This is a genomic window from Brevibacillus reuszeri, from assembly GCF_001187725.1.
Lineage (GTDB): Bacteria > Bacillota > Bacilli > Brevibacillales > Brevibacillaceae > Brevibacillus > Brevibacillus reuszeri.
The window spans coordinates 173,014-288,356 of sequence record NZ_LGIQ01000011.1 but is presented as its reverse complement, the minus strand read 5'-3'; the positions used below and the strand labels follow the sequence as shown (position 1 = coordinate 288,356).

The following is a 115,343-nucleotide window of genomic DNA, read 5'->3' as shown; positions in this document are numbered from 1 at the left end:
TTTGTTTTTGCCTGCGAAAAACTAGGTGTGCTTCAAATGAATAGCATGGGAGAGGAAGAGACAGAGATACGGCTGTCTCTTCCTTTTTTTGCATGAGAAGGGCATCGATTACGCTGCCCGAAAGAAATTAATCACAATCACAACCAACAATAACTAAAAGGATGAACAAAACCAGAACAAGTGCAAAGTTTTCACCGAAGAATCCGCAGCTCACATTGATCACTCCTTAAATGAGATTTATGAACCCGAAAACTGAAGGTTACCTAAAAAACGATGCCTCGAAAAGGGGGATTCATCAAACCTTCTAAATCCTGGGGACTCAAAGGTTCAGAATCGGGGACCAAATCCTCTCCCACCACGAAACGGCGGCGGATCATCCCATCCCATAGAACTGGAGGACTCGCATCTACAACGTCTACGTGACATAGATTCTCCCTCCTTTCCGATCTCTTCATTGATATGTCTTATTGTCTCTCATGGCTTAGGCATATGTTGAAGCTTTGCGTCCAAATTAAACCCAAATTTAGGAAGTGTCTGAAATACGGCTATACATGCAAAAAAACCTGGTCAATTCGGGACCAGGTTCAAAATGATCATCATCACATCTTTTATACAATACCCTCACTGGTTACACCACGATAGTAATGAATATGCCCATCATCATAAGTGGTTTGCCCTGAAAACTCATGGTAATGGTTTCCGGTCGGCAGGGGAATTGGTGGACCAGTCCAGCCACTGTATTCATGAACATGCCCGTCATTAAACGATGTTGTACCTTCATAGTAATGCACATGCCGATCTCCACTGCCTTGAGGGAGCGAAGTTCTACCACTCAAGCGATGACGATGATGGCCGAAAACGGTTGTTTGGGTGTCATAGCTGTGAAAGTGATTGGGACTATCGACAATTCTCACATAACGCAAGGAATGACCATGTTTATCATTCAATCAAAATGCCCCTTCGCATTAAAATCCCCATGAATCTGAGGGTGTGAGTAAAGCTTTTAAAGCGTCAGTTACTTGGAGGACGTTAGCGCTATTTCGAATGAATCGAGGATTTCAAGAAAATGTGACGCTTCTCTAAAGACATGATCCGCCAATAGCGGAGGGATAATGCTTTTAATTCTGCAGGCTTCAATCAGATCATGAGCTGTTTTCTTAAAGTCACGCAACTGTCGGACCGAAACACGATTCTGATCCACAAACTGATCGAGAAGAGGTTGGGTTTGTGATTGTGGTCTCATGGAGTCGAGATCTTGTGCTTGAAACAAAAGCTGATCAAAGTCATGACTAAAATCTCTCGCTTGCTCAACGAGCTTTCTTTCAGATGGATCAAGCAAATGGTTAATAAATTTTGCATGATCAGCCATGATTCGCAGGAAGAATACGTTCTCATTAATCACAGCATCCGGCAGTGGATCGAGGGTACCCGTATTCAACTGCTTCAGCCGTTTTCTGAAATATGCTGCTTCTCTACTCACATGATCCACTAGCAAGGGGAAGTTGTTGCCAAGGATTTTACATTGAATAATGAGACCAAGCACATGTCGCTTGAATGCCCAAATATGACTGACCGCGTTGGAAACGACTTGGTTAAAATCGTAGATCTGTTGTGGGTCGGTATCAGAAGTGAAGGCAAGTGCGCGGTTCTCGATGTCTTCAAAAATGTTGTAAAAGCGGTCAGCTTCGTTAATTAATTTTGTATCGTCACAGTTAAATCCCAATTTTAGGAATAAAGAATGTTCCTTCATGATGCGAGACCAAAAACGGACCTCTTCTAATGACCTATCAACAAATTCATCTGTCATGTCGTACCCCCAAATATATTCCTTTCATTCGGGCATTCCAGTGATGAGAGCAGCAATCACTGCTGAAGAGGATCGTTCTGCCGAATGAACTCGATGTATTTCTATGCGTTTACCCATCTACATGTGTAAATACAGCTTAACGATTTTCTAACGCTTCTTTACATTCGCAACACCAAATCTCAATGTACAAACAGTAAGATCTTATATGACAACAAGGAAAATTCATTTTAAATAGGGGGTACAAGATGTTACATAAATTCTCCAAAAAAATGCTGCCGATGGCCGTGATTTCCTCGCTAGCGATTACCGCTACACTGTATGGGGCAAATACTGGATTGGCAACAGCACAAGAAAGCCAAGCAAATAATGCAAAAGTGAAAAATGTCATTTTCTTAATCGGCGATGGAATGGGTCCAGCCTATACAACAGCGTATCGTTATATGAAAGATGACCCGAAAACCCCTACCAAAGAGTTGACGGAATTTGACAAATACCTGGTAGGAGCACAAATGACGTATGCCGATGATGATAAGCAAAACATCACGGACTCTGCTTCCGCGGCTACGGCTATGTCTGCCGGAGTAAAGACGTACAACAATGCGATTGCTGTAGATAAAACCAAAGTTGAAGTAGAGACTGTTCTGGAGAGAGCAAAGAAAGTCGGCAAATCTACAGGTCTGGTAGCTACTTCCGAAATTACACATGCGACGCCTGCTGCCTTTGGTGCCCATGATGAAAGCCGCAAAAACATGGACGCAATTGCTGATGACTACTTTGATGAAAAAATCAACGGCCAGCACAAGATTGACGTTTTGCTTGGCGGGGGCTTGGTCAATTTTGATCGCAAGGATCGGAATCTGACGGAAGAATTCAAAAAGGCTGGCTATAGCTATGTTACGAATAAACAAGATCTTCTAAAGGATAAGAACGACAAAATCCTTGGTCTGTTTGCATCAGGCGGGATGGACAAGATGATTGACCGTTCGGAAGCGACACCTTCACTGGAAGACATGACGAACGCAGCGATTCAACGATTGAACAAAAATAAAGAGGGCTTCTTCCTGATGGTAGAGGGCAGCCAGATCGACTGGGCTGGACATGATAACGATATCGTGGCAGCGATGAGTGAGATGGAAGATTTCGAGAAAGCTTTCAAAGCTGCAATTGACTTTGCAAAGAAAGATGGACATACACTTGTAGTAGCTACTGCTGACCACTCCACAGGAGGTCTCTCTGTTGGTGCGAGGGATGAATACAATTTCTTCGTAGAACCGATTAAAGCAGCGAAACGTACGCCTGACTTTATGGCTGCAGAAATCGCAAAAGGCGCTGGCGTAGAAGAAACCTTGAAGAAATATATTGATTTGGAACTGACAAAAGAAGAAATCGATTCTGTGAAAAAGGCTGCAGAAACGAAAAAAGCGGTTGATATCGACAATGCGATTGAAGCGATTTTTGACAAGCGCTCCTTTACTGGCTGGACAACTGGCGGTCATACAGGTGAAGACGTCAATGTGTATGCATATGGTCCAGGGAAAGAAAAGCTTGCCGGATTGATCGACAACACGAAAAACGCAGAAGTCATTTTCGAGATCTTGGGTGGAAATAAAGCTAAAAAATAGGTTGGTAGAATCAGGCTGGCGTGAGATAACGCCAGCTTTTTTCTTCTCTTTTGCCCACTAGCCTCGCACTGCCTACGGTGGATTTATACCTGTGCTTATGTATACAATATTCGTATTACTAGACGCAGAGGTTGGAGAGACGATGTTTAAAATTGGAGTGGTTGGCCCGAAGAAATCGGTAGAGAGAATTCTTGGAGTGGCAAAAGAATTTGATCAAGGGATGAATTTCATTCCATACCCATACACGGAGACAAAGGAAACGGAAAAAATCGTGCTGGAAAATGACCAGTACGTGGACCACTGGCTGTTTTCGGGACCGATCCCCTACATGATCGCCAAAAATGCCATGGGTACAAGCAAGCGGATGGAGTATATTTACGCTACGGAATCGAGCATTTACAAGGGCTTTCTGGAAATGGTCTACAACCAGCGCAAGCTCATTGATCGGGTCAGTATCGATATGCTGCTGTCAACGACCTACATGGAGGATTCGCTGCGGACAATCAACATTTCGGTCAGCAATTTGTACATGAAAACATTCGATGCGTCGATTGACCCCAAGGAGCTGCTTGATTTTCATCTGGAGCTTTGGCAAGAGAAAAAAACAGATGGAGCGATGACCTGTTATCCGACCGTCTATCAGGCATTGGTAGAGGCCGGAATTCCCGCCTATTGGATCTCACCTAGTGAAATGGAGATCCACCAAACAGTGAGAGTCTTTGTGGAGAAGGTTAGAACCTCGTATTTTAAAGATACGCAAATCGGGATCGAGATGATCGAGGTCGAACAGTTTGACCGAATCAAGGAAAGCGCGAAGACGCCTTATCATTGGCAGTATCTGGAGCTGCGAATCAAGGAAGCGCTGATCAAGCTGTGCGAGCAATTGGACGGCTCCTTGCTGGAGCAGGGAAATGGCAGATACGTCATCTTTAGCTCGCGTGGAACGATAGAGCGAGAGATCCCGATTTTACAAGAGACGATTGCGTATTTGGCGAAGGAAGCGGATACGACCGTCGCAGTCGGAATTGGCTTTGGCGAGACGGCGTTTGCAGCCGAAATGAATGCACACCGCGCTTTGCGCCAATCCAAAGAAAAAGCGATCAGAGATATCGTCATGGTTCAGGATGATGGCACAATCGTCGAATGGGTAGGGCAGGAGGAAGAGCTGGTCTACTCTTATCGGGCGGACGATACCGAGATTTTGGAAAAGTTGAAAAAGGGAAACATCAGCGTCAAGACGTACAAAAAGCTGGATGCCCTGCTGCAAAAAATGGGTTGGACAGATTTCACTACGAAGGATTTGGCAAAGAACCTTCAGATGAGTGAGCGAAATGCGCAAAGAATTGTCGCGGATTTGTGTGCAGTAGAGCTGGCGGAGTGCTCAGGTGAGGAGTCCCAGGCGACACGTGGCAGACCAAGCAAGCTGTATAGACTGTTGTAGGCACCCTTTAAGGGGTGCTTTTTTTGTGCAAAAAAATCGTTCGAAAGACGCAAAAAAATAGATTGATAATAATCTCAAAATTTCGTACAGTATAAATTGCGACATGTCGTTAATTATGCGGTAAATAAAAAACAGTGTAATCTGCTTGTTGTTTTTTTGGCGGAAAAATCACATGGAGTCAGATGAATGCGCTTTCGTCAAAAATAAGGGATGGGCAAGAAAACAACCAGAAGGAGGTATCCACAGTTATGGTATCAGCGCGCACAAGAAACTGGATTTTGGCTTTACTCTTTTTAGGCTGGGCACTAGGAAACCTGGACCGTTACGTGATGAACTATGCCGTACTCGCGATCACAGAAGATTTGCAGCTTAGCGCCTCATCTACGGGACTGTTGCTCAGCAGCTTTTTCGCAGGCTATGCACTTATGCAAATGCCGGGGGGATGGCTGGCAGACCGATTCGGTTCTCGGAAGGTACTTATTGCATCTGTTATTATGTGGTCGATTTTTACAGCGTTAACCGGGGCGGCGTGGTCGCTGGCTTCTATGGTAATGATTCGCTTCCTGTTCGGAATTGGAGAAGGCGGATTTCAGCCAGCCAGCTCAAAAATTATTGCCCAAGCGTATCCTAGGGAAGAGCGCTCACGGGCAATGTCTGTCATGCTCTCCTCTGGTGCAATCGTCGGACTGTTCGTTCCGATTTTATCTGCCACCTTGATCAGCACCATTGGCTGGCGCATCATGTTCGTCATTATTGGGGCTATCGGGGCTGTGATTGCGATTTTGTACTGGCGCTATATCAAGCTGCCAAAAGAAGAGGAAGCCGTGTCAAACACCGAAGTAGCTTCCACATCCAGTGAAAAGAAGAGCTCTGTTGCCTTGCTGCTTAAAACGCCATTATTGTGGAACCTTTTAATCGCCTATTTCAGCATTTACGCAGTAAACTGGGGGCTTGCTACTTGGCTGCCAACGTATCTCGTCAAGGTGCGTGGTCTAGATCTGGTGTCTCTGGGCTGGCTGCAAATGATCCCGGGGATCGCTACATTAGTCGGAGTGTATGCGAGCGGCTACGTGCTGGACAAGCTGCCACAGGGACGAGAAAAAACAATGGGAAGCCTCGCTTGCGTTTTGGTAGCCATCGTGTTGTATCTGATGTTTAATGCTTCCAGTGTAGCGATTTTCATTACGTATCAAACCATCGTGACTCTGTTCATTTCCTTTGTCATCATTCTCTTGCCATCTGTCGTTCTGAAAAATCTGCCTGCTTCGGTAACAGGTACAGGTATGGGCATCGTGAATACAGGCGGACAGCTTGCCGGCTTCATCACACCGATGGCGATTGGCTTTATCGTTGATGCGTTCAACGGTTCGTTTTCAGCAGCGTTTTGGATGCTGATTGCATTTGCTGTGATTTGCATTGCGGCACTTCTGACGATGAACTATGAAAAAGGAGAGCTGCTTAGAAAGGAGCGTACAGTATGAACAAGCAAGAAATTATTTCACAATTAATCGAGCAAAAACGGGATGCGTTTATTGCCGTTAGCGATAAAATCTGGGAAACACCGGAGATTTACTTTGAAGAGCATCAGTCCGCGAAGTATTTGTGTCAGGCGCTGGAGGCGGAGGGCTTTCAAGTGGAGAAGGGCATTGCCGGACTGGAAACCGGGTTTGTCGCCTGCTTTGGCGATGGCGGGCCAGTAGTTGCCATTTTGGGTGAGTACGATGCGTTGACTGGATTGAGCCAGAAAAAAGGTATGGTCACAAATGACCCGATTGTTTCCGGAGGACACGGACATGGTTGTGGACACAATTTGCTAGGAGCTGGGGCACTGGCAGCAGCCGTTGCGATCAAGGATTACATGCAGCAGACAGGCTTGCAAGGAACCGTGAAATATTTTGGCTGTCCGGCAGAAGAAGCTGGCTCTGGAAAAGCGTATTTGGCACGTGCAGGTTTGTTTGAAGACGTCGATTTTGCACTCTCCTGGCACCCTGCAACGACACCGGGCATCATGAATATCAGCTCGCTCGCCAACTATTCCGTTCGCTTCCAGTTCCATGGAAAAAGCGCCCACGCAGCAGCGGCACCGCATCTCGGACGAAGCGCACTGGATGCTGTCGAGCTGATGAACGTCGGAGTCAATTACATGCGAGAACACATGATTTCCGAAGCACGTATCCATTATGCGATCACCAATACAGGCGGAATCTCACCAAACGTTGTACAGCCATACGCCGAGGTCGTTTACTTGATTCGCGCTCCAAAAAAGCAGCAAGTGAAGGAACTATACGATAGAGTATACGACATTGCCAGAGGAGCGACCCTGATGACGGGCACCACGATGGAAACGGCTTTTGAAGGAACCGCGTCCAACCTAGTGCCAAACACGGTACTGGCCAAGCTGATGCATCAAAACCTCGTAGCCGTTGGTGTTCCTGCGTACGATGAGGACGACCAGCAATTCGCGAAAAAAATTCAGGAATCGCTGTCTGCAGAGGATTTGCGCGCTGCACTTGCCGGGGTGGACAAGGAAACAGCCAAACAGCTAAAAGACAAGGCCATCGCTGATATCATCGGACCGCTTCCACAGTACGAGTTTACGTTGTCTGGCTCTACGGATGTTGGGGATGTAAGCTGGGTCGTGCCAACGATGCAATGTATGACGACATGCTGGGCGCTCGGAACGCCTTTCCATACATGGCAGGTCGTATCGCAAGGCGCGATGCCGATCGCACACAAAGGGATGCTGCAAGCTGGAAAAGTCATGGCTTCTACCGCGATCGAGGCGATGGAAAATCCGGAGCTGATCGAACAGGCAAAAGCGGAATGGCAGGAGCGCCTGGAAGGGGAAGCATACACTTCCTTGATTCCAGATGACATACATCCACCGAAAAAGGCTTAGTAGCAGAGCTATTTATTTGGTTAGGTACGAAGGGAAGAGTGGAAATGCAAGGGGTTCAGGAGACAGCCTTGAAGCAAAGTCAGATTCAGGATGACTTGGAGAGCTGGGTAGATAGATATCGTGAGGATGCGAGCAAAGGAAAATGTGCTGCATACATTCCTGCACTGGCAAAGGCAAATCCAGAACAGTTAGGAATTTGCGTCATCGGGCAGGACGGGAGCAAGGCGGTAGCAGGGAACTGGGAAACAGCCTTCACCTTGCAAAGCATTTCCAAGGTGATCAGCTTCATCGCGGCGTGCATACACCACGGGATTTCATATGTGCTGCAGAGAGTGGATGTGGAGCCAACGGGGGATGCTTTTGACTCGATGATTCGTTTGGAGTTGCACAAGCCGGGCAGACCCTTTAACCCGATGATCAATGCGGGCGCCATTACCGTCTCTTCCCTGCTAGAAGGTGATTCGACAGAGGACAAATTCGACTCGCTCACTTCTCTGATCGAAAGCATGACAGGGCGTCAGCATCAAATCAACGAGGAAGTGTACAAGTCCGAGTGGAAGACGGCTCATCGCAATCGTGCGCTCGCACACTATTTGACTGCGACCGGCTTTCTTGGTTGCCCAGCGGAAGAAGCACTAGAAGTGTATATTCGTCAATGCTCGATCGAGGTGACGACAGAGGATATCGCGATGATCGGGCTTGTATTAGCCCATGACGGCTATCATCCGCTTCGCCAGCAGCAGCTTTTCTCCAAAGAAATAGCGCGACTGACAAAAGCGTTGATGGTAACCTGCGGGATGTACAATGCTTCAGGCAATTTTGCCGCTTTTGTCGGAGTGCCAGCGAAGAGCGGAGTATCTGGCGGGATTATGGCTGCCGTCCCTCCGAGAGGAAGAAAGGGAGAGACGCCATTTGGCGATGGCTGCGGGATCGGAGTTTACGGTCCGGCTATCGATCAGTATGGTAACAGTGTGGCTGGGACTGCACTGCTCGGGCAGATCGCCGGCGCTTGGGACCTTTCGATTTATTAAATAGTGATTTCTAATGGATGGACTGAAGGGAAAAAGCTCGCCAGATGATTGGCGAGCTTTTTGCTGTGAATGATGACTAGTTTCTATTGCTGGTTGCCAGCTCCCAGCTCTACGCGCGAATGCCCTTCCAAAAAATCCGCCAAATATTATTGACCTGACCCTGAATATAGTCGCTTTTATGGTAGGGTACACCGGAAAAAATCCCGTCGAGCACACACAGGTACGACTGGACCAAATCGTCAATATGATCTTCCAAAATGATTTTTCTTTGAATGCCTTCTTCAAAAATGGAATGAAGAACCTTGATCAGCCCCTGGTCAGATGCCTCCGATTTACTTAGCAATTGCTCCTGTAAAAACGTAGGCGGAAACAAGGCTGATCGCTTTAAAAACAGCTTCAGATCTTGATTTTGTTCGTAGTAATGGGCTACATCGCAAAGGATTCTGTACAGCTTTTCATCGACGCCTTGATCCTGAATCTCGGTGATGAGCTGTTCGACATGCTTGTTGTAATCCCAGAGTGCATCGTCAAAAACAGCCATAAAAATGCTTTCTTTGTTTTTAAAGTGAGCGTAAATCGATGATTTATTAATGCCGACCTCTTTGGCAATATCGGATAAAGATGTGCCATCATAGCCGTGCTGCGAAAATAATTTCAACGAGACGTCTTTTATTTTTTGTGCCGTCATGCTACCTCCCAAAAGGAAAATATCCAATTCTAAATTATCTTGCAAATGCAAAAACTGCAAGCTATAATTCAAATCAACAACAAACCAACCGATCGTTCGGTAGGGGGATTTCTTTTTATTTTAGTCCAAGAGTCATGTTCTGTCCAGACGAAATAAGGGGGTAAAAAAGTGAAAAAACTAAAAATGTACATGGATGGTAAATGGGTTGAATCCGTGTCAGGAGCCTATTTTGACGCGTTCAATCCAGCGACGGGAGAGCAGATTGCCAAAATCGCAGAAGGTACGCGAGAGGATGCTCAAGCTGCGATTGCAGCTGCCAGGCGCGGATTCGAGCACATTTCCTCCATGTCGGTCTGGGAGCGCTCGCGCCTGCTCACCGCTATCGCTTCTGTGATCGAAAAGCGGAAAGAAGTACTCGCCCACACGTTAACGCAAGACCAGGGCAAGCCTTTTCATACGGAGGCTCTGCCTGAAGTCGAAGGAACGATCGCGGCGTTTTTGGAGGCAGCCGAGCAAATCAAGTGGCTGGAAACATCGGTCATCTCAGTTGAGGATAGCTCAAAACGAGTATTTACCATCCGTCAGCCAAAAGGGGTTTACGGGATCATCACACCGTGGAACTTTCCTTTTATGGTACCTGCTGAATATATCGCGTATGGCCTGGCAGCGGGTAATGCCATCGTGTGGGCACCTGCTCCTACCACCTCTGTATGCGCCGTTGCTCTGGCAGAGTGCTTAGAGGAGGCAGGCGTGCCCCAAGGTGCAGTCAATCTGGTTACAGGAAAAGGTGCCGTCGTTGGTGACGAGATTGTAGCAAATCCAGGAACCGATGCGATTGGATTTACAGGCAGTACGGCTACGGGCAACCAGATCGCAATCCGTGGCGCGGGTAAACCACTGCTGCTCGAGCTGGGGGGCAATGGTCCCACGATCGTACTGGCCGATGCGGATCTGGATCGTGCCGCCAAATCGATTGCGTTTGGCAGCTTCTTCAATGGAGGTCAGGTGTGCACGTCAACAGAGCTCATCCTGGCACAAAAAGACATACATGACGAGCTGGTACAGCGCGTACTGCAGCACGCAAAGGAAATCGTGCTTGGCGATCCATTTGATCTGCGAACGACGATGGGACCACTGAACAATGAGATGGTTGTGGCAAAAAATGATGAGCATGCTCTCGATTGCCTGAAAAAGGGCGCAGAAATCTTACTCGGCGGAAAGCGGGCAACCAGCATGACGAGCAATCTGTTTTTTGAGCCGACTGTCATTACGGGCGTAACAGAAGACTGCTTGTACTGCCAGGAAGAAACATTCGGTCCGGTAGCTCCGTTTATGTCATTCTCTACACATGCGGAAGCATTAGAGCTCGCTCGCAAAAATAAGTGGGGACTTGTTTCGTCAGTATTTACTGATAATTTAAAAGATTCTATGTATTTTGCTGAAAAGATCAAGGCGGGTATCGTGACGATTAATAGCGGCAGCGGAGAATCAGGTGGCTCGAATATTCCGTTTGGCGGTGTAGCAGGAAAGCAAAGCGGTATGGGCAGGATCGGTGGGAAGTATTCCCTCCACGAAATGACCGATTTGAAAGCGATTTGTATGGATGTGACGTAACGCGATGTAGATCAAATAAACACCCTCTCTGCTGCTTCGAAAAAGCCTGTCTGTACGACTTACTTTTCAGAAAAGGAAGGTGTCCTTTTTATGTACGCAAGCTTAAGCGGTACCCGAATTTACTTTGGTGTAGAGGGAATGGGAAATGTTATCGGCAGCCTATGCAGCGGCTTCTCAGGCGAAGGTCACTCTTCTGCGTATAAGCTGGAAAACAACGAGGCGGAGCAATTGCATCGGACCACTGCTCCTGCTTTAAATCGCACAGGACGTCACGACATCATGATTGAGGAGTACGAGCTTTTTGAAACCGTATCCGGCTCTGGAAACAGAAGATGTGTGAGCGGTGACAAATTATGAGAATAAGGACAATCACGACGACCTCAATCGCGCTGCTGCTCTGCCTGATTGTTTTGGTGAATGGATGCAGCTCAGCCCCAGCTCCGTCAGCTTCTACAAAAGAGCAGGAGGAAACGGGAAGGACATCTGAGCCGAAGAAGGGGGGGACGATCACGATTGGCTACCCTGCCGAGCCTGATTCGCTGGATGTACAAAAATCAGCGATGATTGCGTCCTCACTGATCACCTCTTTCATGGGAGGAGCGCTCGTCTATTACGATCCGCAGACGCAAGAAATCAAGCCGAGTTTGGCTGAATCCTATTCCATCTCAGAGGATGGGAAGAAGTGGACGTTTATCCTGCGTACAGGCATCACTTTCCACGATGGGACACCACTCACCGCTCGTGCATACAAGTATACGCTTGGACGAGCACTGGACCCGGGTACAGCGTCTCCTTTGGGCGAGTATATGTTTGGCTCCATTCAATCGATTGAGGCTCAGGATGACCGAACTCTCATCCTGAACCTGAAGCAGCCATCGGCACAGCTACTCTCTAATTTGTGGGACGCTTCGATCTCGCAGCCACTTTCTAGGGAGGCAGTCGAAAAACACGGGAGCGAATATGGACGTAATCCCGTCAGCGTCGGACCGTGGAAGTTTGAGAACTGGAAAACAGGTGAGTCCATCACGATGGTACGCAATGACGCGTACCAGTGGGGGAACGCATTCACCAAAAACCAAGGACCTCCTGCCGCTGATAAGCTGGTCATCAAGTTTATCAAGGACAACCAGACGATGATGGCTGCATTGGAAAGCGGGGCGATCGATATTGCTGCGAATGTACCAGCAAAAGAAGTGAAAAAGTACCGGGATAGAGACAAGGTAACCGTGTTGGAGCGAATGGCGTGGGGCGTTAACTTTCTGGAAATGAATACGGAGAACGAGATCTTGCGGGACGTTCAGGTGCGCAAAGCCATTTCGCTAGCAATAAACAAGGAAGCGATCTTGAACGGCGTTCTTCAGGGAGAAGGCGAAGTCGCTCATAGTCCATTGCCATCCAGCCTGTTTGGCTACGATCCGGCGAGTGCGGAGTATGGCAATTCATTTAACGTAGAGGAAGCGAAAAAACAGTTAGAGGCAGCGGGATGGGCAATGACCGCGCAAGGAGTCAGAGAAAAGGCCGGTAAGCCGCTAACCCTCAATCTCCTCAGCTCCGAAAACTGGTCACGCCCGAGCCAATTGGTTCAGGGCATGCTCAAAAGCATCGGAATAGATGTGAAAATTCAGACTCTTGACCAAGCGACGCTGATTGAATCTGCTGGCAAAGGAATGTTTGACTTGGCGATAGTGGGCTACGTAGACAACGATCCGAATGCGCTGAGCTTGTTCTTCCATTCCAAACAGATCAACAGCTTAAACCACTCTCGCGTGAACAACAAACAGCTGGATAGCTTGTTGGAAAGAGGGCTTGCGACAATAAACCAAAAGGAAAGAGCCAAAATTTATGCGGACATCCAAAGGATTGTGATAGAGGAAGCGTACTGGGTTCCGCTTTACATGGAAAAAGAGTTTTATTTGGTGAGCGACCGGGTACACGGAGTCGGACTTCAACCGATGTATGGCCTGACGCTTCAGGATAGCTGGGTGGACGAGTAGAGATTAAGAAAATTCGAGAAGGCAGGTGTATAAGATGTACGCAAACATAAACGGTACACGAATTTACTTTGATGTAGAAGGAATGGGAAGTGTTATCGACGGACCGATCATGAGACAAAAGCCGGTGTGCTTCGTGCTTCATGGTGGACCAGGCTCCGATCACACTGGATACAAGCCGTATTTGACGCCACTCTCTGATTATATGCAGCTGGTTTACATCGACAATCGTGGGAGCGGCTTCTCGGATGAAGGTCCGCAATCTACCTACACGCTGGAAAATAATGTGGCGGATGTGGAAGCGCTGAGAGAGTACCTGGGACTTGAGAAATTCGTTATCATGGGCAGGTCCTATGGCGGTATCGTCGCACAAAGCTATGCCGTCAAGTATCCTGAGCGTTTGTCCGGTTTGATTCTGCTGGTAACTACACCGAGCTATCGTTTCATCGAGCGTGCGAAGCAAGTAGTCGCGGCAAAAGGAACAGATGAACAAAAGGCAGTGGTTGCGAAAATGTTTAGTGGAGCGCTCTCGTCCAATGAAGAATTAATGAGCTACAGCCAAATACTGGACCCGCTATATATATACACCTACAAACCGCCAACGGAAGCAGAGAAGGTGCTGATCGAGGAGGCAATGAAGCGTTCGAAGCACTGCTATCAAGCGTTGAATGAAGCTTTCCGTGAATTCGGCTTTATCCATACGTATGATGTGATGGACCAGCTGCATCAAATCTCCTCTCCAACCCTGATTATTGGTGGACGTCACGACTGGATTACGTCAGCCGAGGAATCGATAGAGATTGCAAACGGTATCCCGGATAACGAGCTGCACATTTTTGAGAAGAGCAGTCACGATATCATGATCGATGAGTATGACCTCTTCTTGGATACTGTCTCTAGCTTTGTCAAAAGAAAGCTGCTCGGGGGTGTATATGAATGAAAAATCAGCTAGTCACCAGTCCTCTCCTGTTTATCGTGTGTTTGCTGGTTTTGCTCAGTGGATGCAGTTCTCCGTCCGCTCCGGCAAAATCGGCAACTGAAGCAGGAAAGCCAGAATCTACAGCGGAACCGAAGAAAGGCGGTACGATTACGATAGGCTACATGGACGAACCGGACACTCTGGACATGTACAAATCAGCAAATCTGGCAGCTGCCATGGTCGGCTCTGAAATCGGGGCGAGATTATTTTACTACGATCCAAAGACGCAGGATGTAAAACCGTATTTGGCTGAATCCTACACGATTTCAGAAGACGGGAAAACATGGACGTTTCGGATTAAGTCTGATGTGGTGTTTCATGATGGCACGCCGTTAACCGCTGCAATCTACAAGCAAACGATTGAGCGAGCTCTGGACCCAGATACGGCTTCGCCACTCGGAGATTATTTGTTTGGCGCGATTCAATCCATCGATACCCCTGACGATACGACGCTGATTTTCCATTTAAAGGAACCGGCTGCACAGCTTCTAACGAATCTATGGGAGCCGGCTGTGACCCAACCTGTTTCGCTTGCGGCTATCGAAAAAATAGGCGCTGACTATGGTAGAAATCCTGTCGGAATCGGACCATGGAAATTCGACAGCTGGAAAACGGGCGAGTCGATTACGTTAGTACGAAATGAAGGCTACCAGTGGGGAAATGCTTCTGAAAAAAATCAGGGACCGCCACTTGCAGATAAGCTCGTGTATAAATTTATCAAAGACAGTCAAACCATGATTGCGGCGTTGGAAAGCGGCTCGATCGACATCGCTGCCAATGTGTCCGCAAAAGATATGAAAAAGTACAAAGAGAGCAAGGAAGTGACCGTGCTTGAGCGGATGAAGTGGGGAAGCTCTTTTCTGGAAATGAATACAGAAAATGAAATCCTCCAGGACATCCAGGTTCGCAGAGCTGTAAATATGGCAATCAATAAAGACGCGATCGTATCGGGCGTACTGCTTGGAGAAGGAGAAATCGCGCATAGTCCATTGTCCTCCAGCCTGTTTGGTTACGATCCGGCAAGCGCAGATTACGACTACAAATACAATGTGGAAGAAGCGAAAAAGCTGCTGGATGCAGCAGGGTGGACTGTGAATGCTCAGGGGATCAGAGAAAAGGAGGGTAAACCGCTCGCTGTCGAGCTGCTCAGCTGGGATATATGGACGCGTACCAGCCAATTGATCCAAGGCATGTTAAAAGAGATTGGCATGGATGTCAAAATCATCAGTTTAGATGCGGCAACAGTTGTTGACGTAGCGGGCAAAGGTTCGTTTGATATGGCTTTGATGAATTACACGGACAACGATCCGAATGCACTCAGCCTGTTTCTCCACTCCAGTCAAATCGGTAGCTTGAATCATTCCCGTGTCCACAATAAAGAGATGGATGCTTTGCTGGAAAAAGGCAGTGCCACACTGAACAAGGATGAACGGAAGAAAATCTATGCAGACATCCAAAAGCTTGTTGTAGACCAGGCATACTGGGTTCCCTTGTATGTAGAAAAAGAGTTTTATCTGGTGAAAAACCGTGTTCAGGGAGTCTCGCTTGAGCCGATGTACGGCTTTGGGCTACAGGATAGCTGGGTGAAGGAATAATGGCACAGTATTTATGGAACCGACTTGCAGCAGGCTTGCTCGTTGTTTTTGGAATTTCTGTGTTTACGTTTGCACTGGTTCATATGATTCCTGGTGACCCAGTTCGCATGATGCTAGGCCAAAAGGCAACGCAAGAGCAGGTGGAACATATCCGGGAGCAAATGGGGCTGAACAAGCCGTTAGTAGAGCAATACACTACGTACGTCACTGGGATCATACAAGGTGATTTCGGTACGTCATTAAAAACGGGACAGCCTGTGCTGACTGAAATCATGAACCGCTTTCCGGCCACCTTAAAAATAGCTGTAACAGCGATTCTTATTGCGATTGTCGTAGGAATTGCGATGGGAATTGTGGCAGCCAAATACAAGGATACGATTGTGGATCGGGCTGTGCTCACACTCGCGACTATGGGTGTTTCCATCCCCGGATATTGGCTCGGACTGCTCCTCATGCTCTTGTTTGCGGTCAAATGGAAGTGGTTTCCGATCGCAGGCGGTACCGGATTGAAGGATTTGGTGCTGCCTGCAGTCACACTTGGTGTTTACGCATCCACCATTATTTGCCGACTGACTCGATCAGGGATGCTGGAGGTTCTTTCACAGGATTATATCCGCACTGCCAGAGCCAAAGGAATTAATGAATCCGTCATTTTGTTCCGGCATGCTTTTCGCAATGTGATGATTCCTGTTGTGACGGTGGTTGGACTGCAGATGGCATCGCTGCTTGGGGGAGCGGTTTTGATCGAGCAAGTATTCAGCTGGCCTGGAATCGGCACACTGGCGATTGATGCGATCTTCTCTCGTGACTTTCCGATGATTCAGGGGACGACGCTCTTTATGGGAATCGTGTACGTTTCGGTCAATATCGTGATCGATCTGTTGTATGGATTCATCGATCCGCGAATCGACGTCAGTCAGCAAAAGGCGGGTGCGTAACATGCGTGTATTGGGTAAAGCTGTTCACACGAAAGTCGTCAAGGAGCGAACCACTGCCTTGCCCCGGTTTGAGCTGCTGGGCAAAGTCATGCAGAACAAAAAAGCAAAGTATAGCTTCGTCCTCCTATTTATCATCATCTTGCTTGGAATTATCGGGCCGTGGATTGCTCCGCATGATCCGCTGGAAAGTAACTATGAAGCCTTTTTGCAGGAGCCGTCCGCAGAGTATTGGCTTGGGACAGACTCGATTGGACGAGATATACTTTCCCGCATGCTGCACGGTGCGAGGGTGACCTTGACGGTAGCTGTCATGTCGGTAGCCATAACCGTTGTTCTGGGCACGGTGATTGGCGTCACAAGCGCGTATGTGGGCGGATTCATCGACAATTTGCTGATGCGGATCATGGATATGCTGCTTGCTCTTCCCGGGATCGTACTTGCCTTAGCGATTGTGGCAGTGCTTGGTCCGAGCTTGACCAATGCGATGATTGCGATCGGAATATCGTCAATTCCGTCGTTTGCCTTATTGATCAGAGGAGCAGCTCTGACCATCAAATCATCCGGTTATGTCGAGGCGAGTCGCTCGATCGGCAGCTCAAACAGATGGATCATTGTGTTTCAGGTCATCCCGAATATTGCCCACGTACTGATTGTGTACACGACTCTGTTTGTGGGCGCAGCCATTTTGGATTCATCTGCGCTCGGTTTTATTGGTTTAGGTGCACAGCCTCCTACGCCAGAATGGGGCACGATGCTAAACGAAGGCAAAGGATTTATTACGGAAGCCTGGTGGCTGGCTACGTTCCCGGGACTTGCGATCACCCTGATCGTATTTGTGGTGAATCTCCTAGGTGATGCCCTCCGCGATATTTTTGATCCGAGGACAGCGAGCTAGTAAGGGAGTAGGGTGTTGTCAACAGAGTGCCGCACAGCGATAGAGGGGGAGAGCGAGCATGGAACATGTATTGGAAGTAAATGAGCTGTCTATACAGTTTGGAGGGAGCGAGAAAACGGTCACTGTGGTAGAAGATTTTAACCTTCAGCTAAAAAAGGGGGAGGCCCTAGGGATTGTCGGTGAGTCAGGCTGCGGGAAAAGCATTACGTCCTTGTCCATCATGCAGCTGCTCGGAGGCAACGGGAAAATCGCGAGTGGCAGCATCCGACTCAATGGCCGAAATCTGGTTGGGCTTGGAGCAAAAGACATGCAGCAGATGCGAGGCAAAGAGATCGCCATGATTTTTCAGGAGCCGATGACCTCGTTAAATCCAGTTCTGACCATCGGAAAACAGATTAGCGAGGTATTGGAAAAGCATGAGCGACGCATCAAATCAGCGCATAAACAAAGAGTGCTTGAGCTGCTCCAGCAAGTCGGGATTTCTCGTCCAGACGAAATTTATTACGAATACCCGCACCGCTTGTCAGGCGGGATGCGACAGCGGGTGATGATCGCAATAGCGATTGCCTGCAATCCGCAGCTTTTGATTGCTGATGAACCGACGACGGCTTTGGATGTAACGATTCAAGCGCAAATACTGGACTTGCTGAAACGAATTCAACAGGATGCTACCATGTCTCTCATCATGATTACCCATGACCTGGGAGTAGTGGCAGAGGTCTGCGATCGAGTCATGGTCATGTATGCCGGACAAGTGATTGAAACGGCAGACGTCCGGACATTGCTGCGTCATCCCAAGCACCCGTATACGATGGGGCTGATTCAGTCCATCCCGAAAAAGGGAGACCATCCAGGCAGACTTTACAGTATCAAAGGCAGTGTTCCCGCACCGGATGAATATCCGCAAGGGTGCCGTTTTGCGCCGCGCTGTGAAAAGGTCATGCCCGTTTGTTTGGAAATGAGTCCAAGATTACAGCAAGTAGACAATGAAACGACTTGTCGTTGTTGGATTTTCGACGAGAACATAAAAAAAGCGGTGGTACCTATATGACGACACCCATATTGGAAGTGAAGGGCCTCACAAAGCGTTTTTCCATTCAAAAAGGATGGTTTCAAAAGAATAGTTACGTTCACGCGGTCAACGGAATTGATCTGGCTGTAAGAAAAGGGGAGACGTTGGGGATTGTCGGAGAGTCAGGCTGCGGCAAATCGACGCTGGGCAGATGCATTCTTCGGTTGCTCACGCCAACGAGTGGAGAAACGATTTTTCAGGGCAAAAATATTCGGAGCCTGAGTAAGCCAGAATTAAAGGCGATGCGGCGTGATATGCAAATGGTTTTCCAAAACCCGTTTGACACGCTCAATCCGAAGCTGATGATCCAGCAGATTTTATCCGAGCCACTCATTGCCCATGGCATCCCGAAAAAGGACCGGCAGACGCTACTGGAAGAAACGATTGAAATTGTCGGGCTGGGAAAACAGCATCTCTTACGTTACCCGCATGAATTTTCGGGTGGGCAAAGACAGCGAATCGGCATAGCACGTGCACTGATGCTGCGGCCCAAGCTGATCATCGCAGACGAACCAGTATCTGCCCTGGATGTTTCGATTCAATCGCAGATTCTCAATTTGCTTCAGGATTTGCAGGAGCAGTTTGAGCTGACGTATATATTCATTTCACATGACCTGAGCGTCGTTCGGCATATCTCAGATCGGGTGGCAGTTATGTATTTGGGAGAGGTTGTTGAATTCGGAGACAAAAAAGAGCTGTTTGCAAGTCCCCTGCATCCGTACACGCAAGCCTTGCTGTCCGCCACACCTGTATCCGACCCGGATGAAAAGAGAGCGCGCATCATTTTACAGGGAGATTTGCCCTCACCCTCCAATCCTCCAGGCGGTTGCAAGTTCCACCCTCGCTGCCCGTCTTGCTTTGATATGTGCAAAAAAGTATCTCCCACGCTACAGGATGTAAACGAGCAGCTGGTTGCTTGTCATCTTTACGGATAGGTGAATATTCGGACCTAGACGAGCAGGAGCACAGCAGCGAAGACAAGCATGAAGAAAGCGTTGAGCGCCATAATCGGCTTGTGCCTCGCTCGGAATAGATGGGCATGAATCGCACCGAGCATCAGGACGACAAATAAGACTGCGACATACTTCATAAGAACTGGAACCCAAAAGGCAGCGAGCATTCCGATAGCCCCGAGCAGTTCCAGGGAAGCGATGATATCCATAAACCAGAGAGGATACCGATACTCGTTCCAGTGCTGGACCATCGATTTGCTGCGGGAAAATTTCAAGATCGCTGAAAAGGTAAACATGCCAAATAATACGATTGGCAGAATGGCTGTAAGTACACTCATTCACTACACTCCTCTCGATAGAAAGCCCATCGTTCTGCATTCCAGACATAGTATAATGGAACAAAGCATGCCAAATATGTAGGGCAGACTACACTGGGAGAGGAAGGAGCACTTGGGTGGACAAAAGCAAGTTTTTATCGCGGATCGATTTGTTTCAAAAGCTGAGCACAGAGGAGCTCATGCAGATCGAACCGATTGCACCGATGAACACAATCAAAAAAGGAACCATCATTGCTTCCCCCCAGCATGGCGGGAAGCTCTTGTATTTGGTCAAGTCGGGAATGGTCCGTCTATATAAGCTGTCAGAGGGCGGAAAAGAACTGACTGTAGACTTGTTGCGTGTCGGTCATATTTTTGGGGAAATTGGCTCCTTCACCATCAGCTCCGAAAACATGTACGCTGAGGCGTGGGAGGACTGCGTCATCTGTACCATAAACAAGCCGCAGTTTGAACAGCTGATGCGGGAAAAACCGGAGCTGGCACTGCATTTTATCGAGATTATCTCGACACGCCTGAAAGAGGTAGAAGAGATGATGGAGCATATGGCATACGGGAGCGTGCGAAAAAGATTGCTCTATTTGCTGCACAAGCTCTCGGAAAAGTTCGGATCAGGCTTCTCAATGGGAGAAAATGAGGATACAGACCGGAAATGGATTGAGCTGGAGGTGAAACTGACTCATCAGGAGCTGGCGAGCATGATGGGGAGCATCCGCGAGACAGTCACCGAGCAGTTAACTGAGCTTGCAGCAGAGGGTATCGTCAGTAAAGAAGGTCAGCGCAAACCGCTACGTGTTCATCCCGAACGTTTGAAAATGGCATGGGATGCATGCAGGTAGTTTTCAGTAGCGGTGAGGAAAAATCGATGCCAATTGTCAAAGCATCCAATAGAAAAGGGAGAGAACGGTATGCTGGATGTCGTTGCTTGCGGGGAGCTATTAATAGACTTTACCCCTACGTCACACGCGGAGAAAGGAAAGCTTGCTTTTGAGCAAAACCCCGGAGGTGCACCGGCGAATGTACTGACTGCACTGTCTCGTTTAGGCAAAAGGACCTCGTTTGTCGGGGCGGTGGGCAACGATGCTTTTGGCCAGTTTTTGAAGCAGACCTTGCTCGACTTGAACATCGGGACGACGGGACTGATCATGACAAGCGAAGCCCCGACAACGCTAGCCTTTGTACATATTAATGAACACGCGGATCGTTCCTTTCATTTCTATCGCAATCCAGGAGCCGATACGCTGCTGCGGGAGACAGACATCGATGAGGAGCTCATTGGACAGGCACGCATTTTCCATTTTGGCTCCCTCTCGCTGACGCATGAGCCCGCCAGAGCAGCAACGAAAAAAGCAGTGGAAATTGCGAAGAACAACCATCGCCTCGTTTCGTTTGATCCAAATTATCGAGCATCTCTGTGGGACGATGAAGATGAGGCGAAAAGAATCATTTTGTCCGGGATCAGTCAAGCAAATATCGTCAAGCTGTCTGAAGAAGAGGTAGTCTTTTTGGCGCCCACTGGTGACGTGAATGAAGCGACAGACTGGTTGATGCAGGAGTATGGAAACCAGCTCATTCTGGTGACGCTCGGGGCAAAAGGCTGTTTTTATCGCACGCACGATCACTGTGGAATTGTCCAAGGCTTCAAGGTTGATGCGGTTGATACGACTGGTGCGGGGGATGCTTTTTTCGGTGGCATGCTGCATCAAATCCTGGAGGTAAAAGAAGACATAGCGACACGAACACAGACAGAGCTGGAACAAATGATCCGCTTTGCCAATGCTGTCGGTGCACTTGCCACCACGAAGACAGGAGCCATTCCGGCCATGCCATCGCTGGAGGAAGTGGAGAGGTTTACAAAAGCTGGCCTATAACATAAGTGGACAAATAGTATGATAATTCCGCATTTTCCCAAGCACCTCTGCTATACTAATGAAGAAAGTTACTTGATGGGGGAAGTAGGTATTCATCATGATTTTTCTTGAAGTCATTTTGCCTGTTTTGTTGATTTTTCTTAGCGGCTATATTTTACAGCGCATCTTCAAGCTAGATCTCAAGCCGATTTCTACACTGGCGATCTATATTTTGACCACGGCTCTTGTTTTCCGTACCTTTTACAAAACGCAGCTCGACTTGCAGCTGTTCTACATCGTCGTCATTTCCATGCTGCTTTTGGGGGCGCTGATCCTCATCACTCAGCTGACTGCGCGCTTCTTTCACTATGATAAGCAGCAGGAAAGCGCGTTGATGCTTTCAACGGCCTTTATGAACAGCGGGAATTATGGGACGCCAATTATCCTCTTTGCCTATGGCGATGCCGGTTTTGTCTATGCTGTACAGATTATGGTTTTTCATTCGATCATCATGGGCGTCTTCGGCGTGTATTTTGCTTCCAGAGGTGGAGGCGGAGTCGCAACTGCAGTCAAAGCGATTTTCAAGCAGCCGTCCAACTATGCTGTCGTGCTTGCGGTTCTGCTCCAGCAACTGAATGTGGTCATTCCGGAGAGCTACTATCAGGCGATCGATCTCGTAGCACAGGCGGCTATTCCCGTCATCATGCTCATTCTTGGAATGCAGCTGGCGAATGTGTCATCGCGTACCTTTGAGTGGCAGGGGCTTAGCGCAGCAAGCGTGATCCGTTTGGTTGCCTCACCGATTTTAGCCTACGTCATTTGCTTGTTCTTTCCGATTGATCCGTTGTTACAGAAGGTGTTGATCATTTTGGCAGCGATGCCTTCTGCAGCGACAACCGCAATTTATGCGATTCAGTTTAATATGCGTCCACAGTTTGTTTCCAGCAGTGTGCTCGTAACGACAGTAATGAGCGTTGGGACATTAACTTTTTTGCTAAACCTTTTGCACTAAAGGGAGTGTGACCAGGGAACATAATATGGAGATTATTAGCAACCAGTTGGCTAGCATGCGGAAGGATATGGGAGTATTCATACGAATAGGACCGGTCATTACGGTTAACTGGCTCTGACCACGTAAGAACGGTTGATATCACGAATTTTCAAAATTGTTGTTATGCTAAGTAAATGATAAGCTATTTGTATCGCAATAATTTCATATCGGGCCTAGTTCCGTGACAAACGGAAACGGGGGAACCACTCTTGGGGTTAATTCTGTGCATACAGAAGGGATGCTACCTGCCATCCTACCCGTCAGCTAACCTCGTCGGCTAAAGCAGATATTGCATACATTTCGTTGCACTCGCTTATTTTGCGTGCGATTTGACTGTTGCTCTTTCCTGAGCCCAGGCTTGCATGTAATCAAGCTTATTTATCTATATATGTATGTACGAGATCAGTCGACTCATTTGCTTTCGTCCCGGATGGCCTCCAGACGCGAGCGGTGTGTCGACTTTTTTCTGTTCATAAATCACTTTCGAGAAAAGAAGAGGTGTTGCGAATGATTGCCTTTCACAACGTGGCAAAGAGCATCGGGGATGTGTCCATTATCAAAGGAATGGATCTTCAAATCGAAGCAGGGGAACTGTTTGTTCTGATCGGACCCAGCGGTTGTGGAAAGACTACGACGATGAAAATGATTAATCGCTTGATCGAGCCTTCTGCTGGGAGAATTGACATTAACGGGGCAGATATCTCCAAAGCCGATCCGGTGGAGCTGCGCCGCAATATCGGGTATGTCATTCAGCAGATTGGGCTATTTCCCCATATGACCATTGGGCAAAACGTTGCTTTGGTGCCCAAGCTGAAGAAAATGGAAAAAGCGCAGTACGAGAAAAAGGTAGATGAGCTGCTGGACATGGTAGGGCTAGAACCAAAGGTGTTCAAGGATCGTTATCCAGCCGAGCTGAGCGGAGGACAGCAGCAGCGTGTAGGTGTTATACGCGCCATGGCTGCCGACCCGCCAATTATTTTGATGGATGAACCGTTCAGCGCACTCGATCCGATCAGCAGAGAGCAGCTGCAGGATGAGCTTGTCCGGCTGCAGCGAACGATCAAAAAAACGATCGTGTTTGTGACACATGACATGGATGAGGCGATCAAAATTGCGGATCGCATCTGCATCATGAATAACGGCTCTGTCGTGCAGCTGGATACACCGAACCGTTTGCTCCAGCGGCCTGCCAATGAATTTGTAGCCGATTTTATCGGTGTGAAGCGTCTGCGCAAGGTGCAGGAGCTGCCCGCGCAAGGTTCCAAAAAAGCGACGCTTCCGCCACGATGGAGTATTTCGTAATAGTGGGGTGAGACGATGAGTGATTTCTTTCAATTCGTAACAGAAAGACATGAGCAAATTTTGTCCCTGACTTGGGAGCATACCTATATTTCTTTCATCGCTGTCATCGCAGGCTTTTTGATTGCTGTTCCACTCGGCATTGTGTTGACTCGAACAGAAAAGCTGAACAAATACGTGATTGGGTTCGTAAACATTTTGCAGACGATCCCTAGCCTGGCGCTCCTGGGACTGATGATCCCCTTGCTCGGAATTGGGGTCATTCCTGCCATAGTTGCCTTGTTCCTCTATTCTCTACTGCCTATGCTGCGAAACACGTTCACAGGCATTCGAGAGGCGGACCCAGCTCTAAAAGAAGCAGCGAGAGGAATGGGCATGACGAGCCTGCAAATCTTGTTCAAGGTTGAGCTGCCTATGGCTCTTTCGATTATCATGGGTGGATTTCGCACGGCTACGATTTTTACGATTAGCTGGGCGACTCTAGCTGCTGTTATTGGCGGCGGCGGATTAGGCTATCTCGTCTTTACAGGTCTCGGAGTGGCAAATGACAGCATGCTATTGACTGGAGCGATCGCGACTGCTTTGCTCGCAACCATCGCTGATTTTATTACACAGAAAATTCAGAAACTATGCACGCCAAAAGGCTTGAGAAGCAAGCGGGCAAATTGAGGGGGAAACACACGAAATGAGATATAGATGGATAAGTAGCATGATATTGATAGTGATCACCGCATTACTCGTAGCAGGCTGCGGCGGAGGAGGAAACGTCGTCAAAATCGGACATCAGGCTACTTCGGAGCAGACAATCATTGCACAAATGCTCAAGCAGCTGATCGAGGCGAATTCCGACATCAAGACTGAGCTGGTCGGGGGCCTCGGAGGAACGCCAGTGGTACTCAAGGCGATGCAGAACAACGACATCCAAATTTCTGCGATTCGCTACGTAGGGACGGATCTTACCAGTAGTCTAGGGTTAAAAGAGTTCAGCAAAGATCCGCAGGAAGCATTTGATCTAGTTAAAAACGGGGTTGCTGAAAAGTTTGATCAGCTGTGGTTCCCGTCCTATGGCTTTGATAATACGTATATCTTTACCGTTCGCAAGGATGTTGCCGAGAAGTACAATTTGCATAAAATTTCCGATCTGGCAGCACATGCAAAGGAAATGAACATGGCATCTGATGCACCATGGCTGGAGAGAACGAATGACGGATATCCGGCATTCAAAAAAGAATATGGCTTTGAGTTCGGCAAAACGACGCCAATGGATATCGGATTGGTATACAAGGCAGTTGATAAAGGCGATGTCGATATCGTCCTCGCTTATTCCACAGACTCACGCTTGAAAGAGTACAACCTGGTGACGCTGGAAGACGATAAGCACTTTTTCCCACCGTATGGTGCTTCTCCTGTCGTTCGCAATGATACGTTGAAGCAGTATCCACAGCTGGAAGAGCTTATCAACAAATTGACGGGAAAAATAGATACGCCAACCATGACGGCGTTAAACTATCAAGCCGATATCGAAAAGCTTGATCCTGCAGAGATCGCCAAAAAGTTTTTGGTAGAGCAAGGCTTGATCAAGCAGTAAAGGAGGGAGAGGCCTTGGAGCTGTTTGTTGGAACAATCGGCTATATGGCAAAGTATTGGACGCAAATTCTGGAGCTGACGGGAGAGCATCTTTACATGAGTGTCAGCGCGATTGTCATCGCCATACTGGTGGGTATTCCGCTGGCCGTACTCATGACGCGCAACCGGACAGTCGCTACAGTCATTCAGACGATCATCAATATCATTCAAACAATCCCTTCCCTGTCTCTCTTGCTCATTATCATGATCTTTTTGGGCTTGGGGTACAGTACGGCAATCGTCGCTCTGGCGCTGTACGCTCTCTTGCCGATCATTCAAAATACGTATGCCGGACTGGAAAATGTGGACAAGAATTTGGTTGAGGCAGGAACAGGGATGGGGATGACCCCGGTGCAGCTGTTGACCAAAGTAAAGCTTCCGCTTGCCCTGCCGATCATTCTGGCTGGTGTTCGTGTCGCTTCGGTGGTCTCGATCGGCGCTGCCACGATTGCTACCTTTGTCGGGGCGGGGGGACTGGGTGAGATGATCATGCGTGGAATTTCCACCACCGACGACCAAAAAATATTGGCAGGTGCAATTCCAGCGGCACTACTCGTCATCCTCGTCGATTTGCTGCTGGGACTGATCGAAAAAAAGGCGGGCTATCGCATGCACACTGTGAAAACGCAAAAATAAAGCAGAGAGCCGAGCGTCGAGGTGTACACAAGGAGGAAGCATATGGTCAAAAAACTTGTTTGCATAGGAGACAGTCTGACTGAGGGCTTTGGGGTGAGGAAAGTAGCGGCGTGGCCTGCGCTGCTGCAAGCCGAGCTTGGGCTGGAGGTCGTCAACAAAGGGATTTCTGGGGATACGACTACGGGCATGCTCGGGCGTTTTTATCCCGATGTGATTTTGCAAAATCCGTCACATGTCATGATCATGGGCGGAGGCAACGACATGTGGTGGAATGTGCCGACGAACGTCATGCTGGCGAATGTCTACGCGATGGTCAAACAGGCGCTGCATCATCAAATTACACCGATTATCGGGATATCGAGTGCCGGCTTCAATCCTGCCATGATTGATCCAAGCACCGTATGGGAGCCGATTGGCGGCTATGAAAAGCTTCATGAAGCAGGCACACACTATACCCACGAGCTTAAAAAGATGGCGCAATCTAATGGCTGGATGCTTGTCAGTCTGCAAGACCTTTTCCTGGATGGGGAAGGAAAGGTAGATCACTGCTTTTACGAGGGTACAGATGGCTTGCATCCCAATGAAAAAGGGCATAAGAGAATTGCCCAGGCAATAGCTGAGAGCCTGATGAAACAAGCAGCGGTTACAAGCTGATAGATGGAGCTCATATCAAAAGGAAAGGACTGATCGTAGGGAGATCAGTCCTTTTATGTTCTAATCTTTTCTGAAAGGCGGGTAGCGGCTCATGCAGATACATTTTTTCATTCAAATAACGGTACCCGTCAGTTTAGCACTTTTTGTTATATTGGTCCCTGATTGATCAAATGCTTCTAACTGCTGCCCTAATGGTCGTTATGTAAGTTCGTAATCATAAACCCCGCAGCCTCTTGCGATGATTCAAATGATTGGGATCAGAAAATATAGAAAATGAGACCTTTGCCCTCGGCTAAAGTTTGGCTATAGAAACGCCGGATTTCGTTAAAATTTTGAAGCAGGTAGGCAAAGAACTCGTCCTCATCCTCGTCTGAAATAGTATCAGGCACAAGAGGATATACCTCGTCCTTGACCATGGCTGGGAAATCATAGCGCAAGCGGAGCTGCGCTTCATCCAGCTCAGACATAGCCTGAAGCGCTTCCGCAACTTGCTCGGCGCGTAGGGAAAACGCCCCGAATGATCCAAAATCGATGCCTTTGTCTGAGGTCAGCGGAACAACATAGCCAAGAGGGGGCTCTCCATCGGAAATATCTCCACAAAGCAAGTAGTGAATCGCCTCCCAGGATCTATCAATGTCCAGTCCGGGATAATCGTCTATTTTCAAACTCTTCAATGCAATGTCGCCTGCTGCGATTTGCTGCACCAGGTTGTCATCCATAGCAAAGTAATATCCACGCATTGCCATGTTGTCATCCTACTTTCCATTTTTAGTAACCTATCAACCTGATGTTGATCTTTACGATAAGAAAACTGCCGAGTTGAAGAGGCGGATTATTGAGCTATCGTAGGTTAGCGCAACAAAGCTCCACTCACTTCGGCGGTTGCTTCAACACGAACGGCTGCGTCCGCGTCACGAACTGGAAGCCTTGCTTGCGCAGGATCGGAGCGGAAGTGGGCAGCGCGTCGACGAAAGCATGCGTCCGACCGCGGTCACGGGCTTCCTGCAACCTGGAGGCGACCAGCGCGGTAAAATAGCCTTGTCGCCGGTGTGTGGTCTTGGTGCGGCCCCCGGTCAGTTCGGCGTATGACCCGTCGGTTCGGAAGTAGACTCGCCCACAGGCGACGGGCTCGCCGTCCACGTAGGCGATGTGGATGCTCATCTCGTCCAGACTCTCCTTTAACTTCAGAGCCAGCGCGCGCCGCTCTTCCTCCACGTTTCGCCTCCCAATTTCGCGGGACATCTCGGCGTAGTGGGCCAGGTCGCGCTCGTCCCGGACGATCCTGATATCGTACCTATCGACGTCACCGAAAGTGGCCAGCGATGCCTCGTCCAGCGGCAGAACTAGCACCTCCTCCTCGTCGTCGGCCTCGAACCCGGCGGCGACGAGCCGCTCGGGCAGGTCTACGGGCGTGTCGTGGACGTAGTACTTCCACTCCAGACTATAGCCGCCGGCCACAGCGGCGTCCCGCTCCCGGCGGATCAGTTCATCAATCTCCTCCGTTGGACAACTGGCGAACACGATCCTGCACTCCGATCCGTCCTCGGTATGCTCCACGACTACGTCACCGCTGGAAGACGGCGTGCCCATCGCCCGGCGCTCCGCATCCAGGCCCGCCAGGATGTCGGATCTCACGAATTGGCTCATGTCACAGCGCTCCTTTGCCGATCTTTGTTAGTAAACTGGATTTCAACTTTTTACCACAGTCTATAAATTATCATATATTGAAATTAACCAGCCCGTTAACTTCACGCAAGCTTCCAACCTACTACAACTTTATCATCCGGTCTATTCCTTTATTAATCGGTGTAAAACTTAATTTTCTCGGCACGCCTCTGATTACCAATAACTGTTTAGTCGATGGTTGGTTAGTCATTGAATGGATTATAGATCGGATTCATTTCGTGCTGAATGGTTAAAGAAATAACGCTCTATCAAGGACAAGCCTACAGCCCCTCGCGTCTCTTCTGAATCTTATTTTTCATTTAAAGGATCCTTATACACCGTTATTAAAAGATAAATTAACACGATGTAACGAAATCATGTTTTCTCGTACTTATGTTGTGGGAGGTGTAAAAAATGGAGAATATTGAGCATCTGTATGAAATGGATGCTCAAACGGTTTATAAGTATTTATTCAGCTTAACGCAAAATACCGACTTGTCCGAAGAACTCACACAGGAAACATTTTACCAAGCGATGAAAACCATTCACAATTTCCGTGGTGATTGTAAAATTTCTGTTTGGTTATGCCAGATATCTAAACGCGCATGGCCTTGCTCCGATGCGCCACAGGCGATACAAATGAAAAGCGAGAAAACATTGTTGAAGGAGGTAAGATGGAATGAAAGAAAAAGTCACTGCGGCTTTGCTCAGAATGGGAATAGCGGTCCCGATCATTTATTTTGGCATTCCGATAGTTGCTGCACCCTATTACCCCGGCTATAGTTTTGTGAAGCACACAGCAAGTGAACTCGGTTCAAATCGTGCGATTAACCCAGACCCTGTTAATGCTGCGATTATCATTTTGGGGATTGTGACGCTACTTGCGGCTTTTGGTTTTTTGCTCGCGTTGTACCGTCTTGGCACCAATCCATTGTTGGCGTGGCTCACAATGATCGTTGTTGTTTCACATGGCCTTGGCAGCCTACTGTCCGGAATATTTCCCATTCCCGATCCGAGACACGGGGGAGGAGCTCTGTCAGCTGGTATGTTCCTGGTGCCGTTTATTTTTGCTTTTGTGTTGTGGAAACGAAGCAATACACGACTCCTGAAAGGTTATCTTATTGCGAATTTAATCCTGTTTGTCGCTATGGTGCCAATCATGAGCGGAATCATTGAAATGGACAGATCAATGATAGCGGGACTTCTCCAGCGAATTCTTGCATTTACTGCATTTACCCCAATTGGAGTAGGTGCGTATGTTCTCATGAAATGCTTGAAAAACTTCCAAAAACGAAATCATGTAATGTCAGATAAGTTTATTTGATGATTACTGATGCTGAATGAAACGGATCAGGGAGGCGTGGGCATGTTTGGTTACTCGCATGCACAGATACTTGAGAGAATGAACACAAAGAGCAAATGAGAAGACTGAACAGAAGCAGTGAGTGGTGAAGCCCTCCTCTGGACGACTAATCCGAGGAGGGCCATTTTAGTCGGTGAGGATGTGTCCCGGCAATTACTTCCTCGTTCCTTGTTTCCGGGACCGAGGGTCGCCCAGACGCGGAGCGTGAATGCGGTGTTTATATGATGCACCCGACTTCTTCGAGATACTTTCACACTGCTTTTCTTTTTCTGTTTTTACTCTAGTAATGTATATTTCGGTTACGTTTTCTTTTAAACGTCACTTATTTTTTACCGAGTTGTTCCGCTAAACCGATTAGAAGTCCTTCATTTCCACGAATGTAGCAGAGCCGATACGAGTCCCCGTACTGAACCACTTCGCCAACGAGCTGAGCACCATACTTAGTGAGTCTGGATACCATTTCGTCAATGTCTTCAACAGTGAACATGACGCGTAGATAACCGAGGGCATTTACAGGAGCAGTTCGGTGATCTGATATAGTAGGGGGGGTGAGAAATCGCGAAAGTTCAAGTCGGCTGTGGCCATCTGGGGTAACCATCATAGCAATCTCTACAGACTGTGAACCCAGCCCGGTTACACGACCAGCCCATTCACCTTCGACAATAGCTCGCCCTTCGAGTTTCAAGCCAATTTCCTCAAAGAAAGAGATTGCCTCATCAAGGGATTCTACAACGATGCCAACATTGTCCATTCTTAGTAATTTGTTTTCTGCCATAGTTTTATCTCCTTATGTGTACAAATTTATTACCTGATCATCTTCATATTTATTTTATCAAGTATTACCAGTTGCTTCCAAGTGATTAACGTCTTATCACAGTTCATGATAACAAAGATAAGTCACAGTATAGTAAAATGTGAAATTTGGTTTACCGATGTGGAGGAATGGTTCCCTCCATGCAGATTTACGGATTGCCGCCATCAGGCCGAGCCGGGCTGTGCCGTTCTGGCCGCGCTTGCCGACGGTTCGTTATCGCGTGAACGGTGGGAGCATTATGTTGCCCAGCAGCTTGAGAACAAGTATGTCCAGGATAAAACGAGCTACTTCATCGACAAGAGGGCGAGAAACAAAACGACTGCCATGTGGAGCAAGCAAACGAAGAAAAATGGAGGTTGGAAGAACTGAATAGTAAATTCGAAACGCTGATCTATGCCTTAGGCCGACGCTTCAAGAAGGATATCATCTCGACCGACTTCCTAACCATGCCGTTACAGGGCGGAACTGTGGGAAATGTGTACCTGGTAACGGGGAGGGCCGAAACCGCGGATGGCGAAAAGTTACCGTACCGTATCGTGCTGAAAATCCAGAAGAAATGGGAGCGTTACGGCGATCCGGGTTCATGGCGCCGGGAATATGATCTCTATACGTCTGACTTGGGAGCAACGTTCTCAGATGCCTTCCGCTGGCCGACATGTTATCACGCCGAGATCAATGCCGAAGAAAATGAATTCCAGCTGTGGCTGGAATATATCGATGGCGTAACCGGCTTAGACTTGACCGGTGACATGTATGAACAGGCAGCGCTGGAGTTAGGACGCTATCAAGGCAAGCTGTATGCGGAGCAGCCCGCTGTGCTGCAGAGCCTGACCAACCTGAGCCATGCGGATCTTATGAAGAATACGTATCTGCATTACCGGTCATGGCCGGTCGTTTACGATTATATACGCTCGGAGGACTGCGAATTCCCGCAACACGTGCGGCAAATGCTCATTGAAATCGATGAGCACGCAGACGGGATACTCGCCCGCATCGAAAAATTGCCCCTCGTGCTATGCCACCGGGACTTCTGGGTGACCAACCTGATCTATGCCGACGGGAAAATCGCGCTCATCGACTGGGATACATCCGGATGGGGCTACCTAGGCGAGGATCTCGCAAGTCTGATTGCAGATGAAGCGGATATCGATCACATGGTCGAAAACTACCAGCGATGTGTCCCGGCGTATTACAAAGGCTTTTCGGAGTATGTGGATGTATCCCCTATCGCTGATCATTGCGTCTATGAGATGATCCTTCTCGTATTCGGGTACAGGCTTGTGGAGGGATATCTCCACACAGAGGATGATGACGAGAAGACGACGCTTGTCCATACTCTCCAAAAAATCTATGAATTGAAAACTAGTCCTGCATAGGGTTGACTCATTTCCCCCAACGAAAGCCTGATTGTCTCGACAGGTTCGATTTTGGTTGCCAACCTGGCCTACGAGTTGAAGCAACGGGAGAAAAGTCATTCAAAACGAAACGAATTTCATATAAACTAGAAAGATACAAGCTTTAAACGGGCGCAGCAATCCCCTCTTCCGATGTTAGCCACGGATCACGACAGCACGATTTTATATTGTAACCTGTCTTTTCTGAATGTTCTATCAAAGTTGGCGTAACCGGATTTTCTGACGAAATCAAAAGGAGGCTTACATGAGCAAATTAGCAGGGAAGGTAGCAATCGTTACAGGAGCAGGACGTGGGATTGGAGCGGCAACAGCGAAACGACTGGCGAGTGATGGAGCCAAGGTCGGCGTGCTTGATCTGAAAGAGGAGTTTACTGCGGAGACGGTTTCCGAGATTCAGGCAGCAGGAGGAGAAGCCATCGGCCTCGCATGTGATGTAGCGGATGCGACTCAGGTTGAAAATGCTGTTACAGCGCTTGTGAATCACTTTGGCCGTCTGGACATTTTGGTGAACAATGCAGGGGTCATTCGAGATAATATGCTGTTCAAAATGACTGAGGATGACTGGGACACAGTGATGAACATTCATTTAAAGGGCAGCTTTTTAATGAGTCGCGGTGTCCAAAAACATATGGTTTCCCAGCGATATGGGAAAATCGTGAATCTTTCCAGCATATCTGCTCTGGGGAGTCGTGGTCAGGCGAATTATTCAGCAGCCAAGGCAGGCTTGCAAGGCTTTACCAAGACTCTTTCGATTGAGCTGGGTCCTTTCAATATTAATGTGAATGCAGTAGCCCCGGGATTTATCGCCACGGATATGACCAAGGAGACTGCGAGACGGATCGGTGTCAGCTTCGAGGAATTTGAAAAAGAAAGTGCTGCCCAGATTCCTTTGCGCAGGGCGGGAAAGCCGGAGGATATCGCGAATGTCGTCTCGTTTTTGGTGAGTGAGGAAGCGAGCTATGTATCTGGTCAAATCATCTATGTCAGTGGGGGACCAACAGTCTGACCATCTAGTGGATCATGACACGAGTGGTGCTGGTTTTTCTACTTGTGGGGATGCCAGTCTATGATCTATGTGATTATTGGCATGCAGATGGTCTTTTTCGAGGTGATCGTTCATATAAGGTCCGTGGTTTATGGCAAACACTGGGGAAAAAGGATCTGTATCGGTGGAGAAAGCTTCTCAGTTTGTTTTTAAAAGACTCTGGTTGGTGAGGCGGTAGCATAGTGAGGAAAAAAGGAGAAAACGCTCCAGCTTCTTGGGTCACTTGCCAGGAGGTCATCCCTGCACTGTTCCATGGAAAAAGCAAAACCGCGTCCAAAGTCGCATGTACAATGACGTGATTCCAGAGGTGGACGCTTAAAACCGTGTTTCGCTTTTTCCATTCCACCTCGGTTGTGCCCCAAAGAGCTTCGCGTCTTTCTCCTTTTTCCCAGCCAGCTTTTGTTTTCCACAAGCTTGTTTGTGGGCAGGTCACAAGAGAAAGACTTGCGTGCAAGGCAATTGAAGGTTCAAAAGGCAATTGCCAGAAGATCACTATGTGATGCTATTCAATAGAAACCGTCAGGACTAATCGATAGTCTTGACGGTTTGTTTTTATTCATGTGGGTAAAAATTTAGTTTCTTTCAGCATTCAATAATAGAAAATGCATGAACGGCTGTCTCCTCCAAGATAGTGCTCGCAAACTGCTATGAAATACCCACAAAAAAGCTGGACGAGTCGCCAAGGCTTAATGAGGAAAAAGGAGAAAAAAGCCGCAGATCTTTGGAACACGGCTGAGGCGTAATGAAAAAAGAGAAACACGCTCTTAAGCGTCCACCTCTGAGAAGCCTCATGAAAGAGCTACTTTGGACGCGGTTTCCCTTTTTTCACGGAGCCGTCCAGTGAATCCCCAAGCAAGTGTTCCAAGAATCTGAAGCGTTTCCTCCTTTTTCCTCTCCACCCATATGGTCTGACGAGGGTCATCAAATCATCTATACCTTATAGAAATGTCTGATAATCAAAATTTTCTAAAAAATGATAGTGTTGTTCTAAATCAATCATTCCATCTTTATCACAGGGGGCGACATTATGGGTAGAGGGACAACCATCAAAAAAATGCTAACAATGGCAACGGCTATATCCATGTCAGCATCACTTTTGGCCGGATGTGGCGGGAATACAGCTGCACCTGGAGCAGGGACGGGCACAGATGCTCCTGCCAAGCCACTAGACGCGACAGCAGACCTGCAGCCGAAAAAAGGAGGCACGCTCACCATTGCGATTAAGGACGAGCCGGATCAGCTGGACATTCAGAAAACGGGGATGGCTGTGGCGAACCAAATCGCAGGGAATCTCGGAGGCGGGCTCGTTACGCAAGATCCGGAGACATTGGAGTTTAAGCCGTATTTGGCAGAGAGCTGGACTGTCTCTGAGGACGGGAAGACGTGGAATTTCGTTATTCGCTCCGGGGTGAAATTCCATGATGGGACACCGCTGACTGCCAAATCATTCGCGGAAACCTATCAACGCGCGCTGAATCCAGAAACAGCGGCAAAGGTAGCAGGTAGCAACTTGTCCGAGGTAGCGTCGGTAGAAGCGCCGGACGATAAGACACTGATCCTGAAATTAAAGCAGCCCTTTGCGCCCTTATTGCAATATTTGAGTGATCCAGGCTGGCTACAGCCACTATCGATGGAAGCGATCAAAAAAGCAGGAGACAAATACGGACGCCAGCCTGTCGGGATTGGCCCGTGGAAATTTGAGAGCTGGGAAAATGGGCAAAGTATCTCATTTGTCCGTAACGAGGATTACGCGTGGGCTGATCCGATTGCCAAAAACCAGGGTCCAGCCTACCCGGACAAGCTGATCTATAAATTCATCAATGAAAATCAGACGATGCTGGCTGCATTGGAAAGCGGCTCGATCGATATCGCCAGCAAAATCGAAGCGAAGGATGTCAAGAAATACAAGGATAATCCGCAATACGAGGTTAAAGAAATGCTGCGCAACGGTCTTGGCCTATATGTGATGATGAACACGCGCAGACCAGTCTTCACAGAGCTGGAAGTGAGACAAGCGCTGAACAAGGCGATCAACAAAGAAGCGATCATGAAAGCAGTGATTCAAGGAGAAGGGGTTGCTGCTTATGGACCGTTGCCTCCATCATTGTTTGGCTACGATGAAGCGGTACAGGAATACGGCTACAAATATCAGGCGGATGAGGCACGGGCACTCTTGGAGAAGGCAGGATATACGAAAAACGCACAAGGCTTTTATGAAAAGGACGGCAAGCCGCTCAAGCTGGAGATTTTGGCCCAAACGGGTACATGGGCACAGGCGGCGCAAATCATTCAGGCAATGCTCAAGGATATCGGTGTGGAGCTGAAAATCGTCACACTGGAATGGGGCGCACTTGTGGACACTGCGACAAAAGGAAACTATGACATGACACTCATGGGCTACACGCTTAATGACCCGGACGTCCTCTACTTGTTCCTGCATTCCAGTCAAATCGCGAACGGTCTGAACTTCAGTGGGGTAAAAGACGACAAGCTGGACGAGCTGTTGGTCAAGGGCAGAACGACTGTAGACAGTACTGCACGCAAGGAAGTTTACAAGGAAATTCAAAAGTACGTCGTGGAACAAGCGTGGTGGATTCCCATCTACACTGAAAAACAATTCAACGTCGTACGCAAGCCGGTCGAGGGTGTGCGCGTTCATCCATTGCGCGGGCTGATGTATCAGGATAGCTGGGTGAATCAATAATGAGGCAATTTATTATCCAACGCCTCGGTACAGGATTGATTGTACTCATCGGCATTTCGATCTTTTCCTTTGCGCTGATTCATCTCATTCCGGGTGATCCGATTCGCATCATGCTGGGAGAAAATGCGACAGCCGAGCAAGTGCAGGCGCTTCGTGAGCAATTGGGACTGAACCGACCGCTGCTTGTGCAATATTTTCATTATGCGGCAGGAGTATTGCAAGGGGATTTGGGGACGTCCTTCAAAACTGGACGTCCCGTCCTCACAGAGATTTTGGAGCGCTTTCCAGCTACCGTCAAGCTAGCGGCAAGCGGAATGCTGCTGGCGATCATCATCGGAATTACAATGGGAATCATCGCAGCGAGGTTCAAAGACACTTTCCTAGATTTTTCAGCCATGAGTCTCGCTACATTAGGTGTTTCGATTCCAAGCTTTTGGCTGGGTATCCTGCTGATCATGCTGTTCACCGTCAAGCTGGGATGGCTTCCGATTGCTGGAGGGACCGGACTAAAGGATATTGTGCTGCCGGCTGTCACGCTTGGCGTACTGGCCTCGACGGTCATCAGTCGCTTGACACGCGCCGGGATGGTAGAGGTGCTTTCCTTTGACTACATCCGCACCGCACGGGCCAAAGGGCTCGGGGAAGGGGCAGTGCTTTTCATCCATGCGTTTCGCAACGCCATGATTCCGGTTGTGACGATCGTGGGATTGCAGATCGCATCATTACTGGGAGGAACCGTGATCATCGAGCGTGTTTTTGACTGGCCGGGTCTTGGCTCGCTTGCGATCGGTGCGATTGCCTCCCGTGATTTCCCGCTTGTTCAGGGCATCATTTTGTTCATCGGGGTTATCTTTGTCCTGATCAATATTTTGGTCGATATTTTGTACAGCTTTATTGATCCGCGCATCGAGGTCGGCCAGCCAAAGGAGGGGACGTAAGATGAGCCAAGCAACACCTGCCCTGCCATCGATTCCTCCCGCGCCCTCGCAAAAAGAAGCGGGCAAGACGAGCTGGATTCGTGAAGACAGCTTGCTCGAAAAGCTGTGGCGCAATCGAAAGGCGCGTTACAGCCTGGGTATTTTGCTCGTCGTGATTGCAGTCGGGATTGTCGGACCATGGCTGGCACCGCATGATCCGACGCAACCGTTTTATGAATCATTGCTGAGTGGTCCTACATCGGATCACATGCTTGGTACGGATTCGATTGGGCGTGATGTTTTGTCCAGGCTGCTACATGGCGCGAGGGTAACACTCATGGTCGCGGTCATGGCTGTATCGATCACTTTCTTTACCGGTACCTTTATCGGAGTAACCAGCGCATTCGTCGGGGGGATGGTTGATCAGGTCCTGATGCGCATCATGGACATCTTGCTCGCGATTCCCAATATCATCATGGCGATGGCGATTGTGGCGATTCTCGGCCCCAGTCTGACGAATGCTATGATTGCCGTAGGGATTGCCGGGATTCCCAAATACGCCCGGCTGACGCGCGGTGCGACGCTTTCGGTGAAGGCATCGGGCTATGTGGAAGCGAGCCGAGCCGTAGGGACTTCAGGTGCGCGAATTCTCCTGTTTCAAATCATGCCAAATATCATGAGTCCTCTGCTTGTGTACACGACACTACAGATCGGGATCGCGATTTTGGATACAGCGGCGCTCAGCTTCATCGGCTTGGGAGCACAGCCTCCGACCCCCGAATGGGGAACGATGCTCAGCGAAGGAAAAGAGTATATTCATGATGCCTGGTGGCTGGCAACCTTTCCAGGCTTGGCCATTACGGTCGTCGTTTTCACAGTCAATATTTTGGGGGATGCCCTGCGGGATATTTTTGACCCGAAATCTGCTTAACTATTTTTGGTCAGCGGCAGCTTGCGATCGAGCGCTTTGACTGCATGAATAAAAAACTCGACGAGATCCCGGTTTGCCTCACGCAAGCAAATGATTTCAATCTTACGCGTCAGTTGCGCAAGGGGCTTGGGGGAAATCTCATGGAGGAGTCCATTGGTCAGCTCCTCTTGCATGCACAGCTGCGGTAAAAAGCTGATCCCTACTCCGCGCATCACCATCTTTTTGGCAGCCTCAAAATTGTCAACCTCCATCATGATGTGAGGATGAATCTGATTTCGGTGATAATGTCGCTGCACCATCAGCCACTCCATGGTGCCATGGGCAAGAACGATATGTGGTTCGCGTCCGACCGTGTCCCAGCTCAGCTTGCTGGCGGGCAGAGCTGTGAAAGGATGGTGGGGAGGGACCACAAGCCGCAGTGTATCGGTATGAAAATGATAGGAGTCAATCAGTGGATGCGAAACGGTACGAACAAGGCCGAAGTCTGCTTCCTTGCTCAAAACTTTTTCCATGACGTAGGCAGATGATCCGACTAAGATCCGCAGATTGACGCCAGGATATTTTTCACGGTAGATCGGTAAAATTTCCGGAAGGATATGGGTCGACATGAGCAGAGTACACCCGATGGTGACGCTTTTTTCGGATACGGGCTCGGCACATAGTGTAGTGGAAATCTCCTGATAGGCATGCAGTATTTTTTGTGCATACGGGAGGAATTGCTTCCCGCGCTCGGTCAGGGCGATTTGCTTCCCATCTCGATGAAACAAGGGGCCTTGTAGTTCCCTTTCCAGTGATTGGATTCTGGCAGTGACAGAGGGCTGGGTCAAATAAAGCGCTTCTGCTGCCTTGTTGAAGCTGCCTAGCTGGAATGCGTAAAGAAATGCCTCAATGTTGTCCATATTCATGTCAAAAACCTCCTTCGAAATATTTTGATAATTTCGTTTGGGCAGAAGTATAACACAAAGCAGCTTGATAGATAGGAGGGATCACATCACATGGAGGGTAGATCACCCGTACTCGCAGTGAAAGGTTTGACAACACAGTTTGTCGGTCGGAAAAATACCACAATAACCGTCGTAGATAACATAGATTTGCAGGTGGGTAAAGGAGAAACCTTGGGAATTGTCGGGGAATCCGGGTGTGGAAAAAGTGTGACATCCCTGTCGATTATGAGACTGCTTGGAAAAAACGGCAGAGTTGTGAGCGGGCAGGTAAACTTCGAGGGAACCGACATTCTGACACTCGAAGAAAAAGAAATGCGCAAAATTCGCGGCAACCGGCTCGCCATGATCTTTCAGGAGCCGATGACCTCACTCAATCCGGTGCTGACGATCGGCAGGCAGATCGGAGAAGTGCTACAGTTGCATACACATCTTGGAGGAGAACAGCGCAAGCAGCGAACCATCGAGCTGATCGCACAGGTAGGGATTCCACGCGCCCAAGATATTTACAACGAATATCCACACCGGTTGTCCGGGGGAATGAGGCAGCGGGTGATGATTGCGATGGCGATGGCTTGCCAGCCGCAGCTATTAATTGCTGACGAACCGACAACTGCGCTGGATGTGACGATCCAGGCGCAAATGCTGAGCCTGATTCGTGATATGCGCGCAGAGGCAGGCATGTCTGTGATGCTGATTACCCATGATCTCGGCGTTGTGGCAGAGATGTGCGACCGTGTCCTTGTCATGTATGCAGGCCAGGTCATCGAGTCAGCCGATGTCCGCACGCTGCTGCGCCGTCCCAAGCATCCGTACACGATTGGGCTGATTCAATCCGTTCCGCATAATGCCAAAGGCGAGAGGCGCTTGTACGCCATCTCTGGGAATGTCCCTTCACCTGGAGAATGGCCGCAGGGCTGCCGATTTGCTCCGAGATGCCAGGAGGCGATGACGATCTGCCGTACGCAAAGTCCGCCGCTTTCGAGGCTACGGGATGGCTCGGAGTGCAGATGCTGGCTACATGAGCCGGGTGCAGCCGCAGAAGGGAGAGACAGGATGTGAGCAAGCCGATATTGGAGGTAAAAGGGCTGAAAAAGCATTTTGCTGCAAAAAGCGGATGGTTCCAGCCCCCTGCATTTGTGCAGGCCGTGAATGGCATCAATCTGACGGTATACGAAGGAGAGACGCTTAGCATTGTAGGCGAGTCGGGCTGTGGAAAATCGACGACAGGGCGTTGTCTGTTGCGACTTTTGGAGCCGAGCGCAGGAGAAGTATGGTTTCGTGGAACAGACTTGATGACGCTCACGGGAAAAGAAATGCGGCAGATGAGAAGTCAGCTGCAAATTGTCTTTCAGGACCCGTTCGCCACCTTGAATCCGAAGCGAACGATCCAAAGCATTCTGGAAGAGCCGCTGATTGCGCAGCAGGTAGCCGGGTCGAAGCGAGCCGAATTGATTGAAGAGACGGTGCGGATCGTTGGGCTGAACCCGTCTCATCTCCAGCGTTACCCGCATCAGTTTTCTGGAGGTCAAAGGCAGCGTATCGGCATCGCCCGGGCACTCATGCTGCGCCCCCAGCTGATTGTCGCAGATGAGCCTGTCTCTGCTCTGGACGTGTCCATCCAATCGCAGATTTTGAATTTGCTGCAAGACCTGCAGGAGCAGTTTGGCATGACCTATATTTTCATCTCGCATGATTTAGGGGTCGTCGAGCATATCTCCGATCGGGTAGCTGTCATGTACTTGGGAGAAATCGTCGAGCTTGCTTCAAAAAAAGAGCTCTTCCAAAAGCCGCTCCATCCGTATACCCAAGCATTAATTTCCGCTATCCCGATTTCTGATCCCGACGAGAAAAGAGAACGGATTTTGTTGCAAGGAGACTTGCCTTCACCTGCCAATCCGCCAAAAGGCTGCCGGTTTCATCCGCGCTGTCACGCACGCATGGAAATATGCAGGACGCAGGAGCCAAAGGAGACGATGGTGGACGGGCAAATGGTCAAATGCCATCTTTATTAAGTCAGAAAAGGAGTGACTAAAGTATGTATGCAAAAATCAATGGTACACGTATTTTTTTTGATGTCGAGGGAATGGGCTGGGTGCCTTATGGGCCTATCCTGCGGAAAAAGCCGACCTGCTTTGTCTTGCATGGTGGTCCTGGCGGGGATCATACAGGCTACAAACCCGGCTTGACTCCATTATCTGAGATCATGCAGCTTGTCTACATCGACAATCGGGGGAGTGGTCGTTCTGCCGAAGGGCCGCCGGAATCGTATTCGCTTGAAAATAATGTAGAGGATATCGAGGCGCTGAGACAATATTTGGGCTTGGACAAAATCGTCCTGCATGGTCACTCGTATGGAGGCATGGTAGCACAGACGTATGCCTTGCGCTACCCGCAAAATGTAGCGGGCTTATTGCTTCTAACGACTTCCCCGAGCCATGAGTTTATCGAAAAAGCAAAGAGGATCGTGGAGGAAAAAGGTACACCAGAGATGAAGGCGATTGCTCAAGTATTATGGGAGGGCGCCTTTTCCTCAAAAGAAGAGCTGACTCTTTTTTATGAGCTGATGGCACCGTTGTACTCGACGACGCATAATCCTACGCCGAGTGAGGAAGAGAGAAAGCTGGCGCAAGATGCACGCAAGCGCTCAAATCGTTGCTATCAAGCACTGAATGAAGGCTTTGGCGGCTTTCTGCGGACATTTGACCTGCGTCATCAGCTGCCTGCCGTGAAAGCGCCAACCCTTGTCATGGGAGCACGCCACGACTGGATTACACCTGTAGAGGATTCAGTGGAAATTGCAGGGCTGATCCCGGAAAGCGAGCTAATCATTTTTGAAGCGAGCAGTCACAGCGTGATCAAGGACGAGCATGGTCCATACATTGCTACCGTAAAAGATTTTGTGCAGCGCCGGATTATCGAGGCAGTGGAGCAGCAAGTATAGCTTTAATCAAAAATAGGTAGAGCAGCACAGGTCAAAAACAAGAGGTCTGTTTTTGATCTGTGCTTTCTCCTGCTGTTCAGGCTTTTCTGGAGACGGCCAAAAGCTGTTACACAACGAATGAGTAGGAGGGAGCTTCGCGCCACCTTCTTTTTTATTTTTTGAAAATTAAAAATTGATTGAAACCAATCCTTTATTGCAATAAAATGTTCATAAAGAAAAATTCCAAAATACATCCAAAAATAGCTTGGCCTGAGGAGGACGCACATGCAGAATATTTCAGAGCTCTATCAAACGTCAGATATTCTCAAAAAGGCGAGTGCTGCAAAAGAACAGATCATTGCCTGGAGGCGCGATTTCCACTTGCATCCGGAGCTAGGCTATGAGGAAACACGAACTTCGCAAATCGTGGCTGGGCATTTAAGAAGCCTGGGGCTGGAAGTTAAAACAGGCGTCGGGCGCACAGGAGTAGTAGGAATTCTCCGAGGAAAAGAGCCAGGACCAACCATTGGGTTACGTGCTGATATGGATGCTTTGCCCATTCATGATCAAAAGACTGTCTCTTATCGCTCCGGCGTAGACGGGAAAATGCACGCTTGCGGACATGATGCGCATACAAGCATTTTGATGGGAGCAGCAGCGTTTTTAACGGAGCATTTTCGCCCGGAAAAAGGGAATGTTGCCTTTGTATTTCAACCGGCTGAGGAGGGACTGGCAGGAGCCAAAGCCATGATTGAGGATGGGCTGTTGCGCGATTTCGGCATCCAGGCGATGGCAGGACTGCATGTATATCCTGGATTGAAACCAGGCCAGGTAACGGTAGCGCGCGGGGTTTCCTGTGCCGCTTCTGACAAGCTGAAAATTAAAGTGATTGGTCGTGGAGGTCATGCCGCACACCCCCATCAGACGGTTGATTCGGTGACAGTGACAGCCGAGGTTATTTCGGCACTCCAGCACATCGCCAGCCGCCAGGTAGATCCACTAGATTCCGTGGTCATCACAATCGGCAAAATTGTAGGAGGAACGGCGAGCAATGTCATTGCAGCAGAGGTGGAGCTGTCTGGCACAGTCCGAACCCTCAATCCTGCTCTTCGCGAACAGATGCCCAAACGCATCGAGACCGTCGCAAAAGGTGTGACGGAGGCATTCGGTGCTACCTATGAGCTGGAATACGGATTTGGCTATCCATCCATTATCAATGATGACAAGCTGGTTGATCTTTTGCTTTCCACCTCTGATCACGTGCTGGGTGAATCCAAATATGAGCTCGTCAAACCATCAATGGGTGGAGAGGACTTTTCGTATTACACTCACCATGTTCCCGGAGTATTTTTCCGGCTCGGTACAGGTAACGAAGCAAAGAATGCGACGTATCCGTTGCATCACCCGATGTTTGACATCGATGAGGATGCTTTGCCGATCGGTGTCGCGATGCTGACTGCCTTCGCTCTTCGTTATTTGGGGAGTCATGGCTTATGACGATGCCAGGGATTGATCCATCGATGGAAAAAGCCACACAGGGAATTGTCTCGGTTTCTCATCCGCTCGCTGCCGAGGCAGGCATCAAGATTTTGCAGCAGGGAGGAAATGCCGTAGACGCAGCGGCAGCCATCCAGTTTTCGCTGAACGTCGTTGAGCCGTATATGTCAGGGATCGGTGGCGGCGGGTATATGATGGTTTATCTGAAAGATCAGAATAAAATCATTGCCCTCGATGGCCGGGAGACAGCAGGGATGAACGCCAATCCCGACTTTCATCTGGATGAGGATGGCAAGCCGCTCTCGTTTTTCGAGTTTACAACCAGTGGACATGCACCCGGCACTCCAGGCCTCTTGCGTCTGGTAGAAGAATCCCTGCAAAAATACGGAACCATGAACCTCGCAGATGTACTAGATTCAGCGATTGAGCAGGCAGAGCAAGGCATTGAAGTCAATTGGGCTACAGAGCGGTATACCGCCAATGAAGTTCGGCGCATTCAAAAGTACGAGGCGACTGAACAGGTCTTCATGCCAGGAAATGAGTCAATCCGCGAAGGAGATCGCTTGGTGCAGCCAGATTTGGCAAAAACCTTGCGTTTGATCAAGGAGCACGGGGCGAAGGTGCTGTACGAGGGAGAGGTAGGGGAAGCACTCGCCAGGGAAGTGCAAAAGCACGGCGGGAGATTGACGATGGCGGATTTGCGTGCCTATACGGTGAAAGAAGCAGAGCCGATCCGTGCGCCGTACCGCGGCTATGAAATTGTTTCGATGGGTCCCTCCAGCTCGGGTGGAATCACGATGATTCAGATGCTGAAGCTTCTGGAGCCGTACGATTTGCAAAGCATGGGACATCTCTCTGCAGACTACATGCATCATTTGCTGGAAGCGATGCATCTGTCCTACGCAGATCGGGCCAAGCATATGGCAGACGAGGATTTTTGCCCCGTGCCAAAGGCAGGTCTTCTGCACCCTGACTACTTGTCCGAGCGCACCAGGTTGATCAATCCAGAGGAAGCAACCAAGCATGTCGAGCCAGGCGAACCATGGGTATATGAATCGGATGCGAGCAGGCGACCAGCTGCCACAGAAGATGGCGGACGCGACGAAACGATGACCCAGACGACTCATTTTTCCGTCATAGATCAGTGGGGCAATATGGTTTCGTTCACTTCATCCATTGGTTCTGTCTATGGCTCAGGAATGATGGTGCCTGGCTATGGATTTTTGCTTGGGAATCATGGGGTGGCTTTTCAAACCGAAGCAGGGAGCGTCAACCAGATCGAGCCAGGAAAAAGAGGCCTGAGCAGCATGTCGCCTACGTTTGTTTTAAAGGACAACGAGCCTTTCATGGCACTCGGCTCGCCTGGCGCGACGACGATCATTGCTTCCGTGGCTCAAGTGATTTTGGGGGTTATCGACTTTGGCTTGCCAATTCAGCAAGCGATTCTCGCACCGCGTGTGTACTCCAGCACCTACCCGAGAGTGGAGTGGGAGTATGGGATTGAACCGGATGTTCTGCGTGCTTTAGTCGCAAAAGGACACGCCTTTGAGGCTACACCGCAGCCATACATTGGCGATGTCCACGCGGTCTTGTACGATGCTGCAACCAAAAGCATGTACGGGGGAACCGATGATACGCGCGAAGGCACGGTACTGGGTGTCGATGGCGTCCGTTTTACCATCAGCAAGCCGCCAGAACAGCCACAGATGGAAAAAGGACTGCACGATCTGCTGGGCAGTACTACGCCCGACAAGTCAGGAGATTCTGCTACACAAGGCTACTATAAATATGATCAAGAGAGCATCACCCGATAATCGCATCAAGGGGGAAAATCATGAAAAAATTTACGCCATTGATCTTATCGTTCGCGTTGCTATTGCCTGCGTTAGCAGGATGCGGAGGGAGCCCGGCAGCTAATACGGGCAATTCCGCACAGGGACAGGCTCAGACCGAAAAGGGGACAGCAAGCGCCAACCTGGAAGTTGTCTTCAACGCAAAGTCAGAGCCGCCGAGTCTCGATCCGGTAAAGTCTACAGATGTCCAGTCGTTTTGGATCATCAACCATATGTTTGAAGGGCTGTACTGGAAAGACCAGAAGGGAGAGCCGGTTCTTGCTGCTGCCAAGGACGTGAAGATCTCGGAGGACGGCAAAACGTATACCTTTATCCTGCAGGACAACGGCAAATGGTCAAATGGAGACCCTGTCACGAGTGAAGATTTTGTCTATTCCTTTCTTCAGCATCTCGATCCCAAGGTCGGCTCCACGACTGCCTATCGACTGTATTACATAAAAGGAGCAGAGGAGTTCAACAAGGGTACAGGCAAGATGGAGGATGTTGGAGTCAAGGCAGTGGATGCGAAAACATTGGAGATCAACCTCGTAGCGCCAACGAGCTTTTTCCCGAAGCTGCTGGCAACGCAATACTACGTCCCAATCCACAAAAAAACAGCGGAAGCCAATCCAAACTGGGCGGCGGATGCCAGCTCGTATGTGACCAATGGTCCGTACAAAATGACCTCGTGGAAGCATGATTCCGAGATCGTCATTGAGAAAAACGAGCATTACTGGAATCTGCAGGACGTCTCGATGCAAAAGGTTACCTGGAAAATGGTCAGCGATGCTACGACGTACTATCAAATGTTCAAGGGTGGACAGCTCGATGTGGTTTCTGATCTGACTGCAGATATTTTGGCGAGTGAAAAGCAAAATCCTGGTCTGGAGACGAAATCTTTGTTTGGGACATACATGTATTTGTTCAATGTGAGCAAGCCGCCGTTTACGAATCAAAAGGTGCGTCAGGCATTCGCTCTGGCCATTGATCGCAAGCTGATTACCGAGGCAGTAACACGAGCAGGAGAAATTCCTGCCTACGCGATGGTGCCGCCAGGAGCGAGCACACCGTCCGGTGCAGATTTCCGTGCCGAAAAACAGGAGTATGTAACCTACAATCCAGAGGAAGCAAAGCGCTTGCTGGAGGAAGGAATGAAGGAGGAGGGCTGGACGACCTTCCCTGAAACGACGCTTCTCTACAACACATCTGATGCCAACAAGCAGGTGGCACAGGTGGTGCAGGAGATGATCAAAAAAAATCTGGGTGTGGATCTACGTCTGGAAAACCAGGAGCTGAAAATGCAGCTCGCCAACCTCAAGCAGAAAAACTATCAAATGGCGCGCGGCTCCTGGACTCCTGCTGTCGATGATCCCGTATTTTCACTGGATCGATATTCGGGCGATGCAGCCGGTGATACCGCCTGGGTAAATGATGAGTATGTCAAGCTGAAGGCTGCCGCAACGGTGGAGTCAGACGCAAACAAGCGTAACGAGATGCTTCATCAGGCGGAAGACATGCTGATGAAAGACATGCCGTTCATTCCTGTATACTTTCCATCTCAAAACTATCTGGTTCAGCCTGGATTAAAAGGATTGAGCTATCCATTAGGGCTTTATCCGATTGCTCGCTGGGCGACGCGAGAATAATAGAGGCATGCACGATTACGGCTATCTGTACACAAAGGAGATTTGTCCTTGTACAGATAGCCGTTTTTTAAAGAGAATTTTATTTTTTCGTATTGGGGGACTGCCATCTGCGGTAGACCAAATAAGCGATTCCGATAAAGCTGGCATACACGAGCACGGTTATGATCGTCCGGCGATAATCCGTAAATACTTGATCTCCTAAAAAAGAATAAACGAGCATAGTCGGAATTTTTCCGATAGCTGTAGCGAGTGAAAATGAGAGGACAGAGATTATGCTGATGGCCGAATAAATCGTAATGACAGGAGAAGGAATGATAGGGATGAGGCGCGCAAAAAGAACAGCGATGAACGCATTCCGTTCAAAAACGCCAGTAAAGCGATCCAATTGCTGAAAGCGCGCCAAAAATTCTCGCCCTTTCTTTTGATAGCCGTATCGTACATACAGAAACATCAGGAGCGCTGAACCAAATGATCCCGTCCAATTGATGAAGGCACCCCAAAAAGGACCGTATTTTGCACCCATGATTCCTGCAAAAAGGCCAAAAGGAATAACGGGAAACAAGCCAATAAAGACAGACAGGGGAAACATAAACGGCAGGAGGGTCATATCCTGATTGGTTAACCATGACATGATGCGGCTGCTGTTAAAAAATCCGAAGATCAGAACAAGAAAGTAAATGCAAAGCAATATCCGTGTCTTCATAAGCCCCTCCTTTCCTCTCCATTCTTTTCTATTTTCGTTTTTTCCACACCTGATTCGTAGATAAGACTTGTTTCGTGGATGCTAGCTAGGAATGGGTGGACTTGCAATTCAGCTTTCATTCAACTTTAATGAAGACTGTGTACAATTCGAATGGCGATCGTTTCGTATTGGTATTTTAGTGAGAGACATATGGAAATAATAGAATAGAAGGGGCCCCTGAAAAAAGAGGTCTCTCATTTCAATGTTAGATGAGACAAACAAAGGAAGTCATGTGATGAGAATTTTACTTGCTGAAGACCAGGTAGTCCTGGGTAAAATCATTGCACATATGCTGAAACAAAAAGGGGGATACGAAGTTATCTGGGTAACAAACGGCAGTGATGCCTATGACCTAGCTATCGAATCCTATTTTGATGTACTAGTATTGGATTGGATGATGCCCGAAAAAGATGGCGTTACTGTATGTCGAGAATTACGCCAGCAAGGTTACTCAGGGGCCATACTGATGCTTACAGCCAAGGATTCGTTAAATGAACGAATCGAGGGGTTGGACGCGGGTGCTGATGATTATTTGGTAAAACCTTTTGAGCATGAAGAGCTTTTGGCAAGATTACGTGCCATTTTTCGTCGGAATTTTGCACCTTTGCAAGAAGAAGTCGTAAACATCAAATGGATATTGTTAAACCGCTCAACACATTCGATTCAACGTAATGGCGACCTGATTCCGCTGACAGGAAGGGAATTTCAGTTACTTGATTTATTAGTAAGAAATCAGGGAGTTGTTTTAACACGTGACCTGATTCTCGACAGAATATGGGGAAGTGAAGCAGAAATAGCAAGTAATGCGGTTGACGTCTACATTAATATGCTGCGCAAAAAAATAGATATCCCTGGTCAACATACACTTATACGTAGTATTAGAGGGGTAGGATACATCATTGAAAAATAACAATGACCTCTTTCGGAAAACCAGAACGCACTTGTCTGTAATGAACAGCTTTATGCTCATTATATTTCTACTTCTTTTCATCATCGGTATACTCGGCGTACTCTTTTATATTATTTATAATGAACAAAAATTGGAACTGGAGGCTTTAACGCAACAAGAAATAAACGAATTACAGGTTAGCGCTCCGACAGGGACGAGCAATCATGAAGGCAGTCTAGGTAATCGAGGAATGTATATCAACTATTTTCTAAAAGCCAACGGAGATTTGATTGTTGGGGATGAGTTCTTACCTAGTTTACGACCAGTAATTATCGAACGGGTCAAGGGATGGAACCCAGACATCATAAAAGTGAAATATGAGACATTTACCTATGGGAATAACCAGGAAATTCAATTCTTGATTGCTGCTCAAAATGTATTTGATAAGGGAGCATTCGTTGGAACGGTTTACTTTGGAAAGGATATTTCTTATTTGTGGAGTATGTTTCAATGGTTTTTGGCAGTTCTGCTTGGGATGTCCTTGCTATTTGCAGGGATTGCCATCGCCATAGGACAATTTATGACGAGCCGCGCGATGAAGCCTATTACTCGTTCCTATCGTATGCAACGTGAGTTTTTAGCGAACGCATCACATGAGCTGCGTACTCCAATCAGTATCTTGAAATCGGGGCTTGAGGTTATTGATATGGAGGAAGGCAGCAAGTTCTCTGAATTTACTTTTGAATTGCTTAAGGATTTACAAAAAGAGACGAAGAGTGCTGCGAAAATGGTTAGTGATCTCATGCTTCTCGCTCGTTCGGACGCTGGTGTACAGCAAATTTCTTATGAATCTTTTGAGTTCTCCCAAATGGCTGAGCAAGTAATGCGATCAATTCAGGGTTTCGCACACGTAAGTCAAATCAAACTAAACTTACAAACTCAAGGTTCTATTCTACTGTTTGCCGATCAGGAAAGAATCAAACAATTGCTCTATATTTTGCTTGATAACGCTGTGAAATACACACCGCACGGAGGCGAGATCACTCTTTCCTATGGTTTAATGGATGCAGAACACACACAAAAGCTATGTATAAGTGTCACAGATACAGGCATCGGCATTGAATCGGAGCATATTGCCCATATTTTTGATCGCTTTTATCGCGTGGATAAAAACCGTTCTCGAGAATCAGGGGGAACTGGCCTTGGTTTAGCCATTGCAAAATGGATTGTAGAATCGCATCGGGGGTCCATTCAGGTTTCAAGTACACCGGGCGCAGGCACTAGTTTTACCATTTTACTTCCCCTCAAGTAAGACTTGAAATATTCGTAGTTGGGCTGTTTTTGCGTTACGTGAGTGATTCTCTCATGTAACGCTTTTTGTATTTTAATTTGTTTTTAATTCAATAGAGATATATTAAAAATGCAAACAGATAGGTAAGGAGGAATTCGTATATGGACAATTATCGGCAAATGTTGAACAAGGTTCCAGAAGTTACGATCTTCTTCTGGATCATCAAGATCATGGCAACTACGGTGGGAGAGACAGCTGCAGACTTTCTGAATTTTAACCTTAACTGGGGCTTGACCAATACTACCTTTCTCATGAGCGGACTTTTGCTTATCGCTCTGATCTTCCAGTTCAAATCAAGGAAGTACTTGCCAGGGATCTACTGGCTCACAGTGTTGCTAATCAGCGTGGTCGGTACACTGGTCACTGATAACCTCGTGGACAACTACGGAGTCACCCTGGAGACGACTACTATCATCTTTACGCTTGCACTTCTGGTAACATTTGCAGCTTGGTATTCAAGCGAAAAGACATTGTCCATTCACTCCATTTACAAGGCGAAGCGGGAAGTGTTCTACTGGCTGACGATCCTGTTCACTTTCGCTTTAGGTACTGCGGCTGGAGACCTCATTGCAGAGGGGCTAGATTTAGGTTACATGATTTCACTGTTCCTGTTCGCCGCGATGATCATAGTGGTGACTATTGCCTATTATCGCTTCAAATTGAATGCAGTGCTAGCTTTCTGGATCGCCTACATCTTGACCCGACCATTTGGCGCCTCTCTAGGCGACTATTTGTCACAGCCCAGCGCTGAAGGCGGTCTTGGATGGGGTACGGTAGGAACCAGCGTAATCTTCCTCGTAACGATCTTGTTTTTGGTCATTTACCTAACCAAGACGAGAAGAGACGAGATCCAATTGTCTTCGTCTTAAAGATTAATGCCTTGAAGTCTATGTCAAGGCTCCAGCAAGGGGAGGCTTCCAAATGGAGGTCTCCCTTTTGTAGTTGCAGGATAAGAAAGATGTTATTATGATAATAAGAATCATTTTCAATATGTGAAAATAACTACTTTATTTATCAGGAGAAACACGATGCTGCCATCTAACGTTCATTCTATATACGACAGTTACTTCGATGCGCTTCCTTTTTCACCGGAGGTTCGTGACAAGAACCTTTGCGATACAGAAAGGAAAGGACACATCAAGCGAATTGTTCCACGTCCAGGACTCGAATTGGTCGATTCCTGCTATTTGCTTCACGAAAGTTGTAAAGTGGGTGTTCAATCCAGCGCGGCGATGGTGGAGCTGAGCTTTTGCTTGCAGGGGAGCGGAGAGGTTTCGGTTGCAGGCAGTGAGCAGGTTTCATTTATGCCAGACAGCTGTTCCCTGCATTTGATGAGAGACTTTCGGGTCGAGTTTTCTTTTCAGGCAGATGTTCCTTTTCACTCGATATCCGTTGGCATATCTGTGGAGCAGTTCGACGCATGGCTTTCAGAGCTGGATGAAGGCCCAGCTTATTCGTTTGAGGGCCTGCTTGGCTCCAAAGCTTTTCGCCGATTCCAGATGCCGATTCTCCCAGAGATGGCACGCCTGCTGCCGAATCTGAATGGACCTTCTTTTTCGCAGCCAAGATTGCGCAAATTACAGGTGGAGGGTAAGGTGCTTGAGCTTGCTTCACTTGGGCTTGATACGTTTTTGTTTGGTCATGAACTGCATCGAAGCAAAAGTACGATGTCACGCCATGATCGCGAAAAAATCCGTCAGGCCAGAGACATTTTACTTGCTCGCATGGAATCGCCACCGTCCCTGATTGAACTGGCAAAAATGGCTCAGATCAACGAGTTTAAGCTAAAGGTAGGCTTCAAAGAGGAGTATGGAACGAGTGTGTTCGCCTATTTGCGAGAAAAACGGCTGGAAAAAGCTTGGTCATTGCTGCGAGACGGCAATCACAACGTGAGCCAGACCGCATCAGCCGTGGGATTTTCCAACTTCAGCCACTTTGCCGAAGCTTTTCGCAAGCAATATGGCTTGAATCCATCTGATATGAAGCGTGGGAGATAATCAAATGAACAATGAGCAGGCACGGGAGTGAATTCCGTGTTTTTTTTCTTTGCAAAAATCCGTCAAACCGTTCTTTTCTCCATCCGCGGGTAGTTTGCTTGTGCCAGCAGCGATACGATCGAGCATAGTGTGTGAGAATTATTATCACAGATGAGAGGGTTGATTCACAGCATGGCTCGAGGAAAACGTTATTGGCTTATCGGGATGTTCAGCTTTGCCTTGTTCGTAAGTGGCTGCAGCCAGTCAAGTGGCGGCAGCAATGGAGGAGGAGAAGCCGCAGAGATTCCCACATCAGCACCGCAGATGCGTACAGTTAAGGACGCTGCTGGCGAGGTCTCCATTCCGGTCAATCCGACGCGTATTGCGGACATATCCGGGTCTACTGAGGAGCTGTTGGCACTGGGGACGTAGGGAGGCAAAGTCACGAGTCTGGAAGCACTCGCGTCCCTGAACCCCGATCATGTCATTCTCTTGGCTGATTCCGATCACAATGTGCTCGAACAAAGCCAAATCTGGAACCATATCAAGGCAAAGCAGGATGGAAACGTGTACCGCATCACAACCAAGCAAAGCTACAATGAAGCGTTCTTTGCGCTGGGCAAAAAGGCGATGCTTGATCAGATCGCGAGTGAGATTGTGAAAAAGAACCAGAAATAATGTTGCGTTATAATTTTCTGCATCTTATCATCGGTCTATGATCCAACTTATCATAAATCTATGAGATTCCTGCTATGTCAACCATCCCTTGTTTGTATTATCTTTGGTACAAAGGGGAGAGGATCATCATGGAAAAAGTAAACATCGCGCAGCATTTTTCAATGTTACAGGAGACATGGAGCTCCACAGTCGTAGGTGAGCTCAATGAGGCTGCGATCAAGCTGGAGAGGCTTCAAGGAGAACTGGCCTGGCAACAGAACGATCAAAAGGACGAGCTGTTCTTCATCGTTCACGGAAGATTGCTGATGATGTACCATGAGCGTAATATTTGGGTAGAAGCAGGCGAGTTTATTGTCGTACCAAAAGGTGTCGCATACAAGCTCTTTATCCCGAACGGGGTCTGTCAAGTGCTGACGATCGAGCCCCAAAAAGCGGTTGCTCTCAAAAGATGTTCATGAGGCGTTTGCGCAAACAGGAGCGCTATCATGATTGGCATAAAACGATCATAGACAGCCGTCATGATCAGGACATTTTCGTGTCCTGAAGAGTGGCGGCTTTTTTGCTATATGAAAAAATGATTGACTTTCCACCACTTTGTTATGTAAATAAAGAAAGGTAGCTTCAACACATATCGAGGTGATGAACGTTGGATGATGGAGTTTATGTGTTGATAAAAAAGGGAGATCCCGAGCAGCTTCAAAAACGGAAGTTCCTCCATAAAGATGAAAGCACGATTGGACGCAGAGGAAACCAGTTGAAGCCAGACATTGAGTTTTCGAGTCCGTACGTGTCCAGAAAGCATGCTGTGATCCGTAAGTTTGGTCATCAATATACGATTTCTGATTTGGCGAGCAAGCATGGTACGGAGGTCAACGGAGTTGCCGTCCATCAGACCCCTCACCCTTTGTTTCATGGTGATGTGATTAGCCTCGCCAAAGGAGTAGTGGAGCTGATCTTCTTTGCCGAAGGAAGTGAGATGGACGTGACCAGAGAGTTTTCGTTTCCATTACCAGCAGCAAAGGCGGATCCAAAGACAGCAGTCTCAGGTCTCGTGATTAATCTCGAGCGAAGAGAAATCCGTCTGGACGGAAATCGCATCTATTTAACCGGTAAAGACATGGACTTGCTGATGTTGCTCTTCCAACGCGCCAATCAGGCGGTCAGCTATGAGGAAATCATGGTGCTAATCTGGCCGGAACGACTGGTCGGAACAGACAAAAACGTGCCGGATGTCGGACGAACGGAAATCAATGCACTCGTGTATCGCTTGCGCAAGCGGCTAGGCAGGTATGGGGAAAAAGTAACGACAATCCCCCGTTACGGCTATATGTGGGAGGAATAAAAGGGAGACGAGCTTGTGGTCTTCCTTTTATTATGATGCTGGACTTTCCTTCTGCTGGGGATAATTGTCAGACACTTATCATGGTTCTATGACGATGGTCTCATGATTCTATGAGCTTTCTTCCATGTATTATCTTTCCCGTCTGTATTATCGTGTTGGAGGGAGGGAGACGGTCCTAGTGAAAAAGGCGTGGATTATTTTTTGGAGTGTCTTTGTCGTCGTGCTTGGCGGATTTGGCTTTCTCTTCTGGGACATGTGGAAAGAAGGGCCAATGTCAGAGGGGGAGAAGGCGAAGACAGCTTTCTCGGCGTATGCGACAAAGTGGAAAAATCAGGAGTTTGAAGGAATGTACGAGCAGCTCTCCTTGGAAACAAAGGCGAGCATGACCAAAGAAGCATTCATTTCGCGCTATCGAAAGATTTATGAGGGAATAGAAGCGCAAAATATTTCAGTGGAGCCGTTGTACAACGGAGAGGTTACGCCAGGGGAAGACGGCAAAATCAGCTTTCATTATCGGCTGCAAATGGGCACGTTTGTCGACCCGATTTCCTTTACAGGCAAGGCGACGCTGGTCAATGAAACGCAAAATGATAAAAAAGATTGGTACATAAATTGGAATCCGACGTTTCTGTTTCCAGACATGCAGGAAGGTGACAAGGTACGAGCAAGCACACTTCCTCCGAAAAGAGGCGAAATCCTGGATCGTGCAGGCCGACGCTTAGCGACGAGTCGCGTTGTGGTCGATATCGGGATTCATCCGGGAGAATGGAACGAAAGCTCTCAGGCAGGGAAGAATCAAGTGAGCAAGCTGCTGCAAATTCCGACAGCTGATTTAACGTCGATCGTTTCGGCGAATGCAGCCAAGTCATTTATCCGGATCGCTACGTTGTCTGAGGATGATCAGCGCATCCAGACGCTCGGAGCAACAAAAGGAATCAAGCTGCAAAAAAAGCAGGTAAGGTACTACCCGTATAAAGAAGCGATGGCTCATCTGATCGGCTACATGGGTGTCATGACAGCCGAGGAATACGAAAAAAGAAAAGAGCAGGGCTATCACAGCTCAGACATGATCGGAAAAACGGGACTGGAGCAGCTTTACGAGGAACAGCTGCGTGGTTCGGCTGGTGGACGAATTGCGATTACAACCGCCAACGGCACGGAGAAAAAAGTGCTGGCCGTACGCTCCGCAAAAGACGGCGAGCCGCTGACCCTGACGATCGATGCCGAGGTCCAAAAAACGATTTTTAACGAGCTTGCACAAGAGGCCGGCACAGCTGCTGCCATCTCGCCAAAGACAGGAGAAATATTGGCTTTGGCAAGTTCACCCTCGTTTGATCCAAACTCCTTTGTAACGGGAATGTCGTCCAAGGAATGGAAGCAGATTAACGAGAATCTGCAAAAACCGCTGTTGAACCGTTTTGCACGCGGGTTTGCACCAGGGTCGACTTTCAAACCGATCACTGCAGCGATCGGACTGGAAACAGAGGCGATTTCCCCACAGGATACGATGAGTGTCAAAGGCTTGCACTGGCAAAAGGATGCTTCCTGGGGGAATTACGAAATCACTCGTGTCAGCGACTATGGAGCGCCTGTTGATTTGAGAAAAGCACTGGTCTATTCTGACAACATTTATTTTGCCCGTGCGGCACTCGCGATTGGCGAGGAGCAGTTTGTGCAAAAAGGTCAATTGCTCGGCTTTAACGAAGCGATTCCAATTCCATTCCCGATTGATAAATCCAAGCTGTACAACACCGAAATGAAAAATGAGATTCAACTGGCTGACTCGGGTTATGGTCAAGGAGAAGTGACGATGACCCCTCTGCATCTGGCTTTGGTCTACAGTGCTTTTGTAAATGACGGAAGCATGGTGTATCCATCCTTGGTGCAAGGCGAGAAAAAAGAGCAATACTGGAAAAGCGATGTGATCCCTGCAGATGTCGCCGAGGCGGTCAAACAAAATCTACTCAGTGTGATGGAGGACCCGAAAGGTACAGGCCGTGGAGCAAGAGTAACCGGAATTCGTCTGGCTGGGAAGACAGGCACCGCCGAGCTGAAGCAGAAAAAAGGCGAGCTGGGCAAAGAAAACGGCTGGTACGCTGCTTTTGATGCAGATCATTCACGTCTTTTGGTCACCATGATGATCGAGGACGTGCGAGGCAGAGGCGGCAGTCATGTGCTTGATGCGCGTATCAAGCGAATTTTTTCAAAGGTGTTAAAGGAAGGCGAGCTTGTACATTCAGCGTCATAGAACGAATAAAAGAAAGCTGTTTACGGGAAGGGCGAGTCCCTGCTGTAAAGAGCTTTTTTGCATGCAATTGTGATAAACTGGAAAAATGTATTCAATTCTGAACAGATCGGTTTAGACAATCGAAAGCAAGGTGATCTAAATGGGTTTATCCAATAGAGCAAACCGCTTTCTGGCAAATGCTAAATGGAAGAACTCCGTGCATGACGAGAAAGATATCTGTCATGCTTTTGATGCAGTCAAGCTTATTCCTACCGAAAAGCTGATCGACTTCCAAAAAAGGTATGGCGGTTTGACTATCTATGCTTACCTGGAGCCGATTGTATACGGAATTCTTCATCAGGCGCCATCACGGGGTGCATTTGCAAATGAAACAGGACTGATCATCACAGAAGCGGAAGATGATATTGTGGCTCGTCACTTTGCGTGTGCAGATACGTTGTACCAAGAGACCTTCACCATCGATGAAGATGGGCGATATTACGAAGGCTTCGAGTTAAAATGCAATCATTTTGAGACACATGTCGAGAGCATGGCCATGCTTGAACAAGTCAAGAAAGGGAAATGGAAAATCGTTTATGAGTTTGAGCTGGACGTGTACAGAGATTGCTATGAGACAATCGATTGGAAGCAATATGGTGAACTGGTAAAACGGCTGGGATTAAAAAAAGTAGAGGATTTCCCGGATGATGTGATTAGCTGGGACACGAATGGAGAAATACTCGTCTGGAGAAAAGCGGATGCAGTGATTGTGCTAAGCGAAGGCAGCTGGAAGCAAGAGGAACAGGAACTGGTAGAAGAAATTTTTCCAAAGGAATAGCGCGTCACGTTTACGATACGTTTACCATAACCATGCTAAAAACCCCGTTCAATAAAAACGGGGTCTTTATGCTGGATAATATATGACCATGCTGAGTCGAATCCGTGTTTCCCCAGCATTGTGATACGTATGGGGTCTGTCTGCCTTGAAGCGGATCGAGTCACCGCTTTTCACCGTAAATTCATTGTCATGCACACGTAAGGTCAATTCCCCTTCGAAAACGGTAATGAACTCTTCCGTTCCCTCTCTATGCGCATCCGCACTCAAGTTGCCGCCCTTTTCGATTTCGACAGCGTACATTTCAAATCGCCGTTCATCTTCGAATGGAAAGGTAGGATATACCCGATATTTTCCGTTGTCTTCCGTTAACGGTTGGATTTCGCTTTTTAATACGACCTTCGTTTCTGGCTGCGGATTTTTGATGAGGGAAGTAAAGGACATTTTTAATCCGTTGGCAATTTTCCAGATGGTTGTAATCGTAGGGCTGGATTCTCCCCTTTCGATTTGACCGATCATGGTTTTGCTTACTCCGGTCAGCTCGGCAACCCTTTCCAGACTGAGCTTTTTGCTCTCGCGAAAGGACTTTAGATTTTTTGCAATGACGAGATGGATTTCCTCCATACAAACATTCCCTTCTGTACAATATAACGTCCGATATGTACAATAAAAGGCATAGAACGTTATAACGTAATTTGTGCCGTTATAACGTACAACTCAGAGGAGGTTTTCAAATGCCGTTATTGTCGTTTTTCTTGTATATTTTTGTGACGAGCTTTACTCCTGGCCCCAATAATATTATGGCGATGACTTTTGCTAACAAATACGGACTAAAAAAGACCACGCGATTTTGTATGGGAGTAGGATCAGGCTTCTTGGTGATTATGCTGCTGTGTAGCTTTTTCAATGTCCTGCTCAAAAACTATATCCCGAAAATTGAATTTGTGATGACGATTCTGGGAGCAGTCTATATGATGTACCTGGCTTTCAAAATCGTTAGCAGTAAAAATGGAAAAAACAGCGAGAATGACAAAAACAACTCTTTTCTAGCAGGGATGCTGTTGCAATTCGTCAATCCAAAAGGGATTTTATATGGCATCACGGCCATATCTACCTTTATCCTACCCTATTACAGCTCAAGTGTAAGTCTCTTATTCTTTTCGATTCTGCTGGCACTAGTCGGGTTTGTAAGCACATTTTGCTGGAGTTTGTTTGGGTCGGTGCTGCAAAAATTCTTGTCCAAATACAGAACCCCGTTTAATGTAGTCATGGCTTTGTTGCTCGTCTATAGCGCCGTTTCGATTCTGGTAGACTTGAAGTAATGTTTCAGCGTCTAGCCGTCATTTCCGTCGAGCATCTGAGAGTGAAGCGGGGGACTTAAACTTCGTCACCATCTGTTGTGATATGACCGAGAATGTTGATGAGCTTGCCAAAAGGATCACGGACATAAAAGCGGCGAACTCCCCATGGTTCGTCTGCTGGCCCGTACTCGATGGGAAGCCTGGCTTTTTTCACGCGCTCAAGTGCGGTATCGATATCATCGACTTCAATCGAGAGATCAGGCGTGAGTGTGTGGGAGCCGCCCTGTGAGGCAAAGCTGATTTGAACCGACATTTCTTCATCCGTTCCGTAGGTTGCAATCCAGCCGTGATCCATTAATACCTGCAGGCCGAGCACGTCCTGATAAAAGGCTTTCGCGGCGGTGATATTTTGCGTATCGATGTTGGAGACAATTCGTTTGACCCTCAAGTGATTCCCTCCCTATTTCTCGTATACGATTCATCCTTTCCTCATTGTATCGAAAGACTTTTCCCCCCACAACTAATGTGTTCGTGATGGAAAACATGTTTCTGCTCGCCTGTTTTTGTTTGCTAAAATTTTTATCAAAAAAATTTTATCGAAATCTGTTACGATTTGTGCGCTCTTACGTCATTATCCATGAAAAGGAAAAGGGTACACACTTACAACCTAGATAATGGATGGGAGAGTTTGCACGATGAAAAAAACAATGGTGCTCGGAATGGTACTAGTCTTGGGCTTGACGACGTATTTGTTGACACCTTTGACACAAAAGCCAAGCGTCGCGCATGCAGGGGAGAATCAAGCAGCGAGTGCATCCTCACTGCAAGAACAGTTGAAGATGCTGGAGGCAAGCATCGTTCCTCAAACGGCAGAAGAGACCGTCCAGCTGTGGGCAAAAGCGGTTCAAATGAGAAGCGGTGCGCTGCAGTATGCACTTTTCACAGAACAGGCAAAAGCAGGAGCAAAGCAATCGTTTGAGAGCTTTCATTGGGCAACCGGCGCCTCCAGTCCATGGGTGGAGGGCTATAAAATCGTCAGCGGACCAGAGGCTGCCAAGGATAAGTATGAGGTCGACTTTGAGCTAATGACGTCTACAGGCAAGTACGGGACAGACCGAGCGATAGTAGGCGTAGCGAAGATCGGGAACCAATGGTTTATACAAAGTGTGGCTCCTGCCTCAGAGAAGTCAGTCGGCATTTGGAATACCCCAGAGTCGATCAATGAGCCTGTGATCGAAAAAAATTTCATCACGATGAAAACGTACGACAGCACCATTGGATATCGTATTCAATTGCCAGAGACGATCATGAACAAAATAAAAATCGAGCAATCGACCTGCAAAAATGAAGAAGGAAACCCGTCATGTATCCTTTTCTCCTACAAGGACACCGTGGCTAATACAGAGATGCCGCTTGGGGCAGTAATCCGCTTGAGCAAAGAACAAGAAAAGCTCCCTTACTACCAAGAGCATCCGTTCATCAAAAAGATCGGAGAAAACAAGCTGGGAACGTTTTACGCGATGTACCCAAGTGAGCATCCTTATGCAGGTAAAGAAGATTCAGCCGAGGGCACGGAGTGGCTGAAGGTACTGGAGGCATTGCAATCGAGGATCGGCAAGTCAATTCCGACGAGTGAAAAATAGTACGACTCGTGTAAATAGGATGAACAGAAACCGGCGTTGGTGCCGGTTTTTTTGTATTTTGTTAAAATATCTAAAGAATGGGAGGGAATGACTGTGGATCTTACAGAATTTCAAAGTTGGGTAAAAGAATATTATGAAACAAGAGGCTGGTCTAAACTTGATATCTTTATGCGTATCGGATTTCTCGCAGAAGAAACAGGCGAGGTAGCAAGAGCGATCAGAGCGTTAGAAATAGGAAGAGACCGCCCGGATGAAACTGTCGGGACAGCAGAAGAATTGAAACAAGAGTTAGTGGGGGAGCTTGGCGATGTTCTTGGTAATCTTATTGTAATTGCAAACAAGTACGATATCCCACTTGAGGACATCTTTAATTCGCATAAAACAAAACTGATGGAGCGTTATTCGAATCAATTATAGCGATACGTAAAAAGGTGTCCGTGAAAAGTAAGAGGATAGAATAGGCTTGGTGTGAAGACGTACCTGAAGATGAATTGCTTAAAGCTCGAATTGGCGGTGTTGGCGGAATCTTAAAAACACTGTTTCACATCACTTATTGGGAATATAGTTGGATTAACAGCGTATTGCAAGGAAAGGCAGCATTTGAACAAGAGCCCTTCGAGGCGCACAGAAGTCTGAGGCAGGTGCGAGATTTATCAATACAGCTTCATGCAGAAGTGGAGCCATTTGTTACGTCATGGACATCAGAGATGGAACGTAATGAGCTGACTATTCTACGGGATAATGGTGAATGGATAACATATAAGCATGGAGAAATCATGCGTCACGTCATTGCTCACGAAATACATCACATTGGTCAGTTGTCTGTATGGGCGAGAGAAATTGGGCGAGAACCGATCACAGCGAATCTACTTCGTAGGGGATTGTTCGACTAAAGGATTCTCCTGCAGCCAGGATCGACTCAGTTTGGTCTGTTTATGATGATAAAAATTTTCATTTGCATCCTTTTTTGATAAAATGAAAGATGTGTCAAAGAGTAACTATGTATAAAGATGTGCAATGGTAAGCAATTAGAATTAGACGAAACTCGAGGTGTAGGAATAAGAACCTTTCAGAGAAGACGATAAAGTCTAATCCATTGCCAATCTTGAAAAAAGGACGTAGTTACAAATGAATGAGAAACGTATACAAACAAACAGACTCCTGTTACTTCCATTTACAAAAACGATGGCCACCTCGATTTTACAAGGGGACGATGAGGAATTAGTCAAGATGGGACTCAGTTTCGGAGATGGCTTTCCTGATGAGGACACTTTGGAGACAATCCCCAAAATAGTGGCAGCGCTAGATTTGGTAGACGAACCGACCGGATTCGAGTCATGGATGATTATTCGAAAAGATACGTTGAGTATCATCGGTGATGCCGGCTTCAAAGGACGACCAAATGAAGCTGGAGAAGTAGATATTGGTTATGGAATTGTTGCTTCTGCTCGAAAAAAAGGGTATGGGATTGAAGCGGCTCAAGGGTTAGTGGATTGGGCGTTCTCACAGCCTGAGGTTAACAAAATTACAGCTAGATGCTTGCTTGCGAATATCGATTCCGCAAAAGTGTTAGAAAAAATGGATTTTAAAGAAGTAGGAAGAGATGACGAGATGATTTACTGGGCTTTGGTGAAATAGTTTAATTCAAGTCTATCCCGTGGATGAGAAGGGGTAGGCTTGTTTTTTCATATTCTCTTTCCAAAGGACTCTATGTCAGCTTGCTTTTCAGAAATTACCTTAATCAAAAGAATAATAAAGAAAAGAGGAAGATTGATGGTGTATGCACAAAGCCGAATGGAAGTGCTGATTGGGCGATATCTATGAGCACATGTAACGAACGCTCCACGCATCTATGGAGGGCCAGGGGCGTCTATATCGTGGCCGTTTTTGCTGCCATGGCTTTGGGCTTAGGGTCCAGAGCGTTCGCCAATGTATTGCCTGTCTTTGTAGCTGAGCATTTTGGTGATGCATTATGGGCGTGCATGATTTACTTTGGCTTTCGCACTTATTTTGCGCATAAAAAGATTTCTTTCGCGCTGTGGTGCAGCGTCGCTTTTTGCTTTGCAATCGAGGGCAGCCAATTGTATCAGGCCGGTTGGATCAATTACCTCCGGAACACAACCCTTGGGGCGTTGGTATTAGGAAAAGGCTTTTTGGCGGCGGACCTCGTGCGGTACACTGCGGGAATTGCTGCCTCTTCCCTGCTCGACCTGGCATGGCCTTGGCGTAAACGCTCATGATTTTGGCGATGTCCGATTAAAAAGAAGCGTTTATCCTCATCGGTACCGTTACACGTATGCTTGTCACTTACTTGAAAATGGTGCCTCGTTAGATTTTATTCAGAGTATGCTGGGTCACGATAAGGTTTCAACAGCGCACATCTACGCTCAATAACGTGGGGAACGTCGACGGGAATTATATAACTGGTACTTTTAAAGATAGTGGCTCCGGCTGAACTAAAGGGCCGTTTAATGCATTCATAAAATTTTACCAAGCACAATAAATCGGTACTTTGAATACAAATGTTGTATGAAAAAGTCAGTGTGAATACTTGCTGGATTTGTCTTGTACTAAAGGGTGAAACTTGCAAAATCATAGTTTACAGACTCACCTCACACCGATATGTATAAGTGATTACGATGCTAGGTGGGAGGAAGAATAAATGGATTCCTTTCAAGAAAATAATCCGCCATCACAAAATTCATCAAATCATGCAGAAAAGAAACAGTCAAACAATAATCGTTCATCAAATAATGGAAAAAGGAAACAGTCAAACAATAATCGTTCATCAAATAATGGAAAAAAGAAACAGTCAAACAATAATCGTTCATCAAATAATGAAAAAAAGAAACAGACAACCAATGGTTCATCAAATAATGGAAAGAAGAAACAGACAACCAATGGTTCATCAATTTCACATTGCTTGAACGGCAATAATTTAGAATTTCTTGTGGCAGTTCTTCTTTTAACTGGTAAGTTAAGAGTAGATGCTGTTCAATTGTTTAGACAAGCCACGATGATTGTCAGCTTAACAGGAAAGTACATTACACTGGGCGATGTGGGCAATGAAAATGTAGATAATATGCTGAAATTCCTGAATGAAAATGGAAATATGACCGTGGATGATATTATTCATGCGCTTAAAAAGAAAATGGACAAATGATGAGCATTTTAAGAAATGAAAAGGGTGAATTCGTAATGATAAATTTTGATGGAGAAGCTTTCTCGGAAATCATACTCATTATTATTTTAGTGGCATTACTATTATTTGGTTCCACAGATATAATGGGTCTTTCCGCACAACCGACAAAAGCCTAGAAGCCTGAATAAAAGCATCTATAAACATAAAGAGAATGTCAACTCCGTGTTTCTCTGAGTTAGCATCAACTGATTATGCACGCAAATCAAGTTGCATTTGCAACGGGGTCAAGAGCTTCATACACATGAAAAACGGCAGCCTTCACAAATGGCTGCCGTTTTATAACTATGGACAGGATAGCGTGGGGAAGGTGGTAAGCCTCATGTGTACTTTAAAGAATAAGAGGCTACAGGGAGTATCAGAGGTAATCCGGCCGGAGCGCTTTGAGGTGGCTAATGCCATCGGTGTCACGATTGCACCTGATTTCAGATATTTCCGATTATCTCCCGGTCATTCCTGTTCTTTTCATGATAGAATGAGGAAAATTGACACTTGCTATGACTGTTCGGAAAGGTACTGTCCTCTATGATAGCAATCTATGCGCGAACCAAAAACAAGGTCAGAATCATTCTAATCGTCGCGATCATTTTGAGCCTAGGTTTCATGTTTACGAATATTTTACTAAGCTACGATAGTACGATTCGCACCGTAGAAATAGCGATTTCGACTCAGAGCATGAAGACTGCGGCCGATATCGCACGGGAAGTTGATGTACCCGGCTTTGAAAGATTTTTGCAGAAGCCGACGGAAGAAAGTACAGACTATATCGCATTGCATCAATTCCTTAATGATTATCGGATAAAAATCGGTGCGAAGCATGTGTATCTTGTCATTATGGATGCACAGGGAAACAGCCGTGTCATGATCAATGGGCTGTCGCCGCGAGATAGCGCCCAGACATACATTGGAGAACTGTGTACGCTGACCATGGATGAAGTTCAGCCAGCTTATCAAGGCGACACGTTTCATACGGGTATTATTCACGACCCCAAATACGGTGTCTACATGACAGCAGGTGCACCTTTGGTCAATGCATCGGGTCAACTGGTCGGGATTGTGGGCATTGACATCGGCGTAGAATTGCTGGAGCAAATTGAAGCGAATGCTTTGCATAACAGCCTTTTTCACTTTGCGGCCAATCTGGTTGTTTTGATATTAATCGTGGTCAGCTATACGTTGATACGCAGGTGGTATCAGCGAGAGACGCTAAGGGCTGTCGGTGATTCCGAGCAAACCTTCCAGCGGGAATTCCGTGCCATTCTCACATCTATTCAGTCGATCAGGCACGATTTTGCCAATCACTTGCAGGTTCTTTTTGGTCTCTTGGAATTAAAAAAGGTGGACCGAGCTCAGGAGTATTTGCGAGGATTGCAGGCTGATATACAGGCTGTCACGCTGTCGGAGCAGGTAGCCAACCCTGCATTGTTGGTGCTGCTGCATTCCAAAGCGGAGAATGCGCGGTGCAAAAACATCGAGATGGACTTTCATATTCCGCCGGATGAGACCTTCGCTGGCGTTCTTTCCTCCGATTTGATCAAGATTCTCTCCAATCTTCTTGACAATGCAATCGAGGCTGCCGATGAAGATAAGAGGGGGGAAAAAAGGATTTCCCTTACGATGCAAAAAGTGGGTAATACCTATCAATTCATGGTGGAAAATACAGGGCCAACGCTAGCCCCTGAGGTTATAAACAAGCTCACGGAGGCTGGTTTCACTACAAAAGAAACCGACACGGGGAAAGCACGCGGATACGGTCTTGATATCGTCCGAGGAGTCGTCGATAAATACGCGGGGGAAATGTACATCACATCCGCAAGGGGAAAAACATGCTTTTCCATACTACTATCAATCGCGGATAGACAATAACGGGGGAAGTGGGGTATATGCGAAAGCAGCAGATTGACGTGTTAATTGCAGAAGATGATGAGCTGCAGCAGGAGTTGTTAGAGGAGTACCTAGCCCCGTTTCAGCATATACGGATTGTCGGCAAGGCTAGTACCGGAGATGAGCTCATCTCCTTGGCGACGCTTACGCGGAATCTATCAGCGATGATCATAGACATCCATCTGGGAGAGGGCAGAGGGGGACTGGAGAGCTACTCCATCTTGAAGTTGAGAGGGGTGAATCTTCCTACCATCCTTATTACTGGAATGGCTCCGCATGCTAGTGTCACTTATGATCTGGGGATTGTGGATATCGTTGAGAAGCCATATACCGAAAAACGTCTTAGACAAGCCATCGAAAAACTGCAGAACCATATTGCCTACCAAAGGTTTATGGAGGCGGGTGGTCTTTTTGTCCCTATTTTTTGCGAAGAGATTCATCAGATGACCCCGGAGGAAATTCTGTATATCGAATCGATCAATCGGACAATTTTCGTGCACACCCTAAATGAAGTTTATGAAACGAAAATACCGATCAAGGTGTATGAAAGCTACTTGCAAGATTGCAATTTTTACCTGACTCATCGGTCCTTTCTGGTGAATCTGAAGAAAATCAGCCATATCGAGGGCAGCAGTATTTACTTTCAGAAGGGGAAGGAAGGCAAACATGCTCTTATCGCGGAGGAAAAGAAACAGGATATCGTCTCTTACTGGAACAATCTAAAGAAGTGGTTATAGAAAAGGAAGCGTGTCTTCATGGCTCGCTGTTTTTGGTTGTCAAGATCAGTCCGTACAGACAAAAGGGCTCCTGTCTCGACTGAATCCATTTCGAAATTTTCTGATAGAGAGCTAAGATGAGAAAAGTACTACTTCTTATTTCTTAGCATAAAGGGGGAGTTCGACTTGGACAGCAGTCAGTACAAACAAGAATTAAGGCGAACACTTACGTTTAAGGATCTGGTCATCTACGGCATGGTCTTCATGGCTCCGCTTGCGCCGATGCAAGTCTATGGAGCCGTCGCACAGCAGAGCTTTGGCATGGTACCGCTTGTCTACTGTATCGGAGTCATCGCCTTGATGTTCACGGCATTCAGCTACAGCCACATGAGCAAGGAGTTTCCGTATGCTGGCTCCGTTTATTCTTACGTGAGCCGCGGAATGAATCCGCATGTGGGCTTTATCGCAGGATGGCTGATCCTGGCAGACTACATCCTGTGTCCAGCGTTGTTATATGCCTTTGCTGGTGTGTGGATGGCAGGGATTCTGCCACAGGTGCCTGCTTTCGTCTGGACACTCATTTTCGTAGTCTGCAACACATTGATCAATGTCAGAGGGATTACGATGACAGCCCGGGCTAATCTTCTGATGTTCTGGATGCAAATCATCACCTTGGTCGTGTTCCTGGGGTTCGCTGTCAAGTTTGTGCTGGTGGATGGAAACGGTATGGGAGGATTAAGTCTGGCGCCACTTTTTCAGGCAGACCATGTAGACTTTGGCTTTATCGCGACAGCGACATCGATTGCCGTACTCGGTTTTCTAGGCTTTGATGGCATAAGCACACTGGCCGAAGAAGCTCGCGATCCGGTGAAGACGGTCGGTAAGGCAACGGTTTTATCCATTTTGCTCAGCGGCATACTGTTTTTCATTCAAGTGTACATGGCTGCCTTGATTCATCCGAAGTATGAGACATTGAACCCGGACATGGGCTTTTTCGAAATCGCACGAGAAGCGGGAGGACCTGTTTTCTACACAATTTTGATTCTGATCAATGTGATTGCCGTAGGGATTGCGGTCACGCTGAATGTACAGTCGGCGACAGCGCGAGTGCTCTATTCGATGAGCCGGGAAAATCTGCTGCCTTTTGCGCAGGTGCTGGCGAAAATCCATCCCAAATTTCAAACGCCTGTGAATGCCACGATCTTCTGTGCGCTGCTTTCCATCGTGGTGACGTTTTGCCTCTCGATAGAGACGTTGTACAAGTTCGTGACATTTGGGGCGATCACGGCCTTTATGATGTTGAATGTCACTATCATTGTCTATTTCTACGGCAAGAAGAAGCGACGTGGAGTAAAGGGGTTCCTCATCTACGCGCTAACTCCCTTCATCGGGCTTCTCATTACAGGATACGTCTGGTCCGGCTTTGACCGTATGACTTTCACTGTAGGATTCGCGTGGGTGCTGATCGGAGTCATCGTCGGCTACGTGAAGTCCAATGGCTATCGAAAAGTAGCCCCTGTTCTCAAAGACATGTAAAGGAAAATACAGTACGAGGAGGTACACATTGATGCGTTTACAAAACAAAATTGCAGTCGTAACAGGAGCGGCACGTGGTATCGGAGCAGCCATTGCCCACAGATTTGCGGAAGAGGGAGCCCGTGTAGTGGCGACCGACGTTAGTAGTGTAGGGGAAGAAGTGGTAGCAGCTATCACGAGGAAGGGCGGCACCGCCGTGTTTTTTCAGGCTGACGTATCCAAAGCGTCGGAAGTGGAGGCACTCTTGGCTTTTGCCAAGGAAAACTACGGGGTTCCTACGATACTGTGTAATAACGCGGCGATCAACATCCCCGGCTCTGTCGTCGAAACGGAGGAAGAAGTGTGGGATCGCACGATGGAAGTCAATGTGAAATCCATGTATCTCACTTCAAAATACTTCCTGCCAGAAATGATTGAGGCAGGGGGAGGCTCCGTGGTAAATATGGCCTCCGCCAACAGCTTTGTCGCAGAGCCGCGCTTGTCTGCCTATGTAACATCCAAAGGTGCTATTCATATGCTCACCAAGCAAATGGCGCTGGATTTTGCGACAGAGAATGTACGAGTGAACTGCATTTGCCCAGGGTGGGTAGATACGACCTTCAATGACGCCCATGCCGATTTGTTTGGCGGGCGTGACCATGTGCTGAAGAGTATCCATGATATTCAACCGATCGGGCGTACAATCCAACCGATTGAAATCGCGAATGTAGCATTGTTCCTGGCTTCCGACGAATCATCTGCCATGACAGGCAGTGCCGTCGTGGTGGATGGCGGTTTATCAGCGAAGTAGTCTGACATATGTAATAGGTATCAATAGCATAATCCACACGTAGAACAGCAGCCACTGTAATTGGCTGCTGTTTTCTAAACTAACAGGCAGGATTGTTAGTTACTGGCACTATATGTTGGAATACTATGGTATACATTAAGTATCGATACTATCTGATGGGGTGGGGATGGAATGGATAAAATCAAGCTAGCCCAAATAAATGGTTTTCTGCAAGCTTTCGCCCTATTAAATCTCCATACAAATCATGAATATACATTTGAATGGAATGAACTGGAGTATCATGATGATATTCTTAATGCTTTTAAATATACCTTTATTCTAGAGGGTGATAAAAACTTAGGTGAAGTACGATTGATACCACTTGACGACTGGAAAGCAAAATTAGAGAAAACATGTGATGAATGGTTCTTTGAAATTGGGTATCCTTATCACCAATCTGATTCATCCGTAAAGTTTGAGCAAAAGCATTGCATAAACGGTTTTATTACTTTATTATCAGATTTTTTTGAGGGGCACCTAACGGTATATAAAGTGGAATGTCAGCCTAATTTCTGGTATGAAGGTATTTGGGATGATTATATTTTTTATTCTAATAAGAGATTGTTTCTTTTACATTTTGGAGTTTCTGATTGACGGGACGAGCATAGCCAAGCAAAAAAATGAAAGATATTCTGTTCTAATGATTGAAAATAATTCAGATATTGGGTGGTTATCTGAACCTACTTTTCAAAGATGCCGTTCTTCCGCAGTTACAAGTCCTGCCGGGCGATAAGCTCGAAATCATCAAATAGCACGTCCTCATACGTCTACTCGATAGTAAGAACTACGAATAACTTATATCGGTAGCCATTTTTTATCGTTCCACTAACTGGTTCGATAGCTTAGCAAATACATCAGAGGCTGCTGTAGTTTATCCGGCAGCCTCGTTAAGCTAAGGGCAGTTTAATGTAACCAATTTCATTTAATCATCGTAATAAAAGAGTAATGACATCATTGTAATGGAGAGATTAATTCATGAAAATAATTAAAGAATGGGGACCAAGCTTACTAATTGCAATCGTTGCTTCACTTACGATTAGAACATTTGTCGCAGAAGCTATGGTTGTTCCGACCGGTTCGATGCTTCCAACCATTCAAATTAATGACCGATTAATTGTTGAAAAAATAATAAAGATGGATGAATATAAGTTTGGTGATATTGTCGTATTTTACCCACCCGTACCCGAGAAAGTTCATGAAAGGTATGTAAAAAGGCTCATAGGACTTCCTGGCGATGTAATTGAAATTAAGAACGGGTCACTGATTCGTAACGGTGTAAAATTATCAGAAACTTACTTAAATGAGCCAATTCGTTATGAATATGGTCCGATTACCGTCCCCGAAAACAAATACTTTTTTTTAGGGGACAACCGCAATGAAAGTTTCGACTCACATTTGTGGACTACTCCTTTTGTAGATAAAGAGAAGGTAATAGGGAAGGCAATTCTAACTATTCCTACACATTTAATTGATAAGAGGGATTTAAGGTAAGCATTTTTCTTTCTTAGTTTTGCTCCGCTAACGGGGTCGATAGCACAAAGACGCAAGGCTGCCGGCATGATCGGCAGCCTGTTCAGCTATAGGGTAGGATAGTTGAAGAAGGATTTATTTCCAAACTAGAAGGGAAGATTATACTAAGCATTTAATTTATATGGGGGTGAGGGATTACTGCATCTCTATATCAGGAGGTTGTTAGATATGTCGAAAGAATTATGGTTGAACCTGCCAGTGCGAGAACCAGAAAGGGCAAAGGCGTTTTATACCCAGCTCGGTTTCCGGTTGAATGAGCAGTATGCGAGTCAAGATGGCTCATTCAGCTTGATCGTCGGCGACAATCAGGTTGTTTTGATGCTCTTCCCGGAATCCGCGTTCCGCGGTTTTGCTGGTAATGCGGTTGCGGATTCGTGGAAGGGCACTGAAGTGTTATTATCTCTGGGGGCGAACTCCAGGGAAGAAGTTGATGAGTTCGCCTTGAAAGCCGAACGTGCCGGCGGCACTGTATTCAGCAAGCCGGGCGAAAAGGGTGGCTGGATGTACGGATGTGGTTTTGCAGATCCGGACGGTCATCGGTGGAACGTGTTGTATATGAAAATGAGCAAAATGCCGCAAGGCTGAAAACCCGATTCGCCATTTCTTGACGAGTGTTTAAACAGAAAGCCAAATAAAGTTACTTTACTACCGGGTGCGATTGTTTAATAAAAGCAGTCGCATCGTATTATGTTTGTGAAGAAATGCACTTGAAGTAACGGGTTCGATAGTTCCACAATCCGAACATAAAGGCTGCCTTAACGACGGGCTGCCTTTTCTACGCTAACGGGCAGCGGAGAGTTGAAATAGCAATAAATTTGAACGACTGGAACATTACAGTGTAATAATTTGATACATAAGGCAAGCGGATACTTCACACATGAGGTATCCGCTTTACATCACCTATGTAGACTAAGTTTTTACATTACAATAAACACTTTACGGCTCTGCTTAAAGCAGTATTCCAAGGTCTTGATTCAATCAATTCAATCCCATTCTGCCTACAGGTATCTGCTATCCAATCTCCATACGAAATACTTATTTCAGATCTATATTGTTGTAATTCGCCACCTTCTCTTGATAAATAATTCTGTAATATTTGATTTTTGGCTGATTCCTGTACAAATATTGATTTTACCTCCGGGTTATCGAAAGATACTGTAAATTCGGGATAGATAAAATCGCCTTCAATAATGATAGGTAATTTATCTTCTATATGCCTGTTTGCAAGTTCTTTTAATACTGGAGCCATTTCTTTGCTTACATCAATCAGCCATTTTACATTGCCTTCGATTCCAACATCTTGCCAATTTATACCGGAATCATAATAATGAATTGCAGGAAAATGCTCCTTTGTTGTAACTGTTTTTACGGATAGGTGAACATCATCTACTTCCAAGACATTCACACCATAAAATCGAGCAATTTCATAAGCAATACTTGATTTACCTATTCCGGATGCTCCACCAATAAATAAAACTGTCCAGTTTCTATCTTTATTCATTTTGCCAACCTCATTTATATATTCATTGATAATTTATTAAGTTATGTAGTTCAACATTAATTCGATTATTCCCTTTCCTCAAGCCGCTTTACCAGAGCACGAGCAGCGGAGAACCGTAGCACAATTTAAAGTTGTTATTTAACTATCGGGCTCGTTAGTTCAATAAGGCAGTCTACAACTTTATTATTCGAATTTATCTTATGCAACAATACAATACGACATCGAGTCTAAAACTATTTATTAGTAGCTAGGCGATTAAAATGACCGGGATTCCTTGATAGATAAGGAGTGCTGGTCTAATACTTTATTATTACTGAACAACACCGGCAGCCTTCGCTAAACTAATGGGCAGTAACCTTTCGATACGCAAGAACTATACCTACCAATTTATGGGTATGCATTTTATACTTATTTGGATATCGTTTTCGAATAAAATTGCCATTAAAGAACTTTGTAACTGCACGGGAAATAAGGGGGGAACATTATATGTATGAATTGCAACAGGAGGCTTTTTATAAAGTAAAACCACTACTTGACGGTGGTTATCTACATCCAGAAATTCTTTCAATTATCGAAGGTAATAATCCTGGTTGGATATTTGCTGATCAAAGTGCACAACCAAGGAGCGCTTTAGTATGGAGTAAAGGTATTCAAGGCTTTTATCTAATTGGTGACCATACTAATCAAGAATTTATCAATACGTTGGATGATTTTATTTCCAGTAGCATTGCACCGAGGATGAGAGAACTTAGTTTGGACCATTTTGAAGTTTCAGGTCACCACAATAATTGGGATATGGAATCAATTTTTGCCTCTAGGAACCTTCATCAATTTGAACAAATGGTATTCAAGTTATTTTATAAGCCTTTTGTGTCAAGCACTAAGGGGTTAAAAATAATCAATCTAAAATTAGATGAATGGGAGAATCAAGAGTTAATTAATTTAGAATTTTTGAAAGAGCATATCCATCTATTTTGGTCAACGAAAGATGACTTTTTGCAAAGAGGATACGGCTTTGCTGCAGTGGAAGGATTGGAAATCATTGGTCTGAGTTATTCTAGTTTTGTTACAGAAGACACGCATGCAATCGGAATTGAAACCCTCCCTCATTATCAGAATAAGGGAGTAGGAACTCATCTAGCAACTCTACTAGTGGAGGATATACTTACAAATAGCTTTACTCCTTACTGGGATTGTTCATTGGATAATAAAGCGTCAAAAAAATTGGCACAACGACTTGGATTCCAGCAGGTTCATCAATACAAGTGCAATAGCTTTTCAGTATAAGCCAGGTAACTGATAAGGGGGCTTAATAAAATAGTGAGAGTGCACTGTCCTTGTTGCGACTATTTTACTTTCGGTAGCAAAGAAGAGGCTCTTTTTGAAATCTGTGAAGTATGTTTTTGGCAGTATGACGAAGTGGCTCATGATATGCCTGAAATAAACATCGGCGCAAACCATATATCGTTGAGCCAAGCAAGGGAGAATTACAGGGATTTCGGGGCATGTGAGAGAAAATTTTAAGATTCGGTTAGAGAACCGTACAAAGAAGAGTATCCCGAAAATAATTTACCTCGGGAGTAAAAGAGTAACGACTGTGTTGTACTAACGGGTACTATAGCTTAATAAATAACTAAAACGCGGCAGCCTGCTTGGGAAGCGTCGATGCCGTCATCGGCATGACATTCCATTCTGTCGGTTATCTGATGAAGAGATTGTGACACAATCAAAAAAATAAAAAAGAGTGTGAAATATGAAAAAAATATTGTTGGTTTGTATCATGATCATGTTGATGCTAGCATCGGCTTGTGGAAAAGTTGAAATGACATCAAATCCAAATACTTCTAGGGAGCCTAAACCTGAAACGGATGAGTCTATTATTCCAAAAAACACATCCGAATATTGTCTTAATGCAGAAAATATAAATTTGGATAGTGAAACTGAAAAATATTTCTATGGAACTTGGAAAGTTGAGAAGCTTTTAGGATTTGCAAATTCATATAATGATGCTTCTGAATATCCAACCGGGCAAAAATTTATTGGAGATGAAATTATAATCAAAAAAGACTTTTATTCATCAAAAGGACTTAAAAACTATAAGAAATATCAATATGAACTAAAAAATCCATTATATGAGATTACAGCGACATGCTATAACTCTGACTCTTTTTATAGATTATATAAAATAGATATCCCAGACTTAAATATAAATGATGTAGTAAAAGTAATAGATATAAGTGACCCTTCTACAAAAATGAGCATACCTGTAGGTTTAAGTTTTTTTGTTGTTAATAACGATAGGCTTATCTTGTTATCAGAGGCAACTATTTTTGAGCTCAAAAAAATTACTGATTAAATGAATTAAGGATATGTAATAAGTTCTGTGCTAATAGAATAGAAAATATCCAGGAAGGTAAGGACATCCTATAAGCGATTCTGAAAATGCCTGTGAATATCATTTTTTAAACAAGAAAGGTCAACCTTTAGGCTGACCTTTCTTGTTTATGTCGTACGATCAGAATCATGGGAGCTAATGGAAGGGGTGGTACAATGCATGCTTGTCGCCTTTTGGGCACTGTCAATCCTGGGGTTGCGGTATCCGTTGCAGATGCTGCCCGTTCTTTTGTGGGAATCAGCGTATTCCGCTGAACTTTAATCTAATTACAGCGAATAGAATGGGAAAATAGCGAAGATTGACTGGAGGGGAAAGGGATGAAAGCGATCGTATATGAGCGGTACGGGCCGCCAGATGTACTACAGCTCCAGGATGTCGCCAAACCACTACCGAAGGACGACGAGATATTGATAAAAGTCTATGCTGCAACTGTTGCAGCGGGGGATTGGCGCTTACGCAAGGCAGATCCTTTCTTGGCGCGGCTGTTCAATGGTCTGTGGAGGCCGAGGCGAATCAAGATTCTCGGATTCGAATTAGCGGGTGTGGTCGAATCAACGGGCAGTGGCGTTACTCGGTTTAAATCGGGGGATGCCGTCTATGCTGCCTGCGGAATGGGCTTCGGCGCGTATGCCGAATATAGATGCCTACCTGAGAACGGCAGCGTCACGCTGAAGCCGACAAACATGACGTTCGCGGAGGCGGCCGCAGTTCCGGTTGGTGCCTTTACTGCCTTGCAATTTCTCCGAAAGGGCAATATCCAGCGTAGCAGGCGCGTGCTCGTCTACGGCGCTTCCGGCAGTGTTGGGACGTATGCGGTGCAACTCGCCAAGCATTTCGGTGCAGAAGTGACCGGGGTATGCAGCACATCGAATCTGGAATTAGTAAGATCGCTGGGCGCCGACCGAGTCATCGATTATACAGAAGAGAACTTCGCGGATGACGCTACGGCCTACGATATCATTTTCGATACGGTTGGAAAGAGTCCGTTCATGGCTTGCGTCGAGCGTCTGACACCAAACGGCTATTACCTGCGAGCAGTACATTTTAGCCCTCTGTCGGTCGTTCGCGGGTTATGGATCAACTTGACGAGCGGTAAGAAGGTGATCGGTGGAACAATGAGGGGAAACGCGGAAGATTTGAGATTTCTTAAGGGGCTGATCGAGGCAGGCAGGCTGCGTTCAATTATCGACCGCGTCTATCCACTAGAGCAAGCGGCGGAGGCCCATCGCTATGTGGAGCAGGGCCACAAGAAAGGCAATGTGGTGTTAACCGTCCAACAAGGTATATAGGAAGCGATAGGGAGAAGCGAATCCAAGCATTCTACAGATGCTTGGATTCACTTTTTTTTCATTGAAAAGTATTAGTAAATATTAAAATTAATGTGTATCGAAATCGAAGGCAAAGAATCATAGGCGGTACTTATAGGGGCAAACGCTCCCGATGAACTAAATGGCAGTTTTGCGCAACATTGTTGTCTTCAAAAAAATCCAGATTTCCACTTGAACCTTACGCAACGTAATGATTTATCATGAACGTAACAGCAGGATGAAACGCGGGCAAACGGCCAAAAAAATCGAACAAAATAAATTCGAAATTGGAGGAGAAACGGACATGAGAAAACTCGTATTGTTCATGCATGTGTCGCTGGACGGGTATGCGTCGGATTCGAACGGAGGTCTCGATTGGATTCCGTACAACGAGGAATTAGAGAAATACGCCGAGGAGATCGTATCCGAAGTCGGAGCTCCCGTTTACGGACGCACGACGTATCGCATGATGGAGAGCTACTGGCCCACGGAGCTGGACAATCCGAATGCGTCGAGGCACGATATCGAGCATGCCAAATGGCTGCAGGATGTTAAGAAGATCGTCATTTCCGGCACGATGGACAAGGTGGAATGGAACAATACGATGCTGATCAAGGACAACATCGCAGAGGAAATCAAGGTACTTAAGGAGCAGCCCGGCAAAAATCTCGTTATCTTCGGCAGCCCGGGAGCGGCGAAGACGCTGCTTAAGCTCGGCCTGATCGACGAATTCCTGCTTACAATTTGTCCGGTCGTCCTGGGCGGCGGAAAATCTTTATTCGATGGCGGCGGCGAGAAAATCAGGCTTAAGCTTCTGTCCAGCCGAACGCTCAAGTCGGGCATTATCGCGGCCCGCTATGAGTTGGAGAAATAGCCGTATAAGGTGTTACGCTAACGGGATTCCATAGTTTAATAACGGTTGCTTGCGATGGCAGCCGTTTTTTTCGTTACTCAACTAACGGGTTCAATATCGGTACAAACACAAACAAAGGCTGCCGATGTTAATACTGGCAGCCTTTGTTAACAACAGAATTGCAAAAAAGCAACTGATTCGGAGTTAGTAGTTTCCCGCAGAACGGTCCGAATTATGGATAAGGAGGCTGACTTGAAATATACTTAAGTCAATCGATGGAAAATGATACAAGGATAAGGTGTGATGCGGATGACTGATTTTACAATGATTAAAAAACTGTTTCGTATTACAAAACGAAACGGGTTCAGTCATGACGAGATACAAACTGTTAAAAATATTTTTGGTGAATTGCCCCAGGTGTTTATAGATTATTATTTGGAACTTGGAAAAGACGAGCGGCTGAATCATACACAGGATCGTTTGATTAAGCCCGATCAATTCCAATACTTCAAACATAGCGAGTATTTAATTTTTTATTGCGAGAATCAGCGTGTCTGTGTTTGGGGGATTCATAAGAACGATATATCCAGGACCAATCCCCCTGTCTATATGAGTTACGATGAAAAAGAATGGAAAAAGGAATTTGAAACATTGACCGATTTTTTTCTTGCGATGGCCTATTTGCAAACCGTGTTCGCTCTTGAATACGGCTGTGAATCGTTCTATTCCATAGAACAAACCGGCTTGGAGTTTATTCGTGAACATTTTAAATACAAAGGTGTTTCCTTTCGGCATTGGATTGGCATCGAATTTTATGGGAATTACGATGACAGCGTAATTGTGGTAATGAATAAGGACGATAGTATTTTGATGTATGCTTCAAGTGACGAACAACATTTTCATGAAATGGATCGGGTTCTCTCGAAACTGGGAGTTGTCTTTTGAAAAAGTTCTTGACTTCGTTATCTGTACGATAGGTAAATGAGTAACTAAGACGAGGCAACAGGTGATTCGATGGGCTGCCTCGTTCTGCCAAACGGGCAGGATAAATAAAGGGAAAAGATACTGAAGGGGGAGTTTTACGAGATGAGTATTTGGAAGCAACCACCTGCACCAGAACTGGCTAGGGAAGTGGACAAGAAAATAGTCGCATTAATGGAGACCTTTCAGATAGTCGGTGTTTCGGCAGCCGTCGTGAAAGAAAACCAAGTCGTTTGGTCCAATGAATATGGTCTGATCTAGATAGAGAGATTGTCGTAACGGAGGACAGCGTTTTCCGTATCGCTTCCATATCCAAGCTGTTTGTCGCCACTTCGTTGATGCAGCAGTATGAACAGGGAAAGTTTCAACTGGATGATGACGTAAGTGATTACTTGGGCTTCACCTTCCGCAATCCACATCACCCTGATGTTCCCATAACGTTCCGCCAGCTGTTGACACATACAACGAGCTTAAACGAGGATGAGACAGGTGGCGAACGCTATGTGGTCTTCTCGAAAGCATCTCGCAAATCAGACCCACCGACCATGGAGGATCTGCTCGTACCATACGGCTCCTTGTATGTAGAAAGCTTATGGAGTTCGTTCAAGCCCGGTGATCCACGCTGCTTTGCCTATTCCAACCTCGGCTCTATGATCGTTGCAGCTTTGGTAGAGAGACTGTCTGGAGAGAGTTTTGATGAGTATTGCCGAGATCACATTCTTCGACCTCTCGGAATGACCGTATCTGACTTCAATGTGCAGGCACTGGCCGATATCAATAGGCTTGGTGTTATCTATAGTTTGCAGGAAGGGCAATTTATCTCGGGTGTCGATGATTGCAAAGGCGTGATGCCAGAGCCGATTGATTGGTCAAATGTTGCACCAGGAACAAATGGTTCCCTCTTTGGACCGCAAGGGGGGCTTCGCACGAACGCGCGAGAGTTAAGCAAATTTATGCTGGCATTTATGCAAGGTGGCAGCTTCAACGGAACAAGCATCTTGCAGCCAGAAACCGTTGAGCTCATGCTCTCCACACAATGGGAGCAAGAGGGAAATGATCAGGGCTTCCATGCGATCGGTTTGCAGTTCCATATTACAGATGATTTTATTCCAACGAAACGGATGTTTGGTCACGGTGGCAGCGCTTATGGGCTTTACTCAGGCTTGTACTTTAGCCGTGAAGAAGACTTTGGCATTATTTTCGTGACAAATGGCTCGAATGCATCGGATGGCACGCGGGGCTCTTTCAACAACGTGGAGGAAGCACTGATTGATACCCTGTACGAAATGGTAGTGAAAAAGTAGGCTTCATTCTGACGTATAGTCTAGAATTAATTTTCAAATATCTGGTGACTAAAAAGACCGGTACTCCTTATACGATAAGGGGTTCCGGTCTAAAATTTCATTATGACTGAACAGTAGCAACATCGCATGCTAAAATTAGTTCAATTCATAACAGTTCTTTTATGGAATTATGTTCCTTACCCTTTCACGGTTGCAATCGGCGCCACTTCGGCCACAATCGTAGCCATGCCATGATCGACATGCGACTGAATAACCGGTGTAATATCTTTATAGGCGTAAGGCGCTTCTTTCTTCAATTCTTCTTCCCACTTTTTCAAAATATCGCTCCGTCCGCGCAAGTTCGTCCGCTTGGGATCAATCGGATTGATGACTCTGAATTGGGCCAGAAACTCGCGAAACTTGGCATCGTCCACTTTAACAGCGTCGCCGCGCGAAAGTGCACGACCTGCGCCATGGCTGGCGCTAAATAAGCTTTCCCGATTACCGAGTCCCGCCAAAATAAAGCTGTGCGACCCCATGGAGCCGGGGATGAACACGGGTTCGCCCGTATATTGAAACGGCGTGCCCATCATTTGCACGGCAGATTTTGCCGTACACGATCCTTTGCGATGCAGAAATCCGCCCACTTGCTCCAACTGCTCTTCCCATAAATAGTTATGGGGGGCATCGTACAACAGCTTGTGTTCAAAATCGCCCAGCACATCCGAAATCGACTTGTACATCATCAGCCCCAACATCAATCGATTGGCAAATGCAAAGTTCGCCGCATTGTGAAGGAGATTCCAAAACATGTTCCACTGCGGTTCAAAACGCTCCGAAAGCGGAAGAGGGTACATCCCGTTACCCGGATGTTTCAATGAAGCCGGGTACATCTGTTTCAGCATCTCTTTAATCCATGCGCCACTGTGGTAGCCGATCGAAACCGAGCCGGTGTGAATCATAAGGACGACTTGCCCCTCCTTCAACCCCCACTGACCAGCGATTGAACCTTGATGCACTTTTTGAACCACTTGGATTTCGAAAAAATGGTTGCCTCCGCCAAGAGAGCCGATTTGCGCATCTCTGGAGAGCTCGGCAGGACCGAGAAAATCATCAAGCCCAATCGTGGATTCCGCTATAAATGAACCCATTTTATTGACATGATTCAGATCCAGCTCTTGCTGCTTCTCGTTGTAATAATGCCAAATCCCCTCGCCACGAGCTTCTTTGTGACTGTCTAGTATACCGATCAAGCCTTCTTTGAACATTTTTTCGCGCATACGGCGTGTCATTGGAATATTGCGGGCCCCTTCGAAAAATACATGACGAACATTACGCTCAATGGCATCCAAATGTGTTCGAATCTGTTCCTCGCTTAGGTCGGTGACATAAAGACGCATACCGCAGTTAATATCGTTGCCAATCGCTTGCGGCAGCACAAACCCGCGCGTAAACAACGTTGTTCCGACGGGAATGCCACTCCCTTTATGAAAATCAGGCGTAATGGCAACCTCAAGAACTCCGGCATCAGAATCGTCAAAATAACCCGGCGAATGCTTTTGCAGTGTTTCAATCGTTTCATTCACCTCTAAAAGCCGATGAAGCTCCTCTACAGCATTGTTTTCTACTTTCACGTCCGTATTAATGAAATATTTAACCGGAGTTTCTCTCAATATAAAACCACCTTTGTTTGGTTTAGGGACAGATGTTCTTTGTTTATGAATAGAAAAAGCCGCTTCAACGCTCCTTTCTTCACTAGGGCATGAAGAAAGGCCGCCTTGATAGCAGCCTTTACGCTTTGAACGATCGTGTTATCGCAGGGCATTATCCGCAACGTAGTAGGATGCGGGGGCAGAGACCTGTGAACAACACAATTATCCGTTGATACATCGCGTAAAAGTCATCATTATGGAGTTGGAGCTTGCCGAACAGGTGCTCAGTCGACCGATTGCGGAATCGATCCGGTAGCACATGCAGGTTTCCCAGTATTAGCATCCAGTGCTTCTTCTCGTAAGCGAGCATGTTCGTCTCCTCCTCCTTTCGTTTCTTGGTACCTATAGTACTATTGGGTAATTTTTACTGTCAATCATTATTGACAAAAATATCAAATTACCGGCCCATCATTACCCAACACTAAAGCGAAGCGGCGAGGGATTTGAAGTCAACAGTTACGATTGGGGTTCTTTGGCGACTGTATGATCATCGTAAGAAGGAGCTGGGCGAAAGGGTTCTTCTTACTTTTCGCCGATAGACCTCGTCAACATGCAACTCCACTTTCAGTTAAACGAGAGTAAATAGCTGACTGCTTGTTCAAGAATCGTTGCTGGGAGCACTTCGGCACGGCCCAGTCCTGCTGAATCTTAATGATTTTCATAATTAACATCTTCCGCAACCCACCCAATATTCTCCAATTCGTGATATGATTTTAAAAACAAGCGAATTAGCTTTCAGAGATAAGGATAGTAGGAGGGCGTCCAGTGGAATTCATTAAATTAAGTTGTCCCAATTGTCAGGGGGACGTTGAATATAAAGAAGGGAAGAAGAAGATCAAATGCCTGTATTGTGGAACTGAATTATTGTTGAAGGAGAATAACGTCTATTATGTTGACCAGACGATTAATAATTATTACGGAACTGCCCCTGCACAGGCACGACCAAAATCGAACGCAAAGCTCCTTCTTTTGCCGCTCATCATCATTTGTATGTTAGCTGGATTTTTCTTTTTGGCCAACAATCAATCAGAGTACAGCATCCAAAATGAGGTGCCTGTTCGAACGATGCCTGAAAGCGAAGTTCTCCTATTTTTCCTAAAGGATATTTTTAATAAAGGGGCAGCGATGCCAACAGAAGAGGAAATCGCAACAATTCGCTATTTGTCTGTTTATCGTGATAACGATCAGTGGCACATAGGCTACAGCTTTGATGATCCGTTTACGAATGAGCAAACTAAAATCTCCAACTATGTGATTACGGATAAGCTATTGAATACACAAAGAATCGAACAAAAAGACTTTGAGGCATTTAGCGGGCTATCCGTGTTAAAGCTGATGAATGAATACTACATTTCAAAAAGTGACCGAATTAGCTTTCGACATTTACAAGGGTTGAAAAGCTATAAAGGCAGCTTTAACGAATCATTTAGTTCGTTTGCACATTATTTTGGCGATAAAGCGAATATCGTAGAACTTTCCACACAAATTCGAAGTAATGAGGAAATGGCTTTATTATTACAGTTCCCGAATCTGCAGTCGCTTGAAATTTCATATGTGGATGAGTCTGTTACCGATTTCCATATCCTGAATCAGCTGTCATCATTAAAATCATTGTCTTTAACAATGGTTAATGATTTGAAGTGGCTATCTTCATTAACTGGTTTAACGTCATTAACAATCGATAATAGTGATGCGACAGATTTCAGTTCGTTTTATGCTCTAAGTCAATTGCAAAAGTTAAAGCTTACATTGTTGAGAAATTTAAAAACACTTGATTTTGTACAAAATATGCCCAACCTGCAGTCGCTTGATCTTGAAAATGTTGACATTACGAATTTAGAACCCCTGAGAAATAAGCCATCACTGACGAAGCTGCGGTTAGCTTCTCTCTATCAAGTGGATTCTGTTGAGGTTGTGAATAGCTTGCCTTCACTGACTGAATTGTCAATTCCGGGTTTCGGTGGCACTGTATCACCGATCAAAGCGTCAAATTTAAAACGAGCGGAATTAAAAGACTCATTCTTGCCAAAGTTACAGGCACCCGCTTTAAAATCTTTAACGGTTTACATACGCGGGTCGTTTGATAATCTGGATGGGGCAGATTTAGTGAAATTTCCCCAGTTGGAACAGCTTTCAGTGATGGAGCATGGAGAATTTGTAGGCATTCGTTCTTTAAACCGTCTACCGAATTTGAAAACATTGAATTTGGATGAGACGTCCTTTTACAGTGAAACGAGTGCATTATTCGATTTGCAGCATGTAAAAACGTTAAATTGCAATAAATGTTCGTTTCAATTAAATAGTGAGAAGCCTTTTGCGAATAATACGCTGGAACATTTATCGCTGAATAAGCCATCTTTTCGCATAGGCAATGGAGACTGGCTGCATGAAACAGATAAGCTGATGCCTTACTTTACTAATTTTACGGCTCTGCGTTCTTTTACGATGCAGGACACCTCGCTTGGGGTATTAAGTTTTATGAAAAATTGGCAGCAAATTGAGGAGCTTCATTTGGAAAATAACGCGATTTCAAATATAGAGCCTTTACTGAAGCTGCCCAATTTAAAGAAGCTCTATATTTTGGGGAATCAAGTGCAAAACAAATCTGTTCTTGGCAAGGGGATTTTGATTTATTGAGGTAACGGGAGCTTGATCATAAATGCCATCGATCTAGTCGTTGTTTTTGAAATTATAAAATTTTGGGGATTCCAAGTGTACTATGTTATACTGACTCTACCATTTTCTGTACCTGTACCATTTCCCTACTCATTTGCTTGAGTAGGGTTTTAATTTTGTTTTTCCGGATAATAAAAAACAGACTCTTAAAAAAGAGTCTGTTTATATTTGTTGTCATTATTAAGCTTTTTGAACGTTAGTAGCTTGGGGTCCACGTTGACCTTGTTCTACGTCAAAAGTAACTCTTTGACCTTCGTCAAGGGATTTGAAGCCATCGCCTTGAATAGCTGAGAAATGAACAAATACATCTGCTCCGCCTTCGCGTTCGATAAATCCAAAACCTTTTTCTGCGTTAAACCATTTTACTGTACCTTGTTCCATTGTTATTGCCTCCTAGTGTGATAACCACACATGTGTTACTATCCTTGCTCTCAGGATCATCAAGACGAAAAGTTTTACCTATGCTATCCTTCACTCCGAACAAAAATAATTCTTTATTAGAATAACAGGAAATCGAACAGATAGCAATTTATTTGAGTTGTTTGTCAAACGGGTATCTGAAAGCAAACATGATCATCACATAAATGTTACGAAACTGTGCTGATAATAACACCTACATCGACCGCTACTTTGTTGGTGAGCCAGCTGTTTCTTATTTGATCGAATAGGAAGATAAGAGTATACTGTTCGACGTAGGATACTCAGATGCGTTCATTCGCAATTCAGAAAAGATGAGAATTGATTTGAGAAAGCTTGATTACGTTGCGCTGTCACATAATGTCTGATCATCTCTTATTGGAGGAGGGGACTATGGACAAGGAGAAACTCATCAGTAAATTTGATCATCAATCCAAAATTTACGAAATGAGAAGGAAAAAGCAGTCGGAAAAGAAATGGCGGGAAAAATTGATCGGGAGTGCAAAGGGGAAGGTTCTTGAGGTAGCTGTAGGTGCCGGAGCGAATTTTTACTTTTACCCAAAAAATGTAGATGTGACTGCTGTCGATTTCAGCGGTGCTATGTTATCCAAGGCAAAAGAGTCCGCCACGGCTAGCAATGTTCGGGCCACATTCATTCAATCCGATATTGAATCTATTTCGTTTCCTGAAAACGCATTTGATACCATCGTCTCGACATTTTCCTTTTGCGGTTACGAACATCCTGTTCGTTTGTTGGAATCCTTTAACAGGTGGTGCAAGCCGGACGGTCAAATTTTGTTAATGGAGCATGGACTTAGTTCAAACCGATTGATTGGAAGCACCCAAAAGATCATCAAGCCGGTATTCCTACGCGTTGTCGGCTGCCATCTGGATCGTAATATGATCAATATTTTTCAGCATTCCCCGATTCATATACATCATATGGAACGCTACAAATTTAATACCGTTCATTTGGTGTGGGCGTCGCCAAACAAAGGATTGCTAAGAGTGAATACGAAAAACGCACTTCGTTGATAAGAATAATGAAAAAAGTGAAGGGCCCCTTCTCCTATTATTAATCCGCATCGACCCAGATATGATATTTTTGGCAACGCAGACATTGGAACAGATAACCTGCCAGCGAACCACCTTTCTGCAGATACCCTCTAATATCGGCATATTCATCTCGCTCCTCATATTCTGCAATCACTGCATCTGCGATGTCCATTTCTTCCAGTTCTGCTGTTCCAACATCACCAAGATATGCGCAAAAATCGTCGCAGCAAGCTAGCCAGTACTCGCCTTGCCAGCTTAGATATCCAGGAGTCCGCTCGAATAACTCCTTGTGCTTCTCCGGATCGGAAACTTTATGATTTTCCGCACCTTGAATGAAGTCGCCATCAAATTTTTTCGCTGCTTCGCCACTCGCAATACAGGACAGACAAAGACAATTGATGTTTTCAATACAATACATGCTCGTATAGTAAGGAGAAGCGGTCTTTCCACAGCAATCGCAAACACCTTCTCCATCTTCCAGCACACCAATTTCTCTAATATTCGGGCTATACTTAAAATGGGTTCGATTATCGTTCATATGTTGTCCTCCTACTCAGTAAATGCTAATGAGAACATCTCTATGGGCCTGCTCGCTTTCCTCATAGAACCGAAGCAAACCTTCCAATTCTCTGAGAAGCTCTGTTGCCAATTCTTCTCGTTTACTTTCTTCCCAGATGTTAGGATATATTTTTGCCTTTTGAAAGCTAGCAATGGAAAATTGGTTTTTCAGTGCCTGTCTATCAACCTGTTTCAATTCAGTAATAATTTTTCCTAATTCATCACAACCAATCGCACTAATAAAACCACCATCTTCCGCAAATAAATCATGGACGCCTACAATCGCTTCACTAAGTGGATGATTCTCAATCGGTTCACTTGCAGGGTTCCCAGTCAGCAGATAATGCAGACCATCCCATAGTTTGTCCATCTCATACAGTGGGCACAGATCTCGCACGGAAAGATCCTCAATTTGCTCGATTACTTCTTCTAGCGTACCTAATCCAGCTATTTGGTCTGCTATTTCATCTGTTAAAGACATATAGCACGCAATCATTCCCATCAACCCACTTTCCTATTTTCATTATCCAAGGCGCTGTTTAGATAATAGTCTACCATATCCATTAGAATGGAAATAGAAGAAGTGGCGGGAGAATACATGGCGCCAAGCATGGATCTCTCCTCAGGGGAGTAGCTCCTTTCGTCCGTTGTCTTTCCTTCTCACCAGGGTCATAAAAGGAAAAGTCCTTTTGATCACAGTGACAGGATGCAGCCTATCAGGTAACCAAAAGGACATTTCTATGGCCTATACTTTGAAGACGTTAACGGTGTCACGCAGCTCCTGTGCCATCTGATTCAAACGTTGAGCGGATTCAGAGATCGCTTGCAAGGAGGAGAGTTGCTCTTCCGATGCAGCAGCTACATCTGTAATTTGATCGGCAGACGTTTGGGAGATAGCGGCCAATTGGGTCACAGTTGCAGAGACTTGTTGGGAGCTGGCCGACATTTGCTCAGATACAGCGGAAACATCTTCGACCTGTTCGGCAACTTGTTGGGTGGCGTTCAGGATATGCTGGAAAGCATCTCCGGCATTTTTCGCTACCTGAATACCTGTTTCCACTTCCTTCGTGCCTTGCTTCATACTTTGGACCGCTTTGCCCATTTCCTGCTGGATTTCCTCGATCAGTAGGGTAATCTGGGCTGTCGATTTGGACGACTGCTCAGCAAGCTTTCGAACTTCATCCGCCACAACGGCGAAACCTTTCCCGTGTTCGCCTGCACGTGCTGCTTCAATCGCTGCATTCAGCGCCAGCAGATTGGTTTGGGAAGCAATCTCGGTGATAACATCGACGATATGGCCGATCTCTTTCGAACTATTCTCGAGTGAGCCTAGCGCAGATGATGAGATTTGAACAGAGCGGCTGATCGAATCCATCTGATCTATGACCATTTGCACAGAATCCGTTCCTTTCTCTGCTTCCTTCGACATGTCGAGAGAGGATTCTGCGACGGAGGAAGTAGATTCGGCAATGCGCTGAATTCCTGTAGCCATCTCTGCCATTGCACGGGCATTCTCGTTTGCGGAGAGGGAGGTAGCATCTGTACCCGCCTTCAAATCCTGAATCGTCTCTGTCACCTGCTGCAAGGTAGCCGTGTTCTGAGCTGCACCTTCCGCTAATTCATGTGCAGAAGTTGCCGCGTGCTCTGCATGCTTTTGGACGTTCTCGATAATGGTACGCCAGTGGTTGATCAAGCCGTTCACTTTATCTGCGACTTGGCCGAGCTCATCATTTTGTTTTATTTGAATGGAGACATCCAGGTGACCCTCATTCATTTTTCCAATTACGTGTACGAGATCTTTCAGTGGCGACAAGAATTTACGCAGGAAGCCGTATTGTAAGAAGAACACAAGGATAAAGGATACAAGGAAGCCGATTCCCAACCATTGAAAAAGCTCTTGCTTGCCTCGATCTACGATATTCGCGTTGGTATCAACCCCAAAGATCGCGATGACATTCCCGTTTTCATCCATCAACGGCTGCAGAATGGTGACCCATGTGCCATACACGTCGGTGTAGATTCCCGTATTCACCGCGTCTTTACTCTGCATCAGCTTCTCATAAGCGACAACCCATTGGGGGGCTTGCTCAAAAAAGTCGCCAGCTTTAAAACCCGCTTCATACACATGCGTTGGCAATGCGATAGTGAGGTTGCTATTGCCGTTTTTCATTTCTGATCCAAAGACATAGGCTTGGGCGATGTTTGGATTCTCTTTGGACATTCGGTCCAGCTGGGAGGTTAGTTTGATTTGGACTGGGTCTTTTGGATCATGTTGGGTAATGGCGCTTTTGATGTCAGCAATATCGATTTCTCCTTTTACGTAAGAGGCAAATCCGCGAGCTTGTTCATCCAGATTTTGCTGGAGAATTGTATCCTGAACGACAAAGCTAGCGGCCCCCAACATCAAGCCCATTAAGAGAATAGTCAAGCAGGAGAGCACCAAGTTCTTCCCAAAGAATGAGACCTGCATCTTCTTGCGTGGCATTTTTTTCAACTCCTTCATCTATTTTGGTGGGAAAAATGCTCTGTTACTTAAATAGCAAGAATCGTGCCATATATTAGGGGATTTTTTAGTCGATTTACATTATTATTTGTCAAATAAGGACGATAATAAATAGAGAGAGAATCAGATTCTTAAAAATCAAGTGAAGGAAGAGGGAGTGTTTCCTATCAAAGGGAAGAAAAAGGTAGCCATCATCGCGGGTTCTGATAAAACAGCTGAGGCAATCACCAACCAATTGATTGTATTGTTTGGCACATATATAGAATTTTACGGTTTCTCACAGAAGTCCTGGAACAATGAAGGTACTTACGATATGGTCCTCATCAGTACACAAACGATCTTCACAAGAGAGCTCGCTCCAAAAATAAAACCGGGGACTGTGATTTTAATCATACGCCGTACCCTGCTGCGAACCAGTTGGGAAAAGGTGATGTCGATTCCTGTAGGGACGAAGCTGCTCATGGTCAACGATGAGAAAGATTCAGCAGAAGAAACCATTGCACTGTTACGGGAGCTGGGTGCAGGCCACATTGAGCTGGCTCCTTATTATCCGGAAATTCAAAATTGTCCACCGTATACTTCCGCGATAACACCAGGTGAAGGACAGCTTGTGCCAGAGAGTGTAAATCGGGTAGTTGATATCGGAGAACGAGTGATCGATGTCAGCACACTCGTCGACATCCTGACTCACTTTAATCTTCTGCATAGTGACATCCAAGATATTTTATCTGTCTATTCTGAATCTATCATTACAAGAAGCCAGGGCATCCAAATCACGATGCAAGGGTTGATTCATACAAAGCTATTCCTGCAGCAAACGCTGGACATGGTGCAGGATGGCGTCATCGCCTATGATCTGAATGGAAAGATAACATTCTTTAATACTGCTGCTGAGGCCTTGTTTGAATGTTCGGTTCAGGAGGCAAACCAGCTATCGGTGAGAAGCCTTTTTGAAAGGGTCAGAATTAATCTAGATGGAATGGCGGAGGAGTTCAACAATTGTCTATTGCAGATCAAAAAGCATAGAGTTCTCGCAAGCAGGCAGGTGATCGAAGAAAATGGCTATTTTACTGGTGGAGTCCTGACGTTAAAAGCGGCTCGTCACGTAGAAGAACAAGAGCTAAAGCTAAGGCTGCATTCAAAAGGATATCATGCGAAATTTTCTTTTTCTGATCTTGTTACTAGTTCGATTCGTATGAAGAAAGTGGTACAGCAAGCTGAGAAAATGGCGGGCAGCGATCTTGCAGTGCTTATTCTTGGAGAAAGCGGGACGGGGAAAGAATTGTTTGCTCATGCGATTCACCAAGCCTCTGCCCGTGCCTCGTTTCCGTTTGTTGCCGTTAACTGTAGTGCATTGCCGGATAATTTGCTGGAAAGCGAGCTGTTTGGCTATGAAGAGGGAGCTTTTACAGGGGCACGTAAAGGAGGCAAGCCGGGTCTGTTCGAGCAGGCGCACAAGGGGACCATCTTTTTGGATGAAATCGGCGATATTTCACCAAATATGCAAAGCCGGCTTCTGCGTGTTCTGCAGCAGAAGGAAGTGTTGAAAGTGGGTGGAACCCGTTTGCTTCCCGTAGATGTTCGGGTAATTGCGGTAACCAACCGTGATTTGGCCATGATGGTTAATGAAGGAGCTTTTCGCGCTGATTTGTACTACCGCTTAAAAGTACTTCAGTTGCTGATTCCGCCATTGCGAGAGCGTAAAGAGGACATTCCGCTGCTTTCTGCTCATTTTTTGCGGAGAAGAGGGGCGAATGAAGCGCTTCTGGAGCCGTTGCTCGGAACGCTTGTCAAACACAATTGGCATGGAAATGTGCGAGAACTGGAAAGCGCGATGGAATATATAGCTTTTATGAATGATCCCAATCTGTCTGCCAAGGATATCCCCGGGTTAGGGGATGATAACGGAATGCAATCGGCTGTTTTCCATTCAAAAGGATTGCCGCTTCAATTGTATCGCTCAGATCTGGGTAACGAGCACTTCATACTCAACTTGATCTATCTTGCCAAGACAAGTGGAAAGAATGCTGGTCGACGGTCACTTGTCGAACTAGCACGTCAAAATGGTGTTGTTATTCATGAAACAAATGTCCGAAAGATCATTGAAAAGCTGCGGATGGATGGACTGATTGAAGTAAGTACAGGCCGCGGGGGCATTACTTTAACCGATAAAGGCTATCAAGTTTGTTGCGGTCATGAAGAAATGGGAAAAACGGGTAAAAAGGGAGGAATGGGTGTATGATCGCCCGTTTCTCCCTTTTTCTGTCCATTCAAAATTGTTGGAATTATGTCGAACCAAGTTGGTATAGGACTTGCTAGATTAGTAGGTGGCAGATGATATTGAATAGGAATAAAGGACTAGAACGAACAGCATGGGTGAAAGAAGGATGTGATCATCTTGGAAGAAGCGCTTGTTCGATTAACTAGCAGCTTGATCCAAATGGAAAGCACGACTCCTGAGAGAATCAACTACGCGGTGGAATTTTGCGCGAGTTGGTTACAGCGCCATGGAGTTCCTGTCCGCCTGTGGGAGAATCAAGGGCTCAAAATGATCACGGCAACAATCGGTCAAGCTAACGCTGGCAGTACGCTCGTCTTGAATGGCCATCTCGATGTTGTCCCTGGTCATACTGAGAATTTTATCCCACGGGTGGAAGCAGGCAGGTTGCATGGAAGAGGCAGCTACGACATGCTCGGTGCCGTAGCGGCGATGATGGCTCTCATAGCAGATCTTGTTCAACAGCCGCCGAAGGGTCGCATCATTCTGCAACTTGTTCCGGATGAGGAAAAAGGCGGAGAATTGGGCAGTGCCTATCTGGTTGAACAAGGGAGCATCGGCGATTTTGTCATTTGTGGGGAGCCGACCAATCTGGATATTGCTGTTCAGGCAAAAGGAGTGCTGCAGGTCAAAGTCGAGTTTTCAGGCATTTCTGCCCATGGAAGCAGACCGTGGCTCGGAAAGAATGCGATTGTTGCAGCTATGCAAAAGTACAACCAGCTAGCGACCCTTGATTTCATGAAAGAAAGTAGTCGTTTTTTCCCGGCACCATCATTTAATCTGGCAAAGATTGAGGGCGGCGCTGCGCTAAACCAGGTGCCGGATCGTTGTTCGCTCTACCTGGATATTCGATATCTTCCCACGCAAAATCCAGGGGATATTCTTGAATCGATTCGTCAAGCTGTACCAGATGCGCACGTAGAAATGCTTCGGCACGGTTCACCGGTTACGACTGATGCATGTAATCCTTATGTGCAGACGCTTCAACAATCGACGGCCCACATCTTCGGTAGAGAAACCGTATTGTTTGGGCAGGATGGGTCGGCAGATACGCGGTTTTTCGCCCAGTATGGCATTCCAGCCGTTGAGTTTGGTCCCATTGGCGCCAATCATCATGGCCCTGATGAATATGTAGAAATTGAGTCACTTGTCCTCTATCAAAAAATTTTGAGATCTTTCATCAAACAACTGGAAGGAAAGGTGAACAGAGATGAAATTGAAAAATAAGGTTGCGATTGTAACGGGAGCAGGTTCAGGGAATGGTCGCGCGATTGCCCTTCGTCTTTTCGAAGAAGGAGCTACGGTGGTCGTTGCCGATTTGAATGAAGCAGGAGCAAATGAAACGATTTCCCAGGCTCCTGAAGGCAGCAAAGCTATGGTTGTGAAAGTAGATGTGACCCAAAAGGATCAGGTAGACAATATGGTTGCTCAAACCGTACAAGAGTTCGGGAAAGTGGACATTCTTGTGAACAACGCGGGTATCGTTGCATTTACACCGTTTCTTGAGCTGGATGTGAAAGAATGGGACAAAGTACATGACGTGAATCTGAAAGCTCCGTTTCTTTGCTCGCAAGCGGTGGCAAAAGAAATGATCAAAGCTGGGCAGGGCGGACGCATTATCAATATTACATCTGTGGAAGCACACCGTGTCGTTTCTAGCAGCGGGCATTGCCAGCCTCATTACAACTCGTCAAAAGGCGGATTGCATATGCTGACGAAAGCGATTGCCCTGGAGCTTTCCTCGTATGGCATTACGTGCAATGCGGTTGCTCCTGGTGTGATTCAAACCCCGTTCACTGAAAAAGGCTTGGCTATTCCAGAAGTGAAAGAGTGGGTCCTGGAGCGTCTACCTGTAGGCCGCATCGGGCAACCTCAGGATGTTGCGAATGCAGTTTTGTTCTTGGCTCAGGATGATGCTTCATACGTAACAGGCAGCACGCTTGTCGTAGACGGCGGTTGGACGATTCACTAAACCTTGTCGACTATACACAAAAAGGAGTGGGCATCATGGGGAAGCTTGATCTCGCAGCATTAAAGGATCAATACCAAAATGGAACAATTGACATGATCACAGTAGCCGGTGTGGATATGCAAGGAAAGCTTTTCGGAAAGAAAGTTCCTGTACGCTACTTCCTTGATGATGCTGTCGGCGGGATTCACACCTGCGCCATCAATTTTATCTGGGATGTCAGCTTGAAATACGCAGAGAACTATACGTTTTGCAATTTTGACACAGGGCTGCATGACATCAAAGTGGTACCGGATATCTCCACGCTGCGCACCTATCCTTGGATTCCGAGGAATGCGGTGGTAATTGGTGATATTTATAACAAAGACGGTTCAGAGGTAACGATTGCCCCGCGAAATATCTTGAAAAAGCAGCTGGCGAAAGCTGAAGCATTGGGCTATCGCGCTTATGCCGCTTCTGAGATTGAGTTTCATATTTTCAAAGAAACGATTGATACTGCTCGCGAAAAAAACTTTTCGAATCTTCAGCCGCTTTTTTCATATCCAGTAGACTATTCGATTTACCGCCTGAACGTGGATGATTGGTTCCTCGGGCAGCTCGCTCGCTATCTGGAAGAGGCGGGAATCCCTGTGGAAGCACTGAAGGGCGAATGGGGAAATGGTCAGGTTGAGCTAAATGTGCAGTATGCGGAAGCCTTGGAGATGGCGGACCGAACTGCGATTTACAAAAATGGCATTAAAGAAATCGCAGCATTGAACAACCTTATGGTGACGTTCATGGCGAAGCACGATACAGACGCTTCTGGCAGCAGCGGGCATACGCACATCAGCCTGTGGGATCTCGCAGGAAACAACGTTTTTTACGATCAAAACCATCCGTATAAATTGTCAGACACTGGGCGCTACTTCCTAGGTGGCATGATGGCACTTGCTCCTGAGTTCATGCTCTTTTATGCGCCGTATATCAATTCGTACAAGCGTCTTGCCAATACCGGGGGAGCGCCGAATACCCAGACCTGGGGCGAAGATAATCGCACGACCGCTTTCCGCGTAGATGGACAGGGCAAGTCGTGCCGTATTGAAAACCGGATTCCAGGCTCAGACGCCAATCATTATCTCGTTCTGGCAGCCTGCTTAGCTTCGGGACTGTACGGTATCGAGCACAAAATCGACATTGAGGCACCAACAAAAGGCGATGCCTCCAGTGCTCCTGGCGTGAAACGCTTGCCAGCCAATTTGGTAGAAGCGATTCAAAAACTCGCGAACAGTAAAATCGCGCGCGAGCTTTTGGGAGATGACGTTGTCGATCATTACCTGACAGCTGCAAGCAATGAATTAAACGATTATTTCCTTGAAGTAACCGATTGGGAACGGAAAAAGTATTTCGAGTTTATTTAACCTATTCGAATCGCTTTTTTGTAGTCGATGAAAAGGAGGGCAATCCACCATGAACTGGATACAACATGACGACCTAAACTATGCATGGATTAATGGGGAAAAACTATTTGTAAATGATTCGATGGATGTCATGAATCCGGCGACAGGAAAACCGATGGCACGTGTTCCTCGCGGCGGAAAGGAATTAACCAGCCAGGCAATTGATGCTGCATCAAAAGCGTTTCCTGCATGGTCAAAGCTGCCTGCTGATCAGCGGGCTACGTATCTGCTGGATTGGGCGGATCGTATACTGGCAGATCGGGAACGACTGGCTTGGCTACTGTCGACGGAACAAGGGAAGCCGCTTGAGGAAGCCAGAGGCGAAATTTTTGGGACGACAGTCTATATTCGCTGGTATGCCGAAGAAGGAAAGCGTGCGTATGGGGAGATTATTCCCTCTTCTCGTCAGGGACAACGCTTGATGGTACTTAAAGAAGCAATTGGTGTGGTGGGACTCATTCCTCCGGCTAACTTTCCCAGCGCCATCGTGGCGAACAAAGTCGCACCTGCACTTGCAGCCGGCTGCACGTTCGTACTGAAGCCTGCGGAACAAACGCCACTCATCGCCATCGCCTTGCTCGATCATTTGATGGCAACAGGTATTCCGGCAGGTGTTGCCAATGTCGTGACGGGTGTAGCCGAGGAAATCGGATCAACCTTGTCAGCAGATCCTCGCGTGCGCAAGATCGGGTTTACTGGGTCCACGGAGGTAGGAAAAATCTTGATGCGTCAAGCGGCTGACCATGTAAAACGTCTTATGCTGGAGCTGGGCGGAAATGCGCCGGTCGTCGTCTTTCCAGATGCCAATATAGACAAGACTGTCGATGCAATCATTGGAAACAAGTTCGAGAATTGCGGACAAGTCTGCAACGGGATCAACTTGATCTACGCCCACGAATCCATTCGAGCAGAGCTCGTGGAAAAGCTGGCAGAAAAAATCCGCAAACTGAAAGTAGGAGTAGGAACGGACGAAGGCACGCAAATCGGCCCCATGATTGACCCAAGCTACCTCGATAAGGTCGAGTCACTGGTTAGCGATGCCGTGGCAAAAGGGGCCAAGCTCGTTGTAGGCGGCAAACGTGTGACCGATGAAGGGTTGCAAGACGGATATTTTTATGCTCCCACGTTGCTGGACGAAGTGACCGCAGATATGGAATTAACGAAGCGTGAAATCTTTGGACCAGTCGCTCCTGTTTTGTCTTTTACCAACGAAGCAGAAGTGCTTGCCAGGTGCAACAATACGCCTTATGGATTGGCTGCCTATGTGTTTACAAAGGATGCGGCGCGCATGTTCCGCATGATTGACGGACTTGAGGTAGGGAATCTAGCTATTAACGGTACGTCGCTTGCCAACCCGCAATCGCCATTCGGTGGCGTAAAGGAAAGCGGAATTGGCAGAGTCGGCGGACACCAAGGGCTTGAGGAATACATGGAGCTGAAGTATGTGGCGTTAACGATTGAGTAACGCCACCCCTTCGGTGGTTTGTTCGCTTCGACAATTTATAAAACGAGGTGCTGCAAATGTCAAATGCCGCTGCAGAAGTGCAATCAACCGAAACTGGCACGAACCTTGGCTACAAACAGGAGCTGAAGCGAGCCCTTACGTTCAAGGATTTGGTCATCTACGGATTGATCACGATGCTCCCCATCGCCCCCATTCAGGTGTATGGGATGATTGCACATGAAGCATCAGGAATGGTTCCGATCGTGTATCTGGTAGGCATCATCGCGATGGTCTTTACCGCGCTTAGCTATAGCAAAATGAGCAACGAGTTTCCGATTGCAGGCTCTGTTTATTCTTATGTGCAGCGCGGTTTGAACCCTCATGTCGGGTTTGTAACCGGATGGCTGATCGCCGTCGATTATTTAATGGCACCAGCTTTGCTGACAGCATTTTCGGCGATGTGGTTGAACAGCATTATTCCTGCCATACCTACTCCCGTCATTGTTTTGGTATTTCTTGCTATTAATACATTTGTGACCGCACGTGGAATTTCGCTGACAGCAACGACGAACAAAATTTTTCTGTTTTTTGAGATCGCCATTCTTCTTATATTTATGGGATTAGCTTTTAAATTTGTGTTTATTGACGGTCATGGGGCGGGAGGCTTCTCCTTGGCACCGTTGTTCCAAGCCGGCAAGATTGACCTCGGATTTATCGCAAGCGCAGCTTCTATCGCTGTTCTGGGCTTTCTAGGGTTCGACGTCATTTCGACGCTTTCTGAAGAGGTGAAAAATCCAGGCAGAACTGTTGGACGAGCTACGGTGTCAACCCTGGTGCTGATTGGTGTGATTTTTATGGCGCAAACGTATCTGGCTGCGCTTGCTCACCCGGATTACACCAACCTCGACCCGGACATGGCGTACTTTGATATCGCACGAGAAGTCGGTGGAGAGTTTCTGTACTATGCATTCATTCTGATTGCCGTAGCTGCCGTAGGGATTGCAAACGCTTTGGCGATTCAATCGGCCATTTCGCGTATTATCTACTCGATGAGCCGCGACAAGCTGCTCCCTATGTCAGGCTTTTTGGGCAAAATTCACCCGAAATACAAAACACCGTTCAATGCGACCATTTTCGTTGGTGTAGCTTCCTTCTTTATCGCGATGTTTATGCCAATTGAAACGATTATTCAACTAGTCAACTTCGGTGCATTGACTTCCTTTATGGTTCTGAATCTTTCCGTATTCGCTTATTTCTTCTTGAAAAAACGGAAGAGAGACATGAAGGGCTTCATCAATTACTGCTTGCTCCCATGGCTGGGCTTCCTGGTTATTGGGTTTGTATGGTGGGGTTTTGACTGGAAGACCTTTGCTGTAGGAACAAGCTGGATGGTTGTAGGTGTCATTTTGTTAGCATTTAAAACAAAAGGATTTAGACAGCTGCCGCCAACGATGAGAGATTTGTAATCGTATCTTCTGGTAAAACTACTGCACAGCACATGTAAAAAGACAACGACTGCCAATGGCCTTGTTTCATGCCTTGCATGTCGTTGTCTTTTGTTTGCCTAGGCTTCCATGATGGCACTTGTCGTGTGGTTCGGTAGCGCATGATCGTAAATGTTGTATATTGTTATATTTGTATAATATAATGAACAGAAAGGGGGGTACCTCTTGAACCCTATACATAAAAAAATAGGACAAAATTTGCAACGCATTAGAAAGAAAAGACAGTTAAGTTTAGATAAAGCTGCTGAATTAACCGGGGTTAGTAAAGGAATGCTACACCAAATTGAACGTGGGGATACACAACCTACAGTGACTACTGTGTGGAAAATTGCTACGGGACTTCAAATATCGTTTTCAGCTCTGATAAAAGATGACAAATCGATAATATCTATCGTTAATCCAAAAGACACACCAGACATAACAGAGGATAACGGTAATTGCCTTGTATATTTATTGTTCCCATTCAACCCACAAACGCAAATCGAAATCTTCACGATTGTATTAAAACCCAAAGGGAACTATGTTTCTTCGCCTCATAACGAGGGAGTTCAAGAGTACATCGTTGTTGTTTCAGGGGAATTTACAATCATGATTAGCGATGAAGTACATACTTTGCCCACAGGGAGTGCTATACAATTTTCAGGAAGTGTTACACACAAATATATCAATGATACGGATGAAGATGTGATCCTACAAGTTGTCATGCGTTATCAAGAATTGTAGGACGAGCATGTAATTTATGTTGTGATAAGGAAGTGTTGATATTGTGGAAAAAATATTTTGGACAGATCCATATTTAACAAAACTAGACACTTACGTAACCAGTGTAAATCACAACGACATCACAGTGGGACAAACGATCTTTTATGCATTTTCTGGGGGGCAAGAAAGTGATGCAGGATTGATTGGTGGGTATCCTGTACTTCAAGCGAAGAAAGCTGGTCATGAAATCATTTATACACTAGATAAAGAGCATGACTTAAAAGTAGGTAATCGAGTGACCATGACTATAGATTGGACTCGTCGCTACAGACTCATGCGACTGCATTTTGCAGCAGAGGTTATATTAGAATTAGCCTATAAGTATTTAGAAGGTATCGAAAAAATAGGTGCTCATATCGCTCAAGATAAAGCTAGAATCGATTTTGTATGGCACGAGAATATTTCAAATGCGTTCCCCCTACTCGAAAAAGAAGCACGTGAAATTATCGAGGCAAATCTGGACATCATTAGTGCTTTTAGTGATGAAGAAAACGGAAGACGATATTGGGAAGTTGAAGGTTTTTCAAAGGTCCCCTGTGGGGGAACTCACTTGAAGAAAACGGGCGAAGTTGAAGAGATTAAGCTAAAGCGCAATAACATTGGGAGAGGGAAAGAAAGAATTGAAATTTATGTAAGTTAACTACAAGTGTTGATCATCCACTTTTAGACAGACTACTCCGATTTAAGTCGGTTTCGCTTCTAATAAATGGCTGAATGCACAGTTCCTATTCCCAAGAGCCCTGACATCCTCCGGTATCAAGTCTAAAACATAATTATTGTTAGGAACAGTCCAGTCAGTTGTACGTAAACATTAGACAAAATTCCCCGTCTAATAAGTATCTGAAAGATGGGGGGATCAAAATAGATGTCGATTATAAAAAAAGGTAGGCTGCTGATGGTGGTTTTTTTGCTAGTTATGCTTGTGACTGCATGTAGTCTCACTTCCGCAAAGTTAATATCTTTGGAAAATCGCCTAGAGCTGGCGGCAGAGATTGATCCACGTATTGTGAAATCAAGCAACGATTTCGGGATGCAGCTCTATCAGCAACTTGTGCAATCAAAAGAGAAACAGCAGAAAAACATAATGATTTCTCCGATCAGCATTTCAATGGCGCTCGCAATGACTTACATCGGCAGTAACGGGGAATCACAAGCTTCGATGGCCAAAACAATGGGCTGGCGAGACATGTCTCTTGATGAAGTGAATCAGGGCAACAAGTCGCTCATATCTCTTTTGAATCAGCCGAGCAGTGGCGTTCAAATGAGTATTGCGAATTCACTTTGGGTGCGACATGGAACATCGCTGCACAGTGATTTTACGAAAGCAATTCAGGAGGATTACTACGCCAAAGTAACCGAACTGGATTTTAATGATCCCGAAGCGCCAAATACTATTAATGATTGGATAAACAAGAATACAAACGGAAAAATTCCCACGCTTATCGAATCTATCGATCCTACGGAAGTCTTGATCCTGATGAACGCGGTCTATTTCAATGGAGGTTGGAAAAAAGAGTTCCAACAATCTGCAACCAAAGAAGAAAGCTTTACACTGCCTGACGGTTCCACTAAGCAGGTGCAGATGATGGCCCAGACAGGAACCTACGAATATTTACGTGATGAGGAATTTCAAGCCATTCGCTTGCCGTACGGAGAAGGGCAGATGGACATGCTGATCATTCTTCCAGCCGAGACTTCATCATTGGATGACCTTCATAACAAGCTTTGGGCAGATCACAATCGCTGGCGACAACCGTTCCAACAGAGCCAGGGCGAGATCAAGCTTCCCCGGTTCAAGGTCGAATACGAACAACAATTGAAAGAACCGCTTAAGTCCATGGGCTTGACTGTCCCTTTTGACGAAGTAGAAGCAGACTTTTCCGGTATTGCTCCTGCTCCACCGAATCTGTTCATCAGTGCGATAACACATAAAACGATCGTTGAAGTCAATGAAAAAGGAACTGAGGCGGCTGCAGTCACCTCCGTTCATATGGCACAGTCTTCCGCTCCAATCGATACACCGTTCCAAATAACGATAAACCGACCGTTTTTCTTTGCAATTGAAGATCGTCAGACAAACGCATGGCTTTTTGTAGGGTCAATAGTTGAACCATAAGGGCAGTGTAATCAGAGAAAAGAAAGTTGATGCAGGAGTACCAATAGGGTGAACACAGGGAGGATAATGGGATGAGAATGCCGAGCGACAGCGAGCTGACGTTTCTATTCGAAGGAGACGAGCGACAGCTTCAACAATTTATTGAGAATCATCGTGAAACATTAGAGCGCCATCGATTTATGCTGGAGGACGAGCTTGCGATTGAGAAGCAAATTGCGATTGTGTTCGCTTACGTATACAGCGTCATCGTAGATTGGGGAGAGTTCGACGACGAAATCGTCCGATTGTTCGGTGAATGGCTTCCAGATGAATCGGTCGAGGTGACGACTACGGATAAAGGATTAGACGTTACCTACAATGGACAACTGCATTCGATTGCGCTCACGTTTTCCGGAAAAGATCGCTATATCACGATTCGCGGGTTCCAGGAATTGATCAGAGACAAATACGAAATTCGTTTGTTTGAAGCCTCGTATCTTTCCGATACCCACGAATTTTTGCTATTACCGAAACGGCAGTGGGAGGAGCTGGATGCCCGGTATCCGGCGAAGAATAGAGAGATGTTCCGCGTCATCGATGGCGAGCTGGACTTTCCGTAACCTCAGGACATGATACGAAGGTGTGACAGGACTTCATTACGACGGGTACGATAGCGCCATTTTAACCATCACAAGGCTGCCGCTAGATCGGGCAGCCTTGTTAAGCTATTCTATGTTGCACTAATCTTTGGAAGGGTGAATCCTGCAAGGCATACTCCCAGTATGTTGGTTCGCTTTACCTTCTTTTTTTCTTGTAAGATTCATTATTTTTCTGATAACCAGGACCATGCTTCATCTTGCTGAGCTGGGTCAAAGTGCTTGACATCAGCTTTGATAAAATGCTTTTCGATATCAACGATATGCGTTAACCACTTACGATCACTTACAAACGCAATTCGATCACAATAACGATAGAATTTTTTAATAAAATCAAGTTTAGCTAAAAATACATCCATAGAAAATCCAGAATAATTGCCTAAAGTAAGCAGCACTTTTATTTTTCCATGTCGATCAACTAAATTTTGAAAAGCACCTTCAATTTCTTGATAATCTTTCCTTGTTACCTTTTCACTAATCTCTACTGCTATAACATCGTCGTTACGGCTTTCAATTAACCTTAGCATGTAGACCATTCCCTTTCTTTATCGTTCCTCTTATTATAGTGTAAATGAAAATAATAATATTCAAAAAAATAATGAGCAAAAAAAGCAGGTGCATCAGAATCCGTTAGCATGGCAAAAACTTCGGTATAATACAATTGCTTGGTTTTGTGGAGGGACATTAGGTCTTACGACATAAAGAGGAGGATATCTCAATGAAATTAACTGTGCTGGTTGATAATAACACTTACATCGACCGCTACTTTGTTGGTGAGCCAGCTGTTTCTTATTTAATTGAAGATGAAGATAAGAGGATACTTTTCGACGTAGGATACTCAGATGCGTTCATTCGCAATTCAGAAAAGATGAGAATTGATTTGAGAAAACTTGATTATGTCGCGCTGTCACATGGACATAACGATCATACCTGGGGATTGGATCCGCTCATTCGAATGTTTTCTGAAGCGAAGCTTGAACAATTAGAATTCAGACTTCCAACCATTATTGCTCATCCCGATATATTCTACAGCAAACTCTTGAATGGTGAAGAAATAGGGAGTTTGCTAACTGCTGAAAAAATCACTAGGCATTTTAAATTAGAATACACCAAAAAGCCGATGTGGCTGACGGAGAAGTTGGTCTTCCTGGGTGAAATTGAAAGGACTATGCCTTTTGAAGCGGATAACGCTATTGGACAAATTGCAAGAGATGGCGAAATCTCAGAGGACTACCTGCTCGATGATTCTGCACTGGTTTATAAAGCTGAAAACGGACTTGTCATCATAGTTGCATGTTCACACTCAGGAATCTGCAATACGATTGAGTATGCCAAAAAAGTTTGTGGAGACGATAGGATTCTCGATGTAATCGGAGGATTTCATCTGCTAAACCCTGGAGAATATCAAATGAACAAAACCGTGGAATATTTTCAGACTGTCAAACCGAAATATTTACATGCTTGTCATTGTACAGATTTAAAATCGAAAATTGCATTATCAGATGTGGCGAATGTATTGGAGGTTGGAGTGGGTTTAACTCTTGAATTTAGATGAGACTCTTTAAGTTAACGGATTCGTTAGTTGAACTTTGCTGCGATTTACGAAAATCGATCCCCATGTAGAGAAAGGGAGAGCTCGCTTTTTATGCAACGAATTGCTTAGTGTACGTTTTCCGCTTTTTGGCGGAGAAACCCCAATAGTAAAGAAATTATCTTAGGTGGTCTCAAGGAGGAATACATGAATGATGATGTTGTCAAACATGGACAAACAGAATTAAACAAAGAAGGGGGATTACACCATGTCGGATGAGATCATAGTGCACCCCGTCGCCTGGCCACCTGCCCCGATCAAGACCGAGCGGCTCGTGCTTCGCCCGTCCGAGGCCCGGGACCGTGCGGCGCTGATCGACCTGTTCGCCTCACCAGAGGTGGGCACCTACGTCGGTGGCTCCCGACCGCGTGACGAGCTCGAGCGCGTGCTGCCCGAGGTGCCCGGTCAGCGCTTTGGCTTCTTCGTGGTCGAGCTCAACGGAACAACGATTGGCATGATCACGCTGGATCGGCGCGACCCGGAGCGTAAGGGTCACATCCATCCAGAGGGCGGGGAGCCCGAGCTCGGCTACATGTTCCTGCCACAGGCGTGGGGACGCGGGTACGCCACCGAGGCGTGCGCAGCGGCGCTCGACTGGTTCGCCGACGCGCATCCCGGCGAGCCGGTGGTGCTCTCCACCCAGACCGCCAACGAGGCCTCGATGCGCGTCGCGGCGAAGCTGGGGTTCACCGAGGTGGAGCGGTTCGAGGCCTACGGCGCCAAGCAGTGGCTCGGCGTGTGGTACCCGGCCTCGCCGTCCGATTGAGCTTATGCACGACAGTGCTACGGCTCGCCGAGGCAGTTCCCGTACACGACAAATGTGGGTGCTGTGTGTTGCACGTAAGGAAGTAATGGTGTTCGGAGCCAAATTTACCTGAAAATGTAATAGTTTTATAGTAAAAAGCTCAAGCCAGATTATGCTTGAGCTTTACTTTGTCTGTTTACGTTCGTACCTTCCAAAATTCTGCTCCAGATGTTGAGGATTAGTCCAATTAGCGTAACCAAAGCAGCTATCCATGGTAGAGAATGAAGTCCCCAATCGTTGTCGATTGCAATCCCGCCAAGCCAAGCGCCCATTGCGCCTCCAAGGCTAAAAGCGCCAATATTGAGTGCAGATGCCAGGTTGGGTGCTGCATTTGCTTTTTTCAGTACACTCATCTAGAAGCCGGGCAATTCAAGGTTAGGTAGTTTTGGAACAAAAAAAACTATTGCCAGTAGTGAGAAAACACCCAGGCATGAAACGATCAAAAAAGTGAAGTGCCACCCATAACCTTGACCGATAAAGGTCCCAAGCGGAACACCTAAAATATTGGCCAAAGTTACACCTATGAACATCATCGCAATCGCACTAGCCTGTTTGTCTGGACTTACCAATTTTGCAGCGACCACAGAACCGACTCCAAACAAAGTACCATGTGTGAAGGCTGAAAGAATACGGGCGATCATTAACGGAATGGAACGAAGCGTTTTTCTGAATTTACTCATCTGATTCCAGGCCTTCCCGCAATAAATGAACAGAGGGATTGACTTCTAGTTGTTTGGTGCCATATTATATGGTCAGAAACTAAAATAGGAGGCAGGTGAATCTTCGTCAATGCTTATTTTTGGTGATCTGTCTTCAGACATCCTTTTAAAAGAAATGCAGCATGAACTAACAGAAGATGATATTTCTGGGGTAGAAACATGGCTGTACCTCTTAAAAACCTTTAACGACATGTACAATTCCATGGGGAAGTACCTTGCCAAATACAATTTTTCGCAGGCCAAGCTCAATCTGTTGATGCTGTTGTACACCAATCAGCATCTTCGAGAAGAAGAACTGACGCCATCCGAATTGGCAGAGCGGGCGAACGTGACGAGAGGGACCATTACCGGTCTTTTGGATGGCCTGGAGCGAGAAGGCTACGTCCAGAGGCGCAATCATCCGCATGATCGCAGGAAAATCACGATCTATCTTACGGAGACTGGCAGGAACCTGCTGTTTTCTATTTTGCCGGAGCAGCTGGTACGGATAACTACAGTATTGGCAGACACTACAGAAGAAGAGAGAAAAACATTGATTGGGCTACTCGGAAAAATCCAGACAGGGATAACTCGGTTAGAGTAATCCTTTTTTTTGCAGAAGTAGTTTGGTGGTCAACTTTATACCGCCAAATCATTTTTTGACGACAATAGACGAGTATTCGCTTGGAGGGTTTTGCATGAAAAGAAATCTGGTTTTAGCTGGCGTTTTAGTCATTTGCCTGATCGGAGGCGGACTTTTGCTGAATACGAACGGAACAGATGCGGTTAGTGTGGCAGCCACGCAAAAAGAGAGTATTTTGACGGCAGAGCAGGTGAATGTTTCTTTTCAACAAGTAGGAGGACGTGTCACACAAGTAGAGGTGCAGGAAGAACAGCGAGTGAAAAAAGGAGACGTACTCATGCGCCTCGATTCAACCGATCTGGATTTGCAAATCGCCAAAGCCCAGAAGGATTTGGAACAGATGGACGTCAAAATCAAGCAAATCCAGGATTCTGTGCGAAATGGCGGGCAAAAAGTATCGACTCAGGAGCTTCAAGCGAAATTGGGGGTCGAGTCTGCAGTAACCAGCCAGCAGCAGATAAACAAAGGGGCGCGGGATGAGGATTTACGCCGCCAAGAAATTGTTGTAACAGATGCGCGCAAATCATTAGAAAATGCACAGCTAACATTTGATCGGACGAAAAAGCTGTTTGACGAGGGAGCGGTGGCAAAAGCAAGTCTGGACAGTGCAGAGACAGCCCTATCCACATTTCAGAATGCATTGGCCCAGCAAGAAGAGGTGTTGAAAAAACTCAAGGCAGGGGCTACTGCCGAAGAAAGACAGCAAGCCAGCATTGCTGCGGAAAAGGCGAAAACCGTGCTCTCGCAAGTGGAGCAGGCTCGCGATGATTTGATGAATAACGCGATGAATGCAGATATTTTGCAAAAGCAAAAAGAAGCGGCTGATATTCAGTTGAAAACGCTCCAGACACAGCGGGAGCGATTGACATTGAAAGCACCGCAAGACGGCAAAGTGATCAAGGTAGTGCCGAAAGTCGGAGAGAATGTAGCAATAGGGGGTACGGTGGTTCTGCTGGAAACGGACAACCTTTTCTACGACATCTATGTTTCCGAGACACAAGTGCCGAGTTTCAAGGTCGGAGCGCAGGTGACAGGACATGTCCTAGCCCTGAACCAGGACCTTACAGGAGATGTGCGATTCATTACGGCTGCACCGCAATTTGCCAATCTGCGAATGAGCAGGGAGAAAGGACAGGCGGACCTGAGCTCTTTCCAGGTGCGGGTCTACGTAAAAAGAGCGGACGATCTGCTGCCGGGCATGACAGTGGAGGTGAAAGCGGATGAAATCGCTGCGCGATGAATTCTCACATATATGGAAAGGAAAATTTATCACACTTGCCATCATTGTTCCGCTCATCGTCGCGGCCGTGTTCGGTTATATTTTCAGCAACAACCAGATTACGGAGGGAAAACTGGCTGTCATCGATCAGGACAATAGCTTGTACAGCAGGCAGCTGATCGATCGACTGGATGCTTCCCAGTACGTGAATGTAGCGGCGGTTTTTCTGCATGCGGTGAAACCGGATGAGCTGCTCTACAATGAAGATTTTATGGGAGTTTTGTACATACCACAGGGATTGGAGCAAAACCGCTACAAGGGCGTTCAAAGCAATATCGGCCTGTTCGTTGACAACGCGAATGCAGCTGCGGTCGGTACGTTGCGGACGGGAGTTGCCGAGGTCATCTCGACAGAAAATATCGGTTCTTCAATGGGGCGTTTAAAAGCAATCGGAATGAACGATGACCAAATAAATGCAACCATCGCGGGCATTTCCCTGCAGCAGCGACTTCTGTTTAATCCTACGATGGATCCGATCAACTCCAATGTCATTGGGTATGTCATGCTGATTTGCCTTGGGATCTACACCTTTTCGTGCCTTCAAATTATTCCACGGCTTCGTGTGGAGGGGAGACTAGGCAGGGAGCTGGAAAATCCTGTCGCCTTGTTCAGCCGAGTGATCCCGTATGCCCTGGTCGGGACGATTGGCATCTTTTTCTCGCTGGGCGTACTGAAGGTGCTGGGCTCCTTTCGCTTTACCGGCAATCCATGGGAGTTTTTGCTGCCGCTATTCCTATACTCGGTTGTGGCGGGATTGCTACCCATGCTGATCAGCTGGAATGTAGCAACTCCGGCGAAGGCGGCCTTCCGGGTAACACTTTTTCTCTTGCCGTCGATGCTGCTTGGAGGAGTGCAGGCGCCTGTGGCCATGTTGCCTGTTGCCTTGCAGATCGTGGGCAAAGCTATCCCATTTACCTGGCTGTTCGCTTTTATTCGCGGGATGGGCTTGCGTGGAGGAGAGCTGTCCTATTTTCAAAAAGAAATCGGTGCGCTGCTGCTGTATGCAGGGATTTTGGCGTTGCTGCTGATCCTTTGCATGCTGCGCGAAAAACGAATCCTTGGGTATAAAAAGAAAATTACTACTGAACCAGTTCTGATTAATAACTGACTTATCCTTATACAAAGCAGCATTTTTTCTTCGCTTCGTAATAAAGACTCATGGAATGGAGGGCAGAAAATGAATGTTATGGATTCGGAATACTACAAGAAGTGGAAACCGATGTTTAGAGAAGAAGCGCAAAAAATAAGCAATATTTTTGCGGATGAGATGTTATCCATTCATCATATTGGCAGCACTTCGGTTTCTGGGTTATCTGGTCAATCCATCATGGATATCCTGCTAGTCGTAAAGGATATTGCAATCATCGACTTGTATAATGAACAAATGGCGGGGCTCGAATATGAATGCATGGGGGAATTCGGCATAAGAGGAAGAAGATATTACAGAAAAGGCAAAGATCTCCGAACCCATCGAGTACATGTATTTCAGGAGGGGAACCGGGAAAATATTGACCGCCATTTGGCTGTAAGAAACTATCTTCGTGCCCATTTTGAGAGAACAGGGCAGGATGAGAACAGAAAAGTGAGCAGGCTTGGCATGGCAGCGTATGCGAGCGCCAAACAAGCATTTTTAAAAGAACTGGAAATAGAAGAACGCTGCTTTTAGCGGTGTAAACGATCGAGTGTGGAGCCGAATCACCTGATATCCGAGCAACGAGCATTTCACATACAGGCTGAAAAGATGGCAACGGCAGGCAGAACATCAGCAATCTCAAATTACCAGACAAGCATCCAGATACGAAAACAGGGCAGTCTATTTTATCTTAAGGGGGTGAAATCAATTGGATTGTTGTGCACCATCTACTATCACGGAAGCATTAAAAACGGAGTGCCCTTCCTGTTGAGAAAAGGGCAAGAACGTTCAACTCATAACGCTTAAGTCCCTACTCAGAGCGTCGGCATTAGAAACGGTTGAACCAAAGAATTCTTACGTTTTTTGTTCTAATCCAGCTTGTCCAATCGTCTACTTCAGCGGGAACCATTCGCAAACATTTGAAGAGAACAACTTAAAGGTGCCAGTGTACCAAAAAAATCAGAGCATAGATGTTCCTGTATGCTACTGCTTTGATTGGACAAGAGAGCGGCTTTTTCAAACTGTTGGCACTGACCAAAAGCCTGCCGACGAAATCAAATCGCATGTTCAAGCAGGGAGATGCGGGTGTGAGGTAAACAACCCTCAAGGGGCTTGCTGCTTGGGCAATATGAATGCTTTTGTACGAGATATCAACCTTATAAATAACTGGGACAAGAGCTTGATATACACGAAAAACGGTAGCCTTCGTAAATGGCTGCCGTTTTAGCAACTATCGGACAGAATAGTGAAATATCGTGAAACTAAGTATGACAGGAGCAGGTACCATCGCGACCTGCTCTTTACCTTCTAGTGAATTATGTCGAAGTTATCGAAGTAATCGAAGTAATCTTACTAACAAATCTGGGTCATACTTCGTACTCGTCATGTAATCGCCACCAGATGTATGGAGGTGTTTGCGGCCAGCCTTCAGGTGAATCCTCCCAATCCTCCTGACGACCGTAAGGCGTCAGATCGAGGAAATTGAAATCGGCTCTGATCCTGTCTACACCGCGTGCCGTCGAATAATAGGTTCGGAACACACTATCGTCATCACGGAGGAAGATGCTCAAACCAAATCCCTTGCCTGCACCGCAATCGATATTGAAATTGTCGCCGTTTGAGGAAAACCAAGGGATTGTCCAACCCATGCGCTTTTGAAAAGGTTCGATCTGTGTAAAGGGTGCTGGCGAAACGAGGATGAGGGAAGTATCACGAGCATGCAGATGAGCTAGGTGACCAATGTTGTCAACAAAGGATGAGCAGCCGCGGCAGCGATGGTCGGAACCTGGAGCCATCATGAAATGATACACGATGAGTTGCCGACGTCCGTCGAAAAGATCAAGCAGGCTCGCTGTGCCGTTCGGTCCCTCGAACACGTAATCTTTTTCAATTCGTACCATCGGCAGCCTTCTGCGTTCCGCAGCAAGTGCGTCTAACGCGCGGGTGAGTTCCTTTTCTTTGACAAGCAGTTTTTGACGAGCAACTTGCCACTCTTCTTCTGAAACGATCTGAGGCAGTGAAGAAATGCTCATATAATCCATTCCTCCCAACATGCATTGGAAATTTTAAACATGCTCTGCAATGATCCCAGTATACGATTATTACTTTTATAATGCAAGTTAAATTGCTTTTGTTATGCAAGTATGATAAATTGACCTTATGAAACGTTCAGATTCTAAATCACACTGCCCGATTAATTTTTCTTTAGAGGCTTTTGGCGATAGCTGGTCTTTGCTGATTATCCGAGACATCGTATATTTCGGAAAGAACACCTACGGGGAGTTCATTGAGTCTGAAGAGAGAATTTCATCAAATATACTGGCCAGCCGCCTTGCTCATTTAGAGCTGAAAGGCATTCTCGTTAAAAAGCCCCACGCTACAGATAAGCGCAAAGAGGTTTATTTGCTTTCGGACAAAGGCTTGGATTTAATTCCACTATTGCTTGAGTTAGCAGATTGGGGCGCCCAGTACGACTCTGAGACTGATGCGCCACAGAATTGGATTTCCGCGGTGAAAGCCGATCGAGAATCGATGATAAGACTTATTCGCGATACCGTTCGAAACGGCGGTTCCATTTTCTCTGGTCCCAATAGTGTTGTCAGTAAATTAACTATCACTTAAAGGAAAGCGTTTGTGAAATGGACAAGAGCAGGTGCCCCGTCGGCCTGCTCTTGTCCATTTTGGAATGAATCAAAAAGAAATTACGATTACACGAACGGGTTCTAAAGCACATCTCATGGGTGTTATTAATAGGGTATAACAGAAGAGGATTAACACGGTGAGGAAAGGTGGAAAACGGATTTTAAAAAACAGATTAATAGGTGGTGAAATCTTGGTTTATCCCATTTGTAAGCGAATTGTAGTGTTACTAAGTATGATTTTATTTTTAGGAAGTATTTATTTTACGGGTATGGCAGAAGCAGAGGGAGCATCTAAAACTAGGGTTACCTTGTTGTGGGTGACCTTGGGAAGTAAGGGAACCGAGAACGGACAATACCAATATCCTGATAGCGTGGCCTTCACTGCTTCAGGTAATGTTTATGTAGCGGATTTCGTTAACCACAGCATTCACAAATTTCAGGCAGATGGGACATGGGTGACGTCATGGGGTGGTGAGCGAACGGAAACCGGACAATTCCAAAGTCCTTATTTCGTGGTTGTTGACACTTTTGGAAATATTTATATAGCGGATAAGGACAACAATCGAATTGAAATGTTTACCACTCCTAATTCACAGCCATTGCCGCCAAAAGAAGGTAACTTAATCAATCCGAACTTACTCAATCCGCAGCCATTACCACCAAAAGAAGGTAACTTAATCAATCCGAACTTACTCAATCCACAGCCATTGCCGCCAAAAGAAGGTAACTTAATCAATCCGAACTTACTCAATCCGCAGCCATTACCACCAAAAGAAGGTAACTTAATCAATCCGAACTTACTCAATCCACAGCCATTGCCACCAAAAGAAGGCAACAGTATCAATCCGAACTTACTCAATCCGCAGCCATTGCCGCCAAAAGAAGGTATCATAATCAATCCGAACTTACTCAATCCGCAGCCATTGCCGCCTAGGTAAGCCTGGTGTTGATTTTATAGAAGATCAAAAACTTGACGTTGCAATTTTCACTGAACAATAGTGTTAAATGACGAGGCAGAGGATTCTCTGCTTGCGACCTACACGTTCGAGAGGATTAATCATGTTCGCGACTTTGTTCAGTCCGTAAAATACGTTTTGAAAAGAAGCCTATTTATCCATTGAGATTAGGCTTCTTATTTTTTTGAAAGATAGGTGTTCCTTCGCACTGGAATGGGAAAGAGAGAGTTTTAGAGTCGGTCCGATAATTAATGGTGCCTCCGGGGGAGTTATGCGTTCTAAATAGGTATGTTAGACAACATGGAGGAATTTTATTTATGCAATGCTCCACGGATGAAATCCACTTTCATCCGAGCAGTATCCATAATCAAGCGGAATCATGAGAAGATTTGAGCCATTTTCTTAGGTCTTTCGTATTCGTCGAAACCCTGTTCGTATGCGTAATTCCCTCCAGTAGTCACTAAGTAGGAAATTGCAGGAAAAAGTTGAACGAGGACGCGCTTTCTGAATTATTGCCTAGGAATAAGGTTACTGTACAAGATTACCATGCTCATGCTCTTATATAAGTAGTAATTGGTTGGCAAAACATTTCCAATATTGCTAAGAATGGAGTGTGGAACAAATGAGAACAAGGGAAAAAAATCATTACAGTTGCTGGCGGTTCTTGATCCGGATGGTTCCCTACTCGTTGGCGGTATCGCTTTGTCTGATTGGACAAGCTTCTGCTGCCGATGATGAAATCCAACTGAAGTGGGAACATCGTTATATCAAAGAGGAGACACGGGAAATGGTCCAAAAGGTCGTTTCGACGAAAGATGGTGGCGGGCTGGTCTGGGCAAACGGGACGAACAGTGATTATCGTATACTCCCCCCTTTGCTGGTGAAAGCAGATGGAACGGGACGGGAAGAATGGTCAAAGCGTATGCCGGAAGAGTTCTTTATCGCTGACGTGGAGCAGGCGAAAGAAGGTGGATATCTAGTGATGGGAGCGCTGCGCTTGGAGCCGGACAAGCTGCAGCTGATCAAATTGAGTGAAACCGGAGATGAGGAGTGGACGAAAGCAATTGAAGTAGAGGGGGGAGCGATGATACCGGATAAATACGCCCTGCTTTACAGTGATTTCGCCGAAACATCCGACGGTGGTGTGGTCGCAGTAGGCCAGAAATACCTCGAAGAGAGCGGAAAGTACCTGTACAAAATCGTGAAGATCACAGCATCAGGTGAAATCGAATGGGATAAGCCGTTGAACAACTCGGCTCATCGGGTTTTTGTTACCAAAAGCGGGGAAATGTTTATCCAAGGCAGTGTGTTCTCCGGTGATGCTCATCTGTATGTGGCAAAGCTGTCCGAAGAAGCGGACAAGCTTTGGGAACATACCTATGAACAGAAGGGCTCGGTCAGAATCAACTCAGTCCTACCAGCAACCGATGGTGGCCTTCTCGTGACCGGCTACACCAACCGATTTTACTCTGATCCAAGTTTCGATGACATCGTTGCGTGGCATATCGATTCGGAGGGGAAAGTTGTTTGGCAGAAGCTTTACGATACCGAAGTGGGAAATGGAGAAGTGTCGGACGGAGAAAGAGGCATATCGTTGTCCGAGACAGCGGATGATGGCTATATGCTGATCGGAGTGATGGATTCGATAAACGCTAACCCTTCCAAATGGAATTTCAAGAAGTTGGATCGTTCTGGCGACCTTTTGTGGGAGAAAACGATCTCGTTCCCGCAAATACGCGTTGCGAATGCGGTTCCACAGGGAAATGACCAGTATTTGTTATTGGGGGAATATTGGGAAAAAGGAACAACCAGTGCGGACAAGCGAGACATCTATCTGATCAAATACGGCAAAGCAAAAACCATCGTCTCCCTTGAGCCGCAAATGGAAAAGCACAAACTGAAACTAGACAAAGGCGGTACAGAAGAACTAAAGGTTACGGCCGTTTATGATGACGATACCAAAGAAGCTCTGACGAACGGGATTCGATGGACCTCTTCCAACGAAGAAATAGCCGTGGTTGACGAGAATGGACAAGTTACAGCCAAACAGAAGGGAAAAGTGCAAATCATCGCAACCTACCAAGGAAAAAAAGCAGTATTCCCGGTCCAGGTGAAAGGGTAGATACTTAAATTGTGTCAATGGATAACGTGACCTCCTGTCAGAGAGATAGGAGGTTTTCTCGTTAACTTCGTCAAAAAATGAATCAGGGTTTCGACTAACTACCCTCACGAGCAGGATTGTTGCAAAAAGGAAAGTATTGATAAGCATCGAATACCATAAATATCTTTTAAAAATGTTTCAAGTCAGAATGGAGACCTATATTATGGAAAAATTAATTAAAATTAGAGGTAGTGTGTTCATCGGCGGTATGCTTTTTCTGCCACCAATTCAAGATTCTACAGGCATGATTTTAGAATATCAGGGGGATGCAAGGGAATTTACACCGTATGCGGTAAACACAGGGCGTTGCCGTGTGGAGCAGGAGGTCGTTATTGACTTTGTTAAGCGACGAATTCATTCTTTCTCCGATACGGGTGTGACTGTCCTCAAAATGACAGCCCCAGACGGCTCAGTCGAGTACAAACAAGGAAAAGCGTCTACAGACGGTATTCGAGTTGAAAATGAATGGTGGAACGGGGATACCGTATCATTAACAATGCGAGCGAGCGCAAGCAATCCGCTTCGGCCTGATGCACCAACTGTAGACTACTCTCTGCAGATTATTGCACATAAGGACGGTACCGTGCAGGTGAAGGGGAGTCATGATGGGTTTCCGTGTTACGAGTTCTATAAACAAGTGGATTTTGGGGATTTTCAACTCCTGTACGCCCATGATTTTCGAAAGACTGGTGATACGCCAGCGGCAATGGCTGGAGATATGGAGTATCATTTTGAAGCATGAGAATCAGAGAATTTCGTCCTCAAGTTGATCGTTTCATAAATGCAGGTCATTGAACTGACGGGATCGGATAGCCAAGCCTATGTATTACCAGCGCGTAAAGGAATACGAGATGGAGGCGAGGCTATGGTGAGGAGGAGTTTCATGGAAGCGGCTCAGCTAACGGGTACATATACGGTAGATAATTGCGGCAAAAAGGAATTTTACGGCACGTACTATTCATCCGAAGTATTGAATGAAGGAAAGGGCGGCAAACCTCCGAAATCCGCCAAAGGTCGATTAAAGGGCGAGTTGGTTTCTTCGTTGCAAGCAAGAGAGCTTGCCCAACAACAATTTAGCAGTACATTTCGGACATTGGACACGTATTACCATCCGTTTTGCGCTCTTTTCTATAACGAGCGGGAACGCAGGCTAGGCTGGTTTCGTTCCAACGGCATGATGGCCGATATTCTTATCGGAACGCAAACGGCGAAAGAAATCGAGGATTTTGGGGAAATGCATGGAAATATCAAATTCAAATATAGTGAGGTTTCGCGTCTCTAATATTCATCAAAGGGAGTTAAGGACGTTTCAATCGAGATCTTTTCATAAAAATATTAAGCGAACGAGTATCGATAGTTAACGGAGTCAGTCTATTTAGGGGACGCTATAAAAAGAACCCGATGCCGTCAGTATCGGGTTCTTTAAATCATTGCGAACAAAGGGTCAATTTTCTGTATCTAAATAGGAACCAAAAAACACCCTTTAAAAGGGTATTAAAAGCATTATATCTTTTGATAAAATCTATCCCCTGTTTCTGGGTTGTAATAAACCCTTGTTTTTTCATTTGTCACGGGGTCAATATTGATTTCATCCGTCGCATGGTAACCATCAGGAACTTTGGTGCCGTGGTTGCGATTAAATCGTTTGTCATAAATGAAATAACCAAGCAAAATGCATAAAAGAATGAATAAACCTTCCAGTGCATATAAGGCAATTACCCAGGTCATTACATTTTCTCCGTAACGACAGCCGTGCCGTAAGCCACGATTTCACTCATGTTCTTACCAATCTCTCCAGAGTCGTACCTCAACATTACAATGGCGTTTGCGCCCATTTGATTTGCATTTTTAATCATACGGTCCATTGCTTCTTTTCGCGAGTCTTCAAGCATGGCTGTGTATTGTTTAATCTCCCCGCCAACCAGGGATTTCAAACCAGCAGCTATGTCACCACCAAGCCCTCTGCTCCTAACAATAAGACCAAACACGGGTCCTTTTACTTCGACAACTTTATAACCTTGAATATTTTCAGTTGTTACCACTAGCATAGGATTCTCCACCCCTTCTCGAATATAAATTTTGGTTATTATCTCCTATCAAAAGAATTCCATACTGTAGACTAGGAAATTATAGATTTAAGTCTAGATTCGAATCATTTTGTTAACATGCAGGATAGAAAAAAAATTCACTAGTGGTCATTGGCAATCGACGTTCTCTTTTCAAACAGTGGGATCAACGCAAATACACGCCATCATGTGGCGTGTTCTATTATGTACGGTGACTGATCTGTTTGCACAGGATGCCTGTTCCTACGAGAAATAATGTTCTTGACTTTACACTCAACTGGAGAGTGTAGAATCTAAATGACAAAATCAGTTGGAAGGTGAAAACATTGTTTAAAATCAGCGAATTCTCCAAGTTGAGCCGTATTCCGATGCAAACTCTACGTTACTACGATCAAATCGGACTCTTAAAACCGGCCAAGACCGACGAATCGAGCGGTTATCGGTACTACTCTGCGGAACAACTGCTGAAGATCAATCGAATTGTGATTTTTAAGGAATTGGGATTCACGTTGCAGCAAATCTCGCAACTATTTCAAGAAGATATATCAGCTGAACAGATTCGCGGTATGTTGAAGCTCAAAGAGAGTGAGATCGAGCGCCATCTAAATAGCGAACTCTTCAAGCTTTCCCGCATAAAAGAACGAATGCAGCTTGTGGAATGTGAGGGAAAGATGGATAAGGAACAAGAAATCGTTGTGAAGCGTGTTGAATTCATGCACATGGTTACTTACGCTTCCACGGGCACGGTTGACGATATCCCAAATCTTTTCGATATCTTCGATGGTCTGCTTGATAGCCGAATCCGATCTGTCTTATCTGGCCCGCGAACGGTGTTATGGAACGTATCCGACAGCTCGGCCCATGAGTTTGAGCTTGAGGTCGGTTATGTCGTGAAATCGGAAGCCCTCGGGCTGCCCGAGCATCTTCATTTCCGTTCCCTGCCCTCGGTGACGATGGCCACGATGTTATTCCGTTCGGATTCGGTATATTCAGAGACGGCATGCTTAAACCTTGCTGAATGGATTGAGCAGCAAGGTTTTCTTATACGGAGCGACTACTCGAGTAGAGAATTCTATGTACCCCTGCCTGGAAATCCGGGAGTTCATCTCATCGAAATCCAAATTCCAATTGAAGATAATGAGGAACAATTATGAACAATAAATGGGTCGTTTACTCGCTTGCTCTGGCAGTGTTTCTAATGGGGACGATTGAATATATCATAAGCGGAATTCTTCACATAACAGCAGCAGATCTTGGGATTACGACATCCGCAGCGGGGACGCTTGTCACAGCGTTCGCCCTTGCCGCAGCAATTGGCTCCCCTATCGTGATCGCTACAACCATCAGAGTGGACCGAAGAAAAATACTGCTTATGATGCTCAGTATTTTTATTTTAAGCAGCATCCTGGTCTATTTTAGTCCTTCATTTGAGATGATGTTAATGACTCGAATAATCCAGGGGCTCAGTGGAGGGGCTGCTACGGTGATTGCAATGGCTGTCGCAACTCGTTTGGTTGAAGAGCGTAATCGAGGTCGTGCAATCGGCACTATCCTGATAGGGTTAAGCAGTTCGCTTGTTCTAGGTGTACCTATCGGCACGTTATTAAGCGAAACGCTTGGGTGGAGAACCTTATTCGTCATCGTTGGGCTGCTGACGCTAATTCCGCTGCTTGCGGTTTTCCTCAAAGTTCCTTCCATTATTGAGCAGAGAGCGATTACGCTCGGAATGCAGCTTTCGATTTTGAAGGATAAAAAAATGGTGCTTTCGGTTCTCATTACGCTTTTCTATATAGGAGGATACTCTGCACTGTTTACGTATATATCACCCTTCTTGCAATCGAATACCGAACTGTCTGCGGCCGCCCTTTCCGGCATTTTGCTGCTTTCAGGGATTTGCAGTTTTGCCGGCTCTAAAATCGGAGGCGTCGCAGCTGATGCGAAAGGGCCCAAGTTCACAATCTATGCCGGACTATCACTCCAAGCTGGAACGCTACTGTTGCTAACCTGGTCAGACGGCTTGATCTATGCTGTCACCCCGTTGATCATGATGTGGATGGTCGCCACATGGATGACCTCCCCGGCACATCAGTTATATGTGGTTACCTTGGTGCCCCACTCGCCGGATATTGCTTTAAGTATCAATACTTCGTTTATCCAATTCGGCTTCGCCATTGGCTCGGGAATTGGGGGATTGATAATCACCAGTACCTCTATAGACAATCTAGGGTTGGCCGGATTTGCATTGGCCTTGCTAGCGCTTCTACTGGCAGCCTGGTTGTTTACATACGATAAAAAAACCGGACACGCAGCACGAAACAAGGACAATGAAAACCAAAGCGCCTATGCAGATTCAGAATCCTTTCGATAATTCTCTCCCTATGTGTTAAATATCCCTATCCAGGAATGCGGCGGTATTGGAGGCATACAAGCTAGATGATAAAAGTCAAGCTAGGAATTGGGTTAAAAATGACAGTACAGCGAAATGTTGATTAATAATCTCAATACAATTAATTATAATAAACAGTTTTACTATTGATTGATGTTGATAATAAGATAGTACCTAGAACATTTCGCAGCCTTATTTATTGCTCATAATGAAGAGGAGTTAACCATAGAGCAACTTGGCTTAATTGATG

General features: G+C 46.3%; 117 protein-coding genes, 3 pseudogenes and 1 riboswitch (1 of these 121 running past the window's edge). Of the genes and pseudogenes, 95 read left to right on the top strand and 25 right to left on the bottom strand.

Annotated elements, in window-relative coordinates:
- Window positions 1-25, top strand: partial view of a D-cysteate sulfo-lyase gene (cuyA, locus tag ADS79_RS26135; protein WP_049741394.1) — the final stretch only. It extends 980 nt beyond the left edge of the window; the window shows 25 of its 1,005 coding nt (coding positions 981-1,005); the start codon falls outside the window, past its left edge; it ends in the stop codon at window positions 23-25.
- Between the two features lie 102 nt (window positions 26-127).
- Here cuyA and ADS79_RS34650 read toward each other — a convergent pair whose 3' ends face one another.
- The 3 genes from ADS79_RS34650 to ADS79_RS26130 form a co-directional block, all read right to left on the bottom strand.
- The gene (locus ADS79_RS34650; protein WP_376747317.1) at window positions 128-214 is read right to left on the bottom strand and encodes a YjcZ family sporulation protein; all 87 of its coding nucleotides are present in this window, start codon (window positions 212-214) and stop codon (window positions 128-130) included.
- A gap of 394 nt (window positions 215-608) precedes the next feature.
- Window positions 609-947 carry a YmaF family protein gene (locus ADS79_RS34645; protein WP_084766081.1) on the bottom strand — a complete coding sequence of 113 codons (339 nt, stop codon included), beginning with the start codon at window positions 945-947 and terminating at the stop codon, window positions 609-611.
- Between the two features lie 68 nt (window positions 948-1,015).
- Window positions 1,016-1,807 carry a DUF2935 domain-containing protein gene (locus ADS79_RS26130; protein WP_049741393.1) on the bottom strand — a complete coding sequence of 264 codons (792 nt, stop codon included), beginning with the start codon at window positions 1,805-1,807 and terminating at the stop codon, window positions 1,016-1,018.
- A gap of 245 nt (window positions 1,808-2,052) precedes the next feature.
- On the opposite strand from ADS79_RS26130, the gene ADS79_RS26125 reads away from it, so the two are divergent.
- From ADS79_RS26125 to ADS79_RS26105, 5 genes are all read left to right on the top strand, one after another.
- Window positions 2,053-3,429, top strand: coding sequence for an alkaline phosphatase (locus ADS79_RS26125; protein WP_049741392.1), 1,377 nt, complete (start codon window positions 2,053-2,055; stop codon window positions 3,427-3,429).
- Window positions 3,430-3,571: 142 nt separating this feature from the next.
- Entirely contained in the window at window positions 3,572-4,870 is a 1,299-nt protein-coding gene (locus ADS79_RS26120) for a hypothetical protein (protein ID WP_049741391.1), read from the top strand.
- A 248-nt stretch (window positions 4,871-5,118) separates the two neighbouring features.
- Entirely contained in the window at window positions 5,119-6,351 is a 1,233-nt protein-coding gene (locus ADS79_RS26115) for an MFS transporter (RefSeq protein WP_049741390.1), read from the top strand.
- Window positions 6,348-7,769, top strand: a complete 1,422-nt coding sequence (locus tag ADS79_RS26110; protein ID WP_049741389.1) for a M20 family metallopeptidase — start codon at window positions 6,348-6,350, stop codon at window positions 7,767-7,769. Before ADS79_RS26115 ends, ADS79_RS26110 begins: the two co-directional genes overlap by 4 nt.
- 44 nt (window positions 7,770-7,813) lie before the next feature.
- Entirely contained in the window at window positions 7,814-8,800 is a 987-nt protein-coding gene (locus ADS79_RS26105; RefSeq protein ID WP_049741388.1) for a glutaminase, read from the top strand.
- 109 nt (window positions 8,801-8,909) lie between these two features.
- On the opposite strand, the gene ADS79_RS26100 is transcribed toward ADS79_RS26105, so the two are convergent.
- Window positions 8,910-9,488, bottom strand: a complete 579-nt coding sequence (locus tag ADS79_RS26100; protein ID WP_049741387.1) for a TetR/AcrR family transcriptional regulator — start codon at window positions 9,486-9,488, stop codon at window positions 8,910-8,912.
- A 168-nt stretch (window positions 9,489-9,656) separates the two neighbouring features.
- On the opposite strand from ADS79_RS26100, the gene ADS79_RS26095 reads away from it, so the two are divergent.
- From ADS79_RS26095 to ADS79_RS26055, 9 genes are all read left to right on the top strand, one after another.
- Window positions 9,657-11,102, top strand: coding sequence for an aldehyde dehydrogenase family protein (locus tag ADS79_RS26095; protein ID WP_201783425.1), 1,446 nt, complete (start codon window positions 9,657-9,659; stop codon window positions 11,100-11,102).
- 90 nt (window positions 11,103-11,192) lie between these two features.
- Window positions 11,193-11,459, top strand: a complete 267-nt coding sequence (locus ADS79_RS26090; RefSeq protein ID WP_049741386.1) for a hypothetical protein — start codon at window positions 11,193-11,195, stop codon at window positions 11,457-11,459.
- The gene (locus tag ADS79_RS26085; RefSeq protein ID WP_049741385.1) at window positions 11,456-13,096 is read left to right on the top strand and encodes an ABC transporter substrate-binding protein; all 1,641 of its coding nucleotides are present in this window, start codon (window positions 11,456-11,458) and stop codon (window positions 13,094-13,096) included. Before ADS79_RS26090 ends, ADS79_RS26085 begins: the two co-directional genes overlap by 4 nt.
- A 34-nt stretch (window positions 13,097-13,130) precedes the next feature.
- Window positions 13,131-14,033: an alpha/beta fold hydrolase gene (locus ADS79_RS26080; protein ID WP_049741384.1), complete on the top strand. Its 903-nt coding sequence runs from the start codon at window positions 13,131-13,133 to the stop codon at window positions 14,031-14,033.
- Window positions 14,030-15,667, top strand: coding sequence for an ABC transporter substrate-binding protein (locus tag ADS79_RS26075; protein ID WP_049741383.1), 1,638 nt, complete (start codon window positions 14,030-14,032; stop codon window positions 15,665-15,667). The genes ADS79_RS26080 and ADS79_RS26075 overlap by 4 nt, the downstream gene beginning before the upstream one ends.
- Window positions 15,667-16,605 (top strand): nickel ABC transporter permease, encoded by a 939-nt coding sequence (gene nikB, locus ADS79_RS26070; protein WP_049741382.1) that lies wholly within the window; start codon window positions 15,667-15,669, stop codon window positions 16,603-16,605. The genes ADS79_RS26075 and nikB (ADS79_RS26070) overlap by 1 nt, the downstream gene beginning before the upstream one ends.
- A gap of 88 nt (window positions 16,606-16,693) precedes the next feature.
- Window positions 16,694-17,500, top strand: coding sequence for an ABC transporter permease (locus ADS79_RS26065; protein WP_236700149.1), 807 nt, complete (start codon window positions 16,694-16,696; stop codon window positions 17,498-17,500).
- Window positions 17,501-17,558: 58 nt separating this feature from the next.
- Entirely contained in the window at window positions 17,559-18,551 is a 993-nt protein-coding gene (locus ADS79_RS26060; RefSeq protein WP_049741380.1) for an ABC transporter ATP-binding protein, read from the top strand.
- Entirely contained in the window at window positions 18,548-19,507 is a 960-nt protein-coding gene (locus ADS79_RS26055; protein WP_049741379.1) for an ABC transporter ATP-binding protein, read from the top strand. The genes ADS79_RS26060 and ADS79_RS26055 overlap by 4 nt, the downstream gene beginning before the upstream one ends.
- Window positions 19,508-19,521: 14 nt before the next feature.
- Here ADS79_RS26055 and ADS79_RS26050 read toward each other — a convergent pair whose 3' ends face one another.
- The gene (locus ADS79_RS26050; protein ID WP_049741378.1) at window positions 19,522-19,863 is read right to left on the bottom strand and encodes a DoxX family protein; all 342 of its coding nucleotides are present in this window, start codon (window positions 19,861-19,863) and stop codon (window positions 19,522-19,524) included.
- A gap of 116 nt (window positions 19,864-19,979) precedes the next feature.
- Between ADS79_RS26050 and ADS79_RS26045 the strand changes: the two genes are divergently transcribed.
- From ADS79_RS26045 to ADS79_RS26010, 8 genes and pseudogenes are all read left to right on the top strand, one after another.
- Window positions 19,980-20,699, top strand: coding sequence for a Crp/Fnr family transcriptional regulator (locus ADS79_RS26045; protein ID WP_049741377.1), 720 nt, complete (start codon window positions 19,980-19,982; stop codon window positions 20,697-20,699).
- A gap of 69 nt (window positions 20,700-20,768) precedes the next feature.
- Complete coding sequence (locus ADS79_RS26040; RefSeq protein WP_049741376.1) at window positions 20,769-21,731, top strand: carbohydrate kinase family protein; 963 nt, start codon at window positions 20,769-20,771, stop codon at window positions 21,729-21,731.
- 97 nt (window positions 21,732-21,828) lie between these two features.
- Window positions 21,829-22,722: an AEC family transporter gene (locus ADS79_RS26035; RefSeq protein ID WP_049741375.1), complete on the top strand. Its 894-nt coding sequence runs from the start codon at window positions 21,829-21,831 to the stop codon at window positions 22,720-22,722.
- 199 nt (window positions 22,723-22,921) lie between these two features.
- Window positions 22,922-23,055, top strand: a riboswitch (cyclic di-AMP (ydaO/yuaA leader).
- A gap of 213 nt (window positions 23,056-23,268) precedes the next feature.
- Window positions 23,269-23,994, top strand: a pseudogene (locus ADS79_RS26030) (ABC transporter ATP-binding protein); the annotation flags it as partial.
- An 84-nt stretch (window positions 23,995-24,078) separates the two neighbouring features.
- Window positions 24,079-24,729 (top strand): ABC transporter permease, encoded by a 651-nt coding sequence (locus ADS79_RS26025; RefSeq protein WP_049741373.1) that lies wholly within the window; start codon window positions 24,079-24,081, stop codon window positions 24,727-24,729.
- A gap of 40 nt (window positions 24,730-24,769) precedes the next feature.
- Window positions 24,770-25,648 carry an osmoprotectant ABC transporter substrate-binding protein gene (locus ADS79_RS26020; protein ID WP_409362426.1) on the top strand — a complete coding sequence of 293 codons (879 nt, stop codon included), beginning with the start codon at window positions 24,770-24,772 and terminating at the stop codon, window positions 25,646-25,648.
- Between the two features lie 14 nt (window positions 25,649-25,662).
- Entirely contained in the window at window positions 25,663-26,322 is a 660-nt protein-coding gene (locus ADS79_RS26015) for an ABC transporter permease (RefSeq protein WP_049741371.1), read from the top strand.
- A gap of 42 nt (window positions 26,323-26,364) precedes the next feature.
- Window positions 26,365-26,976, top strand: coding sequence for a GDSL-type esterase/lipase family protein (locus ADS79_RS26010; RefSeq protein ID WP_049741370.1), 612 nt, complete (start codon window positions 26,365-26,367; stop codon window positions 26,974-26,976).
- Between the two features lie 257 nt (window positions 26,977-27,233).
- Here ADS79_RS26010 and ADS79_RS26005 read toward each other — a convergent pair whose 3' ends face one another.
- Both ADS79_RS26005 and ADS79_RS26000 read right to left on the bottom strand, forming a co-directional pair.
- Window positions 27,234-27,722, bottom strand: coding sequence for a YfbM family protein (locus ADS79_RS26005; RefSeq protein ID WP_049741369.1), 489 nt, complete (start codon window positions 27,720-27,722; stop codon window positions 27,234-27,236).
- 124 nt (window positions 27,723-27,846) lie between these two features.
- Entirely contained in the window at window positions 27,847-28,623 is a 777-nt protein-coding gene (locus ADS79_RS26000; RefSeq protein WP_201783424.1) for a GNAT family N-acetyltransferase, read from the bottom strand.
- Window positions 28,624-29,055: 432 nt separating this feature from the next.
- Here ADS79_RS26000 and ADS79_RS34640 point away from each other — a divergent pair, with 432 nt between their 5' ends.
- Window positions 29,056-29,424 carry a sigma factor gene (locus tag ADS79_RS34640; RefSeq protein WP_084766080.1) on the top strand — a complete coding sequence of 123 codons (369 nt, stop codon included), beginning with the start codon at window positions 29,056-29,058 and terminating at the stop codon, window positions 29,422-29,424.
- A complete protein-coding gene (locus tag ADS79_RS25995) occupies window positions 29,321-29,965 on the top strand; it encodes a DUF998 domain-containing protein (RefSeq protein ID WP_049741368.1) in 645 nt (214 codons plus the stop codon). The genes ADS79_RS34640 and ADS79_RS25995 overlap by 104 nt, the downstream gene beginning before the upstream one ends.
- A gap of 361 nt (window positions 29,966-30,326) precedes the next feature.
- Here ADS79_RS25995 and ADS79_RS25990 read toward each other — a convergent pair whose 3' ends face one another.
- On the bottom strand, window positions 30,327-30,779 hold the full coding sequence (locus ADS79_RS25990; protein WP_049741367.1) for a VOC family protein: 453 nt from the start codon (window positions 30,777-30,779) through the stop codon (window positions 30,327-30,329).
- A 159-nt stretch (window positions 30,780-30,938) separates the two neighbouring features.
- Between ADS79_RS25990 and ADS79_RS25985 the strand changes: the two genes are divergently transcribed.
- From ADS79_RS25985 to ADS79_RS25960, 6 genes are all read left to right on the top strand, one after another.
- Window positions 30,939-31,187 carry a hypothetical protein gene (locus ADS79_RS25985; RefSeq protein ID WP_236700107.1) on the top strand — a complete coding sequence of 83 codons (249 nt, stop codon included), beginning with the start codon at window positions 30,939-30,941 and terminating at the stop codon, window positions 31,185-31,187.
- The gene (locus ADS79_RS25980; protein ID WP_049742136.1) at window positions 31,184-32,194 is read left to right on the top strand and encodes an aminoglycoside phosphotransferase family protein; all 1,011 of its coding nucleotides are present in this window, start codon (window positions 31,184-31,186) and stop codon (window positions 32,192-32,194) included. The genes ADS79_RS25985 and ADS79_RS25980 overlap by 4 nt, the downstream gene beginning before the upstream one ends.
- Window positions 32,195-32,477: 283 nt before the next feature.
- Complete coding sequence (locus ADS79_RS25975) at window positions 32,478-33,239, top strand: SDR family NAD(P)-dependent oxidoreductase (protein WP_049741365.1); 762 nt, start codon at window positions 32,478-32,480, stop codon at window positions 33,237-33,239.
- A gap of 1,066 nt (window positions 33,240-34,305) precedes the next feature.
- Complete coding sequence (locus ADS79_RS25970) at window positions 34,306-35,982, top strand: ABC transporter substrate-binding protein (protein WP_049741364.1); 1,677 nt, start codon at window positions 34,306-34,308, stop codon at window positions 35,980-35,982.
- Window positions 35,982-36,920 (top strand): nickel ABC transporter permease, encoded by a 939-nt coding sequence (gene nikB / locus ADS79_RS25965; protein ID WP_049741363.1) that lies wholly within the window; start codon window positions 35,982-35,984, stop codon window positions 36,918-36,920. Before ADS79_RS25970 ends, nikB (ADS79_RS25965) begins: the two co-directional genes overlap by 1 nt.
- A 1-nt stretch (window position 36,921) precedes the next feature.
- Window positions 36,922-37,830: an ABC transporter permease gene (locus ADS79_RS25960; RefSeq protein WP_084766079.1), complete on the top strand. Its 909-nt coding sequence runs from the start codon at window positions 36,922-36,924 to the stop codon at window positions 37,828-37,830.
- Here ADS79_RS25960 and ADS79_RS25955 read toward each other — a convergent pair.
- Window positions 37,827-38,735: a LysR family transcriptional regulator gene (locus ADS79_RS25955; protein WP_049741362.1), complete on the bottom strand. Its 909-nt coding sequence runs from the start codon at window positions 38,733-38,735 to the stop codon at window positions 37,827-37,829. The genes ADS79_RS25960 and ADS79_RS25955 overlap by 4 nt on opposite strands.
- 90 nt (window positions 38,736-38,825) lie before the next feature.
- Here ADS79_RS25955 and ADS79_RS25950 point away from each other — a divergent pair, with 90 nt between their 5' ends.
- The 6 genes from ADS79_RS25950 to ADS79_RS25925 all read left to right on the top strand — a co-directional run bounded on the left by ADS79_RS25950 (window position 38,826) and on the right by ADS79_RS25925 (window position 46,669).
- Entirely contained in the window at window positions 38,826-39,833 is a 1,008-nt protein-coding gene (locus ADS79_RS25950; protein WP_049741361.1) for an ABC transporter ATP-binding protein, read from the top strand.
- The gene (locus tag ADS79_RS25945; RefSeq protein WP_049741360.1) at window positions 39,830-40,786 is read left to right on the top strand and encodes an ABC transporter ATP-binding protein; all 957 of its coding nucleotides are present in this window, start codon (window positions 39,830-39,832) and stop codon (window positions 40,784-40,786) included. The genes ADS79_RS25950 and ADS79_RS25945 overlap by 4 nt, the downstream gene beginning before the upstream one ends.
- 23 nt (window positions 40,787-40,809) lie before the next feature.
- Complete coding sequence (locus ADS79_RS25940; RefSeq protein ID WP_049741359.1) at window positions 40,810-41,715, top strand: alpha/beta fold hydrolase; 906 nt, start codon at window positions 40,810-40,812, stop codon at window positions 41,713-41,715.
- A gap of 264 nt (window positions 41,716-41,979) precedes the next feature.
- Window positions 41,980-43,191 (top strand): M20 metallopeptidase family protein, encoded by a 1,212-nt coding sequence (locus ADS79_RS25935; RefSeq protein ID WP_049741358.1) that lies wholly within the window; start codon window positions 41,980-41,982, stop codon window positions 43,189-43,191.
- Window positions 43,188-45,005 (top strand): gamma-glutamyltransferase, encoded by a 1,818-nt coding sequence (ggt, locus tag ADS79_RS25930; RefSeq protein WP_049741357.1) that lies wholly within the window; start codon window positions 43,188-43,190, stop codon window positions 45,003-45,005. Before ADS79_RS25935 ends, ggt begins: the two co-directional genes overlap by 4 nt.
- 20 nt (window positions 45,006-45,025) lie before the next feature.
- On the top strand, window positions 45,026-46,669 hold the full coding sequence (locus ADS79_RS25925; protein ID WP_049741356.1) for a peptide ABC transporter substrate-binding protein: 1,644 nt from the start codon (window positions 45,026-45,028) through the stop codon (window positions 46,667-46,669).
- Between the two features lie 79 nt (window positions 46,670-46,748).
- Here ADS79_RS25925 and ADS79_RS25920 read toward each other — a convergent pair whose 3' ends face one another.
- Entirely contained in the window at window positions 46,749-47,372 is a 624-nt protein-coding gene (locus ADS79_RS25920) for a TVP38/TMEM64 family protein (RefSeq protein ID WP_049741355.1), read from the bottom strand.
- Between the two features lie 274 nt (window positions 47,373-47,646).
- Here ADS79_RS25920 and ADS79_RS25915 point away from each other — a divergent pair, with 274 nt between their 5' ends.
- The 9 genes from ADS79_RS25915 (at window position 47,647) to ADS79_RS25870 (ending at window position 56,712) form a co-directional block, all read left to right on the top strand.
- Window positions 47,647-48,321 carry a response regulator transcription factor gene (locus ADS79_RS25915; RefSeq protein ID WP_049742134.1) on the top strand — a complete coding sequence of 225 codons (675 nt, stop codon included), beginning with the start codon at window positions 47,647-47,649 and terminating at the stop codon, window positions 48,319-48,321.
- Window positions 48,311-49,612, top strand: coding sequence for a sensor histidine kinase (locus tag ADS79_RS25910; protein ID WP_049741354.1), 1,302 nt, complete (start codon window positions 48,311-48,313; stop codon window positions 49,610-49,612). The genes ADS79_RS25915 and ADS79_RS25910 overlap by 11 nt, the downstream gene beginning before the upstream one ends.
- 140 nt (window positions 49,613-49,752) lie before the next feature.
- Window positions 49,753-50,520, top strand: coding sequence for a COG4705 family protein (locus tag ADS79_RS25905; protein WP_049741353.1), 768 nt, complete (start codon window positions 49,753-49,755; stop codon window positions 50,518-50,520).
- Window positions 50,521-50,679: 159 nt separating this feature from the next.
- The gene (locus tag ADS79_RS25900; RefSeq protein WP_049741352.1) at window positions 50,680-51,648 is read left to right on the top strand and encodes a helix-turn-helix transcriptional regulator; all 969 of its coding nucleotides are present in this window, start codon (window positions 50,680-50,682) and stop codon (window positions 51,646-51,648) included.
- 171 nt (window positions 51,649-51,819) lie between these two features.
- Window positions 51,820-52,059, top strand: coding sequence for an ABC transporter substrate-binding protein (locus ADS79_RS36280; protein WP_049741351.1), 240 nt, complete (start codon window positions 51,820-51,822; stop codon window positions 52,057-52,059).
- Between the two features lie 374 nt (window positions 52,060-52,433).
- A complete protein-coding gene (locus tag ADS79_RS25885; protein ID WP_049741349.1) occupies window positions 52,434-52,763 on the top strand; it encodes a cupin domain-containing protein in 330 nt (109 codons plus the stop codon).
- A gap of 188 nt (window positions 52,764-52,951) precedes the next feature.
- Window positions 52,952-53,647, top strand: coding sequence for an FHA domain-containing protein (locus ADS79_RS25880; RefSeq protein WP_049741348.1), 696 nt, complete (start codon window positions 52,952-52,954; stop codon window positions 53,645-53,647).
- 178 nt (window positions 53,648-53,825) lie between these two features.
- A complete protein-coding gene (locus tag ADS79_RS25875; RefSeq protein WP_049741347.1) occupies window positions 53,826-55,895 on the top strand; it encodes a penicillin-binding transpeptidase domain-containing protein in 2,070 nt (689 codons plus the stop codon).
- 139 nt (window positions 55,896-56,034) lie between these two features.
- Window positions 56,035-56,712, top strand: a complete 678-nt coding sequence (locus tag ADS79_RS25870) for a hypothetical protein (protein ID WP_049741346.1) — start codon at window positions 56,035-56,037, stop codon at window positions 56,710-56,712.
- A gap of 66 nt (window positions 56,713-56,778) precedes the next feature.
- Here the strand turns inward: ADS79_RS25870 and ADS79_RS25865 are convergent, their stop codons facing one another.
- Window positions 56,779-57,333: a helix-turn-helix domain-containing protein gene (locus ADS79_RS25865; protein WP_049741345.1), complete on the bottom strand. Its 555-nt coding sequence runs from the start codon at window positions 57,331-57,333 to the stop codon at window positions 56,779-56,781.
- Window positions 57,334-57,443: 110 nt separating this feature from the next.
- On the opposite strand from ADS79_RS25865, the gene ADS79_RS25860 reads away from it, so the two are divergent.
- The gene (locus ADS79_RS25860; protein WP_049741344.1) at window positions 57,444-58,031 is read left to right on the top strand and encodes a LysE family transporter; all 588 of its coding nucleotides are present in this window, start codon (window positions 57,444-57,446) and stop codon (window positions 58,029-58,031) included.
- A gap of 55 nt (window positions 58,032-58,086) precedes the next feature.
- Here ADS79_RS25860 and ADS79_RS25855 read toward each other — a convergent pair whose 3' ends face one another.
- The gene (locus ADS79_RS25855) at window positions 58,087-58,458 is read right to left on the bottom strand and encodes a VOC family protein (RefSeq protein WP_049741343.1); all 372 of its coding nucleotides are present in this window, start codon (window positions 58,456-58,458) and stop codon (window positions 58,087-58,089) included.
- Between the two features lie 247 nt (window positions 58,459-58,705).
- On the opposite strand from ADS79_RS25855, the gene ADS79_RS25850 reads away from it, so the two are divergent.
- The 14 genes and pseudogenes from ADS79_RS25850 (at window position 58,706) to ADS79_RS25790 (ending at window position 69,932) form a co-directional block, all read left to right on the top strand.
- Complete coding sequence (locus ADS79_RS25850) at window positions 58,706-59,653, top strand: hypothetical protein (RefSeq protein WP_049741342.1); 948 nt, start codon at window positions 58,706-58,708, stop codon at window positions 59,651-59,653.
- Window positions 59,654-59,746: 93 nt separating this feature from the next.
- On the top strand, window positions 59,747-60,070 hold the full coding sequence (locus ADS79_RS25845) for a MazG nucleotide pyrophosphohydrolase domain-containing protein (protein ID WP_049741341.1): 324 nt from the start codon (window positions 59,747-59,749) through the stop codon (window positions 60,068-60,070).
- Between the two features lie 50 nt (window positions 60,071-60,120).
- Window positions 60,121-60,546, top strand: a pseudogene (locus tag ADS79_RS25840) (DinB family protein); the annotation flags it as partial.
- A gap of 235 nt (window positions 60,547-60,781) precedes the next feature.
- Window positions 60,782-61,291 carry a GNAT family N-acetyltransferase gene (locus tag ADS79_RS25835; RefSeq protein WP_049741339.1) on the top strand — a complete coding sequence of 170 codons (510 nt, stop codon included), beginning with the start codon at window positions 60,782-60,784 and terminating at the stop codon, window positions 61,289-61,291.
- Between the two features lie 182 nt (window positions 61,292-61,473).
- The gene (locus ADS79_RS25830) at window positions 61,474-61,893 is read left to right on the top strand and encodes a ribosomal maturation YjgA family protein (RefSeq protein WP_049742133.1); all 420 of its coding nucleotides are present in this window, start codon (window positions 61,474-61,476) and stop codon (window positions 61,891-61,893) included.
- Window positions 61,841-62,047 carry a tyrosine-type recombinase/integrase gene (locus ADS79_RS34630; RefSeq protein WP_236700106.1) on the top strand — a complete coding sequence of 69 codons (207 nt, stop codon included), beginning with the start codon at window positions 61,841-61,843 and terminating at the stop codon, window positions 62,045-62,047. Before ADS79_RS25830 ends, ADS79_RS34630 begins: the two co-directional genes overlap by 53 nt.
- 268 nt (window positions 62,048-62,315) lie before the next feature.
- Window positions 62,316-62,816, top strand: coding sequence for a hypothetical protein (locus ADS79_RS25825; RefSeq protein WP_049741338.1), 501 nt, complete (start codon window positions 62,316-62,318; stop codon window positions 62,814-62,816).
- Between the two features lie 561 nt (window positions 62,817-63,377).
- Complete coding sequence (locus tag ADS79_RS25820; RefSeq protein WP_049741337.1) at window positions 63,378-64,718, top strand: ATP-binding protein; 1,341 nt, start codon at window positions 63,378-63,380, stop codon at window positions 64,716-64,718.
- Between the two features lie 17 nt (window positions 64,719-64,735).
- Window positions 64,736-65,473, top strand: a complete 738-nt coding sequence (locus tag ADS79_RS25815) for a LytR/AlgR family response regulator transcription factor (RefSeq protein ID WP_049741336.1) — start codon at window positions 64,736-64,738, stop codon at window positions 65,471-65,473.
- A 165-nt stretch (window positions 65,474-65,638) separates the two neighbouring features.
- Complete coding sequence (locus tag ADS79_RS25810) at window positions 65,639-66,988, top strand: APC family permease (protein WP_236700105.1); 1,350 nt, start codon at window positions 65,639-65,641, stop codon at window positions 66,986-66,988.
- Between the two features lie 31 nt (window positions 66,989-67,019).
- On the top strand, window positions 67,020-67,778 hold the full coding sequence (locus ADS79_RS25805; protein ID WP_049741334.1) for an SDR family NAD(P)-dependent oxidoreductase: 759 nt from the start codon (window positions 67,020-67,022) through the stop codon (window positions 67,776-67,778).
- Between the two features lie 171 nt (window positions 67,779-67,949).
- Window positions 67,950-68,411 (top strand): hypothetical protein, encoded by a 462-nt coding sequence (locus ADS79_RS25800; RefSeq protein WP_049741333.1) that lies wholly within the window; start codon window positions 67,950-67,952, stop codon window positions 68,409-68,411.
- 381 nt (window positions 68,412-68,792) lie between these two features.
- Window positions 68,793-69,308: a signal peptidase I gene (gene lepB / locus ADS79_RS25795; RefSeq protein WP_049741332.1), complete on the top strand. Its 516-nt coding sequence runs from the start codon at window positions 68,793-68,795 to the stop codon at window positions 69,306-69,308.
- A gap of 207 nt (window positions 69,309-69,515) precedes the next feature.
- Window positions 69,516-69,932, top strand: a complete 417-nt coding sequence (locus ADS79_RS25790; protein WP_049741331.1) for a VOC family protein — start codon at window positions 69,516-69,518, stop codon at window positions 69,930-69,932.
- Window positions 69,933-70,269: 337 nt separating this feature from the next.
- Here the strand turns inward: ADS79_RS25790 and ADS79_RS25785 are convergent, their stop codons facing one another.
- The gene (locus tag ADS79_RS25785; protein WP_049741330.1) at window positions 70,270-70,848 is read right to left on the bottom strand and encodes a hypothetical protein; all 579 of its coding nucleotides are present in this window, start codon (window positions 70,846-70,848) and stop codon (window positions 70,270-70,272) included.
- Window positions 70,849-71,334: 486 nt separating this feature from the next.
- On the opposite strand from ADS79_RS25785, the gene ADS79_RS25780 reads away from it, so the two are divergent.
- The 8 genes from ADS79_RS25780 to ADS79_RS25755 all read left to right on the top strand — a co-directional run bounded on the left by ADS79_RS25780 (window position 71,335) and on the right by ADS79_RS25755 (window position 77,688).
- Window positions 71,335-72,135 carry a GNAT family N-acetyltransferase gene (locus ADS79_RS25780; protein ID WP_049741329.1) on the top strand — a complete coding sequence of 267 codons (801 nt, stop codon included), beginning with the start codon at window positions 71,335-71,337 and terminating at the stop codon, window positions 72,133-72,135.
- A gap of 33 nt (window positions 72,136-72,168) precedes the next feature.
- Window positions 72,169-72,372 carry a CPCC family cysteine-rich protein gene (locus ADS79_RS34625; RefSeq protein ID WP_307725626.1) on the top strand — a complete coding sequence of 68 codons (204 nt, stop codon included), beginning with the start codon at window positions 72,169-72,171 and terminating at the stop codon, window positions 72,370-72,372.
- A gap of 229 nt (window positions 72,373-72,601) precedes the next feature.
- Window positions 72,602-73,204 carry a hypothetical protein gene (locus ADS79_RS25775; RefSeq protein ID WP_049741328.1) on the top strand — a complete coding sequence of 201 codons (603 nt, stop codon included), beginning with the start codon at window positions 72,602-72,604 and terminating at the stop codon, window positions 73,202-73,204.
- A 356-nt stretch (window positions 73,205-73,560) separates the two neighbouring features.
- Entirely contained in the window at window positions 73,561-74,532 is a 972-nt protein-coding gene (locus ADS79_RS25770) for an NAD(P)-dependent alcohol dehydrogenase (RefSeq protein WP_049741327.1), read from the top strand.
- Between the two features lie 322 nt (window positions 74,533-74,854).
- Window positions 74,855-75,424, top strand: a complete 570-nt coding sequence (locus ADS79_RS25765) for a dihydrofolate reductase family protein (RefSeq protein ID WP_049742132.1) — start codon at window positions 74,855-74,857, stop codon at window positions 75,422-75,424.
- A 288-nt stretch (window positions 75,425-75,712) separates the two neighbouring features.
- Complete coding sequence (locus tag ADS79_RS25760) at window positions 75,713-76,348, top strand: hypothetical protein (RefSeq protein ID WP_049741326.1); 636 nt, start codon at window positions 75,713-75,715, stop codon at window positions 76,346-76,348.
- 141 nt (window positions 76,349-76,489) lie between these two features.
- Complete coding sequence (locus ADS79_RS35360; protein WP_161807317.1) at window positions 76,490-76,645, top strand: hypothetical protein; 156 nt, start codon at window positions 76,490-76,492, stop codon at window positions 76,643-76,645.
- Window positions 76,630-77,688 carry a serine hydrolase domain-containing protein gene (locus ADS79_RS25755; protein WP_084766077.1) on the top strand — a complete coding sequence of 353 codons (1,059 nt, stop codon included), beginning with the start codon at window positions 76,630-76,632 and terminating at the stop codon, window positions 77,686-77,688. Before ADS79_RS35360 ends, ADS79_RS25755 begins: the two co-directional genes overlap by 16 nt.
- Before the next feature lie 176 nt (window positions 77,689-77,864).
- Here ADS79_RS25755 and ADS79_RS25750 read toward each other — a convergent pair whose 3' ends face one another.
- Window positions 77,865-79,340 (bottom strand): RtcB family protein, encoded by a 1,476-nt coding sequence (locus ADS79_RS25750; RefSeq protein WP_049741324.1) that lies wholly within the window; start codon window positions 79,338-79,340, stop codon window positions 77,865-77,867.
- A gap of 151 nt (window positions 79,341-79,491) precedes the next feature.
- Window positions 79,492-79,689 (bottom strand): hypothetical protein, encoded by a 198-nt coding sequence (locus tag ADS79_RS25745; RefSeq protein ID WP_049741323.1) that lies wholly within the window; start codon window positions 79,687-79,689, stop codon window positions 79,492-79,494.
- Window positions 79,690-80,144: 455 nt separating this feature from the next.
- Here ADS79_RS25745 and ADS79_RS25740 point away from each other — a divergent pair, with 455 nt between their 5' ends.
- Entirely contained in the window at window positions 80,145-82,016 is a 1,872-nt protein-coding gene (locus ADS79_RS25740; RefSeq protein ID WP_049741322.1) for a leucine-rich repeat domain-containing protein, read from the top strand.
- Between the two features lie 219 nt (window positions 82,017-82,235).
- Here ADS79_RS25740 and ADS79_RS25735 read toward each other — a convergent pair whose 3' ends face one another.
- The gene (locus ADS79_RS25735) at window positions 82,236-82,436 is read right to left on the bottom strand and encodes a cold-shock protein (RefSeq protein ID WP_049741321.1); all 201 of its coding nucleotides are present in this window, start codon (window positions 82,434-82,436) and stop codon (window positions 82,236-82,238) included.
- 429 nt (window positions 82,437-82,865) lie between these two features.
- Between ADS79_RS25735 and ADS79_RS25730 the strand changes: the two genes are divergently transcribed.
- The gene (locus ADS79_RS25730; protein WP_049741320.1) at window positions 82,866-83,507 is read left to right on the top strand and encodes a class I SAM-dependent methyltransferase; all 642 of its coding nucleotides are present in this window, start codon (window positions 82,866-82,868) and stop codon (window positions 83,505-83,507) included.
- A 40-nt stretch (window positions 83,508-83,547) separates the two neighbouring features.
- Here ADS79_RS25730 and ADS79_RS25725 read toward each other — a convergent pair whose 3' ends face one another.
- The 3 genes from ADS79_RS25725 to ADS79_RS25715 all read right to left on the bottom strand — a co-directional run bounded on the left by ADS79_RS25725 (window position 83,548) and on the right by ADS79_RS25715 (window position 86,571).
- Complete coding sequence (locus tag ADS79_RS25725; protein WP_049741319.1) at window positions 83,548-84,066, bottom strand: CbrC family protein; 519 nt, start codon at window positions 84,064-84,066, stop codon at window positions 83,548-83,550.
- Between the two features lie 15 nt (window positions 84,067-84,081).
- Window positions 84,082-84,588, bottom strand: a complete 507-nt coding sequence (locus ADS79_RS25720; protein WP_049741318.1) for a YfbM family protein — start codon at window positions 84,586-84,588, stop codon at window positions 84,082-84,084.
- 243 nt (window positions 84,589-84,831) lie between these two features.
- Window positions 84,832-86,571: a methyl-accepting chemotaxis protein gene (locus tag ADS79_RS25715; protein ID WP_049741317.1), complete on the bottom strand. Its 1,740-nt coding sequence runs from the start codon at window positions 86,569-86,571 to the stop codon at window positions 84,832-84,834.
- Window positions 86,572-86,746: 175 nt separating this feature from the next.
- Between ADS79_RS25715 and ADS79_RS25710 the strand changes: the two genes are divergently transcribed.
- From ADS79_RS25710 to ADS79_RS25665, 10 genes are all read left to right on the top strand, one after another.
- A complete protein-coding gene (locus ADS79_RS25710; RefSeq protein WP_049741316.1) occupies window positions 86,747-88,831 on the top strand; it encodes a sigma-54 interaction domain-containing protein in 2,085 nt (694 codons plus the stop codon).
- Window positions 88,832-88,978: 147 nt separating this feature from the next.
- Window positions 88,979-90,094, top strand: a complete 1,116-nt coding sequence (locus tag ADS79_RS25705) for a M20 family metallopeptidase (protein WP_049741315.1) — start codon at window positions 88,979-88,981, stop codon at window positions 90,092-90,094.
- Complete coding sequence (locus ADS79_RS25700; RefSeq protein ID WP_049741314.1) at window positions 90,078-90,839, top strand: SDR family NAD(P)-dependent oxidoreductase; 762 nt, start codon at window positions 90,078-90,080, stop codon at window positions 90,837-90,839. The genes ADS79_RS25705 and ADS79_RS25700 overlap by 17 nt, the downstream gene beginning before the upstream one ends.
- A 35-nt stretch (window positions 90,840-90,874) precedes the next feature.
- Entirely contained in the window at window positions 90,875-92,233 is a 1,359-nt protein-coding gene (locus tag ADS79_RS25695; protein WP_049741313.1) for a glutamine synthetase family protein, read from the top strand.
- A gap of 49 nt (window positions 92,234-92,282) precedes the next feature.
- Window positions 92,283-93,737: an NAD-dependent succinate-semialdehyde dehydrogenase gene (locus ADS79_RS25690; RefSeq protein WP_049741312.1), complete on the top strand. Its 1,455-nt coding sequence runs from the start codon at window positions 92,283-92,285 to the stop codon at window positions 93,735-93,737.
- Window positions 93,738-93,793: 56 nt separating this feature from the next.
- The gene (locus ADS79_RS25685; protein ID WP_049741311.1) at window positions 93,794-95,182 is read left to right on the top strand and encodes an APC family permease; all 1,389 of its coding nucleotides are present in this window, start codon (window positions 93,794-93,796) and stop codon (window positions 95,180-95,182) included.
- Between the two features lie 204 nt (window positions 95,183-95,386).
- Complete coding sequence (locus ADS79_RS25680) at window positions 95,387-95,944, top strand: helix-turn-helix domain-containing protein (protein ID WP_049741310.1); 558 nt, start codon at window positions 95,387-95,389, stop codon at window positions 95,942-95,944.
- A gap of 43 nt (window positions 95,945-95,987) precedes the next feature.
- On the top strand, window positions 95,988-96,623 hold the full coding sequence (locus tag ADS79_RS25675) for an alanyl-tRNA editing protein (protein ID WP_201783423.1): 636 nt from the start codon (window positions 95,988-95,990) through the stop codon (window positions 96,621-96,623).
- Window positions 96,624-96,848: 225 nt separating this feature from the next.
- Window positions 96,849-98,099, top strand: a complete 1,251-nt coding sequence (locus tag ADS79_RS25670; protein ID WP_049741308.1) for a serpin family protein — start codon at window positions 96,849-96,851, stop codon at window positions 98,097-98,099.
- Between the two features lie 71 nt (window positions 98,100-98,170).
- Complete coding sequence (locus ADS79_RS25665; RefSeq protein ID WP_049741307.1) at window positions 98,171-98,698, top strand: hypothetical protein; 528 nt, start codon at window positions 98,171-98,173, stop codon at window positions 98,696-98,698.
- A 203-nt stretch (window positions 98,699-98,901) separates the two neighbouring features.
- On the opposite strand, the gene ADS79_RS25660 is transcribed toward ADS79_RS25665, so the two are convergent.
- Window positions 98,902-99,261 carry a SpoIIAA family protein gene (locus ADS79_RS25660; protein ID WP_161807316.1) on the bottom strand — a complete coding sequence of 120 codons (360 nt, stop codon included), beginning with the start codon at window positions 99,259-99,261 and terminating at the stop codon, window positions 98,902-98,904.
- 191 nt (window positions 99,262-99,452) lie between these two features.
- Here ADS79_RS25660 and ADS79_RS25655 point away from each other — a divergent pair, with 191 nt between their 5' ends.
- Both ADS79_RS25655 and ADS79_RS25650 read left to right on the top strand, forming a co-directional pair.
- A complete protein-coding gene (locus tag ADS79_RS25655) occupies window positions 99,453-100,289 on the top strand; it encodes an MBL fold metallo-hydrolase (RefSeq protein ID WP_049741305.1) in 837 nt (278 codons plus the stop codon).
- A gap of 244 nt (window positions 100,290-100,533) precedes the next feature.
- Window positions 100,534-101,091 carry a GNAT family N-acetyltransferase gene (locus tag ADS79_RS25650; protein ID WP_049741304.1) on the top strand — a complete coding sequence of 186 codons (558 nt, stop codon included), beginning with the start codon at window positions 100,534-100,536 and terminating at the stop codon, window positions 101,089-101,091.
- 149 nt (window positions 101,092-101,240) lie between these two features.
- Here the strand turns inward: ADS79_RS25650 and ADS79_RS35070 are convergent, their stop codons facing one another.
- Window positions 101,241-101,483 (bottom strand): MFS transporter, encoded by a 243-nt coding sequence (locus tag ADS79_RS35070; RefSeq protein WP_141261039.1) that lies wholly within the window; start codon window positions 101,481-101,483, stop codon window positions 101,241-101,243.
- Window positions 101,484-101,810, bottom strand: coding sequence for an MFS transporter (locus ADS79_RS25645; RefSeq protein ID WP_049741303.1), 327 nt, complete (start codon window positions 101,808-101,810; stop codon window positions 101,484-101,486). It abuts the gene before it with no gap.
- Between the two features lie 109 nt (window positions 101,811-101,919).
- Between ADS79_RS25645 and ADS79_RS25640 the strand changes: the two genes are divergently transcribed.
- The 5 genes and pseudogenes from ADS79_RS25640 to ADS79_RS34620 all read left to right on the top strand — a co-directional run bounded on the left by ADS79_RS25640 (window position 101,920) and on the right by ADS79_RS34620 (window position 106,110).
- Complete coding sequence (locus tag ADS79_RS25640) at window positions 101,920-102,432, top strand: MarR family winged helix-turn-helix transcriptional regulator (protein ID WP_049741302.1); 513 nt, start codon at window positions 101,920-101,922, stop codon at window positions 102,430-102,432.
- A gap of 94 nt (window positions 102,433-102,526) precedes the next feature.
- Window positions 102,527-103,711, top strand: a complete 1,185-nt coding sequence (locus tag ADS79_RS25635; RefSeq protein WP_049741301.1) for an HlyD family secretion protein — start codon at window positions 102,527-102,529, stop codon at window positions 103,709-103,711.
- Window positions 103,692-104,858: an ABC transporter permease gene (locus tag ADS79_RS25630; protein WP_084766075.1), complete on the top strand. Its 1,167-nt coding sequence runs from the start codon at window positions 103,692-103,694 to the stop codon at window positions 104,856-104,858. Before ADS79_RS25635 ends, ADS79_RS25630 begins: the two co-directional genes overlap by 20 nt.
- 69 nt (window positions 104,859-104,927) lie before the next feature.
- Window positions 104,928-105,416 (top strand): GrpB family protein, encoded by a 489-nt coding sequence (locus ADS79_RS25625; RefSeq protein ID WP_049741300.1) that lies wholly within the window; start codon window positions 104,928-104,930, stop codon window positions 105,414-105,416.
- 175 nt (window positions 105,417-105,591) lie between these two features.
- A pseudogene (locus ADS79_RS34620) lies at window positions 105,592-106,110 on the top strand (putative iron-sulfur cluster-binding metallochaperone).
- Window positions 106,111-106,249: 139 nt separating this feature from the next.
- Here ADS79_RS34620 and ADS79_RS25620 read toward each other — a convergent pair.
- On the bottom strand, window positions 106,250-106,915 hold the full coding sequence (locus ADS79_RS25620) for a DUF899 domain-containing protein (protein WP_049741299.1): 666 nt from the start codon (window positions 106,913-106,915) through the stop codon (window positions 106,250-106,252).
- 127 nt (window positions 106,916-107,042) lie between these two features.
- Between ADS79_RS25620 and ADS79_RS25615 the strand changes: the two genes are divergently transcribed.
- From ADS79_RS25615 to ADS79_RS25595, 5 genes are all read left to right on the top strand, one after another.
- A complete protein-coding gene (locus tag ADS79_RS25615; protein ID WP_049741298.1) occupies window positions 107,043-107,504 on the top strand; it encodes a winged helix-turn-helix transcriptional regulator in 462 nt (153 codons plus the stop codon).
- Window positions 107,505-107,661: 157 nt separating this feature from the next.
- Window positions 107,662-108,462: an NHL repeat-containing protein gene (locus ADS79_RS25610; RefSeq protein WP_049741297.1), complete on the top strand. Its 801-nt coding sequence runs from the start codon at window positions 107,662-107,664 to the stop codon at window positions 108,460-108,462.
- A 640-nt stretch (window positions 108,463-109,102) separates the two neighbouring features.
- On the top strand, window positions 109,103-110,602 hold the full coding sequence (locus ADS79_RS25605) for an Ig-like domain-containing protein (RefSeq protein WP_049741296.1): 1,500 nt from the start codon (window positions 109,103-109,105) through the stop codon (window positions 110,600-110,602).
- A 202-nt stretch (window positions 110,603-110,804) separates the two neighbouring features.
- Window positions 110,805-111,383, top strand: a complete 579-nt coding sequence (locus ADS79_RS25600; RefSeq protein WP_049741295.1) for a DUF3238 domain-containing protein — start codon at window positions 110,805-110,807, stop codon at window positions 111,381-111,383.
- A gap of 141 nt (window positions 111,384-111,524) precedes the next feature.
- Window positions 111,525-111,923 (top strand): hypothetical protein, encoded by a 399-nt coding sequence (locus ADS79_RS25595; protein WP_049741294.1) that lies wholly within the window; start codon window positions 111,525-111,527, stop codon window positions 111,921-111,923.
- Window positions 111,924-112,144: 221 nt separating this feature from the next.
- On the opposite strand, the gene ADS79_RS25590 is transcribed toward ADS79_RS25595, so the two are convergent.
- Window positions 112,145-112,369, bottom strand: coding sequence for a hypothetical protein (locus ADS79_RS25590; protein WP_049741293.1), 225 nt, complete (start codon window positions 112,367-112,369; stop codon window positions 112,145-112,147).
- A complete protein-coding gene (locus ADS79_RS25585) occupies window positions 112,369-112,689 on the bottom strand; it encodes a YbjQ family protein (RefSeq protein WP_049741292.1) in 321 nt (106 codons plus the stop codon). Before ADS79_RS25585 ends, ADS79_RS25590 begins: the two co-directional genes overlap by 1 nt.
- Window positions 112,690-113,033: 344 nt before the next feature.
- Between ADS79_RS25585 and ADS79_RS25580 the strand changes: the two genes are divergently transcribed.
- A complete protein-coding gene (locus tag ADS79_RS25580) occupies window positions 113,034-113,861 on the top strand; it encodes a MerR family transcriptional regulator (protein WP_049741291.1) in 828 nt (275 codons plus the stop codon).
- The gene (locus ADS79_RS25575) at window positions 113,858-115,075 is read left to right on the top strand and encodes an MFS transporter (protein ID WP_049741290.1); all 1,218 of its coding nucleotides are present in this window, start codon (window positions 113,858-113,860) and stop codon (window positions 115,073-115,075) included. The genes ADS79_RS25580 and ADS79_RS25575 overlap by 4 nt, the downstream gene beginning before the upstream one ends.
- Window positions 115,076-115,343 lie beyond the last annotated feature (268 nt).

Coding starts and splice junctions, on each gene's coding strand:
- ADS79_RS25635 (WP_049741301.1), top strand. CDS start 102,527: ATGAAAAGAAATCTGGTTTTAGCTGGCGTTTTAGTCATTTGCCTGATC.
- ADS79_RS25715 (WP_049741317.1), bottom strand. CDS start 86,571: ATGCCACGCAAGAAGATGCAGGTCTCATTCTTTGGGAAGAACTTGGTG.
- ADS79_RS26040 (WP_049741376.1), top strand. CDS start 20,769: ATGCTGGATGTCGTTGCTTGCGGGGAGCTATTAATAGACTTTACCCCT.
- ADS79_RS25765 (WP_049742132.1), top strand. CDS start 74,855: ATGAGAAAACTCGTATTGTTCATGCATGTGTCGCTGGACGGGTATGCG.
- ADS79_RS25605 (WP_049741296.1), top strand. CDS start 109,103: ATGAGAACAAGGGAAAAAAATCATTACAGTTGCTGGCGGTTCTTGATC.
- ADS79_RS25950 (WP_049741361.1), top strand. CDS start 38,826: ATGGAGGGTAGATCACCCGTACTCGCAGTGAAAGGTTTGACAACACAG.
- ADS79_RS25905 (WP_049741353.1), top strand. CDS start 49,753: ATGGACAATTATCGGCAAATGTTGAACAAGGTTCCAGAAGTTACGATC.
- ADS79_RS25630 (WP_084766075.1), top strand. CDS start 103,692: ATGAAATCGCTGCGCGATGAATTCTCACATATATGGAAAGGAAAATTT.
- ADS79_RS26100 (WP_049741387.1), bottom strand. CDS start 9,488: ATGACGGCACAAAAAATAAAAGACGTCTCGTTGAAATTATTTTCGCAG.
- ADS79_RS25800 (WP_049741333.1), top strand. CDS start 67,950: ATGGATAAAATCAAGCTAGCCCAAATAAATGGTTTTCTGCAAGCTTTC.
- ADS79_RS25595 (WP_049741294.1), top strand. CDS start 111,525: ATGGAAGCGGCTCAGCTAACGGGTACATATACGGTAGATAATTGCGGC.
- ADS79_RS25820 (WP_049741337.1), top strand. CDS start 63,378: ATGATAGCAATCTATGCGCGAACCAAAAACAAGGTCAGAATCATTCTA.
- ADS79_RS25995 (WP_049741368.1), top strand. CDS start 29,321: ATGAAAGAAAAAGTCACTGCGGCTTTGCTCAGAATGGGAATAGCGGTC.
- ADS79_RS25780 (WP_049741329.1), top strand. CDS start 71,335: ATGTATGAATTGCAACAGGAGGCTTTTTATAAAGTAAAACCACTACTT.
- ADS79_RS25775 (WP_049741328.1), top strand. CDS start 72,602: ATGAAAAAAATATTGTTGGTTTGTATCATGATCATGTTGATGCTAGCA.
- ADS79_RS25695 (WP_049741313.1), top strand. CDS start 90,875: ATGGGGAAGCTTGATCTCGCAGCATTAAAGGATCAATACCAAAATGGA.
- ADS79_RS25960 (WP_084766079.1), top strand. CDS start 36,922: ATGAGCCAAGCAACACCTGCCCTGCCATCGATTCCTCCCGCGCCCTCG.
- ADS79_RS25700 (WP_049741314.1), top strand. CDS start 90,078: ATGAAATTGAAAAATAAGGTTGCGATTGTAACGGGAGCAGGTTCAGGG.
- ADS79_RS25685 (WP_049741311.1), top strand. CDS start 93,794: ATGTCAAATGCCGCTGCAGAAGTGCAATCAACCGAAACTGGCACGAAC.
- ADS79_RS25970 (WP_049741364.1), top strand. CDS start 34,306: ATGGGTAGAGGGACAACCATCAAAAAAATGCTAACAATGGCAACGGCT.
- ADS79_RS25785 (WP_049741330.1), bottom strand. CDS start 70,848: ATGAATAAAGATAGAAACTGGACAGTTTTATTTATTGGTGGAGCATCC.
- nikB (WP_049741363.1), top strand. CDS start 35,982: ATGAGGCAATTTATTATCCAACGCCTCGGTACAGGATTGATTGTACTC.
- ADS79_RS25935 (WP_049741358.1), top strand. CDS start 41,980: ATGCAGAATATTTCAGAGCTCTATCAAACGTCAGATATTCTCAAAAAG.
- ADS79_RS25640 (WP_049741302.1), top strand. CDS start 101,920: ATGCTTATTTTTGGTGATCTGTCTTCAGACATCCTTTTAAAAGAAATG.
- ADS79_RS26090 (WP_049741386.1), top strand. CDS start 11,193: ATGTACGCAAGCTTAAGCGGTACCCGAATTTACTTTGGTGTAGAGGGA.
- ADS79_RS26060 (WP_049741380.1), top strand. CDS start 17,559: ATGGAACATGTATTGGAAGTAAATGAGCTGTCTATACAGTTTGGAGGG.
- ADS79_RS34640 (WP_084766080.1), top strand. CDS start 29,056: ATGGAGAATATTGAGCATCTGTATGAAATGGATGCTCAAACGGTTTAT.
- ADS79_RS26055 (WP_049741379.1), top strand. CDS start 18,548: ATGACGACACCCATATTGGAAGTGAAGGGCCTCACAAAGCGTTTTTCC.
- ADS79_RS26010 (WP_049741370.1), top strand. CDS start 26,365: ATGGTCAAAAAACTTGTTTGCATAGGAGACAGTCTGACTGAGGGCTTT.
- ADS79_RS25975 (WP_049741365.1), top strand. CDS start 32,478: ATGAGCAAATTAGCAGGGAAGGTAGCAATCGTTACAGGAGCAGGACGT.
- ADS79_RS25920 (WP_049741355.1), bottom strand. CDS start 47,372: ATGAAGACACGGATATTGCTTTGCATTTACTTTCTTGTTCTGATCTTC.
- ADS79_RS25690 (WP_049741312.1), top strand. CDS start 92,283: ATGAACTGGATACAACATGACGACCTAAACTATGCATGGATTAATGGG.
- ADS79_RS25825 (WP_049741338.1), top strand. CDS start 62,316: ATGGATTCCTTTCAAGAAAATAATCCGCCATCACAAAATTCATCAAAT.
- ADS79_RS26080 (WP_049741384.1), top strand. CDS start 13,131: ATGTACGCAAACATAAACGGTACACGAATTTACTTTGATGTAGAAGGA.
- ADS79_RS25745 (WP_049741323.1), bottom strand. CDS start 79,689: ATGCTCGCTTACGAGAAGAAGCACTGGATGCTAATACTGGGAAACCTG.
- ADS79_RS26130 (WP_049741393.1), bottom strand. CDS start 1,807: ATGACAGATGAATTTGTTGATAGGTCATTAGAAGAGGTCCGTTTTTGG.
- ADS79_RS25660 (WP_161807316.1), bottom strand. CDS start 99,261: ATGCTAAGGTTAATTGAAAGCCGTAACGACGATGTTATAGCAGTAGAG.
- ADS79_RS25665 (WP_049741307.1), top strand. CDS start 98,171: ATGAGAATGCCGAGCGACAGCGAGCTGACGTTTCTATTCGAAGGAGAC.
- ADS79_RS25645 (WP_049741303.1), bottom strand. CDS start 101,810: ATGAGTAAATTCAGAAAAACGCTTCGTTCCATTCCGTTAATGATCGCC.
- ADS79_RS26065 (WP_236700149.1), top strand. CDS start 16,694: ATGCAGAACAAAAAAGCAAAGTATAGCTTCGTCCTCCTATTTATCATC.
- ADS79_RS36280 (WP_049741351.1), top strand. CDS start 51,820: ATGGCTCGAGGAAAACGTTATTGGCTTATCGGGATGTTCAGCTTTGCC.
- ADS79_RS26025 (WP_049741373.1), top strand. CDS start 24,079: ATGAGTGATTTCTTTCAATTCGTAACAGAAAGACATGAGCAAATTTTG.
- ADS79_RS25865 (WP_049741345.1), bottom strand. CDS start 57,333: ATGGAGGAAATCCATCTCGTCATTGCAAAAAATCTAAAGTCCTTTCGC.
- ADS79_RS25805 (WP_049741334.1), top strand. CDS start 67,020: ATGCGTTTACAAAACAAAATTGCAGTCGTAACAGGAGCGGCACGTGGT.
- ADS79_RS35360 (WP_161807317.1), top strand. CDS start 76,490: ATGAGTATTTGGAAGCAACCACCTGCACCAGAACTGGCTAGGGAAGTG.
- ADS79_RS25600 (WP_049741295.1), top strand. CDS start 110,805: ATGGAAAAATTAATTAAAATTAGAGGTAGTGTGTTCATCGGCGGTATG.
- ADS79_RS25870 (WP_049741346.1), top strand. CDS start 56,035: ATGGGTTTATCCAATAGAGCAAACCGCTTTCTGGCAAATGCTAAATGG.
- ADS79_RS25915 (WP_049742134.1), top strand. CDS start 47,647: ATGAGAATTTTACTTGCTGAAGACCAGGTAGTCCTGGGTAAAATCATT.
- ADS79_RS25590 (WP_049741293.1), bottom strand. CDS start 112,369: ATGACCTGGGTAATTGCCTTATATGCACTGGAAGGTTTATTCATTCTT.
- ADS79_RS35070 (WP_141261039.1), bottom strand. CDS start 101,483: ATGAGTGTACTGAAAAAAGCAAATGCAGCACCCAACCTGGCATCTGCA.
- ADS79_RS26020 (WP_409362426.1), top strand. CDS start 24,770: ATGATATTGATAGTGATCACCGCATTACTCGTAGCAGGCTGCGGCGGA.
- ggt (WP_049741357.1), top strand. CDS start 43,188: ATGACGATGCCAGGGATTGATCCATCGATGGAAAAAGCCACACAGGGA.
- ADS79_RS25655 (WP_049741305.1), top strand. CDS start 99,453: ATGAAATTAACTGTGCTGGTTGATAATAACACTTACATCGACCGCTAC.
- lepB (WP_049741332.1), top strand. CDS start 68,793: ATGAAAATAATTAAAGAATGGGGACCAAGCTTACTAATTGCAATCGTT.
- ADS79_RS25620 (WP_049741299.1), bottom strand. CDS start 106,915: ATGAGCATTTCTTCACTGCCTCAGATCGTTTCAGAAGAAGAGTGGCAA.
- nikB (WP_049741382.1), top strand. CDS start 15,667: ATGGCACAGTATTTATGGAACCGACTTGCAGCAGGCTTGCTCGTTGTT.
- ADS79_RS25720 (WP_049741318.1), bottom strand. CDS start 84,588: ATGGGAATGATTGCGTGCTATATGTCTTTAACAGATGAAATAGCAGAC.
- ADS79_RS25900 (WP_049741352.1), top strand. CDS start 50,680: ATGCTGCCATCTAACGTTCATTCTATATACGACAGTTACTTCGATGCG.
- ADS79_RS25575 (WP_049741290.1), top strand. CDS start 113,858: ATGAACAATAAATGGGTCGTTTACTCGCTTGCTCTGGCAGTGTTTCTA.
- ADS79_RS25615 (WP_049741298.1), top strand. CDS start 107,043: ATGAAACGTTCAGATTCTAAATCACACTGCCCGATTAATTTTTCTTTA.
- ADS79_RS25925 (WP_049741356.1), top strand. CDS start 45,026: ATGAAAAAATTTACGCCATTGATCTTATCGTTCGCGTTGCTATTGCCT.
- ADS79_RS26105 (WP_049741388.1), top strand. CDS start 7,814: ATGCAAGGGGTTCAGGAGACAGCCTTGAAGCAAAGTCAGATTCAGGAT.
- ADS79_RS26110 (WP_049741389.1), top strand. CDS start 6,348: ATGAACAAGCAAGAAATTATTTCACAATTAATCGAGCAAAAACGGGAT.
- ADS79_RS25835 (WP_049741339.1), top strand. CDS start 60,782: ATGAATGAGAAACGTATACAAACAAACAGACTCCTGTTACTTCCATTT.
- ADS79_RS25940 (WP_049741359.1), top strand. CDS start 40,810: ATGTATGCAAAAATCAATGGTACACGTATTTTTTTTGATGTCGAGGGA.
- ADS79_RS26115 (WP_049741390.1), top strand. CDS start 5,119: ATGGTATCAGCGCGCACAAGAAACTGGATTTTGGCTTTACTCTTTTTA.
- ADS79_RS25790 (WP_049741331.1), top strand. CDS start 69,516: ATGTCGAAAGAATTATGGTTGAACCTGCCAGTGCGAGAACCAGAAAGG.
- ADS79_RS26075 (WP_049741383.1), top strand. CDS start 14,030: ATGAAAAATCAGCTAGTCACCAGTCCTCTCCTGTTTATCGTGTGTTTG.
- ADS79_RS25735 (WP_049741321.1), bottom strand. CDS start 82,436: ATGGAACAAGGTACAGTAAAATGGTTTAACGCAGAAAAAGGTTTTGGA.
- ADS79_RS26125 (WP_049741392.1), top strand. CDS start 2,053: ATGTTACATAAATTCTCCAAAAAAATGCTGCCGATGGCCGTGATTTCC.
- ADS79_RS25770 (WP_049741327.1), top strand. CDS start 73,561: ATGAAAGCGATCGTATATGAGCGGTACGGGCCGCCAGATGTACTACAG.
- ADS79_RS25830 (WP_049742133.1), top strand. CDS start 61,474: ATGAGCACATGTAACGAACGCTCCACGCATCTATGGAGGGCCAGGGGC.
- ADS79_RS25650 (WP_049741304.1), top strand. CDS start 100,534: ATGTCGGATGAGATCATAGTGCACCCCGTCGCCTGGCCACCTGCCCCG.
- ADS79_RS26050 (WP_049741378.1), bottom strand. CDS start 19,863: ATGAGTGTACTTACAGCCATTCTGCCAATCGTATTATTTGGCATGTTT.
- ADS79_RS25585 (WP_049741292.1), bottom strand. CDS start 112,689: ATGCTAGTGGTAACAACTGAAAATATTCAAGGTTATAAAGTTGTCGAA.
- ADS79_RS25760 (WP_049741326.1), top strand. CDS start 75,713: ATGACTGATTTTACAATGATTAAAAAACTGTTTCGTATTACAAAACGA.
- ADS79_RS26000 (WP_201783424.1), bottom strand. CDS start 28,623: ATGAGCCAATTCGTGAGATCCGACATCCTGGCGGGCCTGGATGCGGAG.
- ADS79_RS26085 (WP_049741385.1), top strand. CDS start 11,456: ATGAGAATAAGGACAATCACGACGACCTCAATCGCGCTGCTGCTCTGC.
- ADS79_RS25955 (WP_049741362.1), bottom strand. CDS start 38,735: ATGAATATGGACAACATTGAGGCATTTCTTTACGCATTCCAGCTAGGC.
- ADS79_RS25670 (WP_049741308.1), top strand. CDS start 96,849: ATGTCGATTATAAAAAAAGGTAGGCTGCTGATGGTGGTTTTTTTGCTA.
- ADS79_RS25815 (WP_049741336.1), top strand. CDS start 64,736: ATGCGAAAGCAGCAGATTGACGTGTTAATTGCAGAAGATGATGAGCTG.
- ADS79_RS26005 (WP_049741369.1), bottom strand. CDS start 27,722: ATGGCAATGCGTGGATATTACTTTGCTATGGATGACAACCTGGTGCAG.
- ADS79_RS26035 (WP_049741375.1), top strand. CDS start 21,829: ATGATTTTTCTTGAAGTCATTTTGCCTGTTTTGTTGATTTTTCTTAGC.
- ADS79_RS25990 (WP_049741367.1), bottom strand. CDS start 30,779: ATGGCAGAAAACAAATTACTAAGAATGGACAATGTTGGCATCGTTGTA.
- ADS79_RS25725 (WP_049741319.1), bottom strand. CDS start 84,066: ATGAACGATAATCGAACCCATTTTAAGTATAGCCCGAATATTAGAGAA.
- ADS79_RS26120 (WP_049741391.1), top strand. CDS start 3,572: ATGTTTAAAATTGGAGTGGTTGGCCCGAAGAAATCGGTAGAGAGAATT.
- ADS79_RS25730 (WP_049741320.1), top strand. CDS start 82,866: ATGGACAAGGAGAAACTCATCAGTAAATTTGATCATCAATCCAAAATT.
- ADS79_RS25625 (WP_049741300.1), top strand. CDS start 104,928: ATGAATGTTATGGATTCGGAATACTACAAGAAGTGGAAACCGATGTTT.
- ADS79_RS25850 (WP_049741342.1), top strand. CDS start 58,706: ATGAAAAAAACAATGGTGCTCGGAATGGTACTAGTCTTGGGCTTGACG.
- ADS79_RS25885 (WP_049741349.1), top strand. CDS start 52,434: ATGGAAAAAGTAAACATCGCGCAGCATTTTTCAATGTTACAGGAGACA.
- ADS79_RS25860 (WP_049741344.1), top strand. CDS start 57,444: ATGCCGTTATTGTCGTTTTTCTTGTATATTTTTGTGACGAGCTTTACT.